Below are 115343 nucleotides of genomic sequence, written 5' to 3'. Positions count from 1 at the left end.
GTCGGCAGGCCCAGCACCCGCACCGGGGTGCCGACGCTCTCGTCGGCGAGCGCCTGGGCGAGGGCGGAGCCGATCCCCCCGTCACGGATGCCGTCCTCGACGGTGACCACCAGGGCGTGCTCGGCGGCCAGACCGGCCAGCGCCGGGTTGACCGGCCGGACCCAGCGGGGGTCCACGACGGTGCACTCCACACCGGCCTCGGCCAGCAGGTCGGCCGCGCGGAGCGCGGGTGCCGCCATCGCGCCCACGGCGACCAGCAGCACCGGCGCGGCCGCCGCGGTACGCAGCACGTCCACCCCGCCGGTCCGGTAGAGCGCCGGGATCTCCTCGCCCACCCGGGCCTTGGGGAACCGCAGCGCGGTGGGGCCGTCCTGCTCGGCGACCGCCTCGCGCAGCTCCTCGCGCAGTGTCGCCTCGTCGCGTGGCGCGGCCACCCGCAGGCCCGGCACCGCGCCGAGCAGCGACAGGTCCCACATGCCGTGGTGGCTGGGCCCGTCCGGGCCGGTGATGCCCGCGCGGTCGAGCACCAGGGTGACCGGCAGCCGGTGCAGGGCCACGTCGAGCAGGACCTGGTCCACCGCCCGGTTGAGGAAGGTGGCGTAGACCGCGACCACCGGGTGCTTCCCGCCGAACGCGAGCCCCGCCGCCGAGGTGACGGCGTGCTGCTCGGCGATGCCGACGTCGACGGTCCGGTCGGGGTAACGCGCGCCGAAGCCGGTGAGACCGGTCGGGCCGAGCATCGCCGCGGAGACCGCGACCAGGTCGGGCCGGTCCTCCCCGATGGCGACCAGCTCGTCGGAGAACGCGTCGGTCCAAGTGCGCCCCGGCGCGGTGGCCGGCAGCCCGGTGCCCGGGTCGACCACGCCGACGGCGTGCAGCCGATCGGCCTCGTCGGCCTCGCTGGGCGCGTGCCCGTACCCCTTGCGGGTGACGCAGTGCACCACGACCGACCGGTCGGCGGCGTGGGCGGTGCGCAGCGCCTCCTCGACCTGGTCGACGTCGTGGCCGTCGACCGGGCCCAGGTAGGTGAGGCCCAGCGCCTCGAAGATGCTCGTCCGGCCGGCCGGGTCCGCCGCTGTTCCGGCCCGCAGGCCGGTGAGGTGCGTGGCCAGGCCACCGACGGTCGGGGCGTACGAGCGGCCGTTGTCGTTGAGCACGATCACCACCCGCCCCGGTGAGGTCGCCAGGTTGTTCAGCGCCTCCCAGGCGAGCCCGCCGGTGAGCGCGCCGTCGCCGATGACCGCCACCACCGCCCGGCGCGTCGCGTCGAGCGCGTACGCCCGGGACAGCCCGTCGGCGTAGGAGAGCGCGGTCGAGGCGTGCGAATTCTCGACCAGGTCGTGTGCCGACTCGGCCCGGCGCGGGTACCCGGAGAGGCCGCTGCGCCCGCGCAGCGCGGCGAAGCCCTGCTGACGGCCGGTGAGCAGCTTGTGCACGTACGCCTGGTGGCCGGTGTCGAAGATGATCCGGTCGTCCGGCGAGCGGAACACCCGGTGCAGCGCCAGGGTCAGCTCGACCACGCCGAGGTTGGGCCCGAGGTGTCCGCCCCGCCGGCAGACCGTCTCCACCAGGAACGCCCGGATCTCGCTCGCGAGCAGCCGGAGCTGGTCGCCGGTGAGCCGGTTGAGGTCTGCGGGCTGGTTGACATCGTCAAGCAGGGACATCATCTCTCCGTCCGGGCACACGCAACTCCACGGCGACAACCGGGTGGATCGCCGACCGGCGGGGCGGCCGCCGGCGTGGGTCGTGCTGCGACGCTCGTCCACCGCATGCTGCGGATGCGGTGGCCCGCGCCGCGAGTGCTACGGGTAGGGCCGGGGACAACGGGCCGCTTGGAACCTGCGCAAAATCACCTTAACCCTACTGATCACTCCTACCGCCTGAAATCGGTTCGAATACCTCGACCAGGACCGCGTTGAGAGCAGGCCGAGCAGGGGCGGAGCGAAGGGCGGGCCAGGGCTCGGCCCGGTCAGTGTTCGAGGGCGCGGGTGACCACGGTGACGTCCTCGCCGCCGAGGCCGCGCTCCATCGCCCGCTGCCACTGCGCGGCCAGACTGTGGGCCACGGCGAACCGGTCGACGTCGACCTCGCGCAACGCGAGGTGCACGTCCTTCAGGGCAAGGCTGAGCGGGTACTGCGCCGAGTAGTCGTCCCGGCCGATGCGCTCCAACTTCTCCGCGGCCCACGGTCCCACCAGAGGGCTGCCCTGGAAGGCGCCGAGAATCGCCGCGTGGTCCAACCCGAGCGCGCGACCGAGCGCGATCGACTCGGCGATGCCCTCGGCGAGGAACGCGAGCAGCAGGTTGTTGGCCAGTTTGAGCCGGGAGCCCGCGCCGGTCGGCCCGACCCAGACGGTGCGCTGGCCGACCGCGTCGAAGACCGGCGCGACGCGCTCCCGGACCTCCTCCGGGCCGGACGCGAGGACGACCAGTTTCCCCTGCTCGGCCGGGCCCCGGCTGCCCGCCACCGGTGCGTCCACCAGGACGACCCCGGGCCGCCGCTCGGCGACGAGCCGGGCGAGGTGTTCGGTGCCGGTGACCCCGATGGTGCTCATCTGGGCCCAGATCGCGCCATCCGGCAACGCGGACAGCATGCCCTGCCGGTCGGCGATCGCCAGCACGGCGTCCGCGTCGGTCACCATCGTGATCACCACGTCCGCGCGGCGGACCGCGTCGGCCGGGCTGTCGGCCACCTCCGCGCCCTGCTCGCCAAGGCGACGGGCCGGCTCCGGACGGCGGTTCCAGACGGTCGTGGGCAGACCGGCCCGCAGGATGTTGGCGGCCATCGGCTGCCCCATCCCACCGAGCCCGAGCACCGCCACGCGCTGCGTTCCCGCCATCCGCACCACCCCTCGTCTCCGGCAGCGTAAGGTGCGCACCGGCCGGCGGTGGCCGGAACGACCAGGGTGGTACGCCTTCGTACCCGCGCTCCTGCGCCGAGTGGTCGTCCCGTCCTAGCCTCGGCGGCATGGCCGCCACCCCCGCTCGCCGTCGTCGCTCGTTCCGGCTGTTCCAGGTCGCGGGCACGCTGCTGGTCGCGGCGCTGTCGGCGGCGTCCTGGTACGCATGGCTGGGCTGGAACGACAGCTACCGGCTGGACCCGGCGACCGGCTCGGTGAGCGGCCCCTACCAGAGCCGCCAGGTCGTCGGGGCCGCGCTGACGTTGCTGGTGGTGCTGGTCGCGGCGCTGCTGGCCGGCGTGCGGCCGGTGCCCGCCGGTACCGCGCTCACCGTTTCGTTCACCGCAGCCTGGGCGTCGACCTGGGCGACCCGCTCGGGGCTGCTCGCGATCGGCGTCGTGCTGTCACTGGTCGGGCTCGCCCTGGGCAGCGCGGTGGTGTCGGGCGTGGTGCATCTTGCGCGCCGGGTCCGGGCGACAGACTCCCGGTCGGCCGAGCCACCTCGCGAGCGCCACGGCGGGCGCGCCCGCCGGTAGGTCCCGGGCACCCGGCGGCGGACCACAAAGGAGCCGGTGACGTGCCCTCCCCCGCCAGCGACGGGCAGACCCGGTTCGCGCGGTCGTGACCGGGCGGCGGGCGGCGTCCATCCCGGACCCCGGCTCGAGTACGCCGCCGCGCCGCTCTCGGACAGTTGCCGGGCCGCCCTAGAATCGACGCGGATCGCTCGCGGCCGCGGGGCCCGGGTGGCTACCGCGGAGGGCGGTGCGGACATGAGGCCGGAGCAGCGGGACGCGTTGTTCGAGCAGGCACGTGAGCGATCGATGCGGCGGCAGTCCTGGGCGGAGGCCGACCGGCTGTGGGCCGAGGTGATCGACGCCTATCGGCGGGCCGTGCACGCCTCCGGGCCGGTCGACCGCCGCGACCAGCAGCAGTTGGCCCGGGCGCTGTGGCGCCGCGGGATGCTGTCGTCGGCGCGGGGCCGTCACGCCGAGGGTGTGGCGCTCGGTCGCGAGGCGGTTGGCATCTTCGAGCAGGTCAACGACACGGCGGTGGCGGAGGACGGGAACGCGACCGGTCCACGTCGGGACGGCGCCCTGGCCGAGCTGATCACGGCCATGGTGGACCTGGCGGAGGCCGCCTTCGCTGCCGGCGAGCCGGCCACCCGCGTCGAGTTGTTGGAGCAGGCGCTCGCGACCGGGCTGCGGACGGCCGGGCCACCGCCGGGCGCGGGACCGAAGACCCGGGAGGCCATGGGCACGGCCTACCACAACCAGGCGACCGCGCTGCTGCACCGCGCGCTCACCGCCGCCGCACCGGCCGCCGACGCTCGGGAGGCGGCGATGGCGGCCTCCCGAGCGAGCGAGCTGCGCCAGAACCTCGCCGATCCCAGCCGCCCGCTCAGCCTCTGGGAGCTGGCGAACACCTACGCGGTCTACGCGCAGTGCCTCGCGCTGATCCACGACTTCGACCGGGCCCGGATGGTGCTGCAGCTGGGCAACGGGCTGGCCGGCTTCCTGGGGCCGGCCGGCGCGGAGATCGTGGCCAAGCTGCGGGTGGCGGCCGGGATGGTCGAGCGCGAGCAGGCCTCGACCGCCGGCGCGGGCCAACGGCGCCGCTGGGGCTGGCGGCGGTGAGCCGGTCGGCCGGTCCGCGCTGACCGGCATCCACAGATCGCGTGGGCGAGCCCTCCACTGAGGATAAAGTCGGGGCTCATGCGGACGAAACAGGAGCTGAGCGCGGCCATCCGCCAGGACCGTCGTGCGGTCCTGGTCGTCAACGCCCACTCCCGTTGGGGACGCCACCTCTACGAGCGGGCCTGTGAGCTGCTGGCGACGGCGGGCTTCGACCTGCTCGCCCGGTATCCGGTCGAGCAGCCGGGTCAGCTTGAACGCGTCCTCGCGGCGGCGGCCGACCTCGGGCCGGACCTGCTGATCGCCGGCGGCGGCGACGGCACGCTCAGCGCGGCGGCGCGCCTGCTCGCGCACCGCGACATCGCGCTGGGCCTGCTGCCGTTGGGCACCACCAACAACTTCGCCCGCACGGTCGGCATCCCGCTGCAGCTCGACCAGGCCGTCGCGGTCCTCACCGACGGCAAGGTGGTCGACGTCGATCTCGGCCTCGCCGGCGACATCCCGTTCACCAACCACGTCGGCGTCGGCCTCTCCGCCACCATCATGCTCCGGACCCCGCCGCGGCTGAAGCGCCTCACCGGGCGGGTCGCGTATCCGCTCACCGCGCTGGCCCTGCTCGCCCGGCAACGCCCGCTGCGCGTCACGATCCGCGCCGCCGGGTCGGAGCACGCCTTCGTCACCCACCAGCTGTACGTGGCCAACGGCGGGTTCCACGCCGGGCGGCCGATCACCGCCGACGCCGACGCGGACGACCGGCTGCTGGTCGCGTACGCCGTCGGCGGCCCGACCCGGGGCGGCCTGCTCCGCGACACCCTGCGCAACGCCACCACCGGACACCGCCGCACGTTGCACGAGGAGCCGTTCCTGGCCGTGGACGAGTTGTGGCTGGAGACCGACCAACCCGCTCGCGTCGAGGTCGACGGCGAGCTGCGCGGCCGGACGCCGATCCGGGTCGGCCTGGCCGCGAACGCGCTGCGCGTGATGGCTCCCGCCGACACCCGGGACCGCTGAGCCGGCTCCTTCGTCAGCGCGGTGCGCCCGCGACGACCGACCGAGGGTTTGGACTTGCCGGTCCATTTTTGTCGCGTCAGGGTGGTGGACCAGGTGGTCCGGTCCCGGGCCGCCGACGAACCGTCTGACAAGCATGCGGAGTTGTCTGATCATGAACGACTACTACCTGCTGGGCCGGTCCGGGCTGCGGGTCAGCCGGCTGGCCCTGGGCACCATGAACTTCGGCACCGGTGGTTTCCACGCCGCGTACGGCAAGACGGAGGCCGCGGCGGAGCCGATCTTCCGGCGCTACGTGGAGGCCGGGGGGAACTTCATCGACACCGCGGACTTCTACACCGCGGGGGAGAGCGAGCAGATCCTCGGTCGGTTGATCGCTTCGGCGGGGCTTCGGGACCGGCTGGTGTTGACGAGCAAGTTCACCAACACCGTGGACCCGACGGACCCCAATGCCGGCGGCAACGGCCGTAAGCACATGATCCGGGCGGTGGAGGCGTCGCTGCGGCGGCTCGGCACCGACTACCTCGATCTGTACCTGCTGCACACCTGGGACCGGATCACGCCGGTGGAGGAGGTGGTGCGCACGTTCGACGATCTGGTGCGGGCGGGGAAGATCCGCTACGCGGGGTTGTCGGACGTGCCGGCCTGGTACGCGGCGCGGGCGCAGAGCCTGGCCGAGGCGCACGCGATGGCACCCATGATCAGCCTGCAGTTGCCGTACTCGCTGATCAACCGCGGCATCGAGGCGGAGTACGCGCCGATGGCGCAGTCGTTGGGGATGGGACTGACCGCGTGGAGCCCGATCGGTGGTGGGCTGCTCAGCGGCAAGTACCGGCGGACCGCCGACGGTGTGGCCGGTGAGGGGCGCCTCGGCTCCGGTGGCGGGCAGCCGATCAGCGACCGCGACTGGCAGGTGATCGACGCGCTGCAGGGCGTCGCGGACGAGCTGGGCCGCAGCATGGCGCAGGTGGCGATCAACTGGGTGGCCAGCCAACCGGGCGTCGGCTCGGTGATCATCGGGGCGAGCAGCGCCGAGCAGGTCGACGGCAACATGGCCGCTCTCGACTTCGAGATCCCGGCGCAGGCGCGTCGGCGACTGGACGAGGCGAGCGCGCCCGCGTTGAGCGCGCCCTACGTGATGTTCACCCCGGCGTACCAGTCCTGGATCGTCAGCCCGGGACTCGGCATCGGCGACAAGCCGGCCGGCTACGCGCCACCGGTGTTCAACGGCGCGGACCAGCCGGTCGACTGACCCGGTCGGAACGGCCGTCGGGTGCCCGGACCGATCGACGCGCGAGCCGGGCGGAGTCGGAGACTCCGCCCGGCGCCGTCAGCCGCGGCAGATCTTCGCGTCCGGTTGGACGTCCAGCTTGTTGAAGACGTTGTCCACCCGACCGATGCCCGCCTTCTCCTCGATCGGCCCGGCGTTGACCAGGTCCAGAAAGGCGTTGATCGCCTTCGCCAGGCCGGCGGGAATGCGGTAACCGACGCCGTATTCCAGGAAGAGGCCGAGCTGGGTGCTGCGGCACAGCTCGATCGGCGCGCCCAGGGCGGAGCCGACGGTCAACCCCGCCGTGGCGGTGACCGTGCTGTACAGGCCGGCGGTGAACCCGAACGCGCCCAGTCCGACCCGGAACGCCGCCTGGTAGTGGACGATGATCCCGCTGACCCCGACCGACGGCCCGAAGATCGAGTCGGTGATGCTGTTTCGGACGGTGAGCTCCCACGGCTTGGTCACGCCGAAGGCGCCGTCGGCGTAGCCGAACCCGAGGGATCCGCCCAGCGACCACTCGCCCGCCGCCTTGATGTTGCCGTCCTTGGCGCTGAACGCGGTCTGCACCCCGATGAGCTGGTTGGCGGTGACCGCGAACGGTACGCCGAGGATCTCGCCGATCGGCACGCTGAAGTCCAGCGGGATCGGGATGCGCTTGTTGATGTTGCGCCCCGCGTTCGTGGCGCCGGCGATCTCGATGCGCAGCCCGGCCATACCGTCGATCCGCAGCTCCGCCCGGCGCACGGCGCCGCCGCGGATCTCCAGGTGGAACCGGGCCGACGGGCTCTTCATCAGCAGGGTGACCGTGCCGGCGATGCGGATCCCGCCGCCGTCGTGGCTGAACCGTGCGCCGACCCCGTCGGCGCAGCAGATCGGCGTGACCGCGAAACCGGCGACCTGCCGCCGACCCGCCGCGGCAACCCCAGCCGGCGGGCCGTCGCGACGGGCGTCGGCGGGGCGGGCCGATCGGGCGGTGCCGGCCCCGGGGAGCGCAGCCGTCGTCACCGTCACCGGGTGCGTCCCCGTCTCCGTGCGGGCCGCCGCGCCGGTCACGGGCACCGCCGCACCGCCCCCGCCCGACTCGCCGTCGTACTCGGCCCAGAAGGGGGTGCCGGCGTCGTACCGGGTGGGCGAGTCGAGGGAGACCGGCCGCTCCCCGCCGAAGGTTCCGTCGCGGATCACCTCGGTGATGTCCACCGGCCCGAGGATGACCGCAAGGTCGCCGCCGTCCGGGCGAACGTCGAGCACCCGGCCGACCGCCCGTCCGGTCAGGAACATCACCCTGCCCCGGGCCAGCTGGTCGGCGCCGCTGGCGTCGGGGTCGATGCGCCAGGTCAGGGCGTCGTCGGAGACGCCGCGCACCGACCCGCTGCCGCCGCCCACGAAGACCACCTCGGGCTGGTAGGTCACGCCCTCGGCGGGCCCGGGGGCCGCACCGTACCGCTGGTCGCCGCCGCTGGGCGCGTCCGGTGGCGTGCGACCCGGTTCCGCGCTGTCGCAGGCCGCGGGAACCAGCAGGGTCAGGGCGAGCAGCGCCGCGGTCGCGCGGCTTCGCCGGATCGCGGATGGCCGCACGTCGACTCCCCCGCCGCTGCTCAGAGCCGGCCCGCGACCGTACGGGCCAGCTCCGCCAGCGGCGCGCGGTAGGTGGCCGGGTCGTCGGTGCGGACCAGTCGGACGGCGACCCACACGCCGCCCTTGTTGACGAAGACCGCGCCGTCCTCGGCGTACGCCTCGTCGCCGGCCCCGGGGATCGGGGTCAGCTCGTGCCCGAGTTCCCGGTCGATGTCGAGGATCTTCTTCGCGCCGTCGCCGACGTACACCTCGAGCTGCGCGGTGGGTCCGCTCACCGGACCGGTGTACGAGCAGCTCTCCTGGGCCGGAACCGCGTCCTCGAGCGGGGTGCCGGCGACCTTCTCGGCGTCCTGTTTGGGCACCAGGGCGCAGGCGTCGACCGTCGGCGCGGGCGACGGCTCCGCCGGCGCGGCCTCGGTCGACGGGTCGCCCGCCGCTGCCGTGCCCTGGTCGCCACCGGCCGCCGGGGCGCCCCCGTCGGAGCCGTCGATCATCGCGCAGCCACCGGTGGCGGCGGCCGTGAGCACGGCGGCGAGGACGGCGAGGACGAGGCGGTTGCGGGTCATGACCCGACGCTAGGGCGGGACAGCCGGCGAGTAATCGGGTGTTTCCCTATGCTTCGACGCCCCGAGGTAAATCCTTTCGCTGCGGATACTTGCTAACGCAAACAAAGTAGACCACGATCCAGAGGGATCCATCGATGCTCAGGAGGTACTCATGCTGCGAACGCGCGTACGGATCGGCGCGGGTCTGGTCGCGTCCACGGTCATGGCCGTCGGGCTCGGCGTCGCCGCGTCGCCCGCCTCGGCGCAGCCGTCCGGCCTCACCTTCTACAGCACGTCCTTCACAGTGGAGGTGTTGCACGTGGACTCCCCGACCGGCGAATGCACGTCGCTGCCCGCGACCGCGAGTGGCCACGTCGGATGGAGCGGCTTCACCGACGTCGTGCTCTACCGGAGCACGGACTGCTCCGGGTACGCCACCAGCACCGGGACCCTCCGCACCTACCGGGCGGGCGAGTTCGCGAGCTTCCGGGCGTACTGACGGCAGCGCCCGCGGGCCGGTGGCTACCGGCGGCCCGGGAACGGACCTGGCGCGACCCGGTCCGGGCCCGGGTCACGCGGGGTCGGCGCGGCCGATCCGCCAGTAGCCCATGAAGGCCACCGCACGCCGGTCCAGCCCCCGCTCCCCCACCAGGTGGCGGCGCAGCGACCGGATCACCCCTGCCTCTCCGGCGAGCCACGCGTAGAGCGGCGCCGCGGGCACCGGATCGGGCACCTCCCAGAGGATCTCCGCGTCCACGTCGATGTCGGCGACCGGCGTGACGGCCACCGGGTCCGGCGCGGCCAGCAGCTCCCCCGCCGCCGCGGCGACGGCCGGAACGAGCTCGCTGCCGTGCCCGCCGACGCCCCGGGCCAGCCAGGTCACCTCGACGCCGGGCGGCGCCGTCAGCGGCAGCGCGTCCGCCGCGTCCGGCACCTCCAGCAGCACCCGGCCGCGGGCGTCGAGCGGCAGGCGTTCCAGGATGGCGGCGATCGCCGGTACCGCGGTCTCGTCCCCGGCCAGCAGCAGCTGCCCGGTCGAGGGCGGCCGGAACTCGACGCCGCCGTGGTCCCCGTCGTAGCCGGCGTCCGGGCCGAGGATGGCGATCTCGTCGCCGGGGCGGACCCGGCGGGCCCAGCGGGTGGCCGGGCCGCTGTCGCCGTGCACGACCAGGTCGACGTCGACCTCGGCCGCGTGCGGTCGCACGGCGCGGACCGTGTAGGTACGGATCGGGTTGCGCTCCGGCTCCGGCAGGGCCCGCCACCGCGCGTACCAGTCGGGCCCGTCCGGCAGGCGCACCCCGTGCCGCCCGGGCAGCGGAAGCGCGAGTTTGATCCGCTGGTCGTAGCCGTTGTCGGCGAAGCGGTCCAGGTCGGGCCCGGTGAAGGTGACCCGGACGAAGGACGGGCTGAGCTGGCGTACCGCCCGGACCTCGACGGCGAACACGCGCCAGGGTGCGATGGGCAGGGTCTCGGTCATGGTGCCTCTCTTGGTCGACGCGGCGCTACCGGAGATGGGCTCGCCGCGGCGCGGGAGCGCCACAGCAGCCAGACGAAGTAGGGGGTGCCGATCAGTGCGGTGACCAGGCCCGCGGGGACCTGCGCGGGGGCGATCACGGTACGGCCGAGCGTGTCGGCGATGCTCACCAGCGCCGCGCCGAGCAGCGCGGCGACCGGCAGCACCCGGCTGTGCCGGCCGCCCACGAGCGCCCGGGCCATGTGCGGCGCGACCAGGCCGACGAAGCCGATCACGCCGACGGCGGAGACCGCGGTGGAGGTGAGCAGCGCCGCGGCCCCGAGGGCGACCAGCCGGGTGCGCTCCAGCCGAACGCCGAGCACCCGTGGGGTGTCGTCGTCGAGGGCGAGCAGGTCGAGCTCCCGCCGGGCCGCGACCACCGCGGGGGTGAGCACCAGCAGGGCGATCGCCACCGGCAGCACCTGGGTGGCGGTACGGCCGTAGGTGGAGCCGGAGAGCCAGGTGAGCGCCTTACCGGTGTTCCACGGGTCGAACGCGACGATCAGGAACGTGATGACGGCCATGCCGCCCTGCCAGGTGCCGAAGCCGATCAGGACCAGCCGGTCGGAGCTGAGCCCACCGCGCCAGGCGGCGCCGTAGACGAGCGCGAAGGCGAGGATCGCGCCGAGCCCGGCGACACCGGAGACGGCCCACACGCCGGCCAGCGGGACGAAGGTGAGCAGGGAGACCGCGCCCAGGCCGGCACCGGCGGTGATGCCCAGGATGCCCGGCTCGGCGAGCGGGTTGCGGCAGACCGCCTGCACGGTGGTGCCGGCGACCGCGAGCGCCGCGCCGGCCAGCACCGCCGCCGCGACCCGCGGCCACCGCTGGTCCAGCACGAAGGTGTACGCCGGCCCGGTACTTCCGCTCAGCCAGTTGACGATGTCGCCGAGCAGCACCCAGGTGTCGCCGGCGAGCATGCCGACGAGCACCGCCGAGACGGTGAGCACGGCGGCCGCGGCCACCACGGTGCGGTGGAACGTCGCGGAGCGGACCGCCGCGTGTCCGCCCGGCGGCCGGCGGGTGGGGCCGGCGTCCCGGTGCCGCCGGGCGAGCCAGACCAGGACGGCCGCGCCGAGCAGGGTGGTGACCACGCCGGTGGGGATGTCGACACCGGCCTGCCCGCCCATGACCGCGCGCAGCAGCACGTCGGAGCCGAGGACGACGAGCACCCCGGCGATACCGGAGAGCGGCAGCAGGATGCGGTGCCGGTGCACGCCGGGGACCACGGGGGCGAGCAGCCGTACGATGACCGGCGCGCAGAGTCCGACGAAGCCGACCGGGCCGGTGAGGGTGACCGCGGCGGCGGAGAGCAGCACGGCCAGCAGGGTCACGATCAGCCGGGTGCGCCGCACGTCGAGGCCGAGCACGGTCGCGGTGTCGTCGCCGAGGGCGAGGATGTCCAGCCGCTGCCCGAGCAGCATCAACGCCACCACCGCGACGCCGATCACCGGGGCGAGCTGGGTGAGCGCGGTCAGGTCGCTCTGCACGAGCGAGCCGTTGCCCCACGCGAAGAGGCCGATGGTGGCCTGCTCGAACAGCAGCAGGAGCAGGGTGGTGAGCGAGCCGAGCGCCAGGGCGGTGGCCGAGCCGGCGAGGATGAGCCGGGTGGTGCTGGCCTGACCGCCACCGGACATGGCCAGCACCAGCGCCGCCGCCGCGAGGCCGCCGCCGAGGGCGAGGCCGCCGGCGGGCAGCACGGGCAGGGAGATGCCGAACGCGGCGACGGTGACGATCGCCAGGTGGGCGCCGGCGTTGACCGCGAGGGTGTCCGGGGAGGCGAGCGGGTTGCGGGCGATCGACTGGAGGGCGGCACCGGCGAAGCCGAGCGCGACGCCGATGGTCAGCCCGGCGAGCAGGCGTGGCAGCCGGGCGGCGACCAGGATCCGGGCGGCCTCGTCGTCGGTGCCGGTGACGAGCCGCAGCAGGTCGAGGGCGCCGACGGTGGACGTGCCCTGGGTGAGGTGCACGGCCGCGACGACGAGCACGAGCAGGGTCGCGGCGACGAAGACCCCGAGAACGCGGGGGGTGACGAGGCGCCCGGCCGGGGCCGGCCCGACGGCCGGCCCCGGGCGCGGGGGTGCGGTCAGCGTGGTCACACCGTGTAGGTCTTCACGAGCTGGTCGATGTACTGCTTGCCGGAGAGCGGGCCGCCGAAGGTCCAGATGCCGTTCGGCAGCCGGTGCAGGTTGCCCTGCTTGACGAAGGGCAGGGACGTCCAGATGGCGTTGCCGGCGAGGCCGTCGGCGAAGACGTCGGTGCCGTCCGAGGCGTTGTAGAAGAAGTGCAAGTTCGGATCCTTGAGCCCGGTGAGGCCCTCGACGTCGGTCTGACCCAGACCCCACGCCGCGTCGGTCTTGCCGGTCCAGGCGTTGGTCAGGCCGAGCTGGATGCCGATCTGGGAGACGAGCGAGCCCTGCCCGAACATCCGGATGCTGACGGTGCTGCCCTCCTTCCAGCCGTCGGCGATGACGAACGGACGGCCGGCCGCACCCGCGTCGGCGATCTTCTTCTTGCCGTCGGCGAGCGCGGCGTCGAAGTCGGCGAGCAGCTTGTCGGCCTCGGCGGTCTTGCCGACCGCCTTGGCGATCATGTTGAGGTCCGCGCGCATCCGGCCGAGGTTGTCCGCGGCGTCGCTGCCCTTGGCGACCAGTACGGGGACGTACTTCTCGAGTTGGGTGACCAGGTTGGCGCCCCGGTCGTCCTCCATCACCACGAGATCCGGTTGGAGGGCGACGATGGAGTCGACACTGGGCTCGCCGCGGGTGCCGACATCCTTGACGCTCGGGTCGAGCTTCGCGGCACTGACCCAGGTGGCGTAGCCCTTGGGGTCCGCGACGCCGACGGGCATGACGCCGAGACCGACGAGCATCTCGACCTCGCCCCACTCCAGGCCGACCACCTTGGTCGCCGGGGCCTTCAGGGAGATCTCCTTGCCGCGGCTGTCGGTGACGGTGACCGGTCCGGCCGCCGCAGCGGAGGTCTCGGGAGCGGCGGTGTTCTCGGTGGTGCCGCAGGCGCTGAGCAACAGCGCGGCCGCCGCGGCGACGATGGCGGTGACACGGATACGGGTCATGGCAGTCTTTCTGGTGAGATGTGCGAGCGGTCGTTCAGACCGGGATGCGGGTGGCGTGCCGGCCCATCGGACGGGTGTTCACCAGTCCGTTGACCGGATCGGTGCTCACCTCGATACGGATGCCGTACGTCTCGGTGAGGGCCTGTTCGGTGAAGACCTCGGCGGGGCTGCCCGCGGCGCGGACCCGGCCGTCGTGCAGCAGCACCACCTCGTCGGCGACCGCGGCGGCCTGGTTGAGGTCGTGCAGCACCACGCCGACCGCGACGTCGTGGTCGTCGGCGAGGTCCCGGACGAGGTCGAGGATCTCCACCTGGTAGCGCAGGTCGAGAAAGGTGGTGGGCTCGTCGAGCAGCAGCACCGGGGTGTCCTGGGCCAGGCAGGTGGCCAGCCACACGCGCTGCAGCTCGCCGCCGGACAACTCGTCCACCGGGCGGTCGGCCATCGCGGCGACGCCGGTGACGTCCATCGCGCGGGCGATGACGGCGGGGCCCTGCGGGTCGTCGGCCCGCCAGCGTCCCCGGTACGGGTGCCGGCCGTAGCCGACCACGTCCCGGACGGTGACGCCGTTGGGCACCGGCCGGCTCTGCGCGAGCAGGGTGACCCGGCGGGCGAACTCCCGGGCCGGCAGGCCGGCCGCGGCGGTGCCGCCGGCGAGGTGCACCACGCCGGCGGTGATCGGATGCAGCCGGGCCAGGGCCCGCAGCAGAGTGGACTTGCCGCTGCCGTTGGGGCCCACCAGAGCCGTAACAGAACCAGCGCGCAGGGTGATCGCCGCTTCGTGCACCACGGGCACCCCGTGGTAGCCCAGGCGGAGGTTGCTTCCGCGCAGGCTCTGCTCACCGTCGGTCGACGGCGCTCCACTCGACATGAGGTTAGGCTAACCTAAGCTCATGATCGGTTGTCAAGGCGACCCAGATCGGGCAGCCGCGCCCGCGATCACGGGCCCGACCGGCTGAGCCCGACTCCCGCCTCAGCGCGGTGACCGCCCCCACCAGACCGTCCTGCGGCTGCTCGGAGTTGCGCCAGCCGAACCGGAGCCGCTCACCATGCAGTCGGCGGCACCGAGGGTGGCGTCCACGGCGGCGCCCATTTCGTCGTTGTAGTACGGGAAGTCCCACTGGTCGGGCACCTCGACAACGCCGTCGAGCGAGATGAACCTGCCTGCCGCGATCGTCGTCATCGCGCCCCGCCCCTGACGTCGCGAAACCTGCCGCCCGCCGGGCGCGACCCGATTCCGATCGACGTGTCCACCTCATCCGGACTTGTCGCCGCCGAGCCTAGAGTAGGGACGGCCCGCCGGGGTGCAGCGACGCGTTGACCACCGCAAATTCCCAGCAACCCGGCCAAGCCACCGCGAATAGCTTATGTCACCATCGGCACTCAGCTTATCGGACATTCAAATGCTTGCATGCAACTATTTTTAACCCGTCCGAGATGAGCCGCCACTATGGTCATAACAGATTGATAAGTTTCTTGGTCGGCAGCATGTAATTGCCGTCCGGAATTGGTGGGGGAACCGGAAGGGGTTGGGGAATGCGGGGTATCCCGGTCGCGTCCCTGGTCATCGGCATCGCGTCATCGCCGGCAGAACGCCGACAGCTGGCGCAACTACTCGGCGGCAGCAATGCGTTCCTGATTGTCTCCAGCGTCGACCAGGCGCGGGAGTTCCTCGGGGTGGTCGAGAGGCACCCCACGACGGCGGGCTCCGCCCCCGTCCAGACCGTGACCACCGAGGCCGCGGCGATGGTGGACACCCCGCCGCCGCCCGGCCTGACCGTCGACTCCGACCGGCGGGTGCTGCGCTGGCGGGACCAGGAGATCGAGCTGACCCGCCTGGAGCACGACTTCCTGCTCTGTCTGGTCGGCGCGCCCGGTCAGGTCTGGACCTACGAACGGCTGCACCTGAAGGTCTGGGGCAACAAGCACCTCGGCCGCGGCTCCGACATGCACTCGGTGGTACGGCGGGTACGCAGCAAGCTGGCCCGGCTGGACGCCGCCGCGACCATCCACGCGGTCCGTGGGGTCGGCTTCCGCCTCGCGCCGGTCTGACCGCCCGCCCGATCCGTCCGAGGGGGACGTCGCCGCCGCGGCGTCCCCCTCGCCGGTCGTGCCGCCACTGCGCCGCCGGTGAACACGGTCCGGCCCGCCTGGTCACAGCGACCAGGCGGGCCGGATCTGTCAACTAGCGATCAATTGTCAACACCGGATGGGAGCCAGCGCGAAGTTCTCCACCGTGGGCGCGCTGGTGTCGATCCTCGCCTGACGGGTCTGCGGCTTCCAGCCGTCCTTGGCGACGATCATCGTCAGCGGGTTGTTCCGACGGTCCATCCAGTAGGCGTACTTACCTTCGGCATCGGTGGCGAAGGTGAACGACATCGCCCACGAGTCGACCTGGACCACCGCGCCGGGGAGCGGCGAACTCGCACCCTGGCAGCTGGTCCCGGTCACCGTGCCCATGAGCTTGCCCCAGGTCTTCGGAGGGTTCGCGGTCATCGTCACCGCCACCGGCGGCACCGAGTACGGCGTGTTCTCCTTGATCGCGACCGAGCCGGAGTAGGTGCCCGGCTGGTCGACGTTCGCCGTCATGCCGACGGTGACCGTGACCTTCTCACCCGGCGCGAGCGTTGCCGCCGTCTTGTCGATCGTCATCCAGCTGACATCGGCCGCCGCCTCGGCGCAGCCCTCGAACCCGGGCAGCACCTCACTGTCCGGCATCGCGCTGAAGCTGCCGGACGAACCACCGACCTTGTAGAAGCCGCACGCCGCGCCACCGCGGTACCGCGGGGTGTTGGCGTTCGGCAGGTTGGACCACGCGTCGGTGGCCGGGTCGTAGGCGAAGCCGACGTTGGTGATGGCTCCACCCTGCGAACCGCCGACGACGAGGAGCTTGCCGCTCGCGACAGCGAACGAGCTCGCCCAGTTGTCGGCCGGCGCATCGGCGACGGCGGTCCAGGCGTTGGCACCCGGGTCGAAGGCGTAGCTGGCCCTCTGCGAGGCGGACCCGTCGTTGCCGCCGGTGCAGTAGACGATGCCGTCGATCCCGCCGCAGGAGGCGAAGGCCACCGACTTCGGGTACTCGGCCATCGTCTCCCAGGTGTCGCTGCCCGGGTCGTACCGGACGACGGTGCTGGACATCGGCGTACAGGCCGACGTGGTGCAGCCACCGATGGCGTACAGCTTGCCGTCGACGACCGCCTGTCCGGCCGCGGCGCGCGGCGCCGGGTTGTCGGCCTTCTCGGTCCAGGTGTTGGCGGCCGGGTCGTACGACCAGGTGGTGCCGTCGGGGCCGGCAGCCGCCCAGCCGCCGGTGGCGATGATCTTCCCGTCCAGGACGCCCACCGTCACGGCGTTGCGCGCGCCGGGAAGGTCGGCGATCGCCGTCCAGGTCTGCGCGGCCGGGTCGTAGACGTAGTTCTTCGTCGTGGACGCCGAACCGTCGCCGCCGGCGATCGAGTACACCTTGCCGTCCAGGTTGACCACCCGGTTGTCCATGATGTTCGACGGGTAGTCGGCGATGTCCGTCCACGGGTCGGCCTGCGGGGCCACCGTGGCGGGCGCCCCCGTCACCGCCCTGCCGGACGCCTTGGCGGCGACCGACGTCTCGACGGTGAGCCGCTGCACCGGTGCGCCGCTGGCCGCGAGCACCTCCTGCTTGTTGATCCGGGACCCGTCGGCCCGGAGAATCTCGAACCCGCCGTCGCGCTCACTGAACTCGACGTCGACTGGGGCCCCGCCGGTGTTGGTCACGGTGAACGTCTTGTTCACCTTGCCGGTCGGCATCTGGACCGTTCCGCTCACCGAGGCCGGCTGCACGGACAGTCGGCCGGCCGCGAGCTGGAAGTTCGCCGCGGTCGCCCAGTCGGCCTGGACGTCGACCTGCTTGCTCTGGCTGACGTAGTTGCCGGCCGCCGCGGTGAACTTGTGGGTGCCGGTCAGCGACGAGAAGAGCCAGTAGAAGCCGTCGGCCAGTCCCGGGTCGTCCGGGGTGGCCTTCGTGGTGGCCTTCTCCGCCGGCCGGTCGTTGCTGGTGACGGTGGCGCCGTTGACGTAGCCGTTGACGTTCTTGTCGCGGACGTGCCCGAGCACCAGGCCGCCGTCGACCGGCACACAGGTGACCTGGCTGCCGATCAGTACGTTGTCGACCTCCCACCACCACTCGTACGAGGCGTCGTAGTAGTGGAACCGCACCTGCACCTGCGCCTGGCCGGCGGCCTGCGGGATCGGGATCTCAGTCACCCGCGGTCCGCGGGCGTCCGCCGCCTGCCGGAGCACGTTCGTCCAGGTGGCACCGCCGTCGAGGCTGAGGTCGACGTCGGCACGGTCGTCGCCCAGCCAGTTGAAGTCCTGGTTGAACCGGACGACCGGGGCCGCCACGTCGGTCAGGTTGACGACCGGGCTGACCAGCGAGGTGTCCTGATCCCCGCCGGGGCCGTAGTTGTCGCTGTCGATCATCGCGAAGTTGCCGGTGCCGCCGGTCAGGTTGCCCCGGTTGCCGTCGTCGGTGAACTTCCAGACCTGGCCACTGTCGGCGTGGTCCACCACCGACCAGCCGGCCGGCGTGGTCGTGCCGTCGAAGGTCTCGTACTCCCCGTCGGAGCCGAAGGTGTAACCGGGCGCCGTCGTGCAGGCGGTGGTCTCCACCGGTACGGCGACGTTCAGGGTCTTGTTGCCCGAACCGACCACGACCTCCTTGGTCACGGTCTGGTAGCCCGGGTACTGCGACTCGACCTTGAGGCTGTAGGTCGCCCCGGCCGGCAGCTTGAGGCTGTAGCGACCGTTGACGGGCGTGGTGTAGTCGGACACGCCCGACGGACCCTCCACGGTCACCTTCGCGTACAGCGGCCAGCCGTGTCCGGAGCCGTCGGTCACCGATCCGCTGACGGTGACGCTCGGCACCGCGGTGAGCGCGACGTTGACCGTCGTGGTCGCGTCCGCGGTGATCGTCGCCGGCGTCGTCTTGCCGCCGTAGCCGAACGCCGCGACGGCGACCTGGTAGTCACCGGCCGGCAGGAGGGTGGAGAACTTCCCGTCGGCACCGGTGGTCACCTGGCGGTCGGCCGGGCCGGTGATGGTGACCGTGGCGCCGCCGATCGGCGAGCCGGTGGCCGCGTCGGTGACCGTGCCGGCCAGGGTGCCGGTGTCACCGATCGGGGCGGAGTTGAGCAGCGCGAGGGCGTCCAGCCGGCCCTCGCCGTAGACGTTGTTGTCGTCCGTGGTGCCCCCGCACTGGGCGTCGGCCTTGTCGACCGCGGCGCCGTCGAGCAGCGCTCGGGTCGCGTCGACCTCACCGACCAGCGCCGGTGCCGCCGACCACAACAGCGCGATCGCGCCGGCCAGGTGCGGGGCCGCCATCGAGGTGCCGTTGAAGCTGGCGTACGCGCCGCCCGGAACGCTCGACCGCACGTTCACGCCGGGTGCGGAGATGTTCGGCTTGATCCCGCCGTTCTGCCCGGTGCCGCGGCCCGAGAAGCCGGCGACGTTGTTGTTGATGTCGTAGGCGCCGGCCGAGTAGTTGCTGACCAGGCTGCCCGGCGAGCCGCTGCTCTGGCACCCCGGCCCGCTGTTGCCGTTGGACCAGACCCCGAAGATGCCGGAGTCGGCCCAGGCCAGGGTCACGTCCTCCATGAACGGGTCGTTGGAGGGCAGCTGGCTGCCCCAGGAGTTGTTGATGATGTTCGGCCGCTTGCTGGCGTCCGGGTTCTGACCGTTGAGGTCCGTCGGCTCGAGCATCCACTGGCCCGAGGTGACCAGGGCGGCGTCGCTGGGGCAGCAGCCGTTCGCCGCGATCCACTTGACCTTCGGGGCGACACCGATCTGGTTCGCGCCGTCGGCGCCGGCCATCGTGCCCATCGTGTGCGTGCCGTGGCCGTTGCCGTCGCAGGGGGTGGCGCAGGTCCCGGCGGCGTTGAACCAGTTGTAGTTGTGGTCGAACGTGCCGTCGCCGTTGTTGCCGCGGTAGGAGTTGACCAGCGCCGGGTGGTCGAACTGGACCCCGGTGTCGATGTTGGCGATGGTGATGCCCTCGCCCTCGACGCCGTACTGGGACCAGACGTCGTCGGCGTTGATGTTCGCGATGCCCCACTCCAGGGCGTTCACGGTCTTCTCGTCGGTGCCCTTGCTGACCTCGGGCACCTTGTAGGCGATCGGGGCGTAGAGGGCGTCGACCTCGGCGCGGGCGGCGAAGTTCTGCGCCATCGCCAGCGAGCCGCTGCTGACCCTGATGGCGTTGGTCGCCCAGAAGGTCTGGTACTTGGCGCCCGCGCGGTCGAGCTCGGCCCGGATGCCGGCCTGGCTGTCGTCAGCGGTCTTGCGCAGCGCCTCTGCGACGGCGGTGCCGCGCTCGGCCCAGTCCTTGATGGCGCTGGCCTTGCCCAGGTCGGCCCGAGCCTTGAAGCGGATCCAGAAATCCCCCTCGCTCTTGGCCTCGAACTGCTTCGCGAGCTCCGGTCGGATCTTGTCCGCCGGCGACGCCGCGCCCGCTCCCGTCCCGGTCGGCGCGGCCTGCGCGCCGGTTGCGGTGCTGGCCAGAGCCGTTGCGGCGAGGACCATCGCCGCTCCGGCGCTCACCAGTGATCTGGCTGTGCGCCTCCAGTGTGGACGTCTGAACATCGGTGCTGCCTCCTCCAGAACGACCCAGAGTGAAATGAGCCATGGTGAAGGTGCAGGAGGTTCGTCTCGACGGGGTAAGCCGAACGGACGAGCCCCCTTTGTGCCCCCCCATGCACCGCGCGGGTCACGCCGGTTGCCCGTCTGGACACTATGATCGAGAAGAAAGGACGATCAAGAACTTGCCGTAAGCAACTTGTCGCTAACGGTTGCCAAGCTGGCGGCACGCCTGCCAGTCATTGTCACGACCATGACGAGAGCTGGGCAGTATGCCCGTCGATTCCGGGTGGGGGCTGTGGTCGACGACGACGAAATGACGCCGGACGGGCCCGATCCGGCCGACGAGCCGTTCCCCCTGCTGATCGCGGTGACGTCATCGCCGACCGAGCGGATCCGGCTCGCGGAACGTCTTGACGGCATCGCGCCACTGCTGTTGGTGGCCGACCTCGACGAGCTACGTCGGCTGATCACGGCGCCCCAGCAGATCCCGGGCGAGCCGCCGACCGCTCTCCCGGCCGAGTCGCCGGACAACGCTCTGGTGATCGACTCGGGCCGGTCCACCGCCCGGTGCGGGGACCGCGAGATCGAACTGACCCGGCTCGAGCATGACCTGCTGACCTGCCTGACCACCGAGCCGGTCCGGGTCTGGAGCTACGCCGAGCTGCACCGGTCGGTCTGGCGGGACGAGGGACGGGAACGCAAGGCGGACGTGCAGTCCCTGGTGAAACGGCTGCGGCGCAAGCTGCACGAGCTCGGCACCGACGCCACCATCGACGCGGTGCGGGGTGTCGGCCTGCGGCTGGCGGATCACCAGCAACCGCGACTCGGGCGGGCCTGACGCCCGGCCGACGCGGGCACCCTCGCGGGTGGACCGCCGCGGTGGGTGGCGACGACAGTCAGATCAGCCCGGCACGGGCCCACAGCAGCCGCCCCGGACCGGCCACCAGGCCGAGACCGGCCAGGTGGGCGTGCACCCTCCCGGCCGACCAACGCAGGGTGGCGCGCCAGTGCGGATTCGCGCGAGCGGCGGCCCGGCCGACCGCCGGTGGGATGCCGACCGCCGCGTACACCTCGGGGTGGACCAGACGGTTGGCGATCGTGTGGGCGGAACGGCCGATCAACAGCCGGGCGTACGCCACCGACAGCGGGCCGGCCGCCGCCACCTGGCGAGCCAGCTCCTCCCGGGCGAACCGGACGTGTCGAGCCTCCTCCACCACGTGGATGCGCGACACCATGCGGATGAGCGGCTGCAGCGACTCGTCGGCCATGATCTCGCGTTGGAACGCGTCGAGGATCTCCTCGGCGATGAGGATCGCGGCGTACATCCGCGGACCGGTGGCGGTGGCCTTGAGGAAACGTCCGAGCAGCTGGTCCACCGGGTCCGCCCGGTAGACCGGGCAGCCCATCGCCTCGATGAGCCGGCCGAACATGATCGAGTGTCGGCACTCGTCGGCCACCTCGGTCAGTGCGTACTGGGCGTGCCGGCTGGTCGGGTCGGCGTCGTAGTAGTCCCGGATCAGCATCTGCATGAGGATCGTCTCGAACCACAGCCCGGCGCTCGCCGCGCTCGCCACCTCGTGCTTGGTGAGCTCGACGCGCTGCTCCTCCCCGAGGCGCTCCCACAGCGGCGTGCCGTAGAGGCTGCTGCGGTGCGGTGGGAGCCAGTAGGCGCCCGCGACGTGCGGGGCGTCCCAGTCGATCTCCACCATGGGGTCGTAGCTGGTCCGTAGCGAGGACGTGAGCAGCCGCTCGGCGACCGCCTCGCGCTCCGTGCCGGCTGGTGTCGCCTCCATTACGCCTCCATATTGACGTGACGGCCGGTAACTGTTACGAGTAGTAGCATGCGATCGCCGCTCAAGGATGTCAATGGATCCGATCCGGCGGGCCCACCCCCCGACGGCACTGGCAAGGTGAAGGGCAACGGCCGACGGGACCGCTGGGCCGACCATCGTGAGCAACGAAGGCGGGAGCTGGTCGCGGCCGCCGTGCAAGCGCTGTTGCGCCACGGACCGGCGGTCGACATGGACCAGGTCGCCGCCGCCGCCGGCGTCAGCAAGCCGGTCCTCTACCGCTACTTCGCCGACAAGTCGCAGCTCTGGGTCGCGGTGAGCGAGGTGGTGGCGGCCCGGATCATCGATGCCGTGGCGCCCGCGGTGGAGCAGGTCCGCGAGGAACGCGGCCTGGTCCAGGCGACCATCGACGCCTACCTCGGCGTGATCGAGTCGCAACCCACGCTCTACCGCTTCCTGATGCACCAGTCCGGCCACCCCGGCATCCACCAGGTGGTCGCCGGGACCAGTCGGCAGGTCGCCGCCGGGTTGGCCCGGGTGATCGGCGATCGGCTGCGCGCGCTGGGTCTCGACGCCGGCCCGGCGGAACCGTGGGCGTACGGCCTGGTGGGCTTCGTCCAGGCGGTCGGCGACTGGTGGACCACCCACGGCCAGCCGATACGCCGGGCGGCCCTCACCGACTACCTGACCGCCCTGCTGTGGAGCGGGATCGAGGGCGTACGGCGCAGCGCCGACCTGCCGCCCGAGCTCACCCGCGCGCACGAGCGGATCACCCCGTGAACGGGAGTCAGCGGGCGAATCGCCGGCCCAGCCCGCCGGAGTCGCAGGCCGGGCGAGGCGAGGTGGCGCCATGAGCTACCACGGCCCGGCACTCGTCTCGGGCACCCCGGTCCGGGTGCGGCTCAGTGGACGGTGGGAGCCGGTCGACGGCCGCTACCACTGGGGTGGACGGATCGAGCCCGCTCCCCCGGTGGCCCGGTTGCTGCGATCCGGCCAGCGCGACGTCGAGCTGAGCATCGCCGACCGGGTCCGGCCGGCCCGGTTGGCCGAGGTCGACCCGTGGGGCGGCGTACGCATCACCGGCGTCGGTGAACCGCCCTGGCCGCCGACGGCCGAGCCGGAACGGGAGCACGCCGATGCGGTATGACCTGACCGGCCGGACCATCCTCATCACCGGCGCGGCGCGCGGCATCGGGGCCCAGCTGGCCCGGCAGGCGGCCGCCCGCGGCGCCCGGGTCGCCCTGGTCGGGCTGGAACCGGACCTGCTCCGCCGGCTCAGCACCGACCTCGACGGGCACTGGCACGAGTGCGACGTCACCGACCAGCAAGCCCTGGACGCCGCCGTCGCGTCCACCGTGGATCGATTCGGGGGCATCGACGTGGTCGTCGCCAACGCTGGCATAGCCAACCTCGGCACCACCGCGGTCGGGCCGGTCGACGCGCTGATCCGTACCGTCGAGGTGAACCTCGGTGGCGTGATCCGGACGGTCAGCGCCGCGCTGCCCCACGTCACCGCGGCCCGCGGCCACGTCCTGGTCGTGTCGTCCGCCGCCGCCTTCGCGGCGATGCCCGGGATGGCGGCCTACAGCGCGTCCAAGGCGGGCGTCGAGCAGTTCGCCAACGTGCTACGCCTGGAGACCCGCCAGCACGGTGTCACCGTCGGCTCCGCGCACCCGATCTGGATCGACACCGACCTGGTCCGCGACATCCGCGCCGACCTGGCCTCGTTCCGGCGGACCCTGCGCCGGCTGCCCTGGCCGCTGTCCACCGTCGTGCCCGTCGAGCGGTGCGCCGCCGCGCTGCTGCACGGCATCGAGCGCCGCCGGCGCAAGGTCTACGTGCCTCGCTCACTCGCGCTCGTGCAGGCACTTCGGCCGGTCGTGTCGAGCGGGCCCGCGGACGCGCTGGTCACCCGGCTCGGCGGCCGGACCCTGGTCAGCCAGATGGAGGACGAGGTACGCCGGCTCGGCCGCTCCTTCGGCCGGACCTCGGTGGGCGAGTGACCATGCGGGTGCACGTGCGTCGGGTCGGCCGCGGGGAGCCGCTCGTGCTCATTTCACGGCGTCGGACACCGCCACCAGGCGTGGGAGCCGGTGTTCGACCGGCTCGCCGGCCACCACGAGGTGGCGGGACTCAGGAGGCGGCGGCGAAGTCGACCTCCTTGGTCTCGACCGTCCCGGCCGAACGTCCCGGCGCCGTCTGGTAGGCCCAGTAGAGGTTGGTGTGCGCGATGACCTGCTCGGGCGAGGGCGCGCCCCAGGCGGTCATGTCCTCCGTGGTGTGCGCGTCGCTGACCAGCGTCGCGTCGTAACCTCTGACGAGCGCGCCGTGCAGGGTCGCGCGGACGCAGCCGTCGGTCTGGGCGCCGACGACGACGAGCCGGCCGACCGACCGCTCCGACAACACCGATTCGAGGGTGGTGTCCTCGAAGGAGTCGCCGTAGTTCTTCTCGACCAGCGGCTCGGCGTCGCCCGGAGTCAGCTCGGGCACGATCCGCCAGGCGTCGCTGCCCCGCACCAGACCCTCGTCGGAGTGCTGGATCCACACCACCGGGACCTGTTCCTGCCGTGCCTTCTCGACGAGGCTGCCGACGTTCGTGACGACGACGTCGCGCTGGTGGGCTCCCTCGACGACGCCCTGCTGCACGTCGATGACGAGCAGCGCGGTGTTCGGCCGGTTCTGAAGAGTGGTCATGAATCCTCCTGCTCATGCCTGCCACCACCGTAGGCGGAGCCACCGACAGAAATCTGCCCCGGCCGCCGGCCGGAGCTGGTCCGGCCCAGCAGCACTAGCCGATCCCGCACGGGGTAGGACCTGACAGCAGCGGTACCGAGGCGACCAGGCACGCCGGTGAGGAGAGACAGGATGGCAACCATGCCAAACCCCTCGAACGGGTCCATCGGCCTCCGGACGGCCGCGCACGTCGGGGTCGCGGTGAGCGATCTCGACCGTTCGGTCGCGTTCTACCGGACCCTGCTCGGCACCGAGCCGGTCGTCCTGGACGAGACGATGCGCGGGCCCGGGTTCGCGCAGTCGCAGGGGCTGCCGACGACGCAGCTGCGGTACGCCACCTTCAACCTCGACAATCTCGGGATCGACCTGATCCAGTTCCAGCAGCCGGTCGGCGAACCGGCGCAGGTGGCCGCCAACCGGCCCGGGTCGATGCACCTGTGCTTCCAGGTGGACGACCTGCGATCGGTCTTCGACCGGATGCGCGCGGCCGGCTTCGACTTCCTCGGGGAGCCCTACACGTTCGCCGAGGGTGAGGTCTATCCCGCGGACGCGCTCGGTACGGAGGTCGCCTACTTCAACGACCCGGACGGAACGAACCTCGAACTGATCGCTCCCAAGGGTGGCTTCGCCCGCAACACCTGAACGCGGCGCTGGGGCGGCCGGCGACCGGTCGCCGGAACGGCCGGTACCGGCGGCAGGCCTGTCCGACCGGCCCGCCCGCGACCGGCGCGACGACGACAGCCGCGACGGCCTCAGAGGATGTCGGTGAGGCGGCCCCGCCAGCCGGCGAGGACCCGGTCGGGGTCGGTCTGCAGCACCTGCTCCAGCAGGGTCGCGTAGACGTCCCGGAAGTCGGTGGTGAACTTCAGGTCACCGTCGTCGAGGTCGGTGAGGCTCGGTGGCTCGCCGTACACGCCGCCGCGCACGCCGGACCCGAGCAGCAGCACGTTGGAGGCGGTGCCGTGATCGGTGCCGTCGGAGGCGTTCGCGCGTACCCGGCGGCCGAACTCCGAGTAGACGGCGACCATGACCTTGCGGCCCGCGTCGGTCCGCGCCATCCGGTCGACGAACCCGCTGAGCGCCCGGTCCACCTGCCCGAGCAGCACCTCCTGCAGCTGCCGCTCGTCCGCGTGGGTGTCGAAGCCACCCAGCGACACCGAGAAGACCCGGGTCGAGACCCCCGCCTCGACGCACTGGGCGACCAGGTCCAGTTGCCCGTCGAGCGGGGTACGGGCACCGCCGGTCGCGGTGGCCGGCTCGGCCGCGCCCTCCTGCTCCTCGCCGTCGGAGCCGTCCGTGTCCCGCACCGCGCGGATCATCGCGTCGACGGACCGCAGGTCGGCGAAGCACGTGGCGGCGCGGACCCGGGCCGGCGACTCGCCCGACGCGGGGGCGGCGAACGCGGCCAGGGTGGCGTCAGAGAGCCCGATCGGGGCCTTCCGCTCGGTCAGCGGCACCGAGGCTCCCGCGCCGCGCGCGCCGGCCAGCAGCGGCGGAAGCGCCGGCTCGAAGGAGACCGCCAGCCGGGGGTCGCCGCCGGCCTGGTCGAGCCACCTGCCGAGCCATCCGGTCGTGCCGGGGCGTTCCGGCTCGCCGCTGTGCCAGATGTCCATCGACCGGAAGTGGCTGCGGTCCGGCTTCGGGTAGCCGACGCCCCGGACCACCGCCAACTGTCCCTGGCCGTGCAGCCGGTGCAGCCCGGCCAGCGCCGGGTTGAGGCCGACCTCGTCGTCCAGCCGTTTGACCTGCTCCGCCGGGTACGCCAGCTCGGGGCGCGCGTCGTGGTACGCCGGGTCGGCGTACGGGATGACGGTGTTCAGGCCGTCGTTGCCGCCGTACAACGTGACCAGCACCAGCGTGCGGGCCTCCGGGTCGCGGTCACCCGCGGTGGCGAGCAGGTCCTCCCACCGGTATGCGGCCGCGCCCGCCGCCAGGGCGGTCGCGCCGACCACTCCGCTCGCCACCAGGAACCGCCGTCGGGTCAGGACGTCCATCGCTCCTCCTCAGCTGACCGCGTACTCGGGACTGACCAGGCCGGCCACGATCAGCCGGCGCGGTTCGCCGGCCAACGGCGTCAGCGCCGCCCGGGTGCGCTCGCTCCACCCGTCGACCACGAGCAGCCGGGCCAGAGCCTCGGGGCGACCCTCGGGTGGCGCGGCGCTGAGCCGGGCCAGCACGGCCGGTGCCGCGACGCTCGCCAGGGCGTCGGCCGTGCGCAGTCGAGCCTGCAGCGACGAGGTGGTCAGCCAGGCGGTGCCGGCCGGCCAGCCGCTGACGCTCGGCGGCCGCAACGGCACCTGGTCCATCGCCGTCAGGCCGGCGAGCAGCCGTCGTCGGCGCTGCTCCGGTAGGGCCGACGGCCGGACGCCGAGTTGGCGAGCCGCGCCGACCAGCCACTCGACGGGCTGCTTGACCAGGGTGTCCCGGGTCTGCGCGAAGGCCGGCGCGGTGAAGATCCGGCGCAGCGTGGTGACCGCGTCCGGCCCGGCGAGTTCCGCGGGCGTGGGCTCCTGCGGGCCGGCGAAACGGAACCAGAGCCGCCCCGCGACGTGGCGCGCCGCCTCGGGCCGGCCGGCGAGCAGGCGGGCGTAACCGGCGGCGTCGAAGGCGGCCCGCTGACCGAGGATCGTCTTGATCCCGGTGTCGTGTCGGCGCCGCTCGAACCGGGCCGCCCCGGCGCGACGGTCGACCACCCAACCGGTGAGGGCGCGGGCGCCCTCCTTGACGTCCGCCTCGGTGTAGCCGCCGTCGATGCCGAGGGTGAAGAGCTCCATCAGCTCGCGGGCCAGGTTCTCGTTGGGCGCCTTGCGGGTGTTCTTCTGCCCGTCCAGCCAGACGATCAGAGCCGGATCCCGGACCATCGCCTCGACCAACGGTGCGAGCGGCCCCCGCCCGAGCCGGCGCATCGTCTCGAGCTGGCGCAGCATGAGCGGCGCGGAGCGGACCTTCTGCGCGCTGGTCGCCCAGTGCCCGTGCCAGAAGAAGAGCAGCTTCTCGGTCAGCTGGTGCTCGGCGGCGACCATCCGGGTGAACCACCAGTCGGTCAGCCTGGTGAGCTGCTCGCGGCGCTGCTGGTTGGCCCGTTGGCGATCTTCTCGGCTGGACTCCTTGCCGAGCTGCGCGGCCGGATCCGGGCCGAGCGGTGGGGCGGGAGTCGTTCCTGCGCCGGGATCCGGGCCGTCGGGCGTGAGCAGCCGGTCGAGGGTACGGGCGAGCCCAGCGCGCTCGGCCGCGTCGACCTCGTCGGCGGTCGGTCCGAACGTGGCCCGACGCAGCAGGTGCGCCACCGCTTCGCGCTCTGTCATGTGGCCCGACGCTAGGGCATCGATGTTCGAGCAGGGTAAGAGCGCGGTCCGGGAACCGTCCGGTCCGGTCGGCTCAGGGGCCGGTGACCTCGTTGTGCGGTCGTGGTCGGCCCGGCGCGGTCGGCAGCCGCGTGATCGGCGGCAGGATCAGGCCGACGAGGGCGACGATCGCGATGACGGTGAACGGCAACGTGTAGCTCTCGCCGCTCGCCTCGAAGAGCAGCGAGGTGACCAGCGGGCCGACCACTCCGCCGATGCTCCAGGCCACGATCATCGCGCCGTACACCGCGCCGGCGTTGGGCGTGCCGAAGTAGTCGGCGGCGGTGGCCGGCATCGTGCCGAAGCCGCCGCCGTAGGCGAGGTAGACCAGCGCGGCGAGAACCGCGAAGACCGCGAAGGCCGCCGCGTGCGGCAGGATGAAGAAGCAGATCGCCTGCAACAGGAGCATCCCGAGAAATGCGGGCATCCGGCCGGTGCGGTCGGAGAGCCAAGCCCAGGCCACCCGGCCGGCGCCGTTGAACAGGCCGAGGACACCGACCAGGGTCGCGGCGGTCGCCGCGGTCGCCCCGGTGATGTCCTGGGTGGCGTCGGAAGCCTGGGAGATCAGCGCGATCCCGCAGGCGACGTTGATGGTGAGGATCCCGGTGAGCAGGTACCACTGACGGGTACGCAGCGCCTCGCGCAGCGTGTAGACACGGGTGCCGGCGACGGCGCGGCCCTCGGCCTTCGGGGTGAAGCCGGGCACCTGGTACGCCGGCGGCGGGTTACGGAAGAAGGACGCCCCGAGCAGGATCGCGATCAGGTAGGCGATGCCCAGCGGCAGGAACACGCTGGTGGGGTCACCGGTCCGGTTGAGCAGGGACTTCGCGACCGGCGCGACGATCACCGCGCCGAAGCCGAACCCGGCGACCGCGATCCCCGTGATGAGGCCGCGCCGGTCGGGGAACCACTTGGCGAGCATCGCGATCGGGGTGATGTAGACGGCTCCCAGGCCGATCCCGCCCAGCACGCCGTAGGTCAGCACCAGCAGCCAGAGGTCGTCGCTCGACGACGTGAGCGACGCCAGCATGTTGCCGACCGCGTAGAGCACCCCGCCGCCCAGGGCGACCGGTCGTGGTCCGCGCCGGTCCTGGATGCGACCACCAACCAGGCTGCCGATGAAGATGGTGCCGATCGCCACCTCGAAGGGCAGCACCGCCTGCGCCTTGCTCCAGCCGAACTCCTGCTGCAGCGGCATGTTGAACACGCTCCACGCGTAGACGGCGCCGAGCGCGAGCTGGACGAGCACTGCGGCGACGACGAGACCCCATCGGCCTCGCGTCGGTGTGGAACTTCCCTGATCGCTTGCGGTGTGGGCCATGAGCTGAGTCCCCCGTTCGTCGGCTCACGGGCTGGCGCCTGCGGATGAGCTACGTCCGTTTCTCGGCCGGCGACCGGTCCCCTTCCTGGTCGCGCCGTTCCCGTTGCGGCACGACCGTGTACCTCGGATCGCGCGCCGACGCCACGCCCGCCTCGAAGACGCCGACCCGGGTGGCGACCGACGAGGCCAGCAGGGCGGCGCCGGAGATCGCGGAGAGGACACGGCTGCGCCCGCTCAGCAACGCCGCGGTGGTGCCGACGGCGAGCAGCACCCGTCCCGCCCGCATCAGGCGGCCGCTGCGCCCCTGTCGGTAGGGCTCGCTGGTCAGCCCCATCCGCTCCAGCCGGTGGCCACCGGCCAGCTCGATGGCCGCGGCCGCCAGGGCGAGCCGGCGCACCGGGGCGGTCTCCGCGGCGGGCGCCGCGATCAGCGCGACCCCGCAGGCGGCGGCGAGCGCGCTGCCGGCGAAGACGAACGGCAACGCCGGGTAGGCGTCGTGCCAGGACGGTACGGCCGTGTCGGCCAGGAGCACCCCGGTGTAGGTGGCCAGCGCCGGTGCGGTGGCCGCGGTGGCCAGGCCGGCGACGTCGCCGATCGGCGGGGCCAGCCGGCGCGCCAGCCCGAGCGCGCCGTGCCGCGGGAGCAGCGGCGCCAGTTCGGCGACCGCCGCGACGCCGGCCAGCGGCCCGAAGGCGGTGAGGACCCAGGTGCCGACCGACATCGGCGAGGTCAGTTTGGCCACCCGGAGCATGTGGTGGAACCGGTCCGGCCGCCCGAGGTCGTGGATCAGCAGGTACGTGCTGGCGGCGATGCCGCCGAGGGCGGTCCCCCGGCTCACCTGGCGCAGCCCGGGCCGTGCGGTCAGCTGAGCTCCGGCGGCGATCAACGCGCTTCCGGCGGCGAGGCCGCCGGTGAACAGGTAGCCGGCGATGTCGCGTTTCCTCCATACCGGTGGTTTGAGGATCGGCCGGCCGTAGTAGGAGGTGAAGTCGACCGGCGGGACGGTGACCTGTTCGCCGCCCGCACCGCGCCCTCGCCAGCCGCGACCGGTCCCGCGCCGGCGCTGCCCGTCGGCGGGCCTGTCGATCCGGAACTCGGGGAGCCGGGTGCCAGCCGGCTCGTTCGGGTCGGCCGGGGTCGGGCCCGTCATGGCCGACCGCCGATGAACGCGACGGCTGCGGCGGCGGCCATCGTCACCGCAGCCAGGCCGGCGCGCTTCCACATCTTCGGCAGGTCACGGGTGGTCACGACCGGATCCGGGGGCAGACCGTAGACCTCCGGCTCGTCCAGCAACAGGAAGAACGCCCCGTCACCACCCACACCATCGTTCGGATCATGACCGTACAGGCGTGCCTCCGACACCCCCCGCCCATGCAACGTCGCCACCCGCGCCGCCGCCCGCCCCCGCAACTCCTCCAACGGCCCGTACTGAATCGACTCCGTCGGACACGCCTGCGCACACGCCGGCGTCATCCCCACACCCAACCGGTCATAACACAGCGTGCACTTCCACGCCCGACCATCATTCTTACGCTGATCGATCACCCCGTACGGGCAGGCGGGGATGCAGTAACCACACCCGTTGCAGATGTCCTCCTGCACCACCACCGTCCCGAACTCCGTCCGGAACAACGAACCCGTCGGACACACATCCAGACAGGCCGCATGCGTGCAGTGCTTGCACACGTCCGACATCATCAGCCAGCGGAAGTCACTGCGACCCTCGGCACCGGTACCCCGCCCCGGCGGCTGCGCTCCCGGCATCCCCAGGAACTCCGAGCCACCCACCATCCGCGCCGCGGCCCCCGGTGAACCCGATGGGATACCGGGATTGGTACCGGTGTGGGTGGCGGTTTCGGCGCCGAAGGTCGCGGTGGCCGCGCTGACCGGCGGACCGGCCGGGGTGTCCTCGAATGCGGGAGTGGCCCAGCCGGACGGGCGGGGCTGCTCGACGAAGGCGACGTGCCGCCACGAGTTCGCCGTCAACGCTCCCGTGTTGTCGTACGACATCCCCAGCAGGTCCAGCCCGCTCTCCGGCACGTCGTTCCACTCCTTGCAGGCCACCTCACAGGCCTTGCAGCCGATGCAGACACTCGTGTCGGTGAAGAACCCCATCCGCGGCGGGGCATCCGTGTAGCCGGCGTCCGGGGCCGGGTCCAGTGGCCCGTACAGGCTGTTGGCGTGGACCATCGGTCAGGCCTCCCGGTCGCTGTCGCTGGCCGCGTCGTCGGTCGTGACCATCGGCGGGTAGTGCGGGTTGAGGTTCCCCGACCGCCGCCGGTAGTCCACGACGACGTCCAGCAACTCCCGTCCCCTGGGCCGTCGGCCCGGCCGGATGTCGCAGGTGCCGACCTTGCTCTCCTGGATCAGCACGTTCGGGTCCAGGGTGATGCCGAACAGGTCGTTGGCGGAGTCGCCGGTGACCAGGCCCTGGTAGCCGAAGTGGTAGGGCAGCCAGATCTGGTGGATGATCCGGCCCTCCACCCGTAGCGGGGTGAGTCGGTCGGTGACCAGCACCTTGGCCTCGATCGCCGCTCGGGTGGTGATGAGATGCGCCCAGCACAGATGATTCAGTCCCCGTTCGACCGCCAGCTCCGGCGACACTTCCACGAACATCTCCGGCTGCAACTCCGCCAGCGGTCGCACGGTACGGCTCATCCCGCCGGCCGTGTGGTGCTCGGTGAGCCGGCTGACTGTGAAGACGTACGGGAAGACGTCGCTGTGCGCCTCGGGCGGGCTCGGATTGAGCGTGTTGATGGGATGGGTGTAGACCTTGCGGGTCGGGTTGGCCTGCTGCCGGTAGAGCGGGTTGCGCACCGGCGACTCGGCCGGCTCGTAGTGCGTCGGCAGTGGCCCGTCGAGGACGCCGGTGGGGGCGTACAGCCAGCCCTTGCCGTCGCCCTGCAGGACGAACGGGTCGTCGCCGGCGATCGCCGCCACGCCCGCCGCCCCCGGGGGAGGCCGGAAGGAGGGCGCCTTCGTTTTCTCGAAGTCCGGCACGTCGTAGCCGGTCCACTCGCCTTTCTCGGCGTCCCACCAGACGTACTTCTTGCGCTCGCTCCACGGTCTGCCGTCCGGGTCGGCGGAGGCGCGGTTGTAGAGGATCCGCCGGTTCGCCGGCCAGGCCCAACCCCACTCGGCGGCCACCAGGTCCTGTTCCGAGCCGGGCTTGCGGCGGGCAGCCTGGTTGACGCCGTCGGCGTAGACCCCGGTGTAGATCCAGCAGCCGCCGGCGGTGGAGCCGTCGTCCTTCATCTCGGTGAAGGACGCCAGCGGCCGACCGGTCGCCACGTCGTACCCGTTGATCTCGTAGAGCACCGACTCGGCGCTCGGTTCGGCGTGCGGGCCGTGCGTCGGGTAGTTCCAGTTCAGCTCCAGCAGCGCCCGGTCCCGGGGCAGGGTCGACGTGGCCAGCCGGTCCCGGATGATGCGGCCGAGGTGGTAGAAGAACCACAGCTCGGAGCGGGCGTCGCCCGGCGGTTCGACGGCCTTCTCCCGCCACTGCAGCAGCCGCTGGGTCTGGGTGAAGGTGCCCTCCTTCTCCACGTGCGAGGCGGCGGGCAGGAAGAACACCTCGGTGCGGCACTGCTCGGGCACGATCTCGCCGGTCTCGGTCTCCGGGCCGTTCTGCCAGAACGTCGCGCTCTCGATCATGAACAGGTCGCGGACCACCAACCAGTCCAGGTTCGCCATGCCCAGCCGCTGCGCCCGGCCGTGCGCCGAACCGACAGCCGGGTTCTGACCGAGCAGGAAGTAACCCTTGATCTTTCCGTCGATCATGTTCAACACCTGCTGGTAGGTGCCGTGGTCACCGGTCAGCCGGGGCAGGTAGCCATAGCCGTAGTCGTTCTCGGCGGTGGCCGCGTCCCCCCAGTACGCCTTGAGCAGGTTCACCCCGTAGGCGCGGGCGTTGCCCCAGAAGCCCTTCTGGCCCGGGTGTCTGATGCTGTCGACCCATTCGTCGAAGGTCGGGTGGTCGGCGTGGTGCGGCATCGGCAGATAGCCCGGCAGCAGGTTGAACAGCGTCGGGATGTCGGTGGAGCCCTGGATGCTGGCGTGTCCCCGCAGCGCCATCACCCCGCCGCCCGGACGCCCCATGTTTCCCAACAGCAGCTGGATGATCGCGCCGGTGCGGATGTACTGCACGCCGACGGTGTGCTGGGTCCAACCCACCGAGTAGACGAGCATGCCGGTCCGGTCCCGGCCGGAATTCTCCGTCCAGGCCTGAGCCAGTTCGAGGAACTTCTCCTGCGAGATGCCGCAGATCCGCTCGACCATCTCCGGGGTGTAGCGGGCGAAGTGCCGCTTGAGGATCTGGTAGACGCAGCGCGGATGCTGCAACGTCTCGTCCCGCTCGGTCTGACCGTTGACCGGCGCGCCGTGCGACTCGTGCTCCAACCCCGCCGCGGTTTCCCGTTGGGTCTCGGTGTCGCGGGTCGCGCCGTTCTGCTCGTGTCCGTGGTACTGCCAGCTGGTCTGGTCGTAGCTGGCGTTCTTCTCCTTGAACCCGGAGAACAGCCCGTGCAGATCCTCGGCGTCACGGTAGTCGTCATTGACGATGGTCGCGGCGTTGGTGTAGGAGACCACGTACTCGCGGAAGTCGAGTTCGTTCTCCAGGATGTAGCGCACCACCCCACCGAGAAGCGCGATGTCGGTGCCGGCCCGGATCGGCAGGTAGCTGTCGGCCAACGCGCTGGTCCGGGTGAACCGGGGATCGACATGGAACACCTTCGCGCCGCGCCGCTTGGCCTCCATCACCCACTGGAACCCGACCGGGTGCGCCTCGGCCATGTTCGAGCCCTGGATCACGATGACGTCGGAGTTAGCGAGGTCCTGCTGGAACTGCGTCGCGCCGCCACGACCGAAGCTGGTTCCCAGACCGGGAACGGTGGCGGAGTGTCAAATACGCGCCTGGTTCTCGATCTGCAACGCCCCCATCGCCGTGAACAACTTCTTGATGAGGTAGTTCTCCTCGTTGTCCAGCGTCGCGCCGCCCAGACTGGAGATCCCCAGCGTCCGGTTCAGCGGACGGCCCTCGCCGTCGACGTCCTCCCACGTCTCGTCCCGGGCCGCCAGGACCCGATCGGCGATCATGTTCATCGCCGTGTCGAGGTCCAGGTCTTCCCACTCGGTCGCGTACGGCCGCCGGTAGCGGACCGTCGTCTGACGCAAGGGGCTGGTCACCAGACTCTTGCTCGCCGCGCCCTTCGGGCAGAGCCGACCACGGGAGATCGGACTGTCCGGATCCCCCTCGATCTGAGTGACCTGCCCGTCCTCGACGTACACCCGTTGGCCGCAACCCACGGCGCAGTAGGGGCAGACCGACCTGGCCATGCTGTCGGCGGTCTCGGTGCGGGCGGTGAGCGACGTGGACTGGGCGGACTTGGCCGCGGCGCCCCGACCCAGCGGGTCGGTGCCGGTGAGCTGGCGGTAGACCGGCCAGCCCTCGATCCAGGTGCGCACCCCCATCGGTCCGCCTTTCCGACGAAAACGCGGAAAACATGAACAGTCTGACACTAGACGAATTGCCCGACTCGCGCGGCGGGATGCACGTACGGGTCAGGTGATCGTCACGGTCACGCTGTGCCAGCCGGTCGCGCCGCTCGGAAAGGGTGCCGCGCGCTCCTCGGTCTGGGTGGCTCCGGCGACGTCGGTGGCCCGAACCCGGATGGTGTGGCTGCCGGGCGTGGCGTCCCACCGGTAGGACCACTGCCGCCACAGGTCCGGTGAGGGGCCGCCGGCGAGTCGCGCCTGACGCCACGGCTCGTCGTCGACCTGGATCTCGACGGCGCTGATGCCGCGCCGCTGGGCCCAGGCGACACCGGCGATCATGACCGGGCCGGCCGGCCGGCGGGCGAAGGGTCTGGGGGTGTCGACGCGGGACGCGGTCTTGACAGGCGCATCCGCCGCCCAGCCTCGGCGCACCCAGTACGCGTCGTAGGCGGCGAAGGTGGTGACCTCCAGTTCGGTGAGCCACTTGCACGCGCCCACGTAGCCGTAGAGGCCGGGCACCAGCATGCGGACGGGAAAGCCGTGCTCCAGGGGAAGGGGTTCGCCGTTCATGGCGACCACGAGCATGGCGTCCCGGCCGTCGAGCACGGCCCGCAGAGGGGTACCGATGGTCATCCCGTCGACGGAGCGGCTGACCAGCTGGTCCGGTCCGACCTCGAGGCCGGCCTCGCGCAGCAGCGGTGCGAGCGGTACGCCGGTCCAGCGCGCGGTCCCGATGTAGGGCCCGCCGACCTCGTTGGAGACGCAGTTCAGGGTGATGTCGCGCTCGATCAGCTCGCGGCCGAGGAGCTCCTCGAACCGCCAGCTGCGGGGCCGCCGCACCGCACCGCCCAGGGTCAACCGCCACCGGTCGACGTCCACCTGCGGGACGGTGAGGGCGGTGTCCACCCGGTAGAAGTCCCGATTGGTGGTGTGAAACGGGGAGACACCGTCGACGTCCGTCCGGACGCTCGCCGGCAGCGGCGGAGCGGGGCTGGCGGGCGCGGGGATACGTACCGTGGCGCGGGACCGGGTTCCGACGCCGCGGTCGACGCCGAGGGCCTGCCCGGTGGTGGCGGCCGCGGCCGCGCTCAGTGCGGTCGCGCCGGAGGTGGCCAGGAACTGCCGTCGGTTGAGCAGCCGCGGCCGGCCGGTCGGCGGGACGGCGACGGTGCCGGCGGAGCGGACCAGCGCCAGCATGGCGAGCAGGCCGGCGACGGCACCGGCGATCGTCGGGGTGGCGTCCACGGCGACGGCGGTGGGACGGGTCAGGACGGCGACGACGCCGATGACGGTGAACGCGGCGAGACCGATGACGCCGTAGCGGCGGCGGCGCAGCGCCGCAGCGCCGATGATGCCACTTGCGGCGGCAAGGACAACGTGCACGGCTGCGACCAGGACGAGTTTGTCGGCGGTGCCGAACGTGCGGATGGCGAACGCCTTGACCGGTTGCGGGGCGAGGTCGATGGCGACCGCGCCGACGGCGAGCACCGGATCCGCAGCGGGGTTGAGCACCCCGGCGACCAGGTGGGCGACCGCGACCACGGTGCCGGCGGTGAGCAGGCCGACGACGACCGCCCGCGGGCCGATGGAGGGAGGCGGCCCCGGCCGGCCGTGGGCCGGCCGGGGTCCGATCGCGGTGGTCATGGTCAGCTCTTGGGCATCAGCACGGTGTCGACGAGGTACACCGTGGCGTTCGCGGTCGAGACGTTGCCGCAGACCACCATCGACGTGCCGTTGACGGTGAACGACGAGCCGCTGCCGGTCACCGTCAGGTCGGCGCCCTGCAGGGTCTCGTGCGTGCCGGCGAGGGTCTCCGGGGAGAGCTGACCCGGTACGACGTGGTAGGTCAGCACCTTCTTCAGCATGGCGTCGTCGGCGAGCACCTTGTCGAGGTCCGCCTTGGGGATCTTGCCGAACGCGTCGTTGGTCGGCGCGAACACCGTCACGCCCTGCGCGGTGTTGAGCGAGTCGACCAGGTTGGCCTTCTTGACCGCGGTGACCAGGGTGGACAGCACCGGGTTGCCGGACGCGGCGGTCGCGACCGGGACCTTCGCCATCGCCTCGAAGCTGCCCGGGTTCGCCGGGTCGACCGGGACCGCTGAGCAGCCCGGACCGAACTGCGCGGACATCATCGACGGCGACGCCGAGGCCATCGGCGCGCCGGCCGACGTGCTCGGCGCGGTGGTGGCGTCGTCGGCGGCACTGTCGGTGTCGGCGCCGCAGGCGGACAGGGCCAGGATGGCGGTCGCGCCAACGGCGGCGAACATTCGCCGGTACATAGGTGCTCCTCAGATCGGGGGGTTGGTGCTTTCACCGAGGATTCGGAGCGACCCGGTTGCCGGATGGGTGCGAATGCCGAATTTTCCGGACGGAGCGTGTGGACGGTCGAGTGGCGGCAGCTGCCGGTCCCGGCGCGGGCGGCCCGGCGACGGGGCCGACCGGGTGCGGCGTCCGGGCACCCGGACGCCGCCGCCCGGTCAGCGCAGCGGCAGGAGCGCGACGACCCGCGTGGGCGTGGCCGACCCGCCGACGGGTTCGTTCGACAGCCCGAACGTCGAAGCGCCGTCGATCGGGCCGACGACGCTGGTGGCGGTCGTCGCGTCGGCGGAAAGCAGCCCGACGGACCGAGGATCGTCGTCGCCGCGGATGAGCCACAGCTGATAGGCCCGGCCGGCACCGGGCGCCGGCAGATCGCGGAGCACCGCGACGCCGCGGTCGCGTTCCTGGGAAACCACCAGCACCGTCTGACCGCCGCCCTCGACCGCGATCTGGTGGAACCGGGCGTCACGTGCCGTGAGGACCTCGGCGACCCGGCGGGCGTTCTCGTCGACGACCTGCTGCTGCTCGGTCCCGTTGTCGGCGACGGTCCAGGTCACCGCGCTCGCGCCGGCAGCCGCGACGATGGCGGCGGCGACGGTCGTCAGCCAGCGCGGCCAGCGCCGGCCGGCCGGTGACGGGCGGCCGGGTTCTGCGACGACACGTTCCTGCGGGGTACGTCGGGCGGCGGCCAGCGTACGGTCGCGCAGGGCGACCGGTACGGGCTCGGCGGTCGTGTCGTCGGCGAGGCGGGCGGCGGTCTCCCGCAGCTCGGCCACCTCCTGACGGCAGGTGCCGCAGCCGGCGAGGTGCCGTTCGAACGCCGCCCGTTCGAGGTCGTCGACCGCGTCGAGGGCGTACGCGCCGGCGAGGGTGTGGATGTCGGCGCTCATGCCCGCTCCCCCACCTGAACGCCGAGGCAGTCACGCAGCCGGATCAGCCCGTCGCGCAGCCGCGTCTTGATCGTCGGTAACGGCGCGGCCAACTGCTCCGCGACCTCCCGGTAGGTGTACCCGCCGTAGTAGGCGAGGGTCACCGCCTCCCGTTGCAGCGGGGTCAGCCCGTCCAGGCAGCGGCGGACCTGTTCCCGGTCCAGCCGGGCCGCCACCCCTTCCGCCACCTCGTCGTAGGGCACGCTGCCGTCGCGCGCCGCGGCCCGCTGCGTCCGCTCGGTACGCGCCTGCTCCGACCGGACCCGGTCCACCGCCCGGCGATGCGCCATCGTCAGGACCCAGGCCGTCGCGGTGCCGCGCGTCGGGTCGAACCGGGCGGCCGTCCGCCACACCTCCACGAGGACCTCCTGGGTCACTTCCTCGGCCATGCCGGGATCGCGCAGCACCCGCCGGGCCAGGCCGAGCACCTTGCCGACCACCGCGTCATAGAGCGCGGCGAAGGCGGCATCGTCACCCCGGGCCACCCGGCCGAGCAGGTCGTCGACGTCCAACGGACGGGCGCCGACGACGACCGGATCCCACCGGCGGGCCCGCCCGCCGTCAGCATCTCCCACTGCGCCCCCTCCATGATCCTGAGCCTCGGCAGGAATTCGGAGCCGCGCCGCGACCGGATGGGTGGCGGCAACCTCCGCCGCGTGCCGAGGCACCCGACACGGCGTACGCCCGCCCGGTAGGCCGGTGAAATGACGCGCAAAGTACCGCTGACGTTACGAGCTTGTTTCCGAGATGACGGTTGGGTTACGAGCGCTTCTCGATGATCGATGCCGATCCTACGTTTTCGGCCACCGTCACCAGTCGGGGCGGCCGGCACCGAACGTGGAGGGCAACACGTGCCAATACCGAATGCGCAACGCCCCGGACGGACGAGGCGCGGGGTCAGCATGCTGGCCGCCGCGACCCTGGTCGCGGCCGGTCTGACCAGCCTGGGCGGGGGCGCCGCCGTCGCCGCCGCGCCGGCCGGAAGCGGGCCGACCGCCCGCTACCTCGTCCAACTCGACGACGAGCCGCTGGCCACCTACGCCGGCGGCGTCGCCGGGATCGCGGCGACCAGGCCGACCCGCGGCGCCAAGCTGAACCGCAACTCCGGCACCGCCCAGGCGTACCGGGAGCACCTGCGCCAGCAGCGCGCCGACGTGCTGAAGTCCGTGGGCGTTCCGGCCGGTCAACCCCGGGTCACCCTGGAGACCGCGTTCAACGGCTTCGCGGTGGACCTGACCGGCCCGCAGGCGGCCCGGCTGCGGGCCACCCGGGGTGTGCGGGCGGTGTACGAGAACCGCACCGTGCACGCCACCACCTCGCACACCCCGGACTTCCTCGGCCTGACCGGCCCGCGCGGAGCCTGGCGGCAGCAGTTCGGCGACGTCGCCCACGCGGGCGAGGGCGTGATCGTCGGGGTCATCGACAGCGGCTTCTGGCCGGAGAGCGCGAGCTTCGCCCCGCTGCCCAGCCCGCGGCCGGACCAGGCGGTCGTCGACGCCAAGTGGAAGGGCACCTGCGACGTCGGCACCGAGGCGCCGATCACCTGCAACAACAAGGTGATCGGGGCACGCTGGTACAACGACAGCGGGATCGCCGAGGCGTTCCCCGACGAGTTCTCCTCCCCCCGCGACCGCAACGGCCACGGCACCCACACCGCCAGCACCGCCGCCGGCAACCACGGCGTACCGGCGAAGTCGGGCACCCAGGACCTCGGCACGATCTCCGGCATGGCGCCGGCCGCCCGGCTCGCGGTCTACAAGGCGCTCTACGACACCGGCGCCGGTTCGGCGAGCGGGTCGGAGATCGACATCGTGCACGCCATCGACGACGCGGTCGCCGACGGTGTCGACGTGATCAACTACTCGATCGGCGACGACAGCGAGCGGTTCGGCGCGATCGACGCGACGTTCTTCAACGCCGCGGCCGCCGGGGTCTTCGTCGCCGCCGCCGCCGGAAACGCCGGCCCGACGGCCAGCACCGTCGACAACTCGACCCCGTGGGTGACCACGGTGGCCGCGAGCACCACCGACCGGCAGCACACCCGGACGCTGAAGCTCGGCAACGGCACCACCATCACCGGGTCGGGCATGGGTGCCAGCGGTGTCGGACCGGCGCGGCTGGTCTTCTCCAGGGAGAACGGCCCCAACCCGAGCGACACCTACGCCGCCGAACTCTGCGCCGACGACTCGCTGGACCCGGCCAAGGTCAAGGGCGCCATCGTGCTCTGTCTGCGCGGCGAGGTCCCGCGTACGGACAAGAGCGCCGAGGTGGCCCGGGCCGGCGGGGTCGGGATGGTGCTGTACAACGACTCGCTGAACTCGCTCAACGCCGACGTGCACACCGTGCCGACGGTGCACATCAACGAGGTCGACCTGGCCACGGTCAGCGCGTACGTCGCCGCCGGCAACGCCACGGCGAGCATCTCGCCCGCCACGCTGGAGACGGTCGAGGCGCCCGGGGTCGCTGCCTTCTCCTCGGCCGGTCCGTCCAACCTGAACGCCGGTGACCTGCTCAAGCCGGACATCAGCGCCCCTGGCCAGGACATCGCCGCGGCGTACTCGCCGTCCGTCGGCGGTAACGACTTCGCCCTGGAGTCGGGCACCTCGATGGCGGCACCGCACATCGCCGGCATCGCCGCCCTGCTGCTGGCCAAGCACCCCGACTGGTCCCCGGCGACGGTGCGCTCGGCGCTGATGACCAGCGCGGTCGACACCACCGACAAGGGCAACCCGATCAAGATCGGCAGCTACGACGCCACCCCGCTCAACTACGGCGCCGGCCAGGTCCGCCCGGGCAGCGCGTTCGACCCGGGCCTGGTCTACGACTCCGGTCCGCAGGACTGGCTGCGCTACCTGTGCGGAGTCGCCGAGCGCGGCACCGAGTACAACGTGGAGCTCGACGGCTGCGACCAGATCGGCGTGCTCGACACCGCCCAGTTGAACTACCCGTCCATCTCGCTGGGTCGGATGGTGGGCACGCAGACGGTCAGCCGGACCGTCACCAACGTCAGCGACAAGACCAGCACCTACACCTCCTCGGTGCAGGCGCCGCCCGGTTACACCGTGAAGGTCACCCCGGCCAAGCTGAAGATCCGCCCCGGCCAGACCGCCCGCTTCTCGGTGCAGGTCACCAACGCCGGTGGCGCCTTCGACACCTGGGTCGACGGCGCGCTGACCTGGCGCGACCAGTTCCAGCACCGGGTGCGCATCCCGCTGGTCGTGCGCAACGCCGGGCTGATCGTTCCCGACGCGATCACCGGCGCCGGCACCTCCGGCAGCGTCCGGATCGCCGCCGAGGTCGGCTACCGGGGCCGGTTGGTCTCCGGGCTCATCGGCCTGACGGCGGGCACCAGCAGCACCGTCGCCCTGCACGGCGACGGGCCCTCCTGGGACTGGAGTTCGTCGAACAACCTGCCGGTGCCGCTGCCCGCGTCGATCCACAAGAGCACCGTGCACGTCCCGGCGGGCACCCGCACCCCGCAGGTGCGGGTGACCTCGCAGCTGCCCGTCTGCTCCCACATCGACTGGGAGGACGAGGAAGGGGTGATGGCCTGCACGGAGTTCAGCGTGAACGTCTACGACCCGACCGGTAAGTTCGTGACCGCCACCGCCAGTGGCCGCGGCGGCGCCACCGTGACGCTGCCCGAAGGCGCCGGGGACTACATCCTCGTCGTCGAGCAGGAGTTCGTCGAGAACCTGCCGGCGGGGCAGGACGGCGACACGTACACCATCACCACCTACCTGCCGGGCGCGCCGGGCTCCGCCGGCGGCAAGCTCACCATCGACCCGAAGCAACGCAGCGTGCAGGCGGGTGCGACGGCGAACCTGACGTTGCGCTGGTCCGGGCTCACCCCGGGGCGCCGCTACATCGGGTACGTCGAGTTCGGCAACGGCGCCGGTCCACTCAAGACCGTGCCGATCACCGTCCAGTCCTGACGGTGCCGCCGGGCCGGACCGCGCGTGTGACCCAGGTCACCGACGGTCCGCCGGCCGGCCGTCGGACGCCGCCGGGGTGATCTGCTCGCCCCACGGTGATCGACAGCGGCGAGGACAACGTGCGGGGCGGCGGGGTTCCATCCCCGATCCGCCCCGCACGCCTGCGCGGGCCCGTCGAGTTCGTCGGGCGGACGACGGAGCTGGCGCTGCTGCGCCGGCTCGTCGAGGCCCCACCGTGCCTGGTGCTGCTGGAGGGCGAGCCCGGCATCGGCAAGAGCCGGCTGGTCGCCGAGCTGCTCGCCGGCCTGCCCGGGCGCCACCTGGTCGGCGAGTGCGACGACGTGCCGGAGCCCTTCCCGCTCGGCGTGCTGCTGGACGCCGTCCGGACCGGCGCGGATCACCTCGGCCCGCTCAACCCGGTGGCCGGCGCCCTCGCGCCACTGCTGCCCGAGCTGACCGAGGTACTGCCCGCCGCGCCCGCCCCGCTGACCGACCCGGCGGCCGAACGACACCGGCTGCTGCGGGCCGTCGCCGCGGTGCTCGCCGCGCTGACCCCCGCCGTGCTGGTGCTGGAGGACCTGCACTGGGCCGACCCGGCGACCTGCGACCTCCTCGCATACCTGGGCAGCCACCCGGTGGACGGCCTGGCCGTGCTGCTGACCGCCCGTACCCCGGCGCCCGGTGGCAGCACACCGATCCACGAGGCGCTGGCGCGTACCCCGCCGTGGGCGGTCACCCGCGTGCCGCTGGGCGCGCTGGCCGCCGGGGACGTCCGTCGGCTGGCCGCTCGGACGCTGCGGCTGGACGATCCGCCGCCGGAACTGACCGCCACCCTGCTCGAGCGGACGGCCGGGATCCCGTTCGTGGTGGAGGAGGTGCTGCGCACCCTCGCCGAGCGGGGCGGTGATCCGCTGGCCGACGGGAGCGTCCCGTTCGTGCTGCGGGACGTGCTGCTCTGGCGGCTGCGCCCGCTCGACGAGGCCACCCGGGAGGTGCTCGGCGCGGCGTCCGTGCTGGGTCTCGTGCCGGACCAGCGCATCCTCGCCGCCGCGCTCGGCCAGGACCGGGCCGCGGTCCGCACGGCGCTGACCGCGGCCCACCGGGCGGGGCTGCTGCACGACACCGGCGAGGGGCTGCGCTTCCGGCACGACCTGGCCCGGCAGGTGGTCTACGACATGGTGCCCCGGGACACCCGGGAGTGGCTGCACCTGCGCGTCGCGCGGGTGCTGGAGCGGGAACGGCCCCGGCCGGTGGCCCAACTCGCGCACCACTACCGGCTGGCCGGCAGCGGCGCCGACTTCGTCCGCAACGCCGAGGCCGCCGCCGACCTGGCCACCGAACGCGGGGACGACGCGACCGCGGCCGGTTTCCTGCTCCAGACCATGGCCGTCGCCGAGCTGCCCCGACCGGTACGGGCACGGCTCGCCGGCAAGCTGGGCCGGTCGGCCATCGACGGGCTCAGCCAGGCCGAGGCGATCCCGGTGCTGGAGCGGCTGCTCGCCGACCGGCGGCTGCCGCCCGGCGCCCGGGGCGAGCTGGGTCTGGTGCTCGGGCGGATGCTGCGCCAGCAGGGTGAGGCGCTGCGCGGGTACGCCGAGATCGAGCGCGCCGTGTCGTTCCTGCGGGCGCCCCGGCGGCGGGCCCCGGCCCTCGCGGTACTGGCCGCCCCGGACACGGTGGTCGGCCGGCACGTCGACGACCACCTCGCCCGGTGCGCGGAGGCGGAAGCCGCGGCGGTCACCAGTGGGGACCCGGCGGCACACCTCGCGGTCCGGATCGCCCGTGCGTCGCTCCTGCTGGAGCTGGGCGATCCGGCGGCCTGGGCGGTCATCGCGGAGCTGCGCGCCTCCGTGGAGCTGGCGGAGCGACCCCGGGAGCACGCGCGGGCCTGCCTGAACTGGGCGCAGGGCGCGCTGCACGCCGGGCACCTGGGGCAGGCCGCCGCGCTCCTGGCCGCCGGACGGGAGCTGGTCGAGGAGACCGGCTACGAGCGGCTCGCCCGGCTGGTCGCCGCCGCCGAGCGGATGCCGGTCACCCTGCTCGACGCCCGGGCCGAGCTGGCCACCGTGCTCGCCCGTACCGGCGACGACGTGACGCGGGCCGAGCGGGCGCTGCGGGAGGTGATCACCGACGCGCGGCGGGTCGGTGCGATCTGGCCGCTGGTGCAGGCGCTCTCGGCGCTGGCCCGGCTGACCCTCGCCGGCCGCCCGGAGGAGGCCGTCCGGCACGCTGCCGAGGCGTTGTCGCTGGTGCGGGGCAAGGGGATCTGGGCGTGGGCCGCCGAAGCCGTCCTGGTGCTGGCCGAGGCTGCCGTGGCGGCGGGAGAACCGGAGCGGGCCGCCCGGGCGGTGGCCGACCTGGCCGCCGGCATCCAGGGGCGGGACGCGCCGGTGGCGTTGGTCGCGCTGAGCCGGTGCCGGGAGCTTCTCCCCGCCGGGCGGTTCATCGACGGCGTACGCGGTGTTTCCGGAATGTGACGGAGAGTACCCGGCCGGGGGCCGCCCGGAGGGCTCTGCGCACGTGGCGCGGGCAGCAGCCCGGAGTAGCCTCTATTTCCTGGTTGTTACTGAAATGTTGGCCCCCGCGCTTGCACAAGATCCTCCGGCTGAATAGGTTGCCGTCGGCAACAAAAGCAGGTGCGGGCCAGACCCCTTCGGAGAGATCATGACATTGGCGAGGTGGTGAACGATGAGCGAGGCTCCTGTCCTCCTGGAGATGCGCTCCATCACCAAGGAGTTCCCCGGGGTGCGGGCCCTCTCCGACGTGAACCTTGCGGTACGCGCCGGTGAGATCCACGCCATCTGCGGCGAGAACGGCGCGGGCAAGTCCACGCTGATGAAGGTCCTCAGCGGGGTGTATCCCTACGGCAGCTACGACGGCACGATCGTCTATCGAGGGGCGGAAAGTCGCTTCTCGGACATCCGGAGCAGCGAGAACGCGGGCATCGTGATCATCCACCAGGAGCTCGCGCTGATCCCGCACATGTCGATCACCGAGAACATCTTCCTCGGCAACGAGCCGCGCAAGCGGGGTGCGATCGACTGGAAGGCCGCCAACCGGATGGCGCTGGACCTGATGGCCCGGGTCGGCCTCGAAGAGGACCCGGACACCCTGATCAAGGACATCGGAGTCGGCAAGCAGCAGCTGGTGGAGATCGCCAAGGCGTTCGCCAAGGACGTCAAGCTGCTCATCCTGGACGAGCCGACCGCGGCCCTGAACGAGGAGGACTCGCGGCACCTGCTCGACCTGCTGCGCGGCTTCCGCGAGCGCGGCATCACCTCGATCATCATCTCGCACAAGCTGAACGAGATCGAGGCGATCGCCGACCGGATCACCATCCTCCGGGACGGCCAGACCGTCGAGACGCTGGACGTCAAGGCCGACGGCGTCGACGAGGACCGGATCGTGCGGGGCATGGTCGGCCGGGAGCTGCACAGCCGGTTCCCGGACCACACGCCGAAGATCGGCGAGGTCTTCTTCGAGGTCCGCGACTGGACCGTCCGGCACCCCATCTCCGCCGAGCGGCTGGTCGCCAAGAACTCGAACTTCGTCGTACGTCGCGGCGAGATCGTCGGCTTCGCCGGCCTCATGGGCGCCGGCCGTACCGAGCTGGCCATGAGCGTCTTCGGCCGCTCCTACGGGGTGTACGAGTCCGGGACGATCATCAAGGACGGCAAGGAGATCGTCCTGAAGTCGGTCGCCGACGCGATCGCCAACGGGCTCGCGTACGTCAGCGAGGACCGCAAGGCAATCGGCCTGAACCTGCTCGACGACATCAAGATGTCGACGGTGGCGGCCAAGCTGTCGAAGATCACGCATCACGGCGTGCTCAGCGAGGTCGACGAGTACCGGGCGGCCGAGGCGTACCGCCGGGACCTGCGGATCAAGGCCCCGACGGTCGACGAGGGCGTCGACAAGCTCTCCGGTGGCAACCAGCAGAAGGTCGTACTGGCGAAGTGGATGTTCACCGACCCGGACCTGCTGATCCTCGACGAGCCGACCCGTGGCATCGACGTGGGCGCCAAATACGAGATCTATGGCATCATTCAGCGGCTCGCTGACCAGGGGAAGGGCGTCGTCGTCATCTCCTCGGAGCTGCCTGAGCTGATCGGGATCTGCGACCGCATCTACACGGTGTCCGAAGGCGCCATCACCGGCGAAGTCGCCCGCCAGGACGCGAACCCGGAAACCCTCCTCAAGCTGATGACCTCGACTAAGAAGATGCAGACACGATGAGCCGACTGAAGGAACTCCAGAAGAACCTCTTCGGAGGCACCACCTCCAACGCCCGCCAGTTTGGGATGATCTTCACGCTGGTCGCGATCGTCGTCCTGTTCCAGATCTGGACGGACGGGCTGACCCTGCGGTCGGACAACCTGATCGCGCTCTTCCAGCAGAACTCGTACATCCTCATCCTGGCCATCGGCATGCTGATGGTGATCGTCGCCGGGCACATCGACCTCTCGGTCGGCTCGATCGCCGCCTTCACCGGCATCCTGGTCGCCAAGGCGATGGCCGAGTGGAACCTGCCCTGGCCCGTGGCGATCCTCTTCGGCCTCGCCATCGGCGCGATCATCGGCGCCTGGCAAGGGTTCTGGGTGGCCTACATCGGGGTGCCGGCGTTCATCGTCACCCTGGCCGGCATGCTGCTCTTCCGCGGCGGCAACCAGTTCATCGGTAACGCCAACACCATCCCGGTGCCCGAGGGCTTCCGGGTGATCGGCTCCGGGTTCCTGCCCGAGGTCGGGCCGAACACCGGCTACAACAACCTCACCCTGCTGCTCGGCCTCGCGGGCTGCGTCGCGGTGGTGTGGCGCGAGCTGTCGGCGCGCAAGACGCGCCGGGACATGAACGCCGATCCCGCGCCGATGTGGATCTCCATCCTGCGGATGGCGGTCATGGTCGGTGTGCTCGTCTTCGTCTCGCTCCGCTTCGCCAGCGGTCGCGTCGGCACGAGCTTCCCGGTCTCCGGCATCATCCTCGTGGCGCTGGTGATCGCCTACTCCTTCTACACCCGCAACACCGCGGGCGGCCGGCACATCTACGCCGTCGGCGGCAACTTCCGGGCGGCCGAGCTGTCCGGCGTGAAGCTCAAGCGGGTCAACTTCTACGTCATGATGAACATGTCCGTGCTGGCGGCGCTGGCCGGCATGATCTTCGTGGCCCGTTCGGCGGCCTCCGGACCGCAGGACGGCAACGGCTGGGAACTCGACGCCATCGCCGCGGTCTTCATCGGCGGCGCGGCCGTCTCCGGCGGCATCGGCACCATCAGCGGCTCGATCGTCGGCGGTCTGGTCATGGCCGTGCTCAACAACGGTCTGCAGCTGATGGGCGTCGGCACCGACCGGGTCCAGATCATCAAGGGCCTGGTCCTGCTGCTGGCGGTCGCCCTCGACGTCTACAACAAGCGGCAGGGACGCTTCTCGATCATCGGAAGCCTCACCCGCTCGTTCCGCCGCGACACCCCCGCGGCACCACCACCGACGTCCGACGCGGACCGCGAGCCCGCCAAGGCACCAGTGGCCGGCTGACGCCGACCACTTCCCTCACCACCAAGAAAGGCACCCAACCCTCATGCGCAACATCATCGGCAAGGCGGTGGCCGTCGGCGCCATCGCGGCGCTTGCCCTCACCGCCTGCGGCTCCGGCCGCGACGAGGGCACCAGCGGCTCGGGCTCCGAGGCCAAGGGCTTCCCGGCCAACTCCCTGATCGGTGTGGCCCTGCCGGCCAAGACCTCGGAGAACTGGGTCCTCGCGGGCGACCTCTTCACCAACGGTCTCAAGGAGGCCGGTTTCCAGGCTGACGTGCAGTACGCGGGCGCGTCGACCACGGTCGCCGACCAGCAGGCGCAGATCACCGCCATGGTCACCAAGGGCGCCAAGGTCATCGTCATCGGCGCGACCGACGCCGCGCAGCTGTCGACCCAGGTCGCCGCCGCGCACGCCGCCGGCGCGAAGGTCATCGCCTACGACCGGCTGATCGTCAACTCGCCGGACGTCGACTACTACGTCGCGTTCGACAACTTCAAGGTCGGCCAGCTCCAGGGCCAGGCCCTGCTGGACGGCATGAAGGCCAAGAAGCCGAACGGCCCGTACAACATCGAGCTGTTCTCCGGCTCGCCGGACGACAACAACGCCAAGGTCTTCTTCGACGGCGCGATGGACGTGCTGAAGCCGGAGATCGACAAGGGCAACGTGGTCGTCGCCTCGAAGCAGACCGACGTCAAGCAGACCGCCATCCAGGGCTGGAAGGCCGAGGGTGCGCAGGCCCGTATGGACCAGCTGCTGACCTCGACCTACGGCAACAAGGAGCTGGACGGCGTCCTCTCCCCGAACGACACCCTGGCCCGCGCGATCATCACCTCGATCAAGGGTGCCGGCAAGCCGGTCCCGGTGGTCAGCGGCCAGGACTCCGAGGTTGAGTCGGTCAAGTCGATCATGGCTGGCGAGCAGTACATGACGATCAACAAGGACACCCGGAACCTGGTCAAGCAGACCATCGAGATGGTGAAGGCTCTGCAGGCCGGCAACAAGGCCGAGGTGAACGACACCAAGTCCTACAACAACGGCGTCAAGGTCGTCGACACGTACCTGCTTCCGCCGGTCGCCGTCACCAAGGCGAACGCGGCCGAGGCGTACGCGAACGACCCGAAGCTCTCGCCGCTCACCAAGTAAGTAAGCACCGCAGTACGACGTCGGGTCCCGGAGATCTCCGGGACCCTTCGTCGTACCGGCGCACCCTGAACGACGTGGCACCGGACGAGAGGCGGCTCGAACGTGCGGCAACGTGTGCTGTCCGGGATCCCCCGGGACGGTCGAGACCCGGGCTCGCCGACCGCGCCGGCTCTCGGCGCCAGCCAGGAGGAGACCCGTCGGCAGAACCTGGGCGCTGTGCTGCGCCACGTCCACCTACACGGGCCGACCAGCCGGGCCGAGTTGACCAGCCGGCTCGGCCTCAACCGCAGCACGATCGGGGCGCTCGCCGGCGACCTCGCCACCGTCGGCCTGGTGACCGAAGAGGCGGCACCCACCGCCGGCCGCCGCGCCGGCCGCCCCTCGCTCGTGGTGAGCCCCCGCTCAGGACGGGTCTACACCAAGGCGTTGAGCATCGAGGTGGACCGGCTGCGCGCGGCCCGCATCGGCCTCGGCGGCCGCATCCTCGACCTGCGTCAGACCGACCGCCCACCCGGCATGTCCGCCGTCGACGCCGTCGGCGCGCTGGCCGCCCTGGTCCGTGACATGGAGCGCCTCGTCGAGGCGGACAGGGTCTGCGTGGGCGGCGCCGTCGCGGTGGCGGACTCCACCCGCGCCCCCGACGGGCGGATCCGGATCGGCGGGCCCGACGACGCCCTTCGCGCCGAGGTCGCGGCCCAGTTCGCCGACGGTCCCGCCGTCGTGCTGGGCGACCTCGCCGACATCGCCGGCCTCGCGGAACACGCCCGGGGCGCGGCGGCCGGCAGTGACGATCTCGTCTATCTGCACGGTGGCCCCGGCGTCAGCGCCGGCATCATCGTCGGCGGCCGGCTGGTCGTCGGCCACCGTGGGCACAGCGGCAAGGTGGGCCACATGGTCGTCAACCCGGACGGGCTGCCGTGCTGGTGTGGCTCACGCGGCTGCTGGGAGACCGAGATCGGCGAGGCGGCGCTGCTGCGGCACGCCGGCCGGCACGCGGACGCGCCGGGCGCGGTCGCCGAGGTGCTGCGCGCGGCGGTCAGCGGTGAGCCCACGGCCAGTGCCGCGGTCGACCACGTCGCCGACTGGCTCGGCTTCGGTCTGGCCAACCTGATCAATGTGATCAACCCGCACACCGTCGTGCTCGGCGGCTCCCTGCGTGCGGTCCACGCCGCCGGGACGGGCACCGTACGCCGCCGCCTGGACGAACTGGCCCTGCCCACCTCGGCTCCGCGCCAGGTGCGGCTGCGACCGGCGGCGCTCGGCCGCGACGCCGCCCTGATCGGCGCCGCCGAACTCGCCTTCGACCAGTTGCTGGCCGACCCGCTCAGCGTCGGCGTACCCGGCTGACCACTGCGGCCGCCCGAGCCCGGGCGGCGCTGCTCACCACCAGCCGAACCGGGGCGGGAACCGCAGGATCCGGTCGTCGCCGGCGGCCGGGGTGCCCCGACCGTCGCGGTTGCTGGTCACCACCCAGAGCGATCCGTCCGGCGCGGCCACCACTGTCCGCAGCCGACCATAGGTGCCGACGAGCTGCGCCGTGGGGGTGCCGGCACCGCCGGCGCCGTCGAGCGGCACCACCCACAGCCGGGTGCCGCGCAGGGCCGCGACGTACAGCGTCCCGCCCACGATCGCCGCGCCGCTGGGCGAGGACTCCGCGGGTCGCCAGGTCACGATCGGGTCGCGGAAGCGCGGATCGCCGGAGACTCCCTCGACGACGGGCCAGCCGTAGTTGCCGCCGGGCACGATGCGGTTGACCTCGTCCCAGCTGCTCTGACCGAACTCGGTCGCGTAGAGCCGGCCCCGCCAGTCCCAGGCCAGGCCCTGCACGTTGCGGTGGCCGAGGCTGTAGACCAGCGACCCGGCGACCGGGTTGTTCGCGGGCACACCGCCGTCGGGTCGCAAGCGCAGAATCTTGCCGTTGCGGCTTCGCGGGTCCTGCGCCGTGGCGGCCTGCCCGGCGTCGCCGACGCCCGCGTAGAGCATCCCGTCGGGGCCGAACGCGATGCGACCGCCGTCGTGCACCGCGGCCCGGGCGAGCCCGGTGAGAATCGGCTGCTGCAGCCACGGCGCGCTGAGCCGGAAGCGGACGATCCGGTTGTCGACGCTGGAGGTGAAGTACGCGTACACGTAACGGTCGAGGCGGTAGTTGGGCGAGACGGCCAGCCCGAGCAGCCCGGCTTCGCCGGTCGCGGCGACCCCGGCGATCTGCGCGACCGGCCGGGGCGCCGACCCACGACGGACCTGCAGCACCCGCCCGCTGTTGCGCTCGCCGACGAGCGCGCTGCCGTCCGGCAGGAAGGCCAGTCCCCAGGGCGCTTCGAGCCCGGTGGCGACGACCGTCGGTCGGGTGAAGTCGTACCCCCACCAGCCGTACGCATCCGCACTCACGGACTGGTGGGCGCTGGCCGAGGCGGGCAGCCCGGCGACGCTGACGCACACGGCGAGGACGATTCCAGCGACAACACCGCGTCTTCTCACGCCACACCCCTGGACCAACTCGACAGCCGCCGGTCGACACCGGCGTCACCCGCCTCGCCAGAAGCGACGGGCACGCGACCAGGCTCCACGTCCCGCCGTCACGGCATCGTCACCGCGGCGGGCAGGGCATAGACGCCGCCCGTGCCCGCGGCGGGGCGGGGGGGTGCAGCTCCCCCGGCGCGGCCGGCGCCCAGCGTGGTGGTCTACCGGCACACCGTCCCCTGACGGCCGGTGGCGGCAAGACCGGCCGCCGGTCAGATCTGCGCGGGCCGGTAGCCGGGTGCGCTGTCGACAGCCGGCCGGCGCACACGACCTGGGCGCCAGGTGGCGACGAGCGCGGCGGCGAGCAGGAGTTCGGCGATGTCGCCGCCGTAGTACATGATCTCCGCGCCGCCCTGGACCTCGGCGACCGGGGCGTCGATGTCGACCCAGTACCCGCCGTACATCAGCTGTGAGATGACGGCGTGCCCCGCGATGGCGAAGCCGAGGTAGACCAGGCGGGTACGGACACCGGGCCGAGCGGGTGCGGGGTCGGGGCCGGCGATGACGTAGGCGAACAGGCAACCGCTGAGCAGGAAATGGGCATGCAGCAGCCAGTGCCCGGCCGGCTGGGTCGCGGCGTGGTGGTAGAGCGGGGTGAAGTAGAGCGGCACGAGGCTGCCGGTGGAGAGCAGCAAGGCGGTGGCCGGGTGCGCCAGTAGCCGGGTCGGGCGGCTGCGCAGCACGGCGGTCAGCGCTCGACCGCGGCGCGCGGGCACGGTCCGCAGCAGCAGGGAGACCGGGGCGCCGAGCACCAGAGCGATCGGCGCGTACATGCCGATGAGCAGGTGCTGGGCCATGTGCGCACGAAAGTCGGTGTGGGCGAGCGGCGCGACGGGCGGCAGGAGCGCGACGGCAAGCAGGGCGAGCCCGGCCGCGAAGCTGGCCGTCCGCCACCGGCTCCAGCCCAGGACCGGATTACGGCGGCGGGCCCGGTAGGCCAGGTAGCCGTACAGCTGTGCGCAGAGGAGCAGGGCTACGACAGGAAGCAGCCACTCGGGGAGACTGCCGCCTGCTCCGTGGTCGTGCCCGGTGTGGGTCCCATGGCCCATCAGGCGCGCCGTTCAGCCTGCCGGGCGGCGGGATCGTAGGGCTTTCCGCTGCGCTGGAGCAGGTAGCCACCGATGAGCAGCAGCGCGCCCAGCACGAGGAAACCGATGTCCCACCACAGCTGGTGGGGGCCGCCGTGCACGTGGTGGATGCCCAGGATGTGGTGGTCCAGCACGCCTTCGACGAGGTTGAACAGACCCCAGCCGGCCAGGATCCAGCCCCACAGCACCCGTGAGGTCCACACCCGGCGGCGGTTCTCGGTGACCCGGGCGTAGAGGACCGCCAGGCCGACGAGTACCGAGACCCAGCACACGGTGTGAAAGATGCCGTCCCACAGGGTGTTCATCTCCAGCCCGGAGACCGTCTTCGGGTTGTAATACCGCACCCCGATGTTGTCGGTGTTCGTGCTGGTCAGCAGGTGGTGCCACTGAAGGAGCTGGTGCAGCAGGATGCCGTCGACGAAGCCGCCGAGTCCCACGCCCAGCACTATCCCCGGCAGTCGGAGGCTTGCCGGCGCCCCACCCACCCGGGCCTCGCCCACGGTGTTCGTCATCGTCGCGTCTCCATCGCTTCGCCGCCGCTCGGCAGTCTTTCGCCCGTTCCCGGTGAGAACCTGGCGAAACGTCGCCGTGCGGTCGCCGCGCCCGGTACCGACCCGCCCGGGCACGTCCGCCCGGATGTGCGACGCGCCGGGGTGAGGTGTGAGCGAGCTACGCCGACGCCGCCCGGTCGACGAGAGCCTGCGCGACGTCGCGCAGCTTGCGGTTGGAATCCTGGGACACCTTCGCGAGGATGCCGAACGCCTGCTCGGCGCCGCACCGCCGCTCCCCCATGATGATGCCCTTGGCCTGTTCGATGACGGCCCGACTCTCCATGGCCAGCTGCAGTTGCTGCGCGAGGGTGGCCGCGGCGTCGTACAGGTGGGCGTTGCTCACCGCCACCGCGGCGTAGCTGGCGAACGTCCTGGCCACGGTGACGGCCTCGTCGTCGAACGCGCCGGGTTCGCGGCCGTAGATGTTGAGGGCCCCGACCACGGCTTCCTGGATCGGCAGCCCGATGGAGAGCGAGCTACCGGCGACGGAGCGGGCGTGCTCGGCCCAGCCCGGCCATCTCGTCTCGGCGGCCGTGTCCGGCACCGACAGGGTGTTCCCGGTGGTGGCAGCGTCCAGGCACGGGCCCTGGCTGTGCTCGTACTGCCACTCGTCCAGCTCGCGGGCGAGGTCGTTGGTGAAAGCGGCGCTGCGCGCGTCCGGCCCCCGCACGAGCGTCACCGACACCCCCTCGGCACCCGGGATGTTCTGCTCCGCCAGCTCGGCGACCCGGCCGAGGACCCCGTCGAGGTCCAGAGCGTCCAGTTTGATCTGACCCAACTCGGCCAACGCACCGGTCGGGTCGAGGGGTAGCTGCGCCACGAGGTCACGTCCTCGGGTAGCGACACGTTCACGGGTGATCGAGCCTCCGAGCCTATACCCGCGCGAGCCCCGCCCAGCTGTGCCCGGCGGCGGGCCGCGTCGCGCCTGGCACAACCACCGGCGCCACCCTAAGCTGCTTCCTGGGTCAAGCCACGTGCCCACCTTCCACCTCGACCGAGAGGCCGGCACGTGAGCACCTCGCTGACGGTAGGCGAAGAAGCCTCCCCGCACCCCGACACGGTCATCGTTCGCGTGACCGGCGACCTCGACCTGGACACCTGCCCCTTGCTGCTGCTGAGCCTGCTGGCCGCCGTGGGCGAGCATCCCACCGTCTGTTGTGACCTCAGCGAGGTCACCTTCTGCTGCGCGGCCGGGGTGTCCGCACTGCTCACGGTCGCCCACGAGGCCGAAGGCCGCGGGCACCGCTTCGTCGTCCGCGGCGCCCACGGCGTGACCGCACGCGTCCTGCGTGACACGGGCGTCGACGAGTTCCTGCGCCTCGGTCGCCGCCTGGCCGCGGAGCACGAGGTGGCACGACGGCCGGCTGATCGGCCGGGCGAGGCGACCCTCCCTGATCCCTGCCCGTGAGACTCGACAACCGACGCATGATCGGGGACGCCCACCCGTACGAACACAAACCGCGAGCCGGTCGCTGGTGCGGTGGGCGACGGAACCGTCCCAGTAGTGCGCCTTCGACGCCCGTTGGCGGTTCGGAGGTGGATGTGACGGCGCACGGGCGTTAGCCACGGGCGGGCGGGGGAAGGCAACTGGTCCACGGGGGTTGGATGGAGACCCCGACACGCATCGGGAGGCTGACATGGCCGATCGCGAGCAGCTGCACGACCTGCGCCAGCGGGCTCACAACGCCGGCATCGAGGGCAACTCGAAGATGACCGAGGGCCAGCTGCGGGATGCCTTGAAGAGGGTCGGTAAGGGCAGCGATCCCCAGATGGCCAAGCGGCAGGCCAAGGGCTGAGCCAGTTGCACCGAGGACGCCGGCACTCGATTCGAGTGCCGGCGTCGGTGCTTTCGGGAACCACCTCCGGAGCGAACGGGTCACGGCGCCCTCCGCCTGCCAGGCTTGTGGTGCGGGGTGTTGCCACTGCGGACGATGACGCTGAACTGCCCGTCGGACTCCATCCGCACCTCGTGCACGTCGGCGAGGTCCTCGACGCCCTGCTCGCGCAGCTGACCGCGCAACTCCTCCTCCGTCACCAGCTCACGGCGCATGTTGCGGCGCAGCATCCGGCCGTCGCGCACCAGCACCAGGGAGCCGGGGTGAATGATCCTCGCGGCGGCCGGCCAGCGGTACGCGAGCGCGTCCAGCAGGTACGACCAGCCGATGATCACCGCGACGAGGAGGATCCCGTCGGTCACCGAGGTGTAGTCGTCGGACATCCCGTTCTGGGCGGCGTCGGCGATGAGCACGATGACGAGCAGGTCGGTCACGCCCGTGGTGCCGCTCTCCCGCTTGAGCAGGACCCGCAGCATGAAGAACAGGGTCAGGTAGATGGCACTGCCCCGCGCGACGATCTCCAGCAGCGGGGTGTCGGGAACGACGACCTTCCCCCAGTCCGTCACCTCCGGGGGCTACCCGGGTGGCCGCCGGCCATGCGAGGCCGACTGGACCTACCGCGGCACCGGCGCCACCGGCGTCGAGACGCACCACCCCAGTTCGCACGTTTCGCACTGCCCCACCCCGATGGGTGTGACGATCGGGTTTCCGGAGAAGTAACCGATTCGGGGAAGCGGGCAGAGCGGTGACGCTGGTGACGCCGGTGGACGGGGACAGCGCCGGGTGACAGGGCGGCCCACGCCGATGCGGGCGCCCCGGGGAGAGGAGAGGGTCGTGGTCGATCGGATCGCCGATCCGTGGGGTGAGCGGACGCCGTACGGGCCGGGAGAGCAGTGGCCGGTGCGGGTGGACCGCTTCCTCGCCGACGGCCGGAGCGAGTCGGACGTGGAGCGCTGGGCGCAGTCCGCCTCGGTGCTGCACTCCAACGGCGACGCGATGGACATCGCGGTGGCGGGCGGCCGGATTGTCGGGGTGCGCGGTCGGGCGGTGGACCGGGTGAACCGGGGCCGGCTCGACCCGAAGGACCTCTACGGCTGGCAGGCCAACCACAGCCCGGACCGGTTGACCCGGCCGCTGGTCCGCGACGGCGGCCGGCTGGTGGAGACCGACTGGGACACCGCGATGAACCGGGTCGTCGCCCGGTCGAAGGAACTGCTCGACGGCCCGGGCGGCTGGGGGCACTTCGGCTTCTACACCACCGGACAGCTGTTCCTGGAGGAGTACTACGCCCTCGGCGTCATCGGCAAGGCCGGCCTCGGCACGCCGCACATGGACGGCAACACCCGGCTCTGCACCGCAACCGCGGCGGCGGCGTTGAAGGCGAGCTTCGGCACGGACGGTCAGCCCGGCTCGTACACCGACATCGACCACTGCGACGCGATCGCCCTGTGGGGGCACAACGCCGCGGAGACCCAGACGGTGCTCTGGATGAGGATGCTGGACCGCCGGCGCGGGCCGAACCCGCCGACGATGCTCGCCGTGGACCCGCGCGCGACCTCGGTGGCCCGGGAGGCCGATCTGCATCTGGCGGTGCGCAACGGCACCAACATGGCGCTGATGAACGGCCTGCTCCGCGAGATCATCCGCCGCGGTTGGTACGACCGCGACTACCTGGCGGCCCACACGATCGGCTTCGAGGAGCTGTGCCGGGTGGTCGACGGCTACCCGCCGAAACGGGTCGCCGACATCTGCGACGTGCCTGCCGCCGACGTGGAGCGCGCCGCCGAACTGCTCGGCGCCTCGCAGCGGCTGCTCTCCACCGTGCTCCAAGGCTTCTACCAGTCCAACCAGGCCACCGCCGCGGCCTGCGCGGTCAACAACCTGCACCTGATCCGGGGCATGATCGGCCGCCCGGGCGCCGGCATCTACCAGATGAACGGCCAGCCGACCGCGCAGAACACCCGGGAGGCCGGCGCCAACGGCGACCTGCCCGGCCTGCGCAACTGGGAGAACACCGCGCACATCGAAGAACTGGCCCGGCTCTGGAACGTCGACGTCGACATGATCCCGCACTGGGCGCCGCCGACGCATGCCATGCAGATCTTCCGGTACGCCGAGCAGGGCTCGATCAAGCTGCTCTGGATCACCGCCACCAACCCGGCGGTGTCCCTGCCCGACCTGTCGCGCATCCGGCGGATCCTGAAGCAGCCGGAGCTGTTCGTGGTGGTGCAGGATCTCTTCCTGACCGAGACGGCGGAGCTGGCCGACGTGGTGCTGCCCGCCGCGACCTGGGGCGAGAAGACCGGCACCTTCACCAACGTCGACCGGACGGTGCACCTCTCCGAGAAGGCGGTCGAACCACCCGGCGAGGCCCGCCCCGACCTGGACATCCTTCTCGACTACGCCCGCCGCATGGACTTCCGCGACCGTGACGGCAAACCGCTGATCCCCTGGCGAGGGCCGGAGGAGGTGTTCGAGGCGTGGAAGGAGTGCAGCCGTGGCCGGCCCTGCGACTACACCGGCCTCAGCTACGACCGGCTGCGTGGCGGCTCCGGCATCCAGTGGCCGTGCACCGACGAGCACCCCGACGGCACCGAACGGCTCTACTCCGACGGTGTCTTCCCCACCGATCCGGACTACTGCGAGACCTACGGGCAGGACCTCGCCACCGGCGCCGAGTTCACCGAGCCGGAGTACCGCGCCAAGGAACCGAACGGCCGCGCTTTCCTGCACACCGTCGATTACCAGCCGTCTCCAGAGGTGCCCGACGACGAGCATCCGATGCTGCTCACGACCGGCCGCACCGTCTACCAGTTCCACACCCGCACCAAGACCGCCCGCGCCCCGCAGCTGGATGCCGCCGCCCCCGAGGTGTGGGTGGAGCTCAACCCGGACGACGCCGGCCGCCTCGGCATCACCGAGGGCGACCTGTCGGCGTCGCCTCACCACGCGGCGGCATCCAGGCCCGTGCCCGGCTCTGTGGCATCCGCCCCGGCGTGGTGTTCCTGCCGTTCCACTACGGCTACTTCGACGTCGACCCGCACGACCGGACACCCCGGGCTGCGAACGAACTCACCCTCACCGCCTGGGACCCGGTCTCCAAGCAGCCCATCTTCAAGGTGGCGGCCGTCGCGGTCACCAAGTTGGCCGACGGCGGCGGCGTGCCGTCGCCGGCGCCCACCGTCGGCGGCAGCGCCCCCGTCGTCGGCCCGGTGCCGGACACTGTCGGCGGGCCGGCCGCGCAATCCGTCAGCGAAAGGAGATGAGCGGTGCACCTCGCCCACTACCTCGGCCTGCTCCACCGTGCCCAGACCAACCTCGCCAGCGCGTTCCGGCAGGTGGGCGAGGCCCACGCCGAGGAGCCGGACATCTTCCACCTCTGCCAGCAACAGGCGCGACGCTGCGACGCGCACGCCGAGCGGCTGCGGCCCTTCACGACCCGATACGCGCAGGACGTCGCCACCGAACCCGACCGGCTGTACTCGCAGCTGTTCACCGGCACCCGGACCGGCGGCCTCGGGCTGCTGCGTGACCTGCAGGACCTCTACCTGATGGCCGCCGAGTGCGACATCACCTGGACCGTCGTCGGCCAAGCCGCCTACGGCGCCCGCGACGAGGAACTCCTGGCCGTCGTCAAGCGCTGCGAGGAGGAGACCGCCATCCAGCTCAAGTGGCTGCGTACCCGGATGAAACAGGCCGCCCCGCAGGCGCTCGTCGTCGCCGAGTGATCGCCACCGCTCCGTCCCGGTCGCAGGTGCGGGCCCGCCCGGTCAGCACGGGGTCGGGTCGCTGAACGGTCGCGTCCAGCCGCTCCCCCACGCCCGAGCCGGCGCGCGTCGGCGCTGGCCCGGCGGGGCCGCCGGTTGGCCCGGCCAGGCCAGGCAACCGGGTACGAGCACGGTACGCACTTCCACGAGGAGGACACCGTGTTCAGCCACGTCAAGGATCTACAGTTCGAGGCCAAGCCAGACGCCCCCGACGCCGCCTTCGCCCGCCGCCTGCAGGAAGTGCTGGGCGGCAAATGGGGCGAGATGACCGTCGCCAACCAGTACCTCTTCCAGGGCTGGAGCTGCCGGCTCCCCGGCAAGTACAAGGACCTGTTCCTCGATGTCGGCACCGAGGAGATGGGGCACGTCGAGATGATCTGCACGATGATCGCCCGCCTGCTGGACAGCGCGCCACTGTCGGTCCAGGAAGCGGCGGCCGAGGACAACCCGATGCTGACCGCGATCTACTCCGGGTCGAATCCGGCGCACTTCATCCACTCCGGAGGTGGTCCACTGCCGGTGGACAGCAACGGGGTGCCCTGGAACGGCGCCTTCATCACCGCCAGCGGCAACCTGCTCGCCGACTTCCACCTCAACGTCACCGCGGAGGCCCAGGGACGACTTCAGGTCGCGCGGCTGTTCAACATGACCGATGACCCCGGCGTCAAGCAGATGCTGCGGTTCCTGCTGGCCCGCGACACCATGCACCAGAACATGTGGCTCGCCGCGATCGAACAGCTCAAGGCGGACGGGCTCGAGGAGATGCCGGTCCCCGAGGCGTTCCCGGACGCCGAGCAGGAGACCGAGTTCGCCTACCAGTACATCAACTTCTCCGAGGGCGAGGAGGCGGCGGAGGGACGCTGGGCCTCCGGCCCGGCCCCGGACGGCAAGGGACAGTTCAGCTACCAGGCGAACCCGACGGCCCACGCGGACGCACCCATGCTGCCCCCGGCGGACCCCCGGCTCTACGGCACGATGCCGGGACCGTCCCGGGGCTGACCAGCACGAGCAGCCGGGCGGGGAACGTCCCGCGACGCCTGGTCCGCCGCCACGGTGGCGGACCAGGCGCCGTCCCGCCGCGAGGCCCGGGCAGGCAGCAATCAGCTGGGGGCATGAACGCTCGCGGCGCGGGAAGGCGCGGTTCACGCGGATACGGAGGTGGGGCGATGACTGCGAGTCGTGAACAAGATGTCTTGGATCTCCTGGTCGAGCAGCACAACGAGATCAAGAGCCTGTTCGGCCAGGTGGCCCGGGCGCAGGGCGCCGAAAAGCGCGAACTGTTCGAGAGCCTGGTACGGCTGCTCGCCGTGCACGAGAGCGCCGAGGAGATCGTCGTCCACCCCACAGCCGCACGGAAGATCGAAGACGGCAGCGCGCTGGTGGAGCCGCGCAAGCGCGAAGAGGACCAGGCCAAGCGCGACCTGGCGGCGCTGTACGACCTCGGCACCGAGCACCCGGACTTCGACGCGAAGCTGACACAGCTCGCGAACGCCGTCATCGGCCACGCCAGCCACGAGGAGACCGAGGAATTTCCGGCCCTGCGCCGCAGCGCCTCCCCGGGACAGCTGCACCGGCTCGCCGGCGCGCTCCGGGCCGCGGAGGCCACCGCGCCGACCCGCCCACACCCGCACAGCGGGGAATCCGCGAGGGCGAACCTCGTCGCCGGACCACCCATGGCCCTGTTCGACCGGGTCCGCGACGCGGTGCGCGACTGGCGAGAGTCGCACCGGGACGAGAAGGAGTCGCGCGAGCACGCACAGCGGCGTCAGGCGTGACGACCGGACCGACCCTGTCCGGGAGCGCGTTTGCCGGCGTGCGGCGGGCTGGCCGACGCCGCGTTCGCCGAAGGTCCGGATGCGGATGTCGTCAGCCAGCCATCGCGCCGGCTACTAGCCGTCGATCCGGGTGATGTTGCGGATCTTGTTGGAGGCGTCCAGCGCCGCCACCTTGTACGCCTCGGCCAGCGTCGGATAGTTGAACACCGCGTCGACCAGGTAGTCGACGGTGCCGCCGCAGCCCATCACCGCCTGCCCGATGTGGACGATCTCGGTGGCCCCGGTCCCGAAGACGTGCACGCCGAGCAGCCGGCCGTCGTCCGGCGACACGAGCAGTTTCAGCATGCCGTACGAGTCACCCACGATCTGACCGCGGGCCAGCTCGCGGTAGCGCGCGATGCCCACCTCGAACGGCGTCGAGCTCTCGGTGAGCTGCTCCTCGGTCTTTCCGACGAAGCTGATCTCCGGGATCGTGTAGATGCCGATCGGCTGCAGCTCGTGCATCTCCCGGACCGGCTCGCCGCAGGCGTGCTGCGCGGCCAGCCGGCCCTGCTCCATGGACGTGGAGGCCAGCGCCGGGAAGCCGATCACGTCGCCGACCGCGTAGATGTTCTCCACCGCGGTGCGGTAGCTCGCGTCGACCTTGATCCGCCCGCGCCGGTCGGCCGCCAGGCCGGCCGCCTCCAGCGCCAGGTCGTCGGTCTGGCCCTGACGGCCCGCCGAGTACATCACGGTGTCCGCGGCGATCTTCTTGCCGCTCTTCAGGATGCAGAGCGCGGCGGTCTGGTGCTTCTCCACGGCGGCGACCTCCTCGCCGAAGCGGAACGTCACCGAGAGGTCGCGCAGGTGGTACTTGAGCGACTCGACGACCTCTTCGTCGCAGAAGTCGAGCATCCGGTCGCGGCGCTCCACCACGGTCACCTTCGTACCGAGGGCGGCGAACATGGAGGCGTACTCCATGCCGATCACGCCGGCGCCGACCACGACCATGCTGCGGGGCACCGCCTGGAGGTTGATGACACCGTCGGAGTCCACGATCGTCCGGTCGTCGAAGTCGACGCTCTCCGGGCGGGCCGGTCGGGTGCCCGCGGCGATGACGAGCTTGTCGAAGGTGACCCTGGACTCGCGCCCGGAGCCGCCGTCCACCCAGACCGCGTGCGCGTCCGCGAACCGCCCGGTGCCGGTGATCATCACGACCCGGTTGCGGGCCAACTGGTTACGGATGACGTCGGTCTGCCGGCTGATCACGTGCTGGGTCCGGGCGGCCAGGTCGCTGACCGTGATCTCTTCCTTGACCCGGTAGCTGCTGCCGTAGAGGTCCCGCTGGCTCAGGCCGGTCAGGTAGAGCACCGCCTCGCGCAGGGTCTTGGAGGGGACGGTGCCGGTGTTGATGCAGACCCCACCGATCATGTCGCGGCGGTCCACGATGGCGACTCGCCTGCCCAGCTTGGCGGCGGCGATCGCGGCCTTCTGACCGCTGGGTCCGGAACCCAGCACCAACAGGTCGTAGTCATACACGAGCGTTAGCGTCGCAAGATGTCGCGGCGCACGCCAGACCCCCGGCTCCGGCCAGCCGATGCTCCGCCTGGTCGGCAGGGGCGCCTGGCAGCCGGATCTGGCTTGCTGGCGCCCGGTGGGTCCCCTTACCGTCGTGGGGCACCTCCCGGTGCGCAGGCAACGGCTACATCCGCTCCCAACGGGGAGACGCAGGTTCGAATCCTGCCGCCACTTCGGGTGGCGTCGACCAGCGGCCCAGGTCACCTTGGCCCGCGAGGGCCAGTCTCCGTTGCCGCTTCGATCTCGGGGGGTGCGCTCACGCCGCACGCCCGGTGCGCAGGACACGGCTACTTCATTGGTGATGGGCCCGCAGAGGGCCCTGCGGTTCGAAACCGCAAACGCCGTGTCCGATCTTGATCTCGGGCGTGCGGCGTGCGCGCCGCAACCATGATCACGACATGGCAAACTGCGTTGCCCGGCCGTCGGCACCGCCGTACGGTCGTGACCGCACTTCCCGGTGCGCAGACGACGGTTACATCTGGAGGGGCTGGAGCCCCCGTGAAGGGCCTCCGTCGTCGACATCGATCTCGGGAGGCGCGACCACACCACACACCCGGTGCGCAGGCCACGGCTACTTTGCGGATCCGCAGATGGGGGTTCGAGTCCCCCGACACCCTCGGGTGGATAGCTCAAGCGGACAGAGCGGCGGACATGGTCCGTGGCCGACTCTGATCTCGGGTGTCTGGTGTGTCGGCGTCCTCCCGAGCGACTGACGAGGGGGACGTCATGGCCAAGTTCAACTTCAGGCTGCGCCCGAACCGGCACGCGGCCGGCCACCGGCCCGTCACCGCCGAGGGCGCGCCGGGTTTCACTCGCGAGCCGCGAATCGAGCTGTTCCTGCTCGGGGTCTCGAACATGGTCGGTGAGGACACCTTCTACGAGGGCGCCGCCGACCGGGACGGCCGCTTCCGGGAGCTGATCGCCGCCGTGGCCGTGGCCGACCCCGACTGGTTCGCCCGCTTCGTGCCGTGGCTGCGGACGGGCGCGATGCTGCGCACGGCGTCCGTAGTGGCGGCACTGGAGGGTGCTCGCGCACAGGTTGCCGCAGCGATTCCGGGTTCGCGCGCCGTGGTGGACGCCGCGTTGCAGCGTGCGGACGAGCCCGGCGAGGCACTCGCGTACTGGCTGGGCCGCCACGGTCGAACGCTGCCCAAGCCGGTGAAGCGCGGCATCGCCGACGCGGCCGCCCGGCTGTACACCGAGCGGAGCCTGCTCAAGTACGACTCGGACGCGAGCCGGGTGCGCTTCGGCGACGTCATCGACCTGACCCACCCGACCGCGAAGGACGAGCGACAGGGTGACCTGTTCCGGCACGCGCTGGACCGGCGGCACCGGCGGGACAACCCGTTGCCGGCCTCGCTGACGATGCTGGCGGCGCGGGCCGAGCTCATGGCGCTGCCGGTCGAGCAGCGCCCGGAGGTCACCGACCCGGCCGTGCTGTACGCGGGGGGCATGACCTGGGAGGCGCTGGCCGGCTGGCGGCAGAGCGCGATGGACGCCGCAGCGTGGGAGGCGATCATCCCGAGCATGGGCTACCTGGCGCTGCTGCGAAACCTGCGCAACTTCGACCAGGCCGGGGTCAGCGACGCCGTCGCGGAGACGGTGGCGGCCAAGCTCTCCGACCCGGGCGAGGTCGCCGCGTCGCGGGTACTGCCGATGCGCTTCTTGTCGGCGTACAACGCGGCACCGAGCCTGCGGTGGGCGTACCCCCTGGAGAAGGCGTTGCAGCATGCGTTGGTGAACGTGCCCGCGCTGGACGGGCGGACGCTCATCCTCATCGACACGTCCGGTTCGATGAACAGTGGGTTCAGCAGGGACGGCACGCTGCGCTGCTGGGACGCGGCGACGGTGTTCGGCCTCGCGCTGGCGGCCCGGGCGCAGGCCGCCACGGTGGTCTCCTTCTCCAATGCCAGCCGGGTGTTCCCGACCGTGGCGGGCGAGTCGGTGCTGGCTGCGGTGCGCCGGTTCAAGGACGGCGGCTACTTCTACGGTGGCGGCACCGACACCGAGAAGGCGGTACGTGAGCACTACGACCGGCATGACCGGGTGGTCCTCCTCACCGACGAGCAGGCCCACTGGCACGGCGCGGCGGATGTCGCCGCCGCGGTGCCCGCGCAGGTGCCGGTGTACACCTGGAACCTGGCCGGATACCGGGTCGGGCACACGCCGACCGTCGGCAACCGGCACACCTTCGGCGGTCTCTCCGACGCCGCGTTCGCGATGGTTCCGCTCATCGAGGCCGGATCACGCGACAGTTGGCCCTTCTGACCGGCGCGGCGATCGCCCGGTGACGCGCGGAATCGCCAGGCAGGTCGGGCCGGGGGTGACGGCAGGCGCCACCGGCCGGCGCCTGCCGTGGCGGCGGTCCCTATGATCCGGCGTATGGCGTTGCTGCACCGGGCGGAACTGCACCCGACGAAGATCGAGCTTCTGACCGCGTGGCTTCCCGCGCGCCCCTGGTTCCAGGGCGAGGCGGGCGTCGGCCTCGAACGGGTCGCGGCGTACCGCTTCGACGACCCCGCCGGCGAGGTCGGGATCGAGACCATGCTGGTCCGGGCCGGCGCCGGGCCGGTGCACCAGGTGCCGCTGACCTACCGGGGCGCGCCGCTGGACGGCGCCGAGGCGTGGCTCGTCGGCACCTGCGAGCACTCCGTGCTGGGCCGCCGCTGGGTGTACGACGCCTGCGGCGACCCGGTCTACGCCGCGGCGCTGGCCACCGCGATCCTCACGAACGCCGGTCAGGCGGAGGAGTACTTCGAGCAGGACGGCCGACGCGAGTCTCGCGCGCCGAGCATGGCGATCACCGCGGACGGACCGCAGCAGGCCGATGTCCCGCGGATCGGCTCGATCGAGCAGGTGGCGGACGGCGACCCGACCCGGATCATCACCGACTCGGTCGAACTGACCGTCGTCCGGCGGATCGGTGACCACGCCGCCCTGCCCGGCAGCCGGCTGGCCGGCACCTGGGAGAGCCAGCCCGCTCCCCTGCCGCTGGCGTACGCCGCGCCGCGTCGGCCTTCCTGACCCGGCGAACGGTACGAGCGGCGCCGCACCGGGGGCCTCTCGTCCGCTGATCAGCTCGCCTCCGGCAGCCACGGCCCCAGCACGGCAGGGTCGGCGACGGTCGCCCGCACCTGCTCCCGCTCCTCGGCGGTCAACGGGAGCGTCTGGAGTCGGGTGCCCCAGTCCGGCACCCGCTCCGGCTCCCCCAGCCCGATGGACAGGTCGATCAGGCCGGCGAGCGCCAACGCCTGCTCGACGACCGGTGCGCCGTCGCCGTGGCGGCGCAACCCCGAGTTGAGTGCCCGGAAGGCGGCCCGGTCGTCGGTCTTGAACTCGCGCAGGATCCGCGCGTTGTCGAGGACCCGGGCCAGCCCTTGCAACCGCTTCGAGCCGCCGTACTCCAGCTCCGCCGGCTCGCCGCGCTGGATGAAGATGATGCTGTTTCCCGACGGGTCGATGAGGGTGAAGCGCGACGCGCCGGGCCGGTAGCGGGTTATCCGGGGTTGGCCCTTGACGAGCACCTTGCCGTAGGCGCCGCGCATCGCGTCGGTGAACGCCGCGTGGTAGGCCGCGACAGCGTCGACCATCACCAGGCAGCCGCCGGTGTTCTCCTTCGCCGGGTCCAGGTCTTTCGGCGCGGGACCGTAGTGCAGGTGGAGACCGCTCCAGCAGAAAGCCAGGTAGACGTACGGCTTCGTCTGCTCGTAGGTCACCTCGAACCCGAGCGCCCGCCAGAACGCCAGGGTCTCCTCCGGCGACACACAGTGCAGCAGCGGCACCGTGGTCTCGTTGGGCTGGACACGATCCTCGTTGGTCGTCATGGCCACTCCCGGTCCGGTCGACAGGCCGGCCATTGTGCCAGCGCCGACGATGAGGCACGACCGCCTTTCCTCCTACCCGGGGAGGAGGTGGCGCTCGGACCACCGGCCGCAACCGGGGCTCGCGGTCGGACGCGATCGGCGGTCGGGTTCACGAGCATCTACAGGCATGACCATCGACCTGCGCCGGGCGGCACACTGGCACCGCCCACTGATGCTCTTCGTCGCCGCGATGGCGGTGCTCGCCGTCGTCTCCGCGGTCGGCGTTCTCGTCGACTCGCGCGTCCTCACCGGCGCGCCGATCTGGCTCAAGCCGTTCAAGTTCGCGGTGTCCTTCGTGGCGTACGGCACCACCCTCGCCTGGATGCTCTCGCTGCTGCCGCGCCGCAGCCGGACCGCGGAGTGGGCGGGCACCGTCATCGTCGCGATGGCGGTGATCGAGATGGCGTTGATCGTCGGGCAGGTCGTGCGCGGGCAAACGAGCCACTTCAACGGAACCAGCCCCCTGAATGCCGCCCTCTTCACGGCGATGGGTGCGGCGATCATGGTGCTGTTCGTCGCGCACTTCGTCATCGGGATCGTGGTGCTGATCCGGCGCATTCCCGACCGGGTCGCCGCCCGCGCGGTCGCGTGGGGGCTCGGCCTGTCCCTGCTGGGCATGCTGGCGGCGATACCGATGGTGCTGCCGATGCAGGAGCCGGGGATCGACGGGATCTCCGGGGCGCACGCCGTCGGCGCACCGGACGGCGGATCGGGACTGCCGCTGGTCGGCTGGAGCACCACCGGCGGCGACCTGCGCATCGGGCACTTCGTGGGGCTGCACGCCCTGCAGGCGCTGCCGATCCTGGCGATCCTGCTCAACCGGTTCCTGACCCGGCTGGACGAGCGCGCCCGGGCGGGGCTCGTGGTCGTCGCCGGTGGGGCGTACGGCGTACTCACGGTCCTGTTGACCTGGCAGGCCCTGCGCGGACAGCCGCTGCTGCGCCCGGACGCGCTGACGCTGGCCGCGGTGGCGGCCCTGGTGCTCGCGACCGCGACCGCGGCGGCCCTGGTGGTGACGCGCCGGCGCGACCCGGAACTGGCGCTGGCCGCATGACCTCGACGTTGTTCACCCTGACGTTCGCGCTCGCCGCGCCCTTCTGGGCGCTGATGATCCTGCTGCCGCGCTGGTCGTGGACCGCTCGGATCGTCAACTCGCCGCTGATCGTGCTGCCGGTCCTGGTGATCTACGCGCTGCTGGTGATCCCGGCCTACCGCGAGGTGCTGCCGGCGGTGCTCTCGCCCACCCTGGACGGCGTGCGCGAACTGCTCAGCAGCGCCGACGGCGCGGCGGCGGCCTGGGCACACCTGATCGCGTTCGACCTGTTCGCCGGCCGTTGGGCGTGGCTCGACAGCCGGGAACGGGCGGTGCCGGCACTGATCATGGCGCCGGTACTGGTGCTGACGATCCTGCTCGGACCGCTCGGCCTGGCCGCCTACCTCGGGGTCCGGAGCGGGTGGCCGCGTCCGTCGGTCGCTCGTACCCCCGAGCCACAGCGCCTAGGCTGATCCCCGTGGGACGGGCGGGGCGACTCTTCGACTTGCGGGACTCGCTCGTGCGGATGGTGCTGCTCGACCTCAGCGGCGTGGGCTACCTGGTCTTCGGCACCCAGGCCGGGCACCCACCGACCGCGACACAGTGGATCCTCGCGGCGGTCGGGTTCACCGCGGCGCTGGCGCTGCACCGCCGGCCGCTGGTCAACCTGGTGACGCAGGCCGCGCTGCTGGCGGTCGCGATCCCGCTGATCGACGACATCATGGTCAACCAGGTGGGTGCCAGCTGGGCGTTGCTCGAGGTGACGATGCTGGCGCGTCGGTCACGGACCATCTGGCTCTGCACCGCGCTGCTGGCCGGGGTCGACCTGACCGATTCGATCGGCGACCCGATCGGCCGGGTCGCCTCGGGTGTCTTCGGGCTGACCCTGGAGGTCGGTCTGCCGTTGCTGCTCGGCCTGGTCATCCGGACCAACCGGGAGCTCGGCCGGCAGGCCGTGCAGCGGGCGCAGGAGGAGCAACGACGGCGGGAGTCGGAGAACCGGGCCGCGCGCGCCGACGAACGCAGCGCCATCGCCCGCGAGTTGCACGACGTCGTCGCGCATCACGTGGCATCCATGGTGCTGCGCGTCGGCGTGGCCCGGCACGTGCTCACCGACCTGGAGCCGCGGGTGGGCGAGGTCTTCGACGACGTGCACGGCACGGGGACCGCCGCTCTGGCGGACCTGCGCCGGCTGGTCGCGGTCCTACGCGACCCCGACGGGGTACGCGGTGATGCGGCGCTGACCGCCATCGAGCCGTCGGCGCTCCCCTCAGCGCTCGGCGCGGCGGTCGATCGCGCCCGCCAGGCCGGTGTCACGGTGGAGACCGACATCGACCCGGCGATCGGCTCGCTCGACGCGGTTCGCGGCCTCGCGGTGTTGCGCCTGACGCAGGAGGCGCTGACCAACGTGGCCAAGCATGCCGGCACGGCCGCGCTGGCCCGCCTGGTGGTCGCCGTGCGCGACGGGGCCCTGCACTGGGAAGTGGCGGACGACGGGCGCGGACGGGCGTCGGCGGCGGTGCCGCCCGGGGGCGGTCACGGCATCACCGGTATGCGCGAGCGGGTCGAGGTCCTCGGCGGCCGGCTGGAGGCGGGCCCGGCCGGCGCGGGTTGGCGGGTCCGCACCGTCCTGCCGGCCCCGGTCGTCACCGCCGGCTCCGTGCCGACGGCTGCCGCCTCCCCCACCGCCGCACCAATCGCCCGCGGGCTCGACGCACCGTCCGGTTCGCCCGCGCCGGAGCCGGCATGATCCGCGTCCTGCTGGTCGACGACCAGCACCTCATCCGCGCCGGGCTGCGCATGCTCTGCGAAGCCCAACCCGACATCGAGGTGGTCGGCGAGGCCGACAACGGCCGCGAGGCGATCTCCCTCGCCGCGCGGCTCCTGCCCGACGTCGTCGTGATGGACCTGCGCATGCCGGGCGTGGACGGGATCACCGCGACGAGCCGGATCCTCGCCGAACGCCCCGCTACCCGCGTGCTGGTGCTGACCACGTTCGGCGACGACGATCATCTCTATCCGGCACTGACCGCCGGTGCCTGCGGGTTCCTGCTCAAGGACGCACCCCCCGCCGACCTGCTCGACGGCATCCGCCGAGCCGCCGTGGGTGACAGCCCGTTCAGTCACGAGGTGCTGCAGCGCCTGGTCCAACGCGCGGTGCACGCCCGCGCCGAGGCGCCGCGGTCGGTGCAGGGGCTGACCGCCCGCGAGCAGGACGTGCTGGACCTGGTCGCCGATGGCCTGTCCAACGCGGAGATCGCCGACCGGCTGCACATCGGCGTCACCACGGTCAAGACCCACATCACCAACCTGATGGCCAAGACGGACAGCCCCAATCGGGTACGCCTGGCCCTGTTCGCCCGCGGGGCGTGACCCGCGCTGATCGCTCCGGTCCGGTCGCGGCCCCAGCAGTGCCGTTGGCGACGCCCTCGTTGCGGTACGCTTCCGCCCAGCTACTACTACGAGCTGTCGTGGCTGCTGTCGGTTCCGGCCGGGGAGCGGTCTCGCGCGGAGGTGCCGGATGGCGGACGACGACGCGGAGATCACCGCGTGGGCGCTGGCCGCCGGTCGGGGCGACCGGGAGGCGGCCGTCCGCTTCGTCCGGGCGACGCAGCAGCAGGCTCGGCGCTTCCTCGCCGGGCTGGTCTCCCCCGCCGAGGCGGACGACCTGACCCAGGAGACGTTCCTGCGGGCCGTGCGGGCGCTGCCGTCCTTCGCCGGTCGGTCGTCGGCGCGCACCTGGTTGCTGGCCATCGCACGCCGGGTCGCCGCCGATCACCTACGCACTGTGATGGCTCGCCCGCGAACCGTGTGGATTCCGGACGGCTATGACACGCCGGACGTGTCGCGCAGCGGCTTCGACCAGCAGGTGGTGCTGGAACAACTCGTCGCCGGCTTGCCGGCCGAGCGGCGTGAGGCGTTCGTCGCCACCCAGATCCTCGGCCTCTCCTACGCCGAGGCGGCCGAGGTGTGCGGCTGCCCGGTCGGCACCATCCGCTCCCGGGTGGCCCGCGCCCGGGAGGAGCTCGTCTACGCTGTGCGGAGCCGGTCCGGTTCCGGCGGGCGCCGGGGCGGCGACGCGACCGGGTGAGCCCGGCGCGTCCCGGTTGACCTGCGTCGACCTGCGGAAGTCGCGGGAACCAACGCGCGCTGTGCGCCGACTATCCGTACATGGGGTGTGAGCAGTGGCGCGAGATGCTGTCCGCGCAGTTGGACGGCGAGGAGACGGCCGCCGAGCGCGCGGCGGCGGAGACCCACCTGACGGAGTGCCGGGACTGCCGGACGTGGTTCGACCAGGCGGCGGCGGTGACCCGGCGGGCCCGGCTGTCGGTCAGCGTCCCTGGCCCGGACCTCACCGACGTCGTGCTGGGCGCGCTGCCCGCGCGGGCGCCACGCCGCCGCCACCGGCTGGTGCTCACCCTCCGCGCCGCCCTGGGGCTGGTCGGGGCACTTCAGCTGCTGGTGGGTCTGGCCCAGATCGGCCGGGGCGCGACAGGTGCGCACGCCCACGCGGCGGCTGGCGCACTGGCCTCCGGGCACCTGTGGCACGAGTCGGCGGCCTGGAACGTCGCCGTCGGCGCCGGGTTCCTCTTCGTCGCCACCCGGCGTACGCCGCCCACCGGTCTGGTGCCGATGTTGAGCGCGTTCGTCGCCACGCTGGTGCTGTTGTCGGTCAACGACATGGTGACCGGGCGGGTGGACACGAGCCGGCTGGTCAGTCACGGATTCCTGCTCGCCGGCTACGCCATCGTCGTCGCCCTGTCCCGCCCGGGGCTGCGTCCGGGCGGCCCGGCCGAGCGGGACCGCTCCGGTGGCGCGCAGTGGCATCTCCCGGGCGAACCGCAGCCCGAACCGCCGGCGCTGCGGCTGCTTCCGTCGCCGTACCCCGGTTCCGCCCACGCCTCCGGCCGGCGCGCGGCCTGATCCCTCGCGGAGCGGTTTCGAGCCTCGGCGGCAGTTCCCCCCGCGTTCAGCCGGCGTAGAGCAGGAGCAGGCCGGCGACGGTGTAGGCGACCATCAGCGCCAGCAGCGGCAGCTGCCCGGTGACCGCCCGGAGTCGGGGGAACAGGTGCAGCGCCCGGTCGTGGGCGAGCAGGGTTCCCAGCAGGTGGCCGAGGATGATGACGGTGATCTGCAGGGCGGCGACGCCGTCCGGGGTGATCAGGCCGGTACGGGGTTCCCAGCCGGCGGTGCCCAGCCAGTCGGCGCCGGTGCCCAGTGGGTCCGAGAGCAGCGCGATCGTACGTTGCCCCTCGAGGATCAGCAGCGAGTAGTAGTGCGCGATGAGGTAGCCGACTGCGATCGGCACGATGGAGTGGGCCAGCTCGCCCGGCACCCGCCCGGGCGCGACCGGTTCCACGCCGCCGGCGGCTCGCGCAGCGGAGCCGCCCAGGCGGGCGGCGCCTCGGGTGGCGGCCAGGTAGGCCAGGGCGACCGCGCCGATGACCACGATCAGCCCACCGGTGCCGGTCACCACCGCCGGTAGCCCGCTCTCCTGGCCGAACCGCAGCCAGCCGGGAGCGTTGGAGAGGCTGTCGAACATCGTCGAGCCGAGCAGGATGGTCACCACGGCGACGAGCCCGGGCTGCGGGCGCAGCCCGGCGATGCCGTCGAGCGGGTTGCGCCAGACGAGCGTGCCGTCGGCGGTGCGGCCGACCGGCGCGAGCCGGCCGATGAGCGCGCTGTACACCTCGAAGGGGTCCGCGCGCGCGAACCAGTTCGCGCCGTAGAGCGCCGCGCCGGCGAGCAGGAAGATGGTGTAGCCGACGAGCCAGGCGCCGATGACCGGCAGGGTGGCCCGCTCGGGCGCGGCCAGCTCCAGCCAGACGAACGCGAACAGCCCCACGGCCGCCGGCCACAGCCCGACCGCGGACGGCAGGGCGCGCAACCCCGCCTCCGGGTCACGACGGAGCAGCCCGACGGCGACCAGATGCACCGTCCGCAGCGGGCTGACCGCCCGCCAGACCGGGCCGAGCAGCAGCGACGCGGGCACCAGACCCACCCAGACCAGCACGTAGAGAACGCCGGCGGTCGGGTTGTCCGGGGTGTCCGGGCCCCCGAGGAGACCGACGCAGAACCAGCCGGCCAGGAGCAGGCCGAGCCCGCGCAGCACCCAGCGGGTGGCGGGGGCGTCGACGATCCTGGTGAGCGGCGCGGGCACCGGCCGACCGGCCGTACCGCTGGCGTCCAAGCGGGGTTCGCGCCAGAGCACCCCCAACGCCAGGAAGGTGATCACCAGGGTGATCGCGGCCGCCACGACCAGCTGAGTCAGGGAGAGCGGCAGGTCCTGGCGTCCGCCGACGCCGTGGGCCAGCACCGAACGGGCGTCCACGGCGGGTCAGCGGACGACGAGCTGGAAGAGCACCAGCTCGGTCTCGTGCGTCTCCACCTCGAACAGGCCCGTCCGGTCGGCGCGGAACTCCACCGACCCGGCCTTTCCGGCCGGCAGCCGGGCACCCAGGTCGTAGCCGTGCACGTGCAGCTCGTCGGGGACGTCCGAGGTGACCGTGATCCGCACCAGGTCACCCTTGGCGACGGTGATGCGGCCGGTCGGCGGGTCGACGCGGCGCTTGGCGACCGTCACCGTGATCTGCTTGTCGACCGGCGACGCCGCCGGTGTGGTGACCGCCGGAGTGGGTGAGGCGGCCGCCGCCGTCGTCGGGGCGGCGACGCTGGTGCTGGGGGCGACCGGCGAGGCGGTGGCGGCTGGCTCGTCCGCGCCACCCCCACAACCGGCGAGCAGCAGGCTGGCGAGCGCGGCGGCGATGGCGACGCCAGGGGTACGCACGGACACGGGCGGGCTCCGAACGACGCGAAGGGGCAGATGTCGGTCTGACCGTCGGGATCATGAACTTTACGTCTTGTTCGGCGTCCGGGGAATGACCATCATGAACGAATGCAATCGACGACGACCACTCTCCGTCACCTCCTGGCCCGGGTGGCGGCAACACTGGCCGTCGTGCTCGCCGGCATCGTGCTGCCGGCCGCACCGGCGTCCGCGCACGGGCAGCTCGCCACCTCCACCCCGCTGACCGGCAGCGTGGTCAAGCAGCCGCTGACCGAGCTGAAGCTCTACTTCACCGAGAAGCCCGCGGCGAACGCCCATTTCACGATCAGCGGCCCGGGTGGAACCCGGGTGGACAGCAACTGGTCCCAGGGGGAGCCGAAGCGCCTGGACAAGCCGGTCCAGGAGTACTTCCTGGTCAACGGCACGTTCGAACCCCGGCTCTACCACGTCGGATTCCCCGCCGTGGTGTCGGTGGCGCACTGGCCGGCCACCGGCCGCTACACCGCGAGCTACCTCTCGGTGGCCTCCGACGGCGAACCGGTACGCGGCGCGGTCACCTTCGACTACCGAGGTCCGACGACCTCGGCACCGGCCGGCTGGACGCCACCGACCAACGATCCCGCCCCCGAACTGCTCGCCCTGGTGGAGGGCGGCCACAGCACGCCCGCCAGCTCCGCGACGGCCGGAACGCCGGCGGCGGCGTCGGAAACCCCGGCCGCCGCGGACGCCGCGACCTCCTCCTCCGGTGGTGGCATCGGGCCATGGCTCGTGCCCGGCATAATCCTGGCCGTCGTCGCCGCCGTCGTCGTCGTCGCCGCACGCCGCCGTCCCTCCCCCACGCCGGCCGCCAGGCGGGGGTCCCCCGCCACCGGCGCGCGGCGGCCCGCCAAGATGAGCGGGCGCACCGGCACCGCCGGCGCGAAGGGGCGTCCGCGCCGGCGCTGACGCGGACCGCCGCGTCGAGGCGCTGGCGCGGCCCGTACGGCTTCGGTTCGCACCAGGAAGAGGGCGGTGACATCGTGATCCCGATGCACGATGGATGGTTGCTGGAGGCGGTGCCCGGGCCGCAGGTCCCGGAGGGGATCGCCGGGCGCACGGTACCGGCCGCCGTACCCGGGTGCGTGCACACCGACCTGCTCGCCGCCGGGTTGATCCCCGACCCGTTCCTCGACGACAACGAGCGCGGGCTGGCCTGGATCGGGCGGACCGACTGGGTCTACCGGACCACGTTCCGGCACGAGCCGGGTGCCGACGACCGGGTCGACCTGGTCTGCGCCGGTCTGGACACGGTGGCCACGCTCACCCTCAACGACGTCGAGGTCGGACGCACCGAGAACATGCACCGCGGCTACCGGTTCGACGTCCGGTCACTGCTGCGGCCCGGGGACAACACCCTGGTCGTACGGTTCGACTCCGCCTACCGCTACGCCGCGGCGCACCAGGACCGGCTCGGCGACCGGCCGAACGCCTACCCGGAGCCGTTCCACTTCATCCGGAAGATGGCCTGCAACTTCGGCTGGGACTGGGGGCCCACGCTGGTCACCGCCGGCATCTGGCAGGACATCGGCCTGCACGCCTGGTCCACCGCCCGGTTGGCGACCGCACGGCCGCTGGTGACGCTCGAAGGCGCCGACGGGCGGGTGGAGCTGCACGTCGAGATCGAGCGGGCGTCCGGCGAGCCGGTGACCGTCCGGGCCGCGGTGGGCGGCGTCACCGTCGACGCGACGATCCCGGCCGGCGACGTCGCGACCGAGCTGACCCTCACCGTCCGCGAGCCGGCGCGCTGGTGGCCGCGCGGATACGGCGAGCAGGCCCGCCATCCGCTGGAGGTGACCCTGCTCGGTCCGGACGGCCAGCCGCTGGACAGCTGGTCGCGACGGATCGGCTTCCGCTCGGTACGCCTGGACACCGCGCCCGACGCGCACGGCTCGCCGTTCGCGCTGCACGTCAACGACGTGCCGGTCTTCGTCCGCGGGGTCAACTGGATCCCGGACGACGTCTTCCCCACCCGGATCACCCGCGATCGGCTGGCCGAGCGGCTGGGCCAGGCCGCCGCGGCGAACGTCAACCTGCTGCGGGTCTGGGGCGGCGGCCGGTACGAGTCCGACGACTTCTACGACCTCGCCGACGAGTTGGGGCTGCTGGTGCAGCAGGACTTCCTCTTCGCCTGCGCCGCGTACCCGGAGGAGGAGCCGTTCGGCGCCGAGGTCGAGGCGGAGGCGCGGGAGCAGGTGACCCGGCTGGCCGCGCACCCCAGCCTGGTGCTCTGGACGGGCAACAACGAGAACATCTGGGCCTGGCACGACTGGGACTGGCAGGAGCCGCTCGCGGGGCGCACGTGGGGGCGCGGTTACTACCTCGAGCTGCTGCCCCGGATCGTCGCGGAGCTGGACCCGACCCGACCGTACTGGCCGGGCAGCCCGTGGTCCGGCAGCGAGGACGTGCACCCGAACGACCCGGCGCGCGGCACCACCCACATCTGGGACGTGTGGAACACCCACGACTACACCCGCTACCGCGCCTATCTGCCCCGGTTCGTCGCCGAGTTCGGCTACCAGGCGCCCCCCGCGTACGCCACGCTGCGCCGGGCGCTGTCGGACGAGCCCCTCGCGCACGACTCCCCCGGGATGGCGCACCACCAGAAGGCCGCCGACGGTGACGCCAAGCTCCAGCGGGGACTGGACGCCCACCTGCCCGCGCCGCGCGACTTCGACGACTGGCACTGGCTCACCCAACTCAACCAGGCCCGGGCCATCCAGCTCGGCGTGGAGCACTTCCGGTCGCACCGGCCGGTCTGCATGGGCACCATCGTGTGGCAGCTCAACGACTGCTGGCCGGTCACCTCCTGGTCGGCCGTGGACGGCGACGGCCGCCGCAAGCCGCTCTGGTACGCGCTGCGCCGCGCGTACGCCGACCGGCTGCTCACCGTGCAGCCACGCGGCGAAGGGCTGGCCCTGGTCGCGGTCAACGACGGGCCCACCGACTGGAAGGCCAGCGCGGCGGTGACCCGGCTGACCCTGACCGGCGAGCCACGGGCGAAGACCTCGCTGGAGTTGGACGTGCCCGCGTACTCCTCGGTCACCCTCGCCCTGCCCGCGGAGCTGGCCCGACCCGACGAGGCCCGGCGCGAGCTGTTGGTCGCCGACGCCGGGGAGCCCGCCGGGCGGGCGCTCTGGTTCTTCACCGAGGACAAGGAGACCGCCTGGCCGCCGGCGGCGTGGGACGCGGTGGTCGAGCCGGTCGGCGACGGCCAGCGGGTCCGCATCACCGCCCGCACGGTGCTGCGCGACCTGACGCTCTTCCCCGACCGGCTCGACCCGGCGGCGACCGTGGACGACGCCCTGGTCACCCTGCTACCCGGTGAGTCCGCCACCTTCACGGTGCGCTCGGGCGCCGCGCTGGACCCGGCGGCGCTCACCACCCGACCGGTGTTGCGCTGCGTCAACGACCTGGTGGCGCAGGGACGTTCCACCTGACGGCCTACGCCGACACGTGCGCCACCCCGGGCCGGCCGCTCTGCACGTGGACGCGGGCTCGCGTCGAGATCGGGGCGCCCGGGGCGTTGACGAACGGTACGACCCGGTAGTCGGTGTGCATCTCGTGCCGGCCGAGATGGCACACCTGGTAGCCACGCTGGGCGTTGTGGAACTTCATGTGCGGGTTCTCGGCCAGCCAGGTCACCCCGAGCTGGTCCATGTCCGCGCCGTTGCCACCCGAGCTGATCGCGGTTCCGAGGAACTCGGTACCGATCGTGCGCGAGGCCGGGTCGGCGAAGTCCAGCTTGAGATCGGCGGCCACACTGCGGTGCGCGTCGCCGGTGACGATGAGGAAGTTCTCGACACCCCGGCTCGCCACACCGTCGAAGAGCCGCTGACGCGCCGCCGCGTACCCGTCCCAGGTGTCCATCCCGAAGGTCTCGGGCGCGCCGGCGGTGTGGTCGGCCTCCATGGCGAAGATCTGGTTGCCGAGCACGTTCCACCGTGCGGTGGACGCGCCGAGGCCGGCCAGCAGCCAGGCCTCCTGCTTGGCGCCGAGCATCTGCCGGTTCGGGTCCCAGCGCAGCGACTGGTCGGTGAGCTGCTGGTCGCGGAACCGCCGGGTGTCGAGCACGTCGAGCTGCAGCAGGTCGCCGAACTTCAGCCGCCGGTAGACCTGCATCTCCGGGCCCCGCGGCATCGACGACGCGCGCAGCGGCAGGTTCTCGTAGTACGCCTGGTAGGCGGCGGCGCGGCGGAGCCGGAACACCGCCGGGTCCTGGTCCGGCTCGGTGTCCGGCTGCGAGTGGTCGCCGGCCCAGTTGTTCTCCACGTCGTGGTCGTCCGGGGCGACCACCCAGGGCGCGCTCGCGTGCGCTGCCTGCAGGGCCGGGTCGAGCTTGTACTGGGAGTAGCGGATCCGGTAGTCGGTCAGGGAGAACGTCTCCGCCGCGGGGAGGTGTGCCCGGCCGATCGAACCGGCACCGCCGCCCTCGTAGATGTAGTCCCCGAGATGGACGACCAGGTCCAGATCCTCCCGGGCCAGGTGCTCGAACGCGGTGAAGTAGCCGTCGGTGTAGGCCTGGCAGCTCGCGAACGCGAAGGTCAACGACTGGAGAGCGGCCCCGGGGCGCGGTGCGGTGCGGGTCCGGCCCACCGGGCTGACCTGGTCGGCGACCCGGAAGCGGTACCAGTACTCGCGGTCCGGCCGAAGGCCGTGCACCTCCGCGTGCACCGAGTGCCCCCACTCGGCCGTGGCACGTTCCACGCCGCGGCGCACCACCCGGCGGAACCGCTCGTCCTCCGCCACCTCCCACCGGACCTGCACCGCGCGGTCGGGCATCCCCCCGAGCCCGTCGAGGGCGAGCGGGTCCGGCGCCAGGCGGGTCCAGAGCACGACGCCGTCCGGCATCGGATCGCCGGAGGCGACACCGAGCCTGAACGCGTAACCGGTCAGCGTGATCCGGTCGGTCGAGGCGGACGTCGCCGAAGCCGGCTCGGCGGCGAGGATGGCCGCGCCCGCGGCGACACCACCCAGGGCGAGGAAGTGACGGCGGGGCAGCATCGGTGGTGACTGCGACATGGCGGGTGCCTCCGGGGACAGCGATTGATCTTGCCGTTGTCCCGATCTCAACTGTCCGATGTGACACCCGCCGGAATGCGCGATGAACAGCGCCGATAATGACCGGGTCGATCGGTTCACCGCGGACGCGCGGCGGCGACCCCGGTGTCGACCGACGTCAGGAGCTGGTGAGGATGACGAGTTGATGGGTCGCCCGGGTCATCGCGACGTAGCGGTCCACCGCTCCTTCGATGCCCTCGCCGAACGCCTCGGGGTCGACGAGGACGACCAGGTCGAACTCGAGCCCCTTCGCCAGCTCCGGGGTCAACGAACGAACGCGGGACGTCGCCTGGAACGTGGCCTCGCCGATGACGCAGGCGACCCCCTCGGCGTGCTCGGCGAGCCAGGTGTCGAGGATCGAACCCAGCTCCGAGACGGATCCGTGCACGACGGACCGGCCGCTGCTGCGGATGGACGTCGGCACGTTGGCGTCGGGGAGCACGGCCCGGATGACCGGCTCGGCTTCCGCCATGACCTCTTCCGGCGTCCGGTAGTTGATGCTCAGCGCGGCCAGGTCGATCCGGTCCAGCCCGATCCGCCGGAGCCGTTCCTGCCACGACTCCGGGAACCCGTGCCGGGCCTGGGCGCGGTCCCCGACGATGGTGAAGCTGCGGGACGGGCAGCGCAGCAGCAACATCTGCCACTCCGCGTCGGTCAGCTCCTGAGCCTCGTCGACGACGATGTGCGCGAACGGGCCGGCGAGCCGGTCCGGATCGGCGTCGGGCAGTCCGGCCTCGTCGACCAGGGCGTCCCGCAGGTCCTGCTGGTACAGCATCGTCATCAGGCCTTCGCCGTCGTCGTACGCGTCGGAGGCGATCAGGTCGTCGACGACCCGGGCCATCTGCTCGCGCTGGACGGCGACGGCCGCCGCGCGCCGATGCCGGCGTCGGGACGCCTCCGCGTCGCCGAGCCGCTGCCGCGCCGCGTCCAGCAGCGGCAGGTCGGAGACCGTCCAGGCCCGGGCGTCGCCGCGTTGCAGCTTTCGGACCTCGTCGGGGCTGAGCCAGGGAGCGCACTTGCGCAGGTAGGCGGGGACCGAGAACAGATCTGCGACGAGGTCGGCCGCGTCGAGCAGCGGCCAGGCCCGGTGGAAGGTCGTGAGCAGCTCTCTGTTGCGCAGCAGCGACCTGCGGACCAGGTCCTCCGGCTCGTCGCCGTCGTACTTGTTCAGCAGGATCGTGAGCAGCTCCGCCCAGATCTCGTCGCGCGCCTCGTTGTGCGGGGTGCCCGGCCCCGGCGCGTCGAACGCCTCGGCCCAGTCGTCGGCGCTCAGCCGGAGATCGGACTCGTCGGTCGCGACCGTCATCGGTTCGGCCGGCGGCTCCTCGTAGAACCTGACGGCCGCTTCGATCGCCTTGACCAGGTCCGCGGACGACTTCAGCAGAGCCACCTCCGGGTCGGTCTCGATGGTTGCCGCGGCGCCCTCGGGGACGAGGTCCCGCAGGGTGCAGGTCTGCACGTCCTCCTCGCCGAGGCTGGGCAGGACGTCGGCGACGTAGGCGAGATAGGGCTGATGCGGGCCGACGAACAACACCCCACCCCGACGCTGGCTGAGCCGCGGGTCGGCGTAGAGGAGGTAGGCGGTGCGGTGCAGCGCGACGACGGTCTTCCCGGTGCCCGGACCGCCGTCGACCACGAGCGCGCCGCTCGATCCCGCGCGGATGATGGCGTCCTGGTCGGCCTGGATGGTGCCGAGCACGTCCCGCATCCGGGCCGAGCGGTTGCCGCCCAGGCTGGCGATGAAGGCGGACTGGTCGTCGAGCGCGGCGTGCCCTTCGAGCCCGTCCGCGGTGAACACCTCGTCCCAGTAGTCGCTGATCCGGCCACGGGTCCAGCGGTACCTACGGCGGCTTGCCAGCCCCATCGGGTTGGCGTGGGTCGCCCCGAAGAACGGCTCCGCCGCGGGAGAGCGCCAGTCGAGCAGCAGCCGTCGACCCGCGCCGTCGGTGAGACCGAACCGTCCGACGTAGACAGTTTCGGCGTCGTCCGCGCTGACCATGCGCCCGAGGCAGAGGTCCAGGCCGAAGCGACGCAGGGCGCGCAGGCGGCTGGTCAGCCGGTGGATCTCCTCGTCCCGGTCCATCGCCCGCCGGCCGATACCGCCCGGCGCCCTGCGCGCGGCATCGAGCTGGCCGGACAGCTCGCCGATCGACCGCTCGAGGCTCTCCGCGACGGCCGCGAAGTGCTGCTCGTCGGCGGCGATCAGCCTCGGGTCGGCCTTTGCCGAGAGGTTGTCGGGCAGATCAAACGCGCTGGTGGTCAGCGGGTTCACGTCATCAGCTCCGATCTCGGGCCGCCTGCGGCGGCCGCTTGTTCTCGTCTCCGCGGTGCTGGCTCGGCAATCCCGCGTGTTCACGCGGACGCTGCGGGTCGTTCTCTGCTGACCGGGTCTAGTGGCAACTTCGCGGCCACCGTCGTCCCCACCGGCCCCAAACGTCGACAACACCATCCGTACCTCGCAACTCCCCCGTTTTTGCAGGTTTCTGACCTCGGCCAGCGATTCTGCGGCACGACCCGGGTCTTGCCGCAAGCCCCCGGGTGGGCTATACCTTGAAAGTGGAGGGGAGCAGGTCGCCCCTCCCTTCGACCGTCAGCTGGACGGAAACCCTCCTCGCAACACCCCCCGCGCCGAGCGACCGCGCCGCAGGACACACCGGCCGTCGCCGCAGCGATCTTGGTGGGCCGGGTGTGGCATTGTGGCGAGCTATGAAGCCGCAGGTGGATGGCGCGGCGCGGCGCGTGATGCCCCAGCCCTTGCGGGTCGCCGTGCGGATGCTGCGCGAGTACCGGCCCACCGTCGCGCGGGTCCGGGCGCTGGTCCGCAGCATGGCGACCTCGTTCGTGGTGCTCACCACGACGCTGTGGCTGCTGCCCGGGGTCACCGCCAGTGGCCTGGTCGCGATGCTCTGGCTGGTCGCCCTGGTCACCGGCGTCGGCGCGGTGCTGCGCCCGCTGCTGCTGGCGCTGGCCACCGCGCTCGGCGGGCTCTGGGCGCTCGCCATCGGCGTGGGCGTGCAGGCCGTCGTCATGTACGTGGCATTACGTCTCGACCCCGAAGCCCACGTGGCCGGGTTCGCCGTCGCCTTCGTGGCCGCGTGGCTCGCCGTGGCGCTCGCCGCGATCGTGAACTGGCTGGCCGACGCCGGCACGGACGACACGTTCGTCAGCGAGATGCTGCGGCTGATGACCCGGGTGCGGCGCGCGCCGCAGCGGCGCCGGAGCATGAGCTGGCGACGCCGCCGGACCGACGACGCGGCCCCGTCAGCTGACGAGCAGCCCGCGGACGGCGTGCTCGTCATCCAGCTCGACGGTGTGGCCGCGCCGTTGGTGCAGTGGGCGGTGCGGGCCGGAAACCTCCCCACGATCGGCCGGTGGCTGCGCTCCCGCAGCCACCGGATGACCCGCTGGCACACCGGCCTGCCGGCCACCACGCCGGCCGCGCAGGCGGGTCTGCTGCACGGCGAGGTCCGTCGGGTGCCGGCCTTCCGCTGGTACGAGAAGGCGACGGTGAGCAGCGACGGCACGCGCTCGCCCGGCCGGCTGATGGTGACCAGCCGGCCCCGGGACGCCGCCGAGATCGAGCAGCGCCTGTCGACCGGTCACGGGCTGCTGCGCGACGGCGGCGTGAGCATCAGCACCGCCTTCTCCGGCGACGCCCCCACCAGCCTGCTCACGGTGAGCCGCGCCGGGCTGCCGGGGCGGTCCAACCCCGGCTACGCGACCTTCATGACCAGCCCGTACGGCTTCGCCCGCGCGGTCGTGCTGGGCGCCGGGCAGCTGCTCCGTGAGCTGCACGAGGGTCGGCGACAGCGGATCCGCGGCGTGCAGCCCCGAGGGGATCGCGGCGGCTCCTACCTGGCGCTGCGTCCGCTGGCGAGCCTGCTCAACGACCTCAACGTGTCGCTCATCGCCGAGCAGATGGCCCGCGGCGCCCCGGTGATCTTCTGCGACTTCGTCGACTACGACGAGGTGGCCCACCACGCCGGACCGGCCCGCCCGGAGGCGATGGCGGCCCTGGAGGCGCTCGACCACACGCTCGGCATCCTGCAACGGCTGGCGGCCGAGGCGGGGCGGCGCTATCACCTCGTCGTGCTGAGCGACCACGGGCAGAGCCAGGGCGCCACGTTCCGGCAGCGGTACGGCGAGTCGCTGGCGCAGGTGGTCGCCCGGCTCGCCGCCCCCGTGGTGCGCCCACCGGCCCCCGCCGACCCGACGGACGCAACCCCGGTCACGGCGAGCGCCGAGGCCGCCGGTCGCGTCGAGCAGTGGGGCCGGGTCAACACGTTGCTCACCGAGGTGGCCGGCCGCGGCGGCGTGACCGGCGCCGCGACACGGGCGGCGGTGCGGTCGCACTCGGTCGGTGGCGAGGTCGCCCTCGGGCCGGCCGCACGGGAGCAGGAGGAGGCCGCCCGCACCGACCCGCAGACCGTGGTGGTGGCGTCCGGCAACCTGGCGATGATCTACCTCGCCCGGCATCCGGGCCGACTGGTCCGGGAGCGGATCGACACCGTCGTCCCGGGGCTGATCGACGGCCTGAGGGCGCATCCGGGCGTCGGGGTGGTCGTCGTCGACTCCGCCGCCGGTCCGGTGGCGCTCGGGCCGCGCGGTGAGCACCGGCTGCGCGGCGGGCAGGTCGAGGGCGACGACCCGCTGGCGCCGTACGGCCCGCGAGCGCGCCAGGACCTGCTACGCCACCAGGGAATGGACCACGTCGGCGACCTGGTGGTGATCAGCGTCGTGGACCCGAGCCTGGAGGAGGTGGCGGCCTTCGAGGAGCTGGTCGGCTGCCACGGTGGGCTGGGCGGCTGGCAGACCGACGCCCTGCTCATCCATCCCGCCGACTGGCCGCAGGACGGCGAACTGGTCGGCCCGGAGGCCGTACACGCTCAGTTGCTCGGGTGGCTGCGCCGGCTCGGCCTCCGCCAGCCCGACGAGGACGCCGACGACGCGCCGCGCGGCCACCCGCCCCGCGGGCCGGACGACCACGCGGACCGCGATCGGGGCGAGCGCTCAGGTGCGCGGCTACCGGCTATGGCGTCACCGGCGGATGAGCCGGCGCGCTCCGGCGTCGGCCCAGCCAGCTCAGCCCCTGGCTGACCAGCACGACGAGCAGGACGGCGGCGACCACGCTCTGCCACGGTTCGGGAAAGACGGCGCGCCCGAGCACGCCGATCGCGGCGTAGAAGGCCGACCAGGCGAGGCTGGCCGGCGCGTTGGCGATGGCGAAGCGTCGCGAGCTCAGCCCGGCCACCGCCGCCGCGAGCAGCACCGGAAGCCGGCCGCCCGGAATCAGCCGGGACACCAGGAGCATCGAGACCCGCCCCTCGCGTACGCGCGCCGACAGCCGCTCGAAGCGTTGCGGTCCGCGTAGCAGGTGCAGCCGTCGGGCGATGCGCTCGCCGCCCCAGTCGAGCAGCAGGTAGGTCGCCAGGTCGCCCACGTACGCCCCGAGGGCGCCGGCCAGCACGACGAGGGCCACGGTCGGCAGGTCCTGGTGCGCGGCGAGGGCGGCGGCGCCGCTGACCGCGGCGCCGGTGGGCACCACCGGGACCACCGCCCCGAACATCACGACCAGGGCCAGCCAGCCCAGCGCGCCGAGGGTCGCCGTCATGGCCGCGGAATCGTCAACGACTCGCCCGGGTTCAACACGCGTACCCGGGTGCCGGGGGCGATCGCCCTGGCGTGGTCGGCGAAGTCCTCTCCCGGCTGGTGGAACAGCTCCGGGCGGAGCCGGTCGCAGCCGACCGGCCAGAAGGTGCCGAAGTGGATGGGTACGGCCCAGGCCGCCGCCGCCCGGCGCACCGCCTCGGCCGCGCCCGCCGGGTCGAGGTGGCCGGGGCCGAGGGTGGGCCCCCACCCGCCCACCGGGATCAGCGCCAGGTCGACGGGCCCCAGCTTGGCCATCTCGTCGAAGAGGCCGGTGTCCCCGGCGAACCAGGTGCGGGCCTGCCCCTCGACCAGGTAGCCCACCGCCGGCGCCCGGTGCCGGGACCAGGGCCCGCGACCGGGATGGTGGGCGGCGGGTACGGCGGTGACGCTGAGCTGCCCGATGGTGGCCCGGTCGCCGGCCGCCAGTTCGACGCACCGGCCGGCGGTGCCACCCAGTGCCTGCCGGACGAGACGTCCCGCGCCGGCCGGGACCACCAGCGTGGTGTGCTCGGGCAGTCGGCGCAGCGACGCGAAGTCCAGATGGTCGGCGTGCAGGTGCGACACGAGGACCGCGTCCGGGGCGCCGGGCAGCTGCGGGACGGTCCCGCGGCGCCGACGCAGGTGGGCGAGACGGTTACGCAGCAGCGGGTCGGTCAGCAGCCGGGTGCCGGAATCCTCGATCCACACGGTGCTGTGCCCGTACCAGGTCAGCTGGAGCACACCGCCACCCGCGCCGCGTCTGTCACGTCTGCCACCGTATCCGTCGTCGCGGCGGCGGCACGAGGACGCCCGCGCCGGTACGCGGGCTGCCCGGCGCGAGTGGGGTCACGAGGCCTGCGGGGAGACGAGGTAGTCGTCGGCGTCGGGACTCCACCGCAGTTGGACGGCGCCGGCGGTGGCGGCCGCCTTGCAGAACTGCAGGAAGCTGCGGTAGCCGAGTTTCTGCTCGCTGAAGTCGGGCCGCGCCCGTCGGAGCTGGTCCTTCAGGCCGGAGAGCGCCAGCGCCCCGTCGTTGCCGGCCAAATCGACGACCACCGACCGGAGCAGCCCGAACGCCACCTCCCGGTCGTCGTGCTCGGGCAGCGAGACCTCGGGGTCGCCCTTGGCGGGGCCCTCGGCCAGCTCGATCACGTTGTGCTCGGCGAGGTGCCGCAGGAGTTCCCCGAAGGTGCGGAAGCCGTAGTCGGACTCGCTGAAGGTCGGGTCCTTCCGGAGCAGGGTCCGCTTCAGCCTCGACGCGGTCACCTCGCCGCCGGAGCTGCCCTGCAGACCGGCCACGGTCTGGGCCACCAGGGCGGCGAGCGTGTCGACGTCGCGTACGGGTTGCTCGACCACCGGTTGGGGCTCGGGTTCCTGCTCCACCTGCTGCGGCTCCAGCTGCGGCGGGCGGGCGGGACGGCCGCGGCGGGCGGGCGCCGGCGGGATCTCGACGCCCTCCAGGCGGTCGTAGTAGAGGAACTCGTCGCAGGCCGGCGGCAGCAGCGCCGAAGTGGACTTCTCGACCCCGACACCGATGACGCGCTTGTTGAGCTCGCGGAGCTTGTGAACCAGCGGGGTGAAGTCGCTGTCACCCGTGCAGATCACGAAGGTCGAGATGTACTCCCGCTCGAAGGCCAGCTCCACGGCGTCGACCGCCATCTTGATGTCGGCCGCGTTCTTGCGCGAGGCGCCCATCCGCTGGGGGATCTCGATGAGCTCGACGTGGCTGCGGGTGAGCATCCGCCGGTCCTCGCCGAAGTACGACCAGTCGGCGTACGCGCGGCGCACCACCACCCGCCCTCGTTCGGCGAGCGCGTCGGCGATGGGACGGAAGTCGAAGGCCATGCCGCCGTGGTGGTCGCGGAACCCGAGGGCGAGGTTCTCGTAGTCGAGGAACAGGGCGATCCGGTCTTCTTGATCCACGGCAGTCAGCCTAGCCCGGTGCCGGTTGGGCCGCCGCCGACTCGCGGGCGGCGCCGCCGCCCCGGTCGGTCGGTCGCGCTCCAGCCAGCCGGCCCGAGTGCTCGCCGGTCGGCGGAAGAATTGTTTGGCGATCATGTCGAGCGAGTCCCGGGCGGCTTCGACTCGTAGGTGGAGGGCAGGCCCGTTCAGTGGCGGGCCACCGGAGACCAAGGAGCGGATCAGATGACGAAGGTCATGACCGGGGCGACGATGTCGCTGGACGGCTACATCGCGGACGCGTCGCACGGTGGGTTCGAGTACCTCTTCCAGTGGTACGGCAACGGCAAGGTCGAGACTCCGACGGCCAACCCCGACATGACGCTGCGCACCTCGGCGGCGAGCGCCCGGCACCTGCGCGAGCTGAACGAGCGGACCGGAGCGCTGGTCGTCGGCCGGCGACTGTTCGACATGACCGGCGGCTGGGGCGGCCGGCACCCGATGGACGTACCGGTGGTCGTCGTCACGCACAGCGTGCCCGAGGGGTGGGAGCGCGAGAACGACTCGTTCGTCTTCGTCTCCGACGGCATCGAGAGCGCGATCGGTCGGGCGAAGGCCATCGCGGGCGACAAGCACGTCGGCGTCAACGGCGGCACCATCGCGGCACAGGTCATCCAGGCCGGCCTGCTCGACGAGGTGCACGTGGACCTCGTACCGGTCCTGCTCGGCGCCGGCATTCCGCTCTTCGCCGACCTGAAGATCGCGCCCGTCCAGCTGGAGGGACCCACGAGCGTCGTCGAGGGTGACGGCGTCACGCACCTCGCCTACCGGGTGCGCACGCCGGACTGACGGCGGGCGCGGAGGCGGGCGGGCCGGCACGGCCGACACCGGACGGTGGAAACTGTTATGCCGGCACGGCCGGCCGGTCTCCTGATGGGGAGGCGTTGGCCGGATTCCACCAGCCACGCCACCGGGTGGCGGTGCGAGGACGTGAAGGAGTGGAGACGATGCGCGGAACGAGTCGGGGTGGCGCCGACGCGGGGCTGGTGGTCGCCGCCCGCAACGGCGACCCGCGGGCGCTCGACGCACTGGTGGCGGCGTCTCTCCCGCTCGTGTACAACGTGGTCGGGCGGGCGCTGCGGGGGCACGCCGACGTCGACGACGTGGTCCAGGAGACGCTGTTGCGCGTCGTCCGGCACCTGACCGACCTGCGGGATCCGGCCGCGTACCGGTCCTGGCTGATCGCCATCGCCGTCCGGCAGGTGCGCGACCGTGAGCAGTACCGCCGTGCGGCGTTGGACCACACCGCCGACCTTGACGTCGTCCACGGGGTGCACGATCCGGCCGCGGACTTCGCCGGGATCACGATCCTCCGGCTCGGCCTGACCGACCAGCGCCGCGAGGTGGCCGAGGCGACCCGCTGGCTCGACGACGACGACCGGACTCTGCTGGCCCTCTGGTGGCTGGAGGCCACCGGGGAGATCGACCGGACCGAACTCGCCTCGGCGCTCGGCCTGACCGAGGGCCACGCGGCGGTCCGGGTCCAGCGGATGAAGGAGCAGCTGCAGGCGTCGCGGATCGTCGTCCGCGCGCTGCGGGGTGGCGCCGCCTGCCCCGGGCTGCGGGAGCTGACCCGGACGTGGGACGGCCGGCCGAGCCCGCTGTGGCGCAAGCGCCTGGCCCGGCACGTGCGCGAGTGCGGCGAGTGCGTCCGCTGGACCGCCGACCTGCTCCCGATCGACCGGCTGCTCGCCGGGCTTCCGCTGCTGCCGATCCCGCCCGGCATCGCCGAGAACCTCGCGGTGGGCCTCGCGCCGGAGACCGCCCAGCACGCCGCGACGGCCGTCCCCCACGCCGGCGCGACGAGCCCACCCGCCCCGACGCCCGGTCCCCAGGTGATCGAGGCGACCGGGCGCGCCGCCGCCGGGCCATCGGGCGGCGGCGCGTCCGGGGGTGCCCATGCGGTACGCCCGGGCGGGCTGAGCCGCCTCATCTCGTTCGGCTCGAACCCGGTGGCAGGCCCGATCTCCGTGGCCGCCGCGGTCGCCGTGCTGGTGGTCGGGGCGATCGTCGTGGCCCAGCCGACCGGGTCGACGCCCGCTCCGGCGGCGACGCAGGCGGTCGGGGCGCTGCCGTCGACCACCTCGCTGGCCAGCCCGTCCGCGGCTGTCACGCCGGGCGCCCCGACCACGCCACCGACGGTGACCCCGAAGGCGAAGCCGACGACGGCCCGGCCGGCCGCCCCGCCTCCCGCGGTGACCTCGAAGAAGAAGGGCGTCGGCGTCTGGACCTTCAACGGGGTCAGCCAGGCGCTGGCCAACTCCAAGGCGAGTTGGTACTACACCTGGAACGTGGACCACCCGGGCGTCACCAGCCCGAAGGGCGCCGAGTTCGTCCCGATGATCTGGGGGGCCAAGAGCGTCACCGCCAGCAACCTGCAACAGGCGAAGAAGAACGGCCGCTACCTGCTCGGTTTCAACGAGCCGGACATGGGCGGTCAGGCGAACATGAGCGTGGAGCAGGCGTTGGACCTGTGGCCGCAGCTGGAGGCGACCGGTCTCCCCCTGGGCAGTCCGGCGGTGGCCTGGGGCGGGGACCGCCCGGGTGAGTGGCTCGACCGCTTCATGGCCGGCGCGAAGCAGCGCGGCTACCGGGTCGACTTCATCGCCCTGCACTGGTACGGCGGTGACTTCGCCACCGCCAACGCGGTCAACCAGCTCAAGTCCTACCTCCAGGCGGTCCACGACCGCTACCGGCTGCCGATCTGGCTCACCGAGTTCGCTCTGATCGACTTCTCCGACGGCGTCCGCTTCCCGAGCCAGCAGCAGCAGGCGGCGTTCCTCACCGCGTCGACCCGGATGTTGAGCGGGCTGCCCTGGCTGCACCGGTACGCCTGGTTCGGCCTGCCCGCGACGGCGAAGGACCAGACCGGGCTCTTCCGTACCGGCAGCGAGGCGACGGCCGTCGGTCGCGCCTTCCAGGGCGCGCGCTGACGGGCGGAAGGCCGGCGCATCCGCCCGTGAGGCCTACCGCGTGACCGGCATGTCGTCGGACGGCTTCTGCGCCATCCGTCTGGACACGGCGATCACGACCACGAGTGGCCCGATCAGCAGGGCCGGCGACCAGGCGGGTACGTGCAGGGCCACCAGAGCGCCGACGGCGGCGCCGGTCATCAGGGCCAGCAGGATCTGAGCCTTGGGCCGCAGGTTGCGCCACGGGGTTCGGACGGCGACGCCGGCGATCAGGCTCGTGAGGGTGCCGGTCAGGTAGGTGGACGAGAGTCCGGGCACCCCGAATCGTTGGACGGCGCTGCTCTGTACGCCCAGCGCCGCCGCCGAGAGCATCAGCAGCGCGAGGTCGACGTGCTCCGTGTGGGTGGCGAACTCCCAGACGACGAGGAGCACGACGAACACCAGGAGTTCCAGGACGAGCGCCCGGGTGACCGGGCGGGGCCAGACGGGGTCGTCCGGTTGCGCCGAGCCGGCGAGGCGGGCGCCGGCGAGCACGCCGACGATGAAGCTGATGATGGCGCAGCCCGAGGTCAGGGCGAGCTCCGCGTTCCCCCTGCCGGCCGAGAGCCCGAGCAGGACCATGTTGCCCGTCATCACGCTGGAGAAGGCTCCGCCGAGGGCGAGGAAGCCGATGGCGTCGGCGCTCCCGGTCACGAAGGTCAGCACCACCACCAGAGCGTGCCGTCGACGCAGGAGGAGGGGCTTTTCCTTCGCGGTGGCCCGGGCGCGGATGACGTGCGGCAGTGTTTTCAGCACTTTCGGCTATCCTCCACAGATTGTCCTTCGTATACACTTTTCGCAGCGGGATCACGGAGAGGCGATCAGGTTGGCTGAAGACCTGCGGGACAAGCTCGGCGCTCAACACCTGCCGCTACGCGACCAGGTCCTCGCCGCATTACGGACCGCCATCATCAACGGCGACTACCTCCCCGGTGAGCGGCTGACCGAGGACCGGCTGGCCGAAGACTTCGCCGTCTCCCGCAACCCGGTCCGCGAGGCGCTGCGCGTCGCGGAGGCCGAGGGTTTCGTGGTGATCCTGCCCCGACGTGGGGCGGTCGTCGCCTCTCCCAGCAGCGGGACCATCGCGGACATGTTCGCCGTACGCGAGCGCCTGGAGGCGCTGGCCGCCCGGCTGGCGGCCGAGCGGTCGACACCTGCCGACGTGGCCGCCCTGCGGACGCTGCTGGAGCAGGGCCGCGAGGCGACGGAGCAGCAGGATCTGCGCCGGGTCGCCGAGCTGAACAGCGCCCTGCACCTGCGGATCCTCCAGATCAGCGGAAACCCCTGGCTGTCCTCGATCGCCAAGGCGCTGTACCTCCATGTGCAGTGGGTCTTCCGGCTGGGAGCCGCGGAGCGCGCACCGCACTCGTGGGCCGAGCACATCCAGCTGGTCGACGCCATCGAGTCAGGTGACGGTGAGCGGGCCGAGCGAGCCGCGCTCGCCCACCTCGACGCCGCGTCCGCGGCCGCCTACGAGAACGCCGAGGGCGGCTACGGAGCTGCCGGCGGTTAGCGGCCGGTCGCGTAGCCCTGCATGCCGCGGGGGTTCGCGCCCGCCGCGAGCACTCCGGTAGCCGGATCGCGGGTCACCGCGCAGAGCCGGCCGAGGCTCCACGACCCGGAGAGCCGTATCTCGTGCCCGTACGCCCGCAGGGCCGCCAGGACGTCCTCGTCGAGGCGATCCTCCACCACCAGGACGCCGGGCTCGGAGTCGCGCGGGTAGAACGACCCCGGCAGGCTGATGGTGTGCCAGGCGGGCGCGTCGATGGCCTCCTGCAGCGGCTGCCCCTCGACGAGGTGGCGGAGCAGGAACGGCAGCTGCCACTGGTCCTGCTGGTCGCCGCCCGGAGTGCCGCACGCCAGTACGGGCTCCCCGTCGCGGTGCACCATCGTCGGGCTCAACGTGGTACGCGGTCGGCGCCCCGGGGCGAGCGACGAGGCGAGCCCCTCCTCCAGCCAGAACATCTGCAGTCGGCTGCCGAGGGGGAAACCGAGCTCGGGGATGGTGGGCGAGCTCTGCAGCCACCCGCCGCTGGGGGTCGCGGAGATCATGTTGCCCCACCGGTCGACCACGTCGACGTGACAGGTGTCGCCGCGGGTGACGCCGTCGGCCTTCACCGTCGGCTCGCCGGTCGTGGCGTCCGCCGCGTCGGCGCGGCCCCCGGCGCCCCACTGGAGGTGACCGGCGAGACGCGGCTGCATGCCGTCGGGACGCCCCGGTCGTAGCTCCGTCGACGCGTCCGCCCCGATCAGGTCCGCCCGCTCCCGCGCGTACTCGCGGGAGAGCAGCGCCTTCGCGGGCGTGTCGAAACCGTCGCCGTACCAGGCTTCGCGGTCGGCGAAGGCGAGCTTGAGCGCTTCGGCCTGGGCATGGATGCCGGGTGCGGTCGACGAGTCGTACGCACGGGGGTCGTCGAGCGCGTCCAGGACCGACAGGGTCTGCAACAACACGGGGCCCTGGCCCCAGAAGCCGGTCTTCGCCACCGAGTAGCCGTGCCAGTCGAGGGTGACCGGCTCCTCCCAGGTCGCCGAGTAGGCGGCCAGGTCGGCACCGGTGACGAGGCCGGCGTGCGGACGCCCGCTGGAGTCCTGGAACGGACGCCGACTGAACCGCTCGATCGCCTCGGCGACGAAACCCTCACTCCAGGCACGACGGGCGGCGTCGATCTGCGCCGCGCGGTCGGCGCCGGCCGCCTGCCCGGCGCTGACCAGCCTGCGCAGCGTCCGGGCGTAGGCGGGGTTGGCGAACAGCTCGCCCTCCGCCGGTGGCCTGCCGCCGCGCAGCCACAGCTCGGCGGAGGTGGGCCAGTGCTCCTCGAAGAGCGTCCGCACGGCTGCCACGGTGTCACCGACCCGGCCGATCAGCGGGTGGCCGGCGCCCGCGTATCCGATCGCCGGCTCCAGCACCTCTTCGAGCCGGAGAGTGCCGTGGTCGCGCAGCAGGAGGAGCCAGGCGTCCACGGCGCCGGGCACGGCCGCCGCGAGCGGGCCCGATCCGGGGATGAGATCCATCCCGAGGGACCGGAAGTGCGCGATGGTGGCGGCGGCCGGCGCCGGCCCCTGCCCGCACAACACCTTCGGGGCCGGGTCCTGCGCCGTCGCCACGATGGCGGGAACCTCACCGGCCGGTCCGTTGAGGTGGGGTTCGACGACGTGCAGGACGAACCCGGCGGTGACCGCCGCGTCGAAGGCGTTCCCACCGCGCTCCAGGGTCCCCATGGCCGCCTGGCTGGCGAGCCAGTGCGTCGAGGACACCATTCCGAAGGTTCCCTGCAGGGTCGGTCGGGTGGTGAACGTCATGACAACACCTCACTCGGGTCAGTGGCCCGGACATCGGGCCGGGTACCGTCCGGCTGCACCAGATGGCAGGCGGCCATCCCGCCGCCGATCTCCACCTGCGGCGGCACCTCGGTCGCGCATCTGTCGAAGGCGAGCGGGCAGCGGGTGCGGAAGCGGCAGCCGGACGGGGGGTCCAACGCGGACGGCAGGTTGTCGCCGAGCAGGACCGGCTGGCGCTGGCGTTGACGGACCGGGTCGGCGACCGGCGCGGCCGCCAGCAGCGCCTGCGTGTAGGGGTGCGCGGGCCGCGTGAAGATCTGCTCGCGTGAGCCCTTCTCGGCGAGTTGACCGAGGTACATGACGGCGATGTCGTCGGCCAGGTACTCCACGGCGGACAGGTCGTGGGTGATGAAGAGGCAGGCGAACCCGATGTCCCGTTGCAGGTCGGCGAGGAGGTTGAGCACCGACGCCTGCACGGAGACGTCGAGCGCGCTGGTGGGTTCGTCGGCGATGAGCAGCATCGGCTCGGAGATCAGGGCCCGGGCGATGCTCACCCGCTGGCGTTGCCCGCCGGAGAGCTCGTGGGGATAGCGGTGCGCCACCTCGGGGCGTAGGCCGACCCGTTCGAGTTCCGTGGCGACCCGGGCCTCCCGGTCGCGTCGCGGCATCCGCCGGCCGGACAGGCGCAGCGGCTCGGCCACCACGTCGCCCACCAGCATGCGCGGGTCCAGCGAGCCGGCGGGGTCCTGGAAGACGATCGACACGTCGCTGCGGTGCCGTCGCAGCTGCCGCCGGGACAGGTGCGTCACGTCCGCCCCCGCTATCCGGACCACGCCCGCGGTCGGCTCCACGAGCCGCACCACGCAGCGGCCCACCGTCGACTTTCCGGAGCCGCTCTCCCCCACCAGGGCCGTGACCCGGCCCTTGGGGATCGTGAGGGACACACCGTCCACGGCTCGTACCGGCCCGAAGTGCATCACCAGGTCCTCGAGTTCGAGGGCGGGTGGCTGCGCCGTCATGGGTTCACCTCCTGGGGCTGGGCCCGAGGCGTCGGGCAGGGGTGCCAACACGCCGCCAGATGGTCGCTCGCGGCGACCGCGGTCCCTGCTCCGACCGCCGCGAGGGGCGGAGCGGAGTCGAGGCACTGCGAGTCGGCGGCCGGGCAGCGGTCCGCGAACGTGCAGGCGTCAGGTTGGCGGGACAGGACGGGCACGAGACCCGGGATCTCCTGCAACCGCTGGGTGCCGGCGTGCCGGCCCGGGGTGGGAGAAGCCGACAGCAGACCCGCCGTGTACCGGTGGCGCGGATGCGCGAAGAGGTCGTTGACCTGGGCCCGTTCCACCACGCGCCCGGCGTACATGACGACGACGCGGTCCGCGATGTCGGCGATCACGCCGAGGTCGTGGGTGATGATGAGGATGCTCGTGCCCAGCCTGTCGCGCAGGTCGCGGAGGACCTGGAGGATGCCGGCCTGGACCGTGACGTCCAGGGCGGTGGTCGGCTCGTCGGCCACCAGCACCTTCGGGCCGCAGGCCACCGCCATCGCGATCATCACCCGTTGGCGCATGCCCCCGCTGAGCTGGTGCGGATAGTTGTCGACGCGGGCGGCGGCGGACGGGATGCCCACCAGCGAGAGCAGCTCGACGGCGCGCGCCCGGGCGGCCCGCCGGGACATCCGTTCGTGAACCTGCAGCACCTCCCCGATCTGGCGCCCGACGGTGAGCACCGGGTTCAGGGACGTCATCGGCTCCTGGAAGATGTAGGCGATCTCCTTGCCGCGCACGCGGCGCAGCACCGACTCGCGGGTGCCGACGAGCTCGGTGCCCTGCAGCCGTACCGAGCCGGAGATCCGGGCGCTCTCCGGGAGCAGGCCGGCGAGGCTCATCGCGGTGACGCTCTTTCCGCAGCCCGACTCGCCGACCATCCCGACGATCTCGCCGGGAGCGAGGTCCAAACTCACCCGGTCGACCGCCGAGACGGTCCCGCTCTCGGTGCGGAAGGAGACCGTGAGATCACGGATCTCCAGCACCGAGGTGCCGACCGTGGCGGTGCTCGCCGGTTCGACGGTGGTCATCGCCGCTCTCCCTTCGGGTCGAGGGCGTCCCGAAGGGCGTCGCCGAAGACGTTGAAGGCCAGCGCCAGCCCCATGATCACGACGCCGGGGAGGACCGCCGCCCACGGGGCGCGGGCGGAGAACTGCTGCGCGGTGGCGAGCATGGTGCCCAGGCTGGGTGCCGGGGGCTGGATGCCGAGTCCGAGGAAGGAGAGCACCGCCTCGCCCAGGATCGCGGCCGGAATGGCGACCGTGGCCTGCACCAGGATCACCGACGTCGCGTTGGGCAGGATGTGCCGGGCGAGCACCCACAGGTCGCTTGCGCCGTCCACGACGGCCGCGGCGACGAAGTCCAGCGACTTGAGCCGCAGCGTGTCCGAACGGACCACGCGGATCACCCCCGGGATCTGGGCGATCCCGATGGCCACCGCGGCGTTGCCGAGGCTCGCGCCGCGGATGGCGGCCAGCCCGACCGCCATGATCAGGAACGGGAACGCGAGCAGCAGGTCGGTGAAGCGCGAGATCACGGCGTCCCAGGCGCGGAAGTAGCCCGCCGCGAGTCCGAGCGGTACGCCGATGACCAACGATGTGGCTACCGCGAGGAGCCCCACCTGCAGCGACGCGCGGGCCCCCAGCATGATGCGGGACAACACGTCCCGACCCAGGTCGTCGGTGCCGAGCAGGTGCCCCGGGGTGCCCGGCGGCGAGAACGTGTGCGCGAAGTCGGTCTGCTCGACGGAGTAGGGGGCGATCCAGGGTGAGAGCAGGGCGACGACGGCCGCGAGCGCCAGCACGACGAAGCTCACGACGGCCAGTGGGTTCCTTCGCAATCGGCTCAGCACGCGGGTGCGTCGGGTGATGCCGGCGGGGGCGGTCTCCGCCATCGGAACGGTGAGGACGGTCATGCCGGGTCCCCCGTCACGCGGATTCGTGGGTCGATGACCGAGTAGAGCAGGTCGACCAGGAAGTTGATGACGATGTAGGCGGTCGCGGTGAGCAGGACGACGGCCTGGATGACCGGGTAGTCCCGCTGGAAGACCGCGTCGATGGTCATCTTGCCGAAGCCCGGTAGCCCGAAGATCTGCTCGGTGACCACCGCACCCGAGATCAGGCCGCCGAGTTGCAGGCCCACGATCGTCACCACCACGATGAGGCTGTTCCGCAGCGCGTGCTGGGTGATGACGGCTCGGGGTCGCAGACCCTTCGCCTTCGCCGTACGCACGTAGTCCGAGGAGAGCGACTCCAACATCGCCGAACGGGTCTGCCGCATGATGATGGCGGCCAGGCCGGTGCCGAGGATGACGGCCGGCAGGACCACGTGGTGCAGGTTGTCCACCGGGTCGTCGAGGAAGGGCACGAACCCGGAGGCCGGGAAGAGCCCCGTCGCCACGGAGAGGTAGAGGATCGCGAGCAGCCCGAGCCAGAAGTGCGGCACCGAAAGGCCCACCAGGGCCAGCCCGTTGGCCAGCCACTCGGCGGGGCGCCCGCGCCGTACCGCCGCGAGCACCCCGGCGCCGACACCGAGCACCGCGGCGATGAGGATCGCCAGGACGGAGAGCTCGGCCGTCACGGGCAGGGCGGTGGTGAGCATCGAGGAGACCGGTATCCCGGTCCGGATCGACTCACCGAAGTCGCCCTGCGCCATCCGTTCCACGTACTGCGCGAACTGCAGGGGCAGCGGCTGGTCCAGCCCGTAGTGGTGCCGGATGGCCGCCAGCGCCTCCGGGGACCGGTCCTCCCCCGCGAGGGCGAGGGCCGGATCCCCGGGCAGTGCCCGCACGCCGAGGAACACCACGACTGTCGACAGCAGCAGGGTCAGCGCTGACTGCCAGGCGCGCGTGAGCAGGTATCGAAGCACGACGACCTACTTGGTGAACCCGGCGAAGGCCGCGCGGATCACGCCGTCCGGGAACACCTGCAGGCCCTGGATCTGCTTGGAGAAGGCGGTCAGGTTCCGCTGCCGGTAGAGGTAGATCAGCGCGTCGTCCTGCTGGAGGATCGTCACCGCCTGCCCGTACAGCTTCTTGCGCTCCTCGAGGTCGTTGGACTGACGGGCCTGGGTCAGCGCGGCGTCGAGCTGGGGGTTGCTGTAGCCAGAGACGTTCTGGCTGCCGCCGGTGCCGACGAAGTTGGTGATGTTGGCGTCGGGGTCGATCCGGCCGCTCCAGCCCAGTTGCAGCAGTTCGAAGTTGCCGCGGTCCTGCTCGTCGAGGAGCGAGGAGTACTCCACCGGGTTGATCTTGAGGTCGAACCCGCCTTCCTTGACCATGGCCTGCAGAGCCTGGGCGAGACGCAGCGTGTCGGGCGTGTTCGAGGCGAGCATCGTCACCGGGTAGGGCGTCTGGACGCCGGCCTCACCGAGCAGTTGCTTGGCCTTGGCCGGGTCGTGCGCCGGGCACGTCTGCGCTTCCGGAGTCGAGAACGGGCTCGCGGGCGAGATCGGTGAGCAGGCGACGGCGGGGATCCCGTTGAAGACGGCCTGGACGAGGGCCTTCCGATCGATCGCGTGCTCGAAAGCCTGCCGGACCTTGGCGTTCTGCGCGATCGGGCGGTTGATGGGCTTGGGCGTGGTGCCCACCCCGTCGACGTTGCCGATGTTGAAGGTCAACCCCTGGTAGCCGAGCGACTGCGACTGCAGGACGGTGAGCGCGCTGTCCGCCTGCAGGGAGGCGACGTCCTGCGTGGACACGCTGTCGGCGACCTGGGCGTCGCCGGAGCGCAGGTTGGCGGCGCGGATGCTGGCGTCGCTGAGGATGCGCCACGAGATGGCGTCGAGGTGGACCTTGCCGGCGTCGTAGAAGTTGGGGTCCTTCACCACGTCGATGGAGTTCTGCGGCACCCGCTTGGCGAACTTGAAAGGCCCGACGCAGACCGGTGCCGAGGCGAAGTCGTCGCCGAGGCTCTGCATCGCCTTCGGGCTCATGATCATGCCGGCCCGGTCGGCGAGGGCTCCGACCAGGGGCGCGAACGGCTGCTTCAGGCGCACCACGACGGTGTGCGCGTCGGGGGTGTCGACGGTCTCGACGGGGCCCAGCTCACTCTTGCGCGCCGAGCGGGCGTTCGTCAGGTGCCGTTGCAGGGTGGCCTTCACCGCGGCGGAGTCGAGCTGCGTACCGTCGGCGAACTTCGCGTCCTGGCGCAGCGGGATGGTCACCGTCTTCCCGTCGCTGCTGGTGGTCGGCAGCGCGGTCGCCAGCTGCGGTACGACCTGCGCCTGCTCGTTCACGTCGTAGAGCTTCTGGCACATCGCCTGGAAGACGTAGCGCGAGTAGAGGCTGCGCGACAGGGTGGGGTCCAGCGCGTCGGGCTCCGCGGAGAGGGCGATGACGAGCTTGCCGCCGTTCTTCACCGCGGCGGGATCTGCCGGCGTACCGAAGGAGTCCTGGCCGGCCGACTGGTTGTCGCCGGACTGGTTACCACCCCCGCTGTCCGACACCGGGGAGCAGGCGACGACGGCGCAGATGACCGCTGCCGCCGCCACGGCGGCCCGCAGTGGACGCAGCCGCGGCGGGCTCGTTTCGCTGAAGGAGAGGTTCGTCATGGGGGATCTCCTCAAGTGGGCGATTCCGGCGAGCGTATGTTGTATACGATGACCGACGCAAGACCCCCGTGAATGCCTGCCGGGCACCCGGCAGGCACGGTCTGGCGACATCACGCTCGTCCGCAAGGCGACGGAGCCCACCGCACCGGCGGCGCCCACGCCACGCGGGCAGACATCGACTTCACTTCAGCCGCGAGTCACGCGAGACTGGTGGGGTGACGATCAGCAGTCTCACCGCATGAACCGGGCGGCCAGGACCCTCGTCGCGTGGATGACCGTGATACCGCTGTTCGCCGCGCAACTGCTCGTCGCCACCACACCGAGGTTCCACTCGCGGGGCTTCTCGCGAGACGCCAGCGACCTGCCGACACTGGTCGACAAGGGCTTCGCCTTCTTCGCTCCCCTCGACGCACGTACGGCCCCGTTGATGGAGCCGGTGATCCCGGTGCTGCGTGGCGGCGCGATACTCCTGGTCGCGGTGCTCATCTATCTGGTCGGCAGCCTCGTCACCCGGCGGACCAGCCTGATCGCCGCAGCGGTGACGGGCGCGGCGGCCGTCCTCGTCGCCGCCGCGATCGCCGACCTCCTCGGGTGGGCGGTGTACGTCCTCCGCCTGCACACCGCGTCGGACGGCCTGTCGCTGCTCTTCAGCGCCAACTACTCGTTCAGCGGCGGCTGGACGTCCGACGTGCTCTTCCTCGGCTGCTGGGTGGCGGTGGCCGGCGCGATCCTCTTCGTCTGCGGCCGTTGGACGCAGGACGCGCCGTCGCCGGCGGCCAAGACCTCCCGCCCCAGCCCGCTGATCGGCGATCGCCGCGGACGCAGCGGGCACGTCGCCCTGGCCGGCATCCTGCCCGTCCTGGTCCTGGCCCTGATCGAGGGCGTGCGGATGGTGCGCCACGCCGAGAAGCCCTACTCCCTGTTCGAGTTGCTCGGCCGGTTCCTCTATCCCGCGCTCTCGCCGCCGCCCCCGCGCGAGGACCTGGCCTACCGGCTCGCCCACCCGGACCTCGACCCGGCGAGACTGACGATGGACCGGTGGGTGCCCAACTCGGTGGCCACCGTCGTCCTGCTGGTGCTGCTCTGGCTCCTGCTCCGGTCGGTGCTGGCGGACCTGCCGGCCTCCGGTCACCGCGCCGGCCTCGTCGTCGTCTGCTGGGGTGGCACGCTCGCGGCGTGCGCCCTGACGGCACCGACCGTCGTCCTCGCCGAGTGCGCGTTCTCGGTCTCCCCCACCGGCTGTGCGCCGTGGCTGAACCTGAGCAGCGAGCTGACCAACGCACTGCGATTCGGCGCGGCCTGGGGTTGGCTCGTGGCACTGCTGGTCCTGCTCGCCCGCCGAACCCTGCGCACCGAGACACCCGTCGCCGCCCTGGAGGCCCCGATCCATGAGCCCACGTAAGAAGGGGCCCCGCCGCCGCCCGGCCCGCGCCGAGGCCCGGCCGACTCTCGCACCGTCGCCCACGCCGGAGCGGGTGGCCTGGTGGAAGCGGCCGGTCACCTGGCTGCTGACGATCGTGATCGGTGCCGTCGGCGCCTGGCTGAGCGCTGTCGTCCTGGGCACGCTCAACCAGTGGAAGTCCGCGGACGAACTGGCCGAGGCCCTGGCGGGGAAGGGGCCGCTGGTCGTCCTCGACGTGCGGCACATCCCCTATCCCGAGGAGGGCGCCCGCGGCTTCGTCTACCCCGCCGGCTCCGACCTGTCCGAGCTGGACGCTTCGACGTCAGGCGACCCGGCCACCGACCTCGCGGCGGTCGACCTGGGCCGGAGCACCTGGGAGGTCACCCTCGTCGGCACCCGCGACGATGCCGTCGAGGTCGTCGACATGCGGTCGGTCCTGGTCGCACCCTGCGCCCCGCCCCTCACCGGCATCCGCGAGCCCAACGAGTCCCAGGGAGCCTCCGAGAAGATCGTGCTCGTGACACGGGTGGACCAGCCGAATCCTCGAATGCTGGTCGAGAGCACGACGGACGACGCGCCGAGCCGCCCGTTCTTCGCGGACAACAAGATCAGCCTGCCCAAGGGCGAGAAGAACGTCGTCCAGGTCAGGGCGCTCAGCGAGAAGATGCACTGCCGGTGGCGGCTGGAGCTGCAGTACCTCGCCGACGGGCGTCGGCAGACGATGACCGTCTCGGCGCCCGGCGACAAGCCCTTCGAGGTGACCGGCGTCGCGGACGACGCGGCCTACAGCTGGGTCTACCTCAATCGGATCAACGACTGCGTCAGCAAGGACGGCAGCAAGAAGGGTCGATTCCGGATCACCGGGGCCGAGTACGCGCAGATGGTACGTGCGGGCCGCAGCTGCCCCTACTGATCCGCGCCCGCTCGCGGGACCCTGCGCCGGCTGCCGCTGCGGGAGAATGCCCGGGTACGAGCGCAGGGCTGCGCGGTGGCACCAGGCGGCGAGAGCGGTGCTGCCGGCCGGACGAGAGGCGGGCTCGGATGACGGAATCGAATCGCCACCAGCGGCTGCGCCGCTACTGGGACAAGCATGCCGGCTCTTACGACCGGCAGATGGATTTCGCCGAGCGACGTCTCTTCCGCGACACCCGCGACTGGGTCTGCGCCAGGGCCTTCGGGGACGTCCTCGAGGTGGCGGTCGGCACCGGCCTCAACCTGCCGCACTACCCGGCGGGGGTGCGGTTGACCGGGGTGGAGTGGAGCCCGCAGATGCTCGCCGCCGCTCGGCGCAGGGCCACGGAGCTGGGCCACGACGTGGACCTTCGGCTCGGCGACGCCCAGCGCCTCGACCTGGCCGACGCGTCGTTCGACACCGTGGTTTGCACGTTCTCGCTGTGCGCCATCCCCGACGAGCACCGGGCGCTCGACGAGATGAGACGTGTGCTGCGTCCTGGCGGCCTGCTCCTGCTGGCCGACCACGTACGGGCCGCCCGCTGGCCGGTGCGCCTCGTGCAGCGCCTCGCCGAGCTGGTCACCGTGCCGATGGGCGGCGAGCACTTCCTGCGCCGCCCCGCCGACCAGGTCCGCGGCTGGGGCTGGCCGGTCGAGGCACACGACAGATTCACCCTCGGCTTGATCGAGCGACTCGCCGCCCGCAAACCCGTGGCCTGATGAGAAAGCGAAAGCCCCAGCCACGAAGGCTGGGGCCGGGTATTGAGTCAGATCGGACCACGGTTACGTCAATTCGCCGTTGCCATCCACTGCTCCCCTAACTCGCTATGTTAGCGCCCGGCGTCGTCATCGTCAACGGCGCTCGGTACCACCGTCACGGGCGGCGGGTCAGCGGCGCGCCCGCCCGCCCCCACCGGGACTCCTGGACGACGACCTGGTGGTCCCGCCAGGTGATCAGCCGGGACTGACTCAGGATGCGCAGGATCCGATGGCGGTCTCGGCTGTCGAAGCCGAAGACCGGATCGGCCTTGTCGCGGTCCCGGTCCTCCATGAACCGGAGCACCTCCAGCTCCGGGACCGGGTCGGTGGCGGAGATGAAGGACCGGTACATCTCGTGGTAGGCGTGCTCGAACGGCCGGCAGAGTGCGGAGACCGGCGCGATGGCATGGCGCTTGCCGTCCACCGCCACCACGTCGATCACGCCGGCGGCCCGCGCGTAGGTGAGCGCGGCGCCGACCCGGCCGGCCGCTCGCTGGTCCTTGCCCTGGCCCACACCGCCCCGGTTGAGCAGCGACTCGACCTGGTTGTACGGGATGCTGCGGACCTCCCGCCGGTAGCACTCGGCCGAGACCGCGCTGTACACCCGCCACAGCGGCTCCAGATAGCCGAGGGTCAGGTCGGGCGGGACGATGGTGTACCTGTTGTCCGCGCCCAGCCGGATCGCCTCGACGGTCAGCAGCGCGTCCAGCGCGCGGTCCAGCAGCGTACCGTCGTCGGTCCGGAAGGGGCCGGTGCGCAGGCTCGCGATGGTCAGCCCCTGCGGTCGGGCGAGCAGGCTACGCACGACGTGGTCGACGGCGCGTACATCCGCCATGCGGCCGAGGCCGAAGTCCAGATAGGTACGCCAGGATCCCTTCGCGACCCAGTCGTTGCCGGCCCTCACCGCAGCGTCCTGCCGGAACACCTTTTCGGCCAGCGAGTCCACCAGCGAGCGGTACTGGGCGTCGTCCTCGTTGGGCAGGATCCCCCAGCGGGCCAGCGTGGCCGTGCGGTTGCCCTTCTCCGGCCCGCCGAGGATCGTGCCCCGCCGCTGGAGCTCCAGGAGGCCGAGCAGAGAACGGCTTCCGGTCTCCTGCCTGCGATCGAGCAGGCGGGTGATGCCGTCGATGTCGACCGAGTTCAGCCCGGGCGTGGCGAACGTCTGCCGGAGCTCGGTCGCGAGCCGGTTCGGGTCACCGTAGATGACCAGGACCTCGCTGCTGTCGTCGCGCAGGCGCTGGATCAGCGGAATGAAGTCCTGGTCGCCGGTGACCAGGATGAAGCGGCGACACCCCTGGTGCAGGTAGTCCATCGCGAGCACCGTCAGCTTGATGTCGGCCTGTTCCTTGGTGCTCCGCACCTCGTCGGCGACGATGAACCGCTCCCGCATCGCCGTGGCGATGGACGGGTCGAACCGGGCCGCGGCCATGTGGACCTGCAGCTGACCGCCGCACTCCCGGTTCGCGTACGCCCACAAGTCGTCGACTATCTGGCGGGTCACCGACTTGCCCCGACCGATGATGGCGCCGGCCAGGTTCTCCCAGTCGACCAGCAGGACGCCCACCTCATTGACCGCCACGGACCGCCTCCTCGACGCGTCGTTGCTCCGGAATGTCGCCGCCCACCGGCTCCCAGGTCTCGCGCAGACCGTTGATCGTGCTCTCGGCGTCGCCCAGGCTGCGATTCATCTCGTCGATGAGCAGCCGGAGCAGGGTGACGGGGTACTGGTAACGCTCGGGGTGCGCTTCCCAGATGAAGTACTCGCACGTCGCCGCGATCGTGGTGACGGTGTGCAGGGCGAACTGCAGAGGCGCCCGGCCGTCGACCGCCGCGGTGCCGTTGAGCAGCCCGAGCAGGCCCTGACGCCACGGCCGCAGCTGACTGTCGTCGGTGATGCCCAGCGCCGTTGCGAGGGCGCCGGCGCAGGCCTGCATCTCCTGCCCGCGAGCCTTGCGGCTCACCTCCCACAACCGGGCGGAGATCGACTTGCTGTGCCGGACGGTGGGACGGTAGCCGGCCACGTTGACGACGCTGCCCAGCTCCGCGTCCGCCTCCGAGAGCACCCACGCCCAGCCGGGGTCGCGGGGTCGACCGATGACGTCGAAGAGCCCGCGTTGCGCCTGCGGCGTCGACTCGTGCACGTCGACGAGCCGGCGGACGAGCGCGCATTCCAGCGCGAACAGCCGGCGATGCAGGTCCGGCAGGCCGAGTTCGGCGGAGTCCACCGGCACCTCGACGCGCCAGGAGAGGTCGTAGACATAGCAGTGGATGCTCTGGCCGCCGAGGTGGGGAAACCAGTCGGGCAGGACCACCGGCGACGAAGACTGGGAGACGCCCAGGTCGGTGCGGGCCAGCAGGACGAGCGCGAACCGCGTGTCGCCCCGGCCGTGGCCGAGGGCGTCGAGGCAGCGCTGCTTGTTCCGCTCCAGGATGTGCACCAGTTCGACCATGATCGCGTTGGGGTTGTCGAACCGCTCCGCCCGGATGATCAACGGCACGATCGGCGCGTCGCCGAGCTCCTCGGCCAGCGCCTGGCCGTACTCGTCGCGGCTGCCGTCGACGGGCAGCCAGTAGGCGCACATCTGCGCGGTGGTGTCGGCGAACAGGTCGCGGACGGTACGGGCGACGAGGGCGGGGGTCGGGGTGTGGTGCATGGGCTACCTCAGACCGGGGTGACCGCGGCGGCGATCCGGGCCAGCAGCGGGATGCGTGGACGCACCACGTCGCCGTCGAACGCCAGGAAGTTCGCCGCCCGCGCGGTGGTCAGCAGATGGGTCGGTGATGTGATCTGTTCGCGAGCCGCGAGCATGTTGTATTCGTCCTCGGTGCACGAGAGCGTCGTCGGTGACTCCAGGCACAGCGCGCGGAGGATCGAGTAGACCGAGTGCAGCCACGGATTCTCCCGGCGGTCCCGCGCGGAGAGATGGGCCGCGGCGGCGGCCTTGAAGAAGTCGTAGTGTTCGCTGAAAGCGATCTTGTTGCTCGTCAGGTTCTCCCTCGCGAATGCGGCGAACAGTTCGGCTCGAACGGGATGCAGGTGCGACACCGGATATCTGTTGTTGATCAGCCATTCCATGAATGCGACGAGCAGCTTGACGGTGAGGAACGGATGGCCCCCGGTCTCCCGGTAGACCATCGTCACGAACTCCGGTTCGAGGTCGACGTAGTTGCTCATGACCTTGTGGACCAGTTCGTAGAACTCGCCCGAGGTGGCGGCCGACGCGTCGTGCGTGAACAGCGGGAACGAGTCCTGCTCGACCACCGGGCTGAGCTGGTTCTGGTCGAGCAGGATGAAGTGCGCGTTGGGCTGCTGGCCCACGAAGACCAGCAGGTTGTCCCGAGTGAACTCGACGAGTTGGTTCAGCAGCGGCTGCACGATCAGATAGCGCAGCTCGGGCCGGCTGACCAGGTACGAGCTGAGCTGACCGAAGAGGGTCTCGTACTCGTCGAGCACCAGCACGAACCGGGCGGCGTTGGTGGCCTGGCCGGTCAGGCACTCGGCCACGGTCTTCATGACGAACCCGGCCGGTAGCCGCTGTCCCCCGTCGAGCGCCTCCAGCACGCGCCCGTAGAAGACGCCGCCGTCGGGCACCTGACCGGTGTCGTCGCAGGTCTGGGTGATCACCACCGACGTGCCCGTGGTCGATCCCAGGTCCGCCGCGCAGGCCGTCGTCTTACCGCTGCGCCGCACGCTGCACCAGAGGCGTACCCCGTTGCGGCGCTCGAAGGAGTTCATCAGATTGCGCACGCTGTGCCGGTACACGTGGTTGTAGGTCAGCGCGTAGAACGGGTTCTCGATCGGGAAGCCGAGCGCGAAGTTGTAGTTGATCGGCCGATCCAGCCGCGCGTCCTCCGCGGTCTCCCAGATGATGCCTTCGAGCAGCTCCGTCAGCTGGTTGACCGCGCTCACGTCACTGGTCAGTCCGCCGGTGGGTACCACGATCTTGGCCAACCGCTCCACCGCCGCGACCCGGGCGCGCATGTCCGGTCGCAGCGGCGCGATGACCACGCTCACCGCCCGCGACAGCGCCTCCTCGATGTGGTGCCGCTCCACGAAGTCGGCGAGCAGATAGCACTGCACCTCGACGGGGCGGGCGTCACTCGCGTTCAGCGCCGGTCGTAGCGAGACGTCCAGGCGGCGCGACGCCCCGACGTACTGGGACAGCGCGGGCAGCGGGCCCCTCGACGGGTCGGCGCGCAGGAGCTTGTCGACCACCTCCACCAGTGGGAACACCGAGTCGGCGACGCCGTCGTGGAACTGGCCCGGTTCGATGAGCGTGGAGAGCTCGTGGAGGTCCTCGGAGGTGAGGAAGGGCAGCACGTAGGCCCACGAGCGAGGAAAGCGCGGCAGGATCTGCCGGCCGGTCAGCTCGAAGCGCACATCGGAGTAGCCGTGCAGGATGCCGAACAGCATGGCCGAGCAGAGTCGACGCAGCGACCAGGCGGACCCGTCGCGGTGCGCGTCGGCCAGCCGCGACGAGTAGAGCTCCAGGGGCAGGTCGAGGAAACGCTGCAACCCGCTCAGCGACTTGTTCAACGCATGGTGTTCGGAGAACCCCTGGGTGGTCCTGAGGCGGCTGTAGCCCTTGCTGAAGATGTCGCGGGCATGGTGCATCAACGCGCTCTTCGTGATGTCGGGCACCTGGCTCCGGTCGTCCTCGACCACCTCCATGAGGAAGGCCTCGAAGTACTCGGACAACACGTCGCGGTAGAACGTCGCCCACTGGAAGATGTGCGACCTGCTGAGGTTGTCGAGCTCCTCGGTGAAGCGGTAGTTCATGTACGCCGGGTCAGGGTCGCGGACCGGCCCACCCGACCGCACGGTCGTGCCCGCCCGCGGCCGGGATCTCATCAGCTGCGCCGGCGACGGGGACGGCGTCGCCGGCCGCACTCCGTTGACCGCCGCCAGGTGGACCGGGGCCGGGGTCTCGACCAGGCCCACGGTGTCGTCGGCCGACGGGTCGCGGGTGGGCGTGACGCCCGACGCCACCGGCTCCGGGGGCGAGACGCGCGACAGCGCCTCGTCGAGGAGCTCGACGAGCTGGCGCCGACGTTTGGGCAGGAAGCGGTCGACCACGTCGTACAGCGCGGACGAGTGCGCGCGCAGCGCGTCGTCGCCGAGTTCCGCGACGAGCGCACGGACGGCGTCCTCCGCCTCGCCCGGCTTGACCTGGTGCAACAGGCCCCGGATCTCGGCCAGTCGCGCGGCGATGTCGCCGCCGGCCGGTCGCGGTGTGCCCGACCTCGCCGGTACGGCCTGGGCCGGCGTGATCGGGGCGACCGGCGGCAGCGCGGCCGGTGGTGGCGACGGCACGGGGCGGGCCGGCGCGACGGCGCCCACCCGCGCGGCGGCGGCCCGGTCCGACGGCGGCACGGGCCTCGGCGTCGTCGCCAACCGGTTCAGCGGCACCAGCGGAGGCGCCGAGCCGACCGGCACGTGCGCCGGCGGGGCGGGCGGCTGGCTCACCGGGCCGGCCCGACGGGCCGCGAGCGCGGCGGCGAGCCCCTTTCGCCGCTTCGGCAGGAAACTCGCGAGAGCCGCTTGGAGGTCGGCATCAAGATCCGTCAGATCCGCCTCGGACAATTGCCCGATGAGCCGCTCGAACCGCTTCGCCGCCTCGGCGGGCCGAACCGCGCGATTCAGCTGAATGATCTCGTCAAGATCTGAATGTCGGTCCCCCACACCGTCATGCTACGTAAGGAATGCCGATGTTTGGATTCGCTGGTACGGCAGAGGAAATCCGCCGGATGGACGAGGCGTGTGCGGACCCAGCAATCGACGCATATCACCTGCTCTTCGCATCGGGAAGCGCCCGGTTCAGGTCAGGTGAGTCGCAATGTCGACATATTCTCGTGCGAGCCGCGATCGTCGCTCCAGCGCACCACACATCGCACCTGCTGCGCGCTGCCCATCTGTGCGACGAGCGCGAATCGCACCTCTCCTCCGGGTGCTATCGCGTCGATCGACGGATCACCGGGCTGCGCGAGAGCGACGGTCCAGAGGTCGCCGCGATCCGTCGGATCCTTCTCGAGCACGAAGGTCACACCGAGCGCCGGCCGGCTGCCGGTGTTGTGCAGCACCAGGTAGCGGTTCCGCAGGCTGCTGACCCAGCGGTGCGAGTCGAGCCGCACCCGGTCCTCGGACTGCACCCGGGGCCAGACCTCCGCGCCCGGAACCGTCGACGGCGCGCTCAGCGTGGCGGCCCGCGTACCGTGCGCCGAAACCGCGGCGACCAGGATCTTCTCGACGTGGTCGCTCAGCTGGGCGTCGTCGGCGTACCCGAGGACCAGCGCCGTCGGGCGCAGCCCGTCGAGGTAGGTCTGCAGGGCCGCCATCTGCGCGATGTCGAGGCCGCCGGGATCGACCGGCCGGCGGGACCGCAGCACCCCCACGTACTTGCCGGCGGCGCCGAGCCGCTCGATCTCCTCGGCCGTACCGGACGCCGCCACGGCCGTCGGCGTACCCAGCCGGGACCCGAACATCGCGATGCACACATCGCAGCGGTCGACGATCTGGTCGTTCAACTCGTCCTGCGGCGGGCGGCCGAACGCGGCGGCGGCGTGCACACTCCACATGATCGGGACCACCGCCGCCCCGAAGTTCTCGCCGTAGATCCCGTTCCACTTGGTGATGGCCTGCTGGACGATGCGGATGTCCGCTGCGGGAATGTCACCGGGGCACGAGATCAACAGCCGGATCGCCAGAGCGCTGTACGGCACCGGGACCTCCACGACATCGGGTAGGGCTCCGAACTGGGTCGCTGCCAACGTAAGCGACCTCGGGGCTGCCCGGTAGCCACCGATCTCGCCACCGCAGGGCGCGCCGGGCCCGCGCGGCGCCCGAGCCGCGGGGGCAGGGACTCCCCCGGCCTAGCGCTCGGCGTAGACGAGGTCCATCGTGTCGGCACGCCCGGACCAGCGCAGTTCCACGTGCCAGCAGCCGGCCTGCGGCAGGTCGATGATCGACGGGCCGGGGCCGCCCCGGACCTCCCGAATCACTCGCGTGTCGGACCCCTCCAGCGTCGCCGTGATGCTCAGATCGGGCGACGACGTCGGGCCGGTCGAAGCCGCCGCGGGACGGGAGACCCAGAGGATCTTGTTGTTGGAGCCGTCCGTCCTGTCCACCCGCAGCGGATTGCCGAAGAGCACCGCGACGATGTCGCCCTTCGCGCCGAGGACGTGCGCAACCCGGGCGTCCCCGCTGAACCCCCGGGTCGCCCAGTCGGGCAGCGGCCCCGTCTCGATCCGCGAGCCGCAGCCGCCCGCGGCCGGACTGCCGGCGACCGTGGTTGCCGGAGCACTGCCTGGCGTCTCCGATCGACCGGAGGCCGTGCAACCTGCCAGCAGGACCACCGAAGCCAGCACCGCCCTGCCCCATGCCCTCATCTCGCACCCTCCGGGAAAGCGTCGAGTCTCGATGACCCGACTCGTGCCTGCGATGGAAGGACACCGGCCCGGCCCTCCGGGTTCCGTGGGCCTATCCCAGCGAGTCGGCGATCTCGATCGCCTCGGCCTTGGCGAGGTCGCCCTCGAGGCGGTAACTCACGCCGGCCTCCTGCCAGATCAGGGTCGAGGCAGCGAGCCGCGCGGTCTCCACCCGCACCTCGCCCGCGCGATCCACGTAGGTCAACGCGTGCGGTCCGGCGACCCACGCGGCGAAGTCACCGTGGACGGTGACCAGCTCGGCCGCGCTGGAGCGCTTCACGAAGACCGGGTCGAGTTGACCGTCGAAGGCGTCGAGGCGCAGCGCGCCGCCGCGGTAGAGAAGCGTCGCCACCCGGTATCGGCCCGTGCCGTCGGGGTCGGCGACCAGCACCTGCTCAGGTGGACCCAGCCGAGCCGGCACGCGGATCGGGAAGCGCACCGCACGCTGCGCCTCATCCAGCCCGGCGGGCCGCTGCGACGGCAGCGGCGACGCGGTACGGCTCGGGGGCGCCGACCCCGGTGACGTCACGATGGTGACGCCGGCGAAGCGCAGCAGACCCGCCACGGCGTCGGCGACGGCGGCCCGCCCCGGCGGCAACAGCGCGACGAGCAGGGCGACAAGGCCTGCCGCCAGGTAGTAGCGCCACCGCCGTCGACCCGGCGCGGGCGCGGCGAGCTGTGCGCGTACCCGGGCGGTGACGTCGGGCGCGTCGGGCGTCTCCAGCCACGCCGGCAGGTCGCGCAGCTCTCGCTCGAGGTCATCCACGGTGGACCTCCTGGAGGTCGAGCAGGCCGCGCAGCTTCGCCAACGCCCGAGACGTGCGCGACTTCACCGTGCCCCGGGGCCAGCCCAGCATCGTCACCGTCTCGTCCTCACTGAGGTCGAGGAAGAACCGGCACACGATCACCTCACGGTCCTTCTCCGGCAGCCGGCGCAGCGCCTGCACCAGCAGGGCGCGGCGTTCCGCGGCGAGCACCGCACCCACCGCGCCGTCGCCGGTCACCTCCGACCCGGGGTCGGCCGCCGCGGCCCGCAGCACCAGCCCGTCGCGCCGGCTGCGCGACCGGTGCAGGTTACGGGTCTCGTTGGCCACGATCGCCAGCAGCCAGGAGCGGAAGGACGACTCGCGCCGGTAGCGGGAGAGCTTGCGGTACCCCTTCACGAAAGCCTCCTGGATGACATCCTCGGCATCCGAGCCCGCGCCGAGGAGCACCGCGGTCCGGTACGCGGACGCGGTGTGCCGGGCGACCAGGAGTTCGTAGGCCTCCAGGTCACCTGCCTGGGCGCGGGTGACGAGTTCGTCGTCGTCCAGTGGAACCTCCGGTTGATCCACCCTCATGACACCGCCCGCGGCGGGCGGGTTCCCACCCGGCCGAGGGAACCCTGCCGGGTCTCGCGGTGTCACCCCGACATGATGGCCAAGGCACCGATCTCCCGCCGTACCGTCCTGACCGCGCTCGCGGGTGCCGGCGCCGCCGCGCTGGTCGGCTGCGACGCCGCCCGGAGGCCGACCGCAGCCCCGGCGGCCGGCGTCCCCGACGTGCTGCTCGTCGAGGTGGACGACGGGCTGACCGTGCTGCGAGGTCAGGACCGGCAGAGGATCCCGCGCTCGGTGGCCACCGCCGACGGGCGGGCGATCTACGCGACGGAGGCCGCCGGCGCCGACACCGCCTTCTGGCGGATCGACACCGGCTCGGGCCGCGCCTCCGCCCGGGTCACGCTGCCGGGGCGCTGGACACCACAGGCCGTCTCGACCAGTGGCACGACGGTGGCGCTCACCCCGGACGACGTCGGCGTGACCACCGGCCGGCCGCGCGGGCGCGACGTGACCCCGGTGCTGGTCGCCGACGCCGGCGGGGTCCGGCACCGGCTGGAGCTGCGCGGCAACTTCGTGCCGGAGGCGTTCACCCAGGATCTCGCGGGGCTGTTCGTCCTCGAATGGCTCCCGGCCACGGCTCCGGACCGCTACCGGGTCCGCGTCGTCGACCTGGCGACCACCGCGCCGGGCCCGCTCAACACCCGGGCCAAGGCGCCGGTGCCACCCGGCGCCGAGGAGGAGATGCGCGGCGACGGACGCCAGGCGGTGCTCGCGCCGGACGGCGCGGTCCTCTACACGCTCTACACCCATCAGCCCGGCCACCAGCACACCCGCGATCTGGTCAGCGGCCGGCCGGGCGACGCGCACGCGTTCGTGCACACGCTGAACCTCACCGAGCGGTGGGCGTACTGCATCGATCTGCCCCATCCGTTCGGGGCGGGGCCCGCGAGCGGTCACGCCATGGCGATCAGCCCGGACGGACGTCGGCTCTTCGTCGTCGACGTCACCTCGGGCACGGTCGCCGAGATCGCCACCGAAGAACTGGCGGTACGCCGGACCGCCACCCTGGTCACGGGCACCGGCGACGCGTACGCCGCCGCGGACCAGGACCGGCTCTTCGTCGGCTCCGGCCCCGTGCTGCGTACCGTGGATCTCGCTCACCTCGTCCCGGCGGCCGAGTGGCCGGTCGGCGAGCCGGTCACCGGCCTCGTGCTGAACCCCGACCTCGGCCGGCTGCATGTCGGCCAGACCGCCTCCGTGAGCTGGCACGATTCCGCCACCGGTGGGGAACTCGGCCGCGTCGCCGTGCCCGGCCTGGTGGGCCTGCGCGGCCTCGCCGCCGACGCCTGAGTCGCCGCAACCCCCGGTGGGCGTTGCCGGTGACGACGTCCCGGGCGGAACGCGGTCAGCTGGCCTCCCCCAACCTCGGCGGGCTTGCGGGACCGATTCACCGGCCTCCACCGGTCATCCCCGTCCTGGCCACTGTGGACGTGGGGTTCGTTTCAGGCTGAAGGCCATCGACGGGGGTACCGACCCGGACTTAGCATGTGCACGAATGGATCTTCAGGATCCACCCCCGGCCGGCTCCGGCCGCCAGCCCGACCGAAGGGAGACGCGCGTGCGTCGACCCCCCTATCTGGCACTACTCGGCGTCGGCGTGTCCGGCGCGCTGGTCCTGAGCGCAGCCCCGGCGTCAGCGGCCACACCCGCGGCCACCCCACCGCCAGGCATCGTGGTCAGTGACGGCATGACCCAACCGGTGTTCTCGCTCGCCGACGCGATCGAGGAGCGGGTGTACGTCCAGACCTCCGTGGACACCGACCACGACGGCCGCCGCGACCGGGTGGCGATCGACATCTCCCGGCCCCGGGAGACCGCGACGCAGGGCTTCAAGGTGCCGGTCATCTTCGAGCACAGCCCGTACCGCAAGGGCACCTGGGGTGATGTGCCGTACCCGAGCGTGCTGGTGGACGACCTGCCGCAGAACGGGCTGACCCAGCGCTCCGGGCTCCGCGGGCTCGACCTGGGCATCCAGCGCGCGCAGGCGAAGGCCAACCTGCCCGGCTCGCTGGACGACTACTACGTGCCGCGGGGGTACGCGGTGGTGCTCGGCCAGAGCGTCGGCACCGGCGACTCGGACGGCTGCCCGACCAGCGGTGACCAGGCCGAGACGCTCGGCACCAAGGCGGTCATCGACTGGCTGAACGGCCGGGCGAAGGGCTACGACGCGGCCGGCGCGCCGGTCACCGCCGGCTGGACCACCGGCGCGGTCGGCATGACCGGCGTCTCCTACAACGGGACGCTGCCCAACCAGGTGGCCACGACCGGGGTCGAGGGGCTCAAGACCATCGTGCCGGTCTCCGCGATCAGCAGCTGGTACGACTACTACCGGGCCAACGGCCTGGTCGTCGCGCCCGGGACGTACCAGGGTGAGGACACCGACATCCTGGCCCAGTACACGGCCGGCCAGGCGCGGGCCGAAGGGCCGTGCGCCGACGAGATCGCCGAGATCACCGAGGAGCAGGACCGGGTCACCGGCGACTACTCGAAGTTCTGGCAGGACCGCGACTACCTCGACGCCCGGGACGTGGAGGCGAGCGTCTTCGTCGTGCACGGCCTCAACGACTGGAACGTGAAGACCGAACACTTCGCCGGCTGGTGGGACGAGCTGGCGAAGCGGCACGTGCCGCGCAAGATCTGGCTGCACCAGGGCGGGCACGGTGGCCCCGGCAGCAACGCGTCGGTGACCCTGCCCGACGGCCGGACCTGGACCTACAAGCAGACCGAGAACCGCTGGTTCGACTTCTGGTTGTGGAACGTGCGCAACGGGATCATGGACGAGCCGACCGCGGTGCTGCAGCGGGAGGACCGGGCGTACACCACGTACGCCAACTGGCCGGACCCGGGTGCCCGTGAGGTGGCGGTGAAGCTGGCCGCGTCCAGCGCCGGCGAGCCGGGCACGCTCACCTCGGGCAAGCAGCCCAAGGCCAAGGTGGAGCAGACCTTCGTCGACGAGGGTCGGACCATCCACCCGGACGTCCTGGTGGCGAACCCGGACGCGGCAAGCGCGAACCGGCTCGCCTACCGCTCCCCGGCGCTGGCCGGGGACGTCCGCATCTCCGGCCGTCCGGAGATGCGGCTGCGGATGGCGATCGACAACAAGCCGGACGCGAACCTCACCGCGTACCTGGTCGACTACGGCCCGGCCGGTTCGACGGCCGCGCCCACCGTGGTGACCCGGGGTTGGATGGACCCGCAGAACCGTAAGAGCGCGTCGCGTACCGAGTCGGTGAAGCAGGGCAAGCTGTACGACTACCGGTGGACCCTGGAGCCGAAGGACTACATCTTCCAGGCGGGTCACCGGATCGGCGTGGTGGTGTTCTCCAGCGACCAGGAGTACACCCTGCTGCCGCTCAGCGGCACCGAGCTGCGGGTCGCGCCGAACGACAGCGAGCTGCGCCTGCCGGTGGTGGGCGGACGGGCCGTTCTCGGGTTCTGACCGGTCGGGTCGGCCGGTGACGCCGACCGACCCGCGGGTTGGTGGGAGACGCAGGTCAAAGGTGGGGCGGTCCGACACGTCGGGCCGCCCCGCTGCTCGTCGGGGCAGGTCCGAGCGGGGCAGGAACGAAGGATGCTCGCTTCCCAGCCGCCAACCTTCTCGACCCAATGGGGCAAATGCCCGTTTCGTAACGTTTTGCGCATCCCCTCGTTCAGTCGATGACGGGCGCTCCATGCCGGGTGCGCCCAGTTCGCGACGTGAACGGGGGAAGCGGTGGGTTCTGTCCTGCGAAGATTCACGACGGCGTCGGTGGCGACGCTGGTCGGTGCGGTAGCCAGCGTCGGGCTGGGGGTTCCCGCCCAGGCACAGCCAGGAAGCGCCAGCGCGAGGGGTGTCGTCGTCGACCTGTCGGCGGAGGTCCTCGGGGTGGCGGTGGTCAGCGCCGACGCCGTCATCGGCACGGCGACCGCGCCGCCGGGCGGCGGTACGGACACCTCGACCCTGCTCGCGATCTCCGTGCCGGGTGCGGTCGGGGTGAGCGCGAGCGGAACGGTCGCCGAGGTGACCGCGACGCGAGCAGCGGCGGTGTCGTCCGCACTGTCCAGCGTGAACGGCCTCAACCTCGACGTGCTCGGTATCGACGTGTTGGACGCCGCCGAGGCGACCGCGAGCGTCTCGTGTCCGCTGGTCGGCGCGCAGGTCGCGGACACCACGCTGGTCGATCTGGAGCTGTTCGGTTCGGCGGTGGCGCTGGTGGCGAACGGCCCCAGCGTGGAAGCGAGCGCGGCGGTGACGGTGGCCGGCGTGGCCAATGCCGCCCTCAACGCCTCGCTGACCCGCACCGAGGTCACGACCGCGGCGGGTGCGACGGCCGCCGCCGTGCGAGCCACCCTCACCCTGACCGGCACCGTTCTCGGAGCGCCGGTGAACATCCCGGTCGGCACCGTGATCGTGGCCGAGGCCACCTGTGAGCGTCCGCTCGCGCCCCAACCGCCGGTGGCGGCGACGATCACGCCGGACGAGGGTCCGCAGTCGGGTGGGCAGACGGTGACGATCACCGGCACCGGATTCGTGCCCGGTGACACCACGGTCACCTTCGACGGAGCACCCGCGACCAATGTCGTCGTGGCCCCCGACGGAACCTCACTGACAGCGGTGACACCGCCCGGCGCGGTCGGACCCGCCTCGGTCGTGGTCACCACCGGCGGCGGATCCGCCGCCCCGCTGACCTACACCTACCTGCCCGACGGCAGCACCGCGGTGATCACCGACCTGACACCCACCACCGGACCGACCAGCGGCGGCACCACCGTCACCCTCACCGGCACCGGCTTCACCGGAGCCACCGGAATCACCTTCGACGGCGTACCCGGCACCAACTTCACCGTCAACCCGGCCGGCACCACCGCGACCGTGGTGACCCCGCCGAACGCCGCCGGACCCGCCGTGGTCGAACTGGTCTTCCCCGCCGGGGAAGCCACCGCACCCACCTTCACCTACGTCGCACCCACGATCACCTCGATCGTGCCCGACGAAGGACCCACCACCGGCGGCACCACCGTCACGATCACCGGCACCGGCCTCACCGGAGCCACCGGCGTGAACTTCGGCGGCGTCCCCGGCACCAACCTGGTGGTCGACCCCAGCGGCACCTCACTCACCGTCGTCACCCCACCCGGCACACCCGGAACCGTCGACGTCACCGTCCTCATCCCCGGCGCCAACGCCACCGCACCCGACGGCTTCACCTACGTGGCCGCACCGCCGACGTCGGCGACGATCACGCCGGACGAGGGTCCGCAGTCGGGTGGGCAGACGGTGACGATCACCGGCACCGGATTCGTGCCCGGTGACACCACGGTCACCTTCGACGGAGCACCCGCGACCAATGTCGTCGTGGCCCCCGACGGAACCTCACTGACAGCGGTGACACCGCCCGGCGCGGTCGGACCCGCCTCGGTCGTGGTCACCACCGGCGGCGGATCCGCCGCCCCGCTGACCTACACCTACCTGCCCGACGGCAGCACCGCGGTGATCACCGACCTGACACCCACCACCGGACCGACCAGCGGCGGCACCACCGTCACCCTCACCGGCACCGGCTTCACCGGAGCCACCGGAATCACCTTCGACGGCGTACCCGGCACCAACTTCACCGTCAACCCGGCCGGCACCACCGCGACCGTGGTGACCCCGCCGAACGCCGCCGGACCCGCCGTGGTCGAACTGGTCTTCCCCGCCGGGGAAGCCACCGCACCCACCTTCACCTACGTCGCACCCACGATCACCTCGATCGTGCCCGACGAAGGACCCACCACCGGCGGCACCACCGTCACGATCACCGGCACCGGCCTCACCGGAGCCACCGGCGTGAACTTCGGCGGCGTCCCCGGCACCAACCTGGTGGTCGACCCCAGCGGCACCTCACTCACCGTCGTCACCCCACCCGGCACACCCGGAACCGTCGACGTCACCGTCCTCATCCCCGGCGCCAACGCCACCGCACCCGACGGCTTCACCTATGAGGCCGCACCGCCGGTGATCGGCACGCTCAACCCGGGTCAGGGGCCCGCCGCCGGCGGCACCACGGTGACCGTCGGGGGCTCCGGATTCGTTCCCGGTCAGACCACCGTCACCATCTGCGGGCGGACCATACCGGCGAGTCAGGTGGACGTGGCCGCGGACGGACGGTCGTTGACCTTCCGCACGCCGGCGTGCCGAGCGGGTGACACCACCGTCACGGTGACCACCCCGGGCGGGACGTCGAACTCGGTCACGTTCCGCTACGTCGGTCAGATCCTGCCGGTGACCGGCAACTCCCTCGGCACACCGCTCACCTTCGGCGCGATGCTGGTCATCATGGGCGCGTTCCTGGTGCTGCTGAACCGCCGTCGGCCGCGTAACAACTCGTCGATCTGACGACAGGAGCCGTGGGGGGGGGGGGGGGGGGGGGGGGCGCGCCGCCCCCCCCCCGCCCCCCCCCCCCCCCGCCCCGCGCCCCCCCCCCCCCCCCCCCCCCGCGGGCGCGCGGGGCGCGC

General features: G+C 72.1%; 92 protein-coding genes, 1 tRNA gene and 1 pseudogene (1 of these 94 running past the window's edge). 44 read left to right on the top strand and 50 right to left on the bottom strand.

Annotated features, from left to right (window positions below):
• Both ACIBBA_RS09885 and ACIBBA_RS09880 read right to left on the bottom strand, forming a co-directional pair.
• A protein-coding gene (locus ACIBBA_RS09885) for a 1-deoxy-D-xylulose-5-phosphate synthase (protein ID WP_396695599.1) crosses the window boundary here: on the bottom strand, positions 1–1667 show its 5' portion. It extends 172 nt beyond the left edge of the window; 1667 of the gene's 1839 nt are visible here — the first part of the coding sequence; the start codon lies at positions 1665–1667; its stop codon lies beyond the left edge, outside the window.
• 302 nt (positions 1668–1969) lie between these two features.
• Positions 1970–2839 carry an NAD(P)-dependent oxidoreductase gene (locus ACIBBA_RS09880; RefSeq protein ID WP_396695597.1) on the bottom strand — a complete coding sequence of 290 codons (870 nt, stop codon included), beginning with the start codon at positions 2837–2839 and terminating at the stop codon, positions 1970–1972.
• A 128-nt stretch (positions 2840–2967) separates the two neighbouring features.
• Between ACIBBA_RS09880 and ACIBBA_RS09875 the strand changes: the two genes are divergently transcribed.
• From ACIBBA_RS09875 to ACIBBA_RS09860, 4 genes are all read left to right on the top strand, one after another.
• Complete coding sequence (locus ACIBBA_RS09875) at positions 2968–3435, top strand: hypothetical protein (RefSeq protein ID WP_396695595.1); 468 nt, start codon at positions 2968–2970, stop codon at positions 3433–3435.
• A gap of 234 nt (positions 3436–3669) precedes the next feature.
• Positions 3670–4533, top strand: a complete 864-nt coding sequence (locus ACIBBA_RS09870; RefSeq protein ID WP_396695593.1) for a hypothetical protein — start codon at positions 3670–3672, stop codon at positions 4531–4533.
• 78 nt (positions 4534–4611) lie between these two features.
• Positions 4612–5541: a diacylglycerol/lipid kinase family protein gene (locus ACIBBA_RS09865; protein ID WP_396695591.1), complete on the top strand. Its 930-nt coding sequence runs from the start codon at positions 4612–4614 to the stop codon at positions 5539–5541.
• 151 nt (positions 5542–5692) lie between these two features.
• The gene (locus ACIBBA_RS09860) at positions 5693–6790 is read left to right on the top strand and encodes an aldo/keto reductase (RefSeq protein WP_396695589.1); all 1098 of its coding nucleotides are present in this window, start codon (positions 5693–5695) and stop codon (positions 6788–6790) included.
• Between the two features lie 78 nt (positions 6791–6868).
• Here the strand turns inward: ACIBBA_RS09860 and ACIBBA_RS09855 are convergent, their stop codons facing one another.
• The gene (locus ACIBBA_RS09855; RefSeq protein WP_396695587.1) at positions 6869–8386 is read right to left on the bottom strand and encodes a hypothetical protein; all 1518 of its coding nucleotides are present in this window, start codon (positions 8384–8386) and stop codon (positions 6869–6871) included.
• A gap of 20 nt (positions 8387–8406) precedes the next feature.
• Positions 8407–8952, bottom strand: coding sequence for a hypothetical protein (locus tag ACIBBA_RS09850; protein WP_396695585.1), 546 nt, complete (start codon positions 8950–8952; stop codon positions 8407–8409).
• Positions 8953–9103: 151 nt separating this feature from the next.
• Here ACIBBA_RS09850 and ACIBBA_RS09845 point away from each other — a divergent pair, with 151 nt between their 5' ends.
• Positions 9104–9430: a hypothetical protein gene (locus tag ACIBBA_RS09845; protein WP_396695583.1), complete on the top strand. Its 327-nt coding sequence runs from the start codon at positions 9104–9106 to the stop codon at positions 9428–9430.
• Between the two features lie 72 nt (positions 9431–9502).
• Here ACIBBA_RS09845 and ACIBBA_RS09840 read toward each other — a convergent pair whose 3' ends face one another.
• The 5 genes from ACIBBA_RS09840 to ACIBBA_RS09820 form a co-directional block, all read right to left on the bottom strand.
• The gene (locus tag ACIBBA_RS09840) at positions 9503–10408 is read right to left on the bottom strand and encodes a siderophore-interacting protein (RefSeq protein ID WP_396695581.1); all 906 of its coding nucleotides are present in this window, start codon (positions 10406–10408) and stop codon (positions 9503–9505) included.
• Entirely contained in the window at positions 10405–12543 is a 2139-nt protein-coding gene (locus ACIBBA_RS09835; protein ID WP_396695579.1) for an iron ABC transporter permease, read from the bottom strand. Before ACIBBA_RS09835 ends, ACIBBA_RS09840 begins: the two co-directional genes overlap by 4 nt.
• Positions 12540–13520, bottom strand: coding sequence for an ABC transporter substrate-binding protein (locus tag ACIBBA_RS09830; protein WP_396695577.1), 981 nt, complete (start codon positions 13518–13520; stop codon positions 12540–12542). The genes ACIBBA_RS09835 and ACIBBA_RS09830 overlap by 4 nt, the downstream gene beginning before the upstream one ends.
• Positions 13521–13554: 34 nt before the next feature.
• The gene (locus tag ACIBBA_RS09825; RefSeq protein WP_396695575.1) at positions 13555–14388 is read right to left on the bottom strand and encodes an ABC transporter ATP-binding protein; all 834 of its coding nucleotides are present in this window, start codon (positions 14386–14388) and stop codon (positions 13555–13557) included.
• A gap of 102 nt (positions 14389–14490) precedes the next feature.
• A complete protein-coding gene (locus ACIBBA_RS09820; RefSeq protein ID WP_396695573.1) occupies positions 14491–14700 on the bottom strand; it encodes a hypothetical protein in 210 nt (69 codons plus the stop codon).
• 353 nt (positions 14701–15053) lie between these two features.
• Between ACIBBA_RS09820 and ACIBBA_RS09815 the strand changes: the two genes are divergently transcribed.
• Positions 15054–15569, top strand: coding sequence for a winged helix-turn-helix domain-containing protein (locus ACIBBA_RS09815; protein ID WP_396695571.1), 516 nt, complete (start codon positions 15054–15056; stop codon positions 15567–15569).
• A 147-nt stretch (positions 15570–15716) separates the two neighbouring features.
• Here ACIBBA_RS09815 and ACIBBA_RS09810 read toward each other — a convergent pair whose 3' ends face one another.
• Positions 15717–20087 (bottom strand): S8 family serine peptidase, encoded by a 4371-nt coding sequence (locus tag ACIBBA_RS09810; protein ID WP_396695569.1) that lies wholly within the window; start codon positions 20085–20087, stop codon positions 15717–15719.
• A 352-nt stretch (positions 20088–20439) separates the two neighbouring features.
• Here ACIBBA_RS09810 and ACIBBA_RS09805 point away from each other — a divergent pair, with 352 nt between their 5' ends.
• Complete coding sequence (locus tag ACIBBA_RS09805) at positions 20440–20964, top strand: winged helix-turn-helix domain-containing protein (protein WP_396695938.1); 525 nt, start codon at positions 20440–20442, stop codon at positions 20962–20964.
• A 58-nt stretch (positions 20965–21022) separates the two neighbouring features.
• Here the strand turns inward: ACIBBA_RS09805 and ACIBBA_RS09800 are convergent, their stop codons facing one another.
• Positions 21023–21919: a diiron oxygenase gene (locus ACIBBA_RS09800; RefSeq protein ID WP_396695567.1), complete on the bottom strand. Its 897-nt coding sequence runs from the start codon at positions 21917–21919 to the stop codon at positions 21023–21025.
• 48 nt (positions 21920–21967) lie between these two features.
• Here ACIBBA_RS09800 and ACIBBA_RS09795 point away from each other — a divergent pair, with 48 nt between their 5' ends.
• The 3 genes from ACIBBA_RS09795 to ACIBBA_RS09785 all read left to right on the top strand — a co-directional run bounded on the left by ACIBBA_RS09795 (position 21968) and on the right by ACIBBA_RS09785 (position 23919).
• Complete coding sequence (locus ACIBBA_RS09795) at positions 21968–22696, top strand: TetR/AcrR family transcriptional regulator (RefSeq protein ID WP_396695565.1); 729 nt, start codon at positions 21968–21970, stop codon at positions 22694–22696.
• Between the two features lie 70 nt (positions 22697–22766).
• Positions 22767–23063, top strand: coding sequence for a DUF4873 domain-containing protein (locus ACIBBA_RS09790; RefSeq protein ID WP_357054190.1), 297 nt, complete (start codon positions 22767–22769; stop codon positions 23061–23063).
• A complete protein-coding gene (locus ACIBBA_RS09785) occupies positions 23053–23919 on the top strand; it encodes an SDR family oxidoreductase (protein ID WP_396695563.1) in 867 nt (288 codons plus the stop codon). The genes ACIBBA_RS09790 and ACIBBA_RS09785 overlap by 11 nt, the downstream gene beginning before the upstream one ends.
• Before the next feature lie 130 nt (positions 23920–24049).
• On the opposite strand, the gene ACIBBA_RS09780 is transcribed toward ACIBBA_RS09785, so the two are convergent.
• On the bottom strand, positions 24050–24610 hold the full coding sequence (locus ACIBBA_RS09780; RefSeq protein ID WP_396695561.1) for an isochorismatase family protein: 561 nt from the start codon (positions 24608–24610) through the stop codon (positions 24050–24052).
• Positions 24611–24781: 171 nt separating this feature from the next.
• Here ACIBBA_RS09780 and ACIBBA_RS09775 point away from each other — a divergent pair, with 171 nt between their 5' ends.
• Complete coding sequence (locus ACIBBA_RS09775; RefSeq protein WP_396695559.1) at positions 24782–25291, top strand: VOC family protein; 510 nt, start codon at positions 24782–24784, stop codon at positions 25289–25291.
• A 110-nt stretch (positions 25292–25401) separates the two neighbouring features.
• Here the strand turns inward: ACIBBA_RS09775 and ACIBBA_RS09770 are convergent, their stop codons facing one another.
• The 10 genes from ACIBBA_RS09770 to sigK form a co-directional block, all read right to left on the bottom strand.
• Positions 25402–26643: a DUF1501 domain-containing protein gene (locus ACIBBA_RS09770; RefSeq protein ID WP_396695557.1), complete on the bottom strand. Its 1242-nt coding sequence runs from the start codon at positions 26641–26643 to the stop codon at positions 25402–25404.
• A gap of 9 nt (positions 26644–26652) precedes the next feature.
• Positions 26653–27954: a DUF1800 family protein gene (locus ACIBBA_RS09765; RefSeq protein ID WP_396695555.1), complete on the bottom strand. Its 1302-nt coding sequence runs from the start codon at positions 27952–27954 to the stop codon at positions 26653–26655.
• 73 nt (positions 27955–28027) lie between these two features.
• Complete coding sequence (locus ACIBBA_RS09760; RefSeq protein ID WP_396695553.1) at positions 28028–29242, bottom strand: OFA family MFS transporter; 1215 nt, start codon at positions 29240–29242, stop codon at positions 28028–28030.
• Between the two features lie 121 nt (positions 29243–29363).
• Positions 29364–30464, bottom strand: a complete 1101-nt coding sequence (nrfD, locus tag ACIBBA_RS09755) for an NrfD/PsrC family molybdoenzyme membrane anchor subunit (RefSeq protein WP_396695551.1) — start codon at positions 30462–30464, stop codon at positions 29364–29366.
• Positions 30461–31504, bottom strand: a complete 1044-nt coding sequence (locus tag ACIBBA_RS09750; protein ID WP_396695549.1) for a 4Fe-4S dicluster domain-containing protein — start codon at positions 31502–31504, stop codon at positions 30461–30463. The genes nrfD and ACIBBA_RS09750 overlap by 4 nt, the downstream gene beginning before the upstream one ends.
• Before the next feature lie 3 nt (positions 31505–31507).
• The gene (gene fdh / locus ACIBBA_RS09745; RefSeq protein WP_396695547.1) at positions 31508–34783 is read right to left on the bottom strand and encodes a formate dehydrogenase; all 3276 of its coding nucleotides are present in this window, start codon (positions 34781–34783) and stop codon (positions 31508–31510) included.
• A 90-nt stretch (positions 34784–34873) separates the two neighbouring features.
• Entirely contained in the window at positions 34874–36451 is a 1578-nt protein-coding gene (locus ACIBBA_RS09740) for a molybdopterin-dependent oxidoreductase (protein ID WP_396695545.1), read from the bottom strand.
• A 2-nt stretch (positions 36452–36453) separates the two neighbouring features.
• Entirely contained in the window at positions 36454–37086 is a 633-nt protein-coding gene (locus tag ACIBBA_RS09735) for a fasciclin domain-containing protein (protein ID WP_396695543.1), read from the bottom strand.
• A gap of 198 nt (positions 37087–37284) precedes the next feature.
• Positions 37285–38016 (bottom strand): anti-sigma factor domain-containing protein, encoded by a 732-nt coding sequence (locus ACIBBA_RS09730; protein WP_396695541.1) that lies wholly within the window; start codon positions 38014–38016, stop codon positions 37285–37287.
• On the bottom strand, positions 38013–38630 hold the full coding sequence (sigK, locus tag ACIBBA_RS09725; RefSeq protein ID WP_396695539.1) for an ECF RNA polymerase sigma factor SigK: 618 nt from the start codon (positions 38628–38630) through the stop codon (positions 38013–38015). Before sigK ends, ACIBBA_RS09730 begins: the two co-directional genes overlap by 4 nt.
• A gap of 327 nt (positions 38631–38957) precedes the next feature.
• Here sigK and ACIBBA_RS09720 point away from each other — a divergent pair, with 327 nt between their 5' ends.
• From ACIBBA_RS09720 to ACIBBA_RS09695, 6 genes are all read left to right on the top strand, one after another.
• Positions 38958–41990, top strand: coding sequence for a S8 family peptidase (locus ACIBBA_RS09720; RefSeq protein ID WP_396695537.1), 3033 nt, complete (start codon positions 38958–38960; stop codon positions 41988–41990).
• A 95-nt stretch (positions 41991–42085) separates the two neighbouring features.
• Positions 42086–44467: an ATP-binding protein gene (locus ACIBBA_RS09715; protein WP_396695535.1), complete on the top strand. Its 2382-nt coding sequence runs from the start codon at positions 42086–42088 to the stop codon at positions 44465–44467.
• 211 nt (positions 44468–44678) lie between these two features.
• Positions 44679–46226, top strand: a complete 1548-nt coding sequence (gene mmsA, locus ACIBBA_RS09710; RefSeq protein ID WP_396695533.1) for a multiple monosaccharide ABC transporter ATP-binding protein — start codon at positions 44679–44681, stop codon at positions 46224–46226.
• Positions 46223–47521: a multiple monosaccharide ABC transporter permease gene (gene mmsB / locus ACIBBA_RS09705; RefSeq protein WP_350874960.1), complete on the top strand. Its 1299-nt coding sequence runs from the start codon at positions 46223–46225 to the stop codon at positions 47519–47521. The genes mmsA and mmsB overlap by 4 nt, the downstream gene beginning before the upstream one ends.
• Positions 47522–47564: 43 nt before the next feature.
• Complete coding sequence (locus ACIBBA_RS09700) at positions 47565–48665, top strand: sugar-binding protein (RefSeq protein ID WP_350874962.1); 1101 nt, start codon at positions 47565–47567, stop codon at positions 48663–48665.
• Positions 48666–48791: 126 nt separating this feature from the next.
• Positions 48792–50012: an ROK family protein gene (locus ACIBBA_RS09695; RefSeq protein ID WP_396695936.1), complete on the top strand. Its 1221-nt coding sequence runs from the start codon at positions 48792–48794 to the stop codon at positions 50010–50012.
• Positions 50013–50045: 33 nt separating this feature from the next.
• Here the strand turns inward: ACIBBA_RS09695 and ACIBBA_RS09690 are convergent, their stop codons facing one another.
• The 4 genes from ACIBBA_RS09690 to ACIBBA_RS09675 form a co-directional block, all read right to left on the bottom strand.
• Positions 50046–51104, bottom strand: coding sequence for a PQQ-dependent sugar dehydrogenase (locus tag ACIBBA_RS09690; RefSeq protein ID WP_396695531.1), 1059 nt, complete (start codon positions 51102–51104; stop codon positions 50046–50048).
• Positions 51105–51397: 293 nt separating this feature from the next.
• Entirely contained in the window at positions 51398–52234 is an 837-nt protein-coding gene (locus tag ACIBBA_RS09685) for a cytochrome c oxidase assembly protein (protein ID WP_396695529.1), read from the bottom strand.
• Positions 52234–52785, bottom strand: a complete 552-nt coding sequence (locus tag ACIBBA_RS09680) for a DUF2243 domain-containing protein (protein ID WP_396695527.1) — start codon at positions 52783–52785, stop codon at positions 52234–52236. The genes ACIBBA_RS09685 and ACIBBA_RS09680 overlap by 1 nt, the downstream gene beginning before the upstream one ends.
• A gap of 157 nt (positions 52786–52942) precedes the next feature.
• Positions 52943–53644: a GAF and ANTAR domain-containing protein gene (locus tag ACIBBA_RS09675; RefSeq protein ID WP_396695525.1), complete on the bottom strand. Its 702-nt coding sequence runs from the start codon at positions 53642–53644 to the stop codon at positions 52943–52945.
• Between the two features lie 189 nt (positions 53645–53833).
• On the opposite strand from ACIBBA_RS09675, the gene ACIBBA_RS09670 reads away from it, so the two are divergent.
• A complete protein-coding gene (locus ACIBBA_RS09670) occupies positions 53834–54232 on the top strand; it encodes an STAS domain-containing protein (RefSeq protein WP_396695523.1) in 399 nt (132 codons plus the stop codon).
• Between the two features lie 229 nt (positions 54233–54461).
• Entirely contained in the window at positions 54462–54620 is a 159-nt protein-coding gene (locus ACIBBA_RS09665) for a hypothetical protein (protein ID WP_350874978.1), read from the top strand.
• 80 nt (positions 54621–54700) lie between these two features.
• Here the strand turns inward: ACIBBA_RS09665 and ACIBBA_RS09660 are convergent, their stop codons facing one another.
• Complete coding sequence (locus tag ACIBBA_RS09660; protein ID WP_396695521.1) at positions 54701–55225, bottom strand: DUF421 domain-containing protein; 525 nt, start codon at positions 55223–55225, stop codon at positions 54701–54703.
• Positions 55226–55463: 238 nt separating this feature from the next.
• Here ACIBBA_RS09660 and ACIBBA_RS09655 point away from each other — a divergent pair.
• From ACIBBA_RS09655 to ACIBBA_RS09640, 4 genes and pseudogenes are all read left to right on the top strand, one after another.
• Positions 55464–57925, top strand: a pseudogene (locus ACIBBA_RS09655) (molybdopterin oxidoreductase family protein).
• Between the two features lie 3 nt (positions 57926–57928).
• Positions 57929–58387, top strand: coding sequence for a hypothetical protein (locus ACIBBA_RS09650; protein WP_396695519.1), 459 nt, complete (start codon positions 57929–57931; stop codon positions 58385–58387).
• Between the two features lie 198 nt (positions 58388–58585).
• Entirely contained in the window at positions 58586–59425 is an 840-nt protein-coding gene (locus tag ACIBBA_RS09645) for a manganese catalase family protein (protein ID WP_396695517.1), read from the top strand.
• A 167-nt stretch (positions 59426–59592) separates the two neighbouring features.
• Positions 59593–60201 carry a hemerythrin domain-containing protein gene (locus ACIBBA_RS09640; protein ID WP_396695515.1) on the top strand — a complete coding sequence of 203 codons (609 nt, stop codon included), beginning with the start codon at positions 59593–59595 and terminating at the stop codon, positions 60199–60201.
• Positions 60202–60315: 114 nt separating this feature from the next.
• Here ACIBBA_RS09640 and sthA read toward each other — a convergent pair whose 3' ends face one another.
• Positions 60316–61719, bottom strand: a complete 1404-nt coding sequence (gene sthA, locus ACIBBA_RS09635) for a Si-specific NAD(P)(+) transhydrogenase (RefSeq protein ID WP_396695513.1) — start codon at positions 61717–61719, stop codon at positions 60316–60318.
• Between the two features lie 147 nt (positions 61720–61866).
• Here sthA and ACIBBA_RS09630 point away from each other — a divergent pair.
• The 3 genes from ACIBBA_RS09630 to ACIBBA_RS09620 all read left to right on the top strand — a co-directional run bounded on the left by ACIBBA_RS09630 (position 61867) and on the right by ACIBBA_RS09620 (position 64782).
• Positions 61867–61929: transfer RNA gene (locus tag ACIBBA_RS09630), tRNA-OTHER, on the top strand.
• Positions 61930–62484: 555 nt separating this feature from the next.
• Positions 62485–64026: a TROVE domain-containing protein gene (locus ACIBBA_RS09625; protein WP_396695511.1), complete on the top strand. Its 1542-nt coding sequence runs from the start codon at positions 62485–62487 to the stop codon at positions 64024–64026.
• Positions 64027–64140: 114 nt separating this feature from the next.
• Entirely contained in the window at positions 64141–64782 is a 642-nt protein-coding gene (locus ACIBBA_RS09620) for a hypothetical protein (protein WP_396695510.1), read from the top strand.
• Positions 64783–64832: 50 nt separating this feature from the next.
• Here the strand turns inward: ACIBBA_RS09620 and ACIBBA_RS09615 are convergent, their stop codons facing one another.
• Positions 64833–65582: a glyoxalase gene (locus ACIBBA_RS09615; RefSeq protein ID WP_396695509.1), complete on the bottom strand. Its 750-nt coding sequence runs from the start codon at positions 65580–65582 to the stop codon at positions 64833–64835.
• A gap of 166 nt (positions 65583–65748) precedes the next feature.
• On the opposite strand from ACIBBA_RS09615, the gene ACIBBA_RS09610 reads away from it, so the two are divergent.
• The 6 genes from ACIBBA_RS09610 to ACIBBA_RS09585 all read left to right on the top strand — a co-directional run bounded on the left by ACIBBA_RS09610 (position 65749) and on the right by ACIBBA_RS09585 (position 70578).
• Positions 65749–66675 (top strand): hypothetical protein, encoded by a 927-nt coding sequence (locus ACIBBA_RS09610; protein ID WP_396695507.1) that lies wholly within the window; start codon positions 65749–65751, stop codon positions 66673–66675.
• Positions 66672–67127 carry an ABA4-like family protein gene (locus tag ACIBBA_RS09605; protein WP_396695505.1) on the top strand — a complete coding sequence of 152 codons (456 nt, stop codon included), beginning with the start codon at positions 66672–66674 and terminating at the stop codon, positions 67125–67127. The genes ACIBBA_RS09610 and ACIBBA_RS09605 overlap by 4 nt, the downstream gene beginning before the upstream one ends.
• Positions 67128–67132: 5 nt before the next feature.
• Positions 67133–68404: a sensor histidine kinase gene (locus ACIBBA_RS09600; protein ID WP_396695503.1), complete on the top strand. Its 1272-nt coding sequence runs from the start codon at positions 67133–67135 to the stop codon at positions 68402–68404.
• Positions 68401–69027, top strand: a complete 627-nt coding sequence (locus ACIBBA_RS09595; RefSeq protein ID WP_396695501.1) for a response regulator — start codon at positions 68401–68403, stop codon at positions 69025–69027. Before ACIBBA_RS09600 ends, ACIBBA_RS09595 begins: the two co-directional genes overlap by 4 nt.
• A gap of 148 nt (positions 69028–69175) precedes the next feature.
• Positions 69176–69745, top strand: a complete 570-nt coding sequence (locus ACIBBA_RS09590) for a sigma-70 family RNA polymerase sigma factor (RefSeq protein WP_396695499.1) — start codon at positions 69176–69178, stop codon at positions 69743–69745.
• A gap of 80 nt (positions 69746–69825) precedes the next feature.
• Positions 69826–70578, top strand: a complete 753-nt coding sequence (locus ACIBBA_RS09585; RefSeq protein WP_396695497.1) for a zf-HC2 domain-containing protein — start codon at positions 69826–69828, stop codon at positions 70576–70578.
• 46 nt (positions 70579–70624) lie between these two features.
• Here ACIBBA_RS09585 and ACIBBA_RS09580 read toward each other — a convergent pair whose 3' ends face one another.
• Together ACIBBA_RS09580 and ACIBBA_RS09575 are read right to left on the bottom strand one after the other, a co-directional pair.
• Positions 70625–71986, bottom strand: coding sequence for a hypothetical protein (locus tag ACIBBA_RS09580; RefSeq protein WP_396695495.1), 1362 nt, complete (start codon positions 71984–71986; stop codon positions 70625–70627).
• A 6-nt stretch (positions 71987–71992) separates the two neighbouring features.
• On the bottom strand, positions 71993–72448 hold the full coding sequence (locus ACIBBA_RS09575) for a hypothetical protein (protein WP_396695493.1): 456 nt from the start codon (positions 72446–72448) through the stop codon (positions 71993–71995).
• A gap of 102 nt (positions 72449–72550) precedes the next feature.
• Between ACIBBA_RS09575 and ACIBBA_RS09570 the strand changes: the two genes are divergently transcribed.
• Together ACIBBA_RS09570 and ACIBBA_RS09565 are read left to right on the top strand one after the other, a co-directional pair.
• Positions 72551–73387, top strand: a complete 837-nt coding sequence (locus tag ACIBBA_RS09570) for a copper resistance protein CopC (protein WP_396695491.1) — start codon at positions 72551–72553, stop codon at positions 73385–73387.
• 83 nt (positions 73388–73470) lie between these two features.
• Entirely contained in the window at positions 73471–75918 is a 2448-nt protein-coding gene (locus ACIBBA_RS09565; RefSeq protein WP_396695489.1) for a glycoside hydrolase family 2 protein, read from the top strand.
• 4 nt (positions 75919–75922) lie between these two features.
• On the opposite strand, the gene ACIBBA_RS09560 is transcribed toward ACIBBA_RS09565, so the two are convergent.
• Complete coding sequence (locus tag ACIBBA_RS09560; RefSeq protein WP_396695487.1) at positions 75923–77500, bottom strand: alkaline phosphatase D family protein; 1578 nt, start codon at positions 77498–77500, stop codon at positions 75923–75925.
• Positions 77501–77657: 157 nt separating this feature from the next.
• Positions 77658–79802, bottom strand: a complete 2145-nt coding sequence (helR, locus tag ACIBBA_RS09555; RefSeq protein ID WP_396695934.1) for an RNA polymerase recycling motor ATPase HelR — start codon at positions 79800–79802, stop codon at positions 77658–77660.
• Between the two features lie 443 nt (positions 79803–80245).
• On the opposite strand from helR, the gene ACIBBA_RS09550 reads away from it, so the two are divergent.
• Positions 80246–82636, top strand: coding sequence for an alkaline phosphatase family protein (locus tag ACIBBA_RS09550; protein ID WP_396695485.1), 2391 nt, complete (start codon positions 80246–80248; stop codon positions 82634–82636).
• Here the strand turns inward: ACIBBA_RS09550 and ACIBBA_RS09545 are convergent.
• The 3 genes from ACIBBA_RS09545 to ACIBBA_RS09535 all read right to left on the bottom strand — a co-directional run bounded on the left by ACIBBA_RS09545 (position 82569) and on the right by ACIBBA_RS09535 (position 85090).
• Positions 82569–83150, bottom strand: a complete 582-nt coding sequence (locus tag ACIBBA_RS09545) for a DedA family protein (protein ID WP_396695483.1) — start codon at positions 83148–83150, stop codon at positions 82569–82571. The genes ACIBBA_RS09550 and ACIBBA_RS09545 overlap by 68 nt on opposite strands.
• A complete protein-coding gene (locus tag ACIBBA_RS09540) occupies positions 83147–83908 on the bottom strand; it encodes an MBL fold metallo-hydrolase (RefSeq protein WP_396695481.1) in 762 nt (253 codons plus the stop codon). Before ACIBBA_RS09540 ends, ACIBBA_RS09545 begins: the two co-directional genes overlap by 4 nt.
• 105 nt (positions 83909–84013) lie before the next feature.
• A complete protein-coding gene (locus ACIBBA_RS09535; protein ID WP_396695479.1) occupies positions 84014–85090 on the bottom strand; it encodes an NYN domain-containing protein in 1077 nt (358 codons plus the stop codon).
• Between the two features lie 222 nt (positions 85091–85312).
• On the opposite strand from ACIBBA_RS09535, the gene ACIBBA_RS09530 reads away from it, so the two are divergent.
• Both ACIBBA_RS09530 and ACIBBA_RS09525 read left to right on the top strand, forming a co-directional pair.
• Complete coding sequence (locus ACIBBA_RS09530) at positions 85313–85915, top strand: dihydrofolate reductase family protein (protein WP_396695477.1); 603 nt, start codon at positions 85313–85315, stop codon at positions 85913–85915.
• A 158-nt stretch (positions 85916–86073) separates the two neighbouring features.
• Entirely contained in the window at positions 86074–88059 is a 1986-nt protein-coding gene (locus ACIBBA_RS09525) for a sigma-70 family RNA polymerase sigma factor (RefSeq protein WP_396695475.1), read from the top strand.
• 33 nt (positions 88060–88092) lie between these two features.
• On the opposite strand, the gene ACIBBA_RS09520 is transcribed toward ACIBBA_RS09525, so the two are convergent.
• A complete protein-coding gene (locus tag ACIBBA_RS09520; RefSeq protein WP_396695473.1) occupies positions 88093–88833 on the bottom strand; it encodes a YoaK family protein in 741 nt (246 codons plus the stop codon).
• 70 nt (positions 88834–88903) lie between these two features.
• On the opposite strand from ACIBBA_RS09520, the gene ACIBBA_RS09515 reads away from it, so the two are divergent.
• Entirely contained in the window at positions 88904–89590 is a 687-nt protein-coding gene (locus ACIBBA_RS09515; RefSeq protein ID WP_350875030.1) for a GntR family transcriptional regulator, read from the top strand.
• On the opposite strand, the gene ACIBBA_RS09510 is transcribed toward ACIBBA_RS09515, so the two are convergent.
• Genes ACIBBA_RS09510 through ACIBBA_RS09485 form a run of 6 tightly spaced genes read right to left on the bottom strand, consistent with a single transcriptional unit; the run spans position 89587 to position 96950 of the window.
• On the bottom strand, positions 89587–91377 hold the full coding sequence (locus ACIBBA_RS09510; protein ID WP_396695471.1) for a gamma-glutamyltransferase family protein: 1791 nt from the start codon (positions 91375–91377) through the stop codon (positions 89587–89589). The two genes, ACIBBA_RS09515 and ACIBBA_RS09510, sit on opposite strands and share 4 nt — an antisense overlap.
• Entirely contained in the window at positions 91374–92375 is a 1002-nt protein-coding gene (locus tag ACIBBA_RS09505) for an ABC transporter ATP-binding protein (RefSeq protein ID WP_396695469.1), read from the bottom strand. The genes ACIBBA_RS09510 and ACIBBA_RS09505 overlap by 4 nt, the downstream gene beginning before the upstream one ends.
• On the bottom strand, positions 92372–93430 hold the full coding sequence (locus tag ACIBBA_RS09500) for an ABC transporter ATP-binding protein (protein ID WP_396695467.1): 1059 nt from the start codon (positions 93428–93430) through the stop codon (positions 92372–92374). Before ACIBBA_RS09500 ends, ACIBBA_RS09505 begins: the two co-directional genes overlap by 4 nt.
• Positions 93427–94314: an ABC transporter permease gene (locus tag ACIBBA_RS09495; RefSeq protein WP_396695465.1), complete on the bottom strand. Its 888-nt coding sequence runs from the start codon at positions 94312–94314 to the stop codon at positions 93427–93429. The genes ACIBBA_RS09500 and ACIBBA_RS09495 overlap by 4 nt, the downstream gene beginning before the upstream one ends.
• Positions 94311–95267 carry an ABC transporter permease gene (locus tag ACIBBA_RS09490; RefSeq protein WP_357054353.1) on the bottom strand — a complete coding sequence of 319 codons (957 nt, stop codon included), beginning with the start codon at positions 95265–95267 and terminating at the stop codon, positions 94311–94313. The genes ACIBBA_RS09495 and ACIBBA_RS09490 overlap by 4 nt, the downstream gene beginning before the upstream one ends.
• A gap of 6 nt (positions 95268–95273) precedes the next feature.
• The gene (locus ACIBBA_RS09485; RefSeq protein WP_396695463.1) at positions 95274–96950 is read right to left on the bottom strand and encodes an ABC transporter substrate-binding protein; all 1677 of its coding nucleotides are present in this window, start codon (positions 96948–96950) and stop codon (positions 95274–95276) included.
• 271 nt (positions 96951–97221) lie between these two features.
• On the opposite strand from ACIBBA_RS09485, the gene ACIBBA_RS09480 reads away from it, so the two are divergent.
• From ACIBBA_RS09480 to ACIBBA_RS09470, 3 genes are all read left to right on the top strand, one after another.
• A complete protein-coding gene (locus ACIBBA_RS09480) occupies positions 97222–98352 on the top strand; it encodes a hypothetical protein (protein ID WP_396695461.1) in 1131 nt (376 codons plus the stop codon).
• Positions 98339–99265 (top strand): hypothetical protein, encoded by a 927-nt coding sequence (locus ACIBBA_RS09475; protein ID WP_396695459.1) that lies wholly within the window; start codon positions 98339–98341, stop codon positions 99263–99265. Before ACIBBA_RS09480 ends, ACIBBA_RS09475 begins: the two co-directional genes overlap by 14 nt.
• A 128-nt stretch (positions 99266–99393) precedes the next feature.
• Positions 99394–100023: a class I SAM-dependent methyltransferase gene (locus tag ACIBBA_RS09470; RefSeq protein WP_396695457.1), complete on the top strand. Its 630-nt coding sequence runs from the start codon at positions 99394–99396 to the stop codon at positions 100021–100023.
• 154 nt (positions 100024–100177) lie between these two features.
• Here the strand turns inward: ACIBBA_RS09470 and ACIBBA_RS09465 are convergent, their stop codons facing one another.
• The 7 genes from ACIBBA_RS09465 to ACIBBA_RS09435 all read right to left on the bottom strand — a co-directional run bounded on the left by ACIBBA_RS09465 (position 100178) and on the right by ACIBBA_RS09435 (position 108821).
• Complete coding sequence (locus tag ACIBBA_RS09465; protein ID WP_396695455.1) at positions 100178–101641, bottom strand: NYN domain-containing protein; 1464 nt, start codon at positions 101639–101641, stop codon at positions 100178–100180.
• Positions 101628–102716, bottom strand: coding sequence for a hypothetical protein (locus ACIBBA_RS09460; RefSeq protein ID WP_396695453.1), 1089 nt, complete (start codon positions 102714–102716; stop codon positions 101628–101630). Before ACIBBA_RS09460 ends, ACIBBA_RS09465 begins: the two co-directional genes overlap by 14 nt.
• Positions 102717–102724: 8 nt before the next feature.
• Positions 102725–105745 (bottom strand): hypothetical protein, encoded by a 3021-nt coding sequence (locus ACIBBA_RS09455; RefSeq protein WP_396695451.1) that lies wholly within the window; start codon positions 105743–105745, stop codon positions 102725–102727.
• A gap of 140 nt (positions 105746–105885) precedes the next feature.
• Positions 105886–106782 carry a hypothetical protein gene (locus ACIBBA_RS09450; RefSeq protein ID WP_396695449.1) on the bottom strand — a complete coding sequence of 299 codons (897 nt, stop codon included), beginning with the start codon at positions 106780–106782 and terminating at the stop codon, positions 105886–105888.
• Between the two features lie 150 nt (positions 106783–106932).
• On the bottom strand, positions 106933–107448 hold the full coding sequence (locus ACIBBA_RS09445; protein WP_396695447.1) for a hypothetical protein: 516 nt from the start codon (positions 107446–107448) through the stop codon (positions 106933–106935).
• Between the two features lie 91 nt (positions 107449–107539).
• On the bottom strand, positions 107540–108253 hold the full coding sequence (locus ACIBBA_RS09440; protein WP_396695445.1) for a hypothetical protein: 714 nt from the start codon (positions 108251–108253) through the stop codon (positions 107540–107542).
• Positions 108246–108821 carry an RNA polymerase sigma factor gene (locus ACIBBA_RS09435; RefSeq protein WP_396695443.1) on the bottom strand — a complete coding sequence of 192 codons (576 nt, stop codon included), beginning with the start codon at positions 108819–108821 and terminating at the stop codon, positions 108246–108248. The genes ACIBBA_RS09440 and ACIBBA_RS09435 overlap by 8 nt, the downstream gene beginning before the upstream one ends.
• 81 nt (positions 108822–108902) lie before the next feature.
• Between ACIBBA_RS09435 and ACIBBA_RS09430 the strand changes: the two genes are divergently transcribed.
• The 3 genes from ACIBBA_RS09430 to ACIBBA_RS09420 all read left to right on the top strand — a co-directional run bounded on the left by ACIBBA_RS09430 (position 108903) and on the right by ACIBBA_RS09420 (position 115224).
• On the top strand, positions 108903–110156 hold the full coding sequence (locus ACIBBA_RS09430; RefSeq protein ID WP_396695441.1) for a YncE family protein: 1254 nt from the start codon (positions 108903–108905) through the stop codon (positions 110154–110156).
• Between the two features lie 268 nt (positions 110157–110424).
• Positions 110425–112305 (top strand): Xaa-Pro dipeptidyl-peptidase, encoded by a 1881-nt coding sequence (locus tag ACIBBA_RS09425; RefSeq protein WP_396695439.1) that lies wholly within the window; start codon positions 110425–110427, stop codon positions 112303–112305.
• 309 nt (positions 112306–112614) lie between these two features.
• The gene (locus tag ACIBBA_RS09420) at positions 112615–115224 is read left to right on the top strand and encodes an IPT/TIG domain-containing protein (RefSeq protein ID WP_396695437.1); all 2610 of its coding nucleotides are present in this window, start codon (positions 112615–112617) and stop codon (positions 115222–115224) included.
• Positions 115225–115343: the final 119 nt, after the last annotated feature.

The organism is Micromonospora sp. NPDC051006 (assembly GCF_044456245.1).
Lineage (GTDB): Bacteria > Actinomycetota > Actinomycetes > Mycobacteriales > Micromonosporaceae > Micromonospora.
This window is presented reverse-complemented; position numbering and strand designations above follow the sequence as displayed.

Coding starts and splice junctions, on each gene's coding strand:
- ACIBBA_RS09880 (WP_396695597.1), bottom strand. CDS start 2,839: ATGGCGGGAACGCAGCGCGTGGCGGTGCTCGGGCTCGGTGGGATGGGG.
- ACIBBA_RS09875 (WP_396695595.1), top strand. CDS start 2,968: ATGGCCGCCACCCCCGCTCGCCGTCGTCGCTCGTTCCGGCTGTTCCAG.
- ACIBBA_RS09870 (WP_396695593.1), top strand. CDS start 3,670: ATGAGGCCGGAGCAGCGGGACGCGTTGTTCGAGCAGGCACGTGAGCGA.
- ACIBBA_RS09865 (WP_396695591.1), top strand. CDS start 4,612: ATGCGGACGAAACAGGAGCTGAGCGCGGCCATCCGCCAGGACCGTCGT.
- ACIBBA_RS09860 (WP_396695589.1), top strand. CDS start 5,693: ATGAACGACTACTACCTGCTGGGCCGGTCCGGGCTGCGGGTCAGCCGG.
- ACIBBA_RS09850 (WP_396695585.1), bottom strand. CDS start 8,952: ATGACCCGCAACCGCCTCGTCCTCGCCGTCCTCGCCGCCGTGCTCACG.
- ACIBBA_RS09845 (WP_396695583.1), top strand. CDS start 9,104: ATGCTGCGAACGCGCGTACGGATCGGCGCGGGTCTGGTCGCGTCCACG.
- ACIBBA_RS09840 (WP_396695581.1), bottom strand. CDS start 10,408: ATGACCGAGACCCTGCCCATCGCACCCTGGCGCGTGTTCGCCGTCGAG.
- ACIBBA_RS09830 (WP_396695577.1), bottom strand. CDS start 13,520: ATGACCCGTATCCGTGTCACCGCCATCGTCGCCGCGGCGGCCGCGCTG.
- ACIBBA_RS09825 (WP_396695575.1), bottom strand. CDS start 14,388: ATGTCGAGTGGAGCGCCGTCGACCGACGGTGAGCAGAGCCTGCGCGGA.
- ACIBBA_RS09820 (WP_396695573.1), bottom strand. CDS start 14,700: ATGACGACGATCGCGGCAGGCAGGTTCATCTCGCTCGACGGCGTTGTC.
- ACIBBA_RS09815 (WP_396695571.1), top strand. CDS start 15,054: ATGCGGGGTATCCCGGTCGCGTCCCTGGTCATCGGCATCGCGTCATCG.
- ACIBBA_RS09805 (WP_396695938.1), top strand. CDS start 20,440: ATGACGCCGGACGGGCCCGATCCGGCCGACGAGCCGTTCCCCCTGCTG.
- ACIBBA_RS09800 (WP_396695567.1), bottom strand. CDS start 21,919: ATGGAGGCGACACCAGCCGGCACGGAGCGCGAGGCGGTCGCCGAGCGG.
- ACIBBA_RS09795 (WP_396695565.1), top strand. CDS start 21,968: ATGCGATCGCCGCTCAAGGATGTCAATGGATCCGATCCGGCGGGCCCA.
- ACIBBA_RS09790 (WP_357054190.1), top strand. CDS start 22,767: ATGAGCTACCACGGCCCGGCACTCGTCTCGGGCACCCCGGTCCGGGTG.
- ACIBBA_RS09785 (WP_396695563.1), top strand. CDS start 23,053: ATGCGGTATGACCTGACCGGCCGGACCATCCTCATCACCGGCGCGGCG.
- ACIBBA_RS09780 (WP_396695561.1), bottom strand. CDS start 24,610: ATGACCACTCTTCAGAACCGGCCGAACACCGCGCTGCTCGTCATCGAC.
- ACIBBA_RS09775 (WP_396695559.1), top strand. CDS start 24,782: ATGGCAACCATGCCAAACCCCTCGAACGGGTCCATCGGCCTCCGGACG.
- ACIBBA_RS09770 (WP_396695557.1), bottom strand. CDS start 26,643: ATGGACGTCCTGACCCGACGGCGGTTCCTGGTGGCGAGCGGAGTGGTC.
- ACIBBA_RS09765 (WP_396695555.1), bottom strand. CDS start 27,954: ATGACAGAGCGCGAAGCGGTGGCGCACCTGCTGCGTCGGGCCACGTTC.
- nrfD (WP_396695551.1), bottom strand. CDS start 30,464: ATGACGGGCCCGACCCCGGCCGACCCGAACGAGCCGGCTGGCACCCGG.
- ACIBBA_RS09750 (WP_396695549.1), bottom strand. CDS start 31,504: ATGGTCCACGCCAACAGCCTGTACGGGCCACTGGACCCGGCCCCGGAC.
- ACIBBA_RS09740 (WP_396695545.1), bottom strand. CDS start 36,451: ATGACCACCGCGATCGGACCCCGGCCGGCCCACGGCCGGCCGGGGCCG.
- ACIBBA_RS09735 (WP_396695543.1), bottom strand. CDS start 37,086: ATGTACCGGCGAATGTTCGCCGCCGTTGGCGCGACCGCCATCCTGGCC.
- ACIBBA_RS09730 (WP_396695541.1), bottom strand. CDS start 38,016: ATGAGCGCCGACATCCACACCCTCGCCGGCGCGTACGCCCTCGACGCG.
- ACIBBA_RS09720 (WP_396695537.1), top strand. CDS start 38,958: ATGCTGGCCGCCGCGACCCTGGTCGCGGCCGGTCTGACCAGCCTGGGC.
- mmsA (WP_396695533.1), top strand. CDS start 44,679: ATGAGCGAGGCTCCTGTCCTCCTGGAGATGCGCTCCATCACCAAGGAG.
- mmsB (WP_350874960.1), top strand. CDS start 46,223: ATGAGCCGACTGAAGGAACTCCAGAAGAACCTCTTCGGAGGCACCACC.
- ACIBBA_RS09700 (WP_350874962.1), top strand. CDS start 47,565: ATGCGCAACATCATCGGCAAGGCGGTGGCCGTCGGCGCCATCGCGGCG.
- ACIBBA_RS09685 (WP_396695529.1), bottom strand. CDS start 52,234: ATGGGCCATGGGACCCACACCGGGCACGACCACGGAGCAGGCGGCAGT.
- ACIBBA_RS09680 (WP_396695527.1), bottom strand. CDS start 52,785: ATGACGAACACCGTGGGCGAGGCCCGGGTGGGTGGGGCGCCGGCAAGC.
- ACIBBA_RS09665 (WP_350874978.1), top strand. CDS start 54,462: ATGGCCGATCGCGAGCAGCTGCACGACCTGCGCCAGCGGGCTCACAAC.
- ACIBBA_RS09640 (WP_396695515.1), top strand. CDS start 59,593: ATGACTGCGAGTCGTGAACAAGATGTCTTGGATCTCCTGGTCGAGCAG.
- ACIBBA_RS09625 (WP_396695511.1), top strand. CDS start 62,485: ATGGCCAAGTTCAACTTCAGGCTGCGCCCGAACCGGCACGCGGCCGGC.
- ACIBBA_RS09620 (WP_396695510.1), top strand. CDS start 64,141: ATGGCGTTGCTGCACCGGGCGGAACTGCACCCGACGAAGATCGAGCTT.
- ACIBBA_RS09615 (WP_396695509.1), bottom strand. CDS start 65,582: ATGACGACCAACGAGGATCGTGTCCAGCCCAACGAGACCACGGTGCCG.
- ACIBBA_RS09610 (WP_396695507.1), top strand. CDS start 65,749: ATGACCATCGACCTGCGCCGGGCGGCACACTGGCACCGCCCACTGATG.
- ACIBBA_RS09605 (WP_396695505.1), top strand. CDS start 66,672: ATGACCTCGACGTTGTTCACCCTGACGTTCGCGCTCGCCGCGCCCTTC.
- ACIBBA_RS09595 (WP_396695501.1), top strand. CDS start 68,401: ATGATCCGCGTCCTGCTGGTCGACGACCAGCACCTCATCCGCGCCGGG.
- ACIBBA_RS09590 (WP_396695499.1), top strand. CDS start 69,176: ATGGCGGACGACGACGCGGAGATCACCGCGTGGGCGCTGGCCGCCGGT.
- ACIBBA_RS09585 (WP_396695497.1), top strand. CDS start 69,826: ATGGGGTGTGAGCAGTGGCGCGAGATGCTGTCCGCGCAGTTGGACGGC.
- ACIBBA_RS09570 (WP_396695491.1), top strand. CDS start 72,551: ATGCAATCGACGACGACCACTCTCCGTCACCTCCTGGCCCGGGTGGCG.
- ACIBBA_RS09565 (WP_396695489.1), top strand. CDS start 73,471: ATGCACGATGGATGGTTGCTGGAGGCGGTGCCCGGGCCGCAGGTCCCG.
- ACIBBA_RS09560 (WP_396695487.1), bottom strand. CDS start 77,500: ATGTCGCAGTCACCACCGATGCTGCCCCGCCGTCACTTCCTCGCCCTG.
- ACIBBA_RS09550 (WP_396695485.1), top strand. CDS start 80,246: ATGAAGCCGCAGGTGGATGGCGCGGCGCGGCGCGTGATGCCCCAGCCC.
- ACIBBA_RS09545 (WP_396695483.1), bottom strand. CDS start 83,150: ATGACGGCGACCCTCGGCGCGCTGGGCTGGCTGGCCCTGGTCGTGATG.
- ACIBBA_RS09530 (WP_396695477.1), top strand. CDS start 85,313: ATGACGAAGGTCATGACCGGGGCGACGATGTCGCTGGACGGCTACATC.
- ACIBBA_RS09525 (WP_396695475.1), top strand. CDS start 86,074: ATGCGCGGAACGAGTCGGGGTGGCGCCGACGCGGGGCTGGTGGTCGCC.
- ACIBBA_RS09510 (WP_396695471.1), bottom strand. CDS start 91,377: ATGACGTTCACCACCCGACCGACCCTGCAGGGAACCTTCGGAATGGTG.
- ACIBBA_RS09505 (WP_396695469.1), bottom strand. CDS start 92,375: ATGACGGCGCAGCCACCCGCCCTCGAACTCGAGGACCTGGTGATGCAC.
- ACIBBA_RS09500 (WP_396695467.1), bottom strand. CDS start 93,430: ATGACCACCGTCGAACCGGCGAGCACCGCCACGGTCGGCACCTCGGTG.
- ACIBBA_RS09495 (WP_396695465.1), bottom strand. CDS start 94,314: ATGACCGTCCTCACCGTTCCGATGGCGGAGACCGCCCCCGCCGGCATC.
- ACIBBA_RS09485 (WP_396695463.1), bottom strand. CDS start 96,950: ATGACGAACCTCTCCTTCAGCGAAACGAGCCCGCCGCGGCTGCGTCCA.
- ACIBBA_RS09480 (WP_396695461.1), top strand. CDS start 97,222: ATGACCGTGATACCGCTGTTCGCCGCGCAACTGCTCGTCGCCACCACA.
- ACIBBA_RS09475 (WP_396695459.1), top strand. CDS start 98,339: ATGAGCCCACGTAAGAAGGGGCCCCGCCGCCGCCCGGCCCGCGCCGAG.
- ACIBBA_RS09470 (WP_396695457.1), top strand. CDS start 99,394: ATGACGGAATCGAATCGCCACCAGCGGCTGCGCCGCTACTGGGACAAG.
- ACIBBA_RS09460 (WP_396695453.1), bottom strand. CDS start 102,716: ATGCACCACACCCCGACCCCCGCCCTCGTCGCCCGTACCGTCCGCGAC.
- ACIBBA_RS09445 (WP_396695447.1), bottom strand. CDS start 107,448: ATGAGGGCATGGGGCAGGGCGGTGCTGGCTTCGGTGGTCCTGCTGGCA.
- ACIBBA_RS09430 (WP_396695441.1), top strand. CDS start 108,903: ATGGCCAAGGCACCGATCTCCCGCCGTACCGTCCTGACCGCGCTCGCG.